Below are 115,343 nucleotides of genomic sequence, written 5' to 3' on the forward strand. Positions count from 1 at the left end.
GTGGGATTGAGGTGTACCGCAAACTCCGCCGGTAGGGGAACGGTTGGAGTCGGCGCGAGAGCGAGAATCACCGCAATGAGTAAAACCAAAAACAGTATGTTGAGTACTGTTACCCGTATCCAGGTAAACAGGCGACCTATGGCGCCGAAAATTCGGCGCAACAACCCAGGGGCGCTTGGAGCGTGTTCGTGAGCCACAGCAATGTCCTTTTAAAAGTCGGTATTTACGTAAGCTGGCGGCTTTGCCAGTACTGCCAATGTTGTAGCCAGCGGCTGGCCAACATCGCGGAGACAAACAGTACAACAGAGAGTATCACCACCAGCCAGTCACGCCAAAAACTCAGTGGTGACATCACATTGGTCACCGACCAAGTGAAATAGATCAAGATAACGAAACACAACCAACTGTAAGTGCGGTGGCGCTGCTGCATCAGGCCGCGCGCGAAGATGAGCAGGGGCACGCATTGCAGCAGCCAGAGGGTGAGCCCACCCTCTGGCCGAATAATGTTTGTGGAGGTAAACAGCAATAGCAGCGCCACATAGCTGGTTAGCGCAAGCGCGCGGGCGACAGATAATTTTCGATACAAAAGCGGTGCGTCATCCGCCGTGATGTTGGGCTCTTTGTTCATGGGGTGTTTCTCGAGTCAAGCTGTAAAGACAGTCGCGCCATTCGCTCGCCCAGGGCTCGGCAGAGTGTGACCTCGTCCTCGGTGAGCTTTTCCGGGTGCGGGCCGCTGGCCAAGTGCGAAGGGCCATAGGGGGTTCCGCCGCTTTGGGTATTACTCAGGGCGGGTTCATCGTAAGGCTGCCCCACAAGCACCATCCCCTGATGCAGCAGCGGTAGCATCATGGATAACAGCGTGCTCTCCTGGCCACCGTGCATGCTTGAGCTGGATGTGAATACGGCAGCGGGTTTGTCGATCAAATCGCCATTGACCCACAAGCTTCCGGTTGAATCCAAAAAGTGTTTCAGCGGCGCCGCCATGTTTCCGAAGCGGGTCGGGCTGCCCAATATCAAGCCGGAGCAGTGCTGTAGGTCGTCCAAGGTGCAATAAACCGCACCTTGCTCTGGAACGGCCGCTTCTGTCGCTTCCGTGGTGGGGGAGACAGCAGGCACAGTGCGCACACGCACGTCAATGCCACCGACATGGGCGCTGCCGCGGGCTATCTGCTGAGCCATTTCCCGGGTAGCCCCGTAGCGGCTATAGTAGAGGACGAGAAGATAGGGCTCTGGCATAAAGCTCTCTTGTTGATGAGGCGGTAAAACGTGGATTCTACAGTATTGTGCGGGGCACCTCTATTTACCCGCGCGAAGCTGAACTCTCAAGGAGTTCCAAGACTCGCTCGGGTGGGCGACCGATTACCGCGCGTTTTCCGCTCACTAGAATCGGGCGCTCTATCAGTTTGGGGTGGTCGACCATGGCGTTGATCAATGCCTGCTCACTTGTCTCGTCGGCGAGATTCAGGTCCTTATACTCGGGTTCGCCCGTGCGCAACAAATCCCGGGCGCCGATGCCCAGGCACTGCAGCAAGGTTTGTAGGGATGGCGCATCCATTGGTGTCTCCAGGTAGCGAACAACGGTTGGCTCTGCGCCGCGCTCTTGGAGCAGAGCAAGCGCCTGGCGGGACTTAGAGCAACGAGGGTTGTGATAGAGTGTCATGGTCATCTTCAGGTACTCTCTGTTTGTCAAACAGTCTGCTATATCGCAAATGCGATGTTAAATTTGAAAGTTCCGCCAGTGTACCTTGTTGACGCGCGCAGCGGCACTTCTACCCATCAAAGGATAAAGCAATGCCGGATTGGCCAGTACTTAAACAACACGGGCTACGCTTTGGTCAGCTGGTTCTGGACCAGCTGAAGCAGCACGATTGTTTGAAAAGTGCCTCATCTTTGACCTACGTCACCTTGTTTGCATTGGTGCCTTTAATGACGGTGACTTACTCTATGTTCACCGCCATACCTGCATTCCGGAATGTGGGCGAACAAATGCAGGAAATGGTGTTCGCCCACATGGTCCCCGAAACCGGCGAGGAAGTGCTCGGGTATGTGCGTGAGTTTACTGAGCAGGCCCGGCGCCTGACCGTAGTGGGCGTGGTATTCCTGGTGGGCTCTGCGTATTTGATGCTCTCCAATATCGAGAAAAACTTCAATTCCATCTGGGGCGGTCTGCGGGGCCGGTCCGGTATTTCCAAGTTTTTGCTCTACTGGGCGGTTTTAACCTTGGGTCCTTTGCTGCTGGGCGCGGGGCTTGCCATGAGCACGTATCTGATGTCCTTCCGGTTGTTTGTGGATGAATATGAAGCACTCGGTTGGCTTACCTGGTTGTTTGGCTTGACGCCCGTTGTGTTAACCACCTTGGGTTTTACGTTGTTGTTTACGGCGGTACCCAACTGCAAGGTGCCTTTCCGTCACGCGCTGATCGGTGGGGTGAGCACGGCCTTAACCTTTGAAGTTCTGAAGGTAGTGTTCGGTTTGATTGTGACTCATTCTGCCATTACCAACATCTACGGTGCTTTTGCGATCGTGCCGCTGTTTTTATTGTGGCTGAACATCAGTTGGCTGACGGTCTTGATCGGTGGGATCCTGGTACATACCATCGGAATGTACCAAGTCTCGATTCGGGCCCGGGGTTACCCCGATTTGGTGGCGGCGCTGTTGATTCTGTGGCACTTTCATGAGCGCGCCGCCAAGGGCGACGAGATGAGAGGGCAGGAAATACTAGAGCTGGGCCTTTCGACGGCGCAGTGGCAACGTCTGGTGGAAACGCTACAGCGTAAACACATCATTGCTGCCACCAGTCATGGCAACTTTGTACTGTGTCGGGATTTGCATAAGTTTACGTTAAACCAATTGGCAACAACCATTGGTATGCCGTTGCTGGGCTTGCGACTGCCGGAGGAATTGGCGCAAGTACCCTGGTACGAGAGTTTCGCCCAGCGGTTTGGCAGAATCGGCGATTTCACCCGTGAGCAGTTAGATATTACCCTCGCGGAGGCTTTCGATGTGCTATCGCGAGAAAACGATGCCCAGCAAGAGGCGCACGCTTGATGGTGAGGCTGTCGCGATTTGGTGAAAAAATCACCGCCGAGGCGGGCATTGTCACCCTAATGGAAGATCTAGGGGATGCCCTGCGGGTCAATCCGGATATGATCTTTATGGGCGGCGGCAACCCGGCCGCCATTCCCGCCGTGGAAATCGCATTGCACGCGGCACTGCAAGGCGCCCTTGAGGACCCGCTGTTGCGGCAGCAAATGTTGGGGGTCTACCAGCCGCCACAAGGTGAAGCCGGGCTGCTGGATGATCTGGCGAGCCTGCTGTCAAGAGAGTACGGCTGGCCTCTCACCCGAGATAACATTGCCCTGGCTAATGGCAGTCAGTCGGCGTTTTTTGTGTTGTTTAATCTGTTTGGTGGCGAAGCGGGCGATGCAGGCGGTACCCGTCACATTCAATTGCCGCTGGCACCGGAGTATCTCGGGTATGCGGACCTGGGCTTGGCCCCGAACCTGTTTCGAGCAGCGCGACCGAGTATTGAAATGTTACCCGATCGCCTGTTCAAGTACCGGGTAAATTTTGACCAGCTGCAGATTGATGAGAGCACGGGGGCTCTGTGTTTGTCGCGCCCAACCAATCCTACCGGCAACGTTCTCACCGACGACGAAATGGCGCGTCTGGATCAACTGGCCAGAGCTCAAGAGGTGCCGCTCATAGTGGATGGCGCCTATGGTTTACCCTTTCCAAATATTGTTTTTGAGGCGGTACGCCCGCACTGGAACGACAACACGATTTTGGTATTGAGTTTGTCCAAACTGGGATTGCCGGGTGCGCGCACCGGATTGGTTATTGCCAGACCGGAAATCATTCAGGCATTTACTCGCGCTAACACGGTCTTGAATCTGGCCAGCGGCAATTTTGGGCCGGCCATAGCCCGCCAGCTACTAGCCAACGGTCAGTTGCTGGGGCTCAGTCGGGAGGTGGTGCAGCCTTTCTATCGAATGCGTATGGAGCAGGCCTTGAATATTTTCCAGAGACACCTGGAAGGTTTGCCGTGTTTTATCCACAAGCCAGAAGGCGCGATTTTTCTCTGGCTTTGGTTCAAAGGCTTACCGATACCGTGCCAGCAACTCTATGAGACCTTAAAAGAGCGTGGCGTACTTGTAGTGCCGGGGCACCACTTTTTTTTGGGTTTGGAAGATGAGTGGGCGCATAGTCACGAGTGTATTCGGGTCACCTATTGCCAGGACCCGGCTCGGATAGAGCAGGGTGCAAAAATACTCGCGGAAGAAGTCCGCAAACTCTATGCGTAAGTAACGCTAGCGGAGCAGTTCCACCGCAGCCTCTACATCGGCGTTTAGGCCCGCCGCCTCGGTGATTTGCATATCCGGGTCCATCCCCAGTCGTTCAAAGGCCGTTACCTTGGAGCAATCTACTTGGCCTAAGGGCGAGGCGCTGCCCATGTGACTTTGCAATAGCGCCACGGTCACAATGTCTGCGTAGTCGACCTTATTGCTTTTGCGCTGGAAATCCAGATGCTGGGTGGGTATTTGGGTAATTTCGCTGGGAAATTTCCAGACCTGTAGAATCATATCTCCCAGCGGGGCATGGAGTTCATCGATCACTCGGTCGAGCGTCAGGCTGTCGATTAGGAGCGATGGATGTTCCTCGGCGTAGGCCAAGATGGGCAGAACCCCAATTTGATGCACTAGACCGGCCAGCATCGCCTGATCGGGACGCAGTTTGGTGTAGTGCTTACACAGTACGTGGCTAATGCCAGCCACTTCACTGGAGCGGCTCCAGGCGGCGCGCAGGCGGACATCTACCAGATCGGAGGTGGCCTGAAACATCTGTTGCATGGCTAGGCCAGTGGCGATGTTACAGGTGTATTCCAGGCCTAGACGCATCAAAGCGCTTTTTAGATCCTCAATGATTTGACTGGCTCTAAGCAGAGGGCTGTTGGCGACGCGCACTATACGAGCGCTCAGGGCCGGGTCATAGCCGATGACCCGAGCCAGGGTGGCAATGTCGGCGTCGGGATCTTCTGCCACTTCGCGCACGCGCAGGGCCACTTCCGGGAGGGTCGGAAGTACCATGTTGTCGGTTTCGATGGCTTGAATAATGTCTTCGCGAACTCTCTCGGCAACTCGGCTCATTACGTATCCTGGTTCTGTGGCAGCGGCGTACTATCAATCACCCTTAGGTATAGCATATGGAAGCGGCAATAGGCGTAATTTTTGCCGTTTAAATTCCAGATCTTCCCGTGTGGTTGTGCTGTCATTCATCACTACCAGAGCCTCCACCATGCCGTCTTCGCCCCGGGCGGCCAAAATGCACTGGCCCAACACCTCGCGCTCTCCATCCCCCGCCAGTGTGTCTCCCGGTTCGGGTAGCGGAGCTTGCTCCGGCCAAGAGAAGCCGACTCGGTACATGTGCCGCTTGAGCTTGCCTTTGTAATGCAACCGAGCCACCACTTCCTGGCCGGTATAGCAGCCCTTGCGAAAGCTGACGCCGCCGACCAGTGGATAATTCAGTGCTTGTGGGGTGAATATCTCTCGGGTGTTCGGCTGTACCTCCGCCCAACCGGCGCGAATGTCCTGCAAGGTCCAGAGATTCTGGTCCCCTGGCTGACAGTGTGATGCCAGCTGAGCGAGCACGGGAGAGGCGGATTGGGCTTCTAGCCAGCACTCGTAACGGTTTTCGCCCAGCCTAATGATCAGGTGACCGGAGTCTTCCAGCCAGTCTCCGTCCTGCTCCGGCACACCGCCTATGCAGGCGGATAGTAGGGCGCGCGCCTGTGGGCCCACAACTCCCACTTGAGTGTAATCATCGGTGAGATTTCGGAGGCTGGCTTTGGAAAATACAATGTACTTGTTCAGCGCCGCCAGTGTTGGTTCAAGCAGGCCGTCGGCCATCCTCAAAATGAACCGATCCTCGCGGTCTTGGAGCAGGCGGAAGGTGCTCATCATTCGGCCCTGCAGGTTGCACTGCGCCCCCAACTGGCTGTGATTGGGCACTAACTCACGCACATCGCAGGTGAGTTGTCCCTGCAGGAATTTGCCGGCGTCTGGTCCTTCAACGCTCAGTAGCCCTTGATGCTCCAGGCGGACCAAAAAGGTTGGTGCTGTACGTTGCGCTTGGTTTTGCTGCATGCTTCACCGCGTGTCATTGAGGGGTTCGGCCGCGCGCGAAGGCGTGGCTGGCGTAGATTCTACTCCGAAGAGAGATTTGTTGCCTATACTGTTGGTTGATGGAGAACCCTAAGCGGCGCAACGCGGCCTTTAGCTCTCGAAAAGTTTTATCATCTGATGATAATCAGAGTCGATCCAGCAGCGTTGGGAAATCATGCCTCGATCACTTGCTACGACAACCGTCCTCGCGCGCCTGTGCCGCAGTACCTATGGACGAGTGTTTGCGGCCTGTATGCTGACCTTGGTGGCTATGGTCTCCTATGACAGCTTGCCGCAGAAGGTAATGCCTCTGGAGCCTTTGGTCAACGCCGATCCCTATATATACGCCGATGACCGGAATGAAGTGGACTGGCTGGATTACGATGCCTTGCAATGGGAGTGTTTGGTTCAGGAGCAGCACAGCACCGCCTTTTGTGGCTTTCACTTTGAGCTACGCAATCATGGCCAGATTGGCATGGATCTGTCCCGCTACACCCATCTCCACGTGGATCTGGACTATCAAGGCCCTGCGCACAGACTCCGTTTTTACTTCCGTAATCATGAGCCCGGCTTTTCCACACCGGGCAATATTGAAACCGCTAAATTCCTGCAAGCGAATATTCCCGTCAGTTTCATGGAAGAAAAATTGATCTTAGCGGTGGAAGAATTCCATGTGGCGGAGTGGTGGATCGACGAGTATGACGTACCACGTGCCTTAAGCGGCGTTGACCTGCGCAATGTCGTGGCTGTGGGAATCGACCTCTCCTACCCGGGGGGCGAGGGTCGCCATGAGTTGCAGTTAAACAATATTGAACTGGTTGGGCCCTGGATAAGGCGCGACCGCTGGTACGCGGGCTTGATGCTGTTCTGGATGCTGGGGTTGGCGGTACTTGGCAGTGTCAAATTTTGGCAGCTACGCCGGAGTGTCGCTACGGAGCGGCAGCGCCTGGACCACCTCAAGCGCGAAGCTGAACAGCTGCAGAGCGAGAAGGCCAAATTTCGTGAACTGTCTCAGCACGATGAGCTTACCGGCCTGCTCAACCGGCAGGGACTCGGGGAGGCTGTCCAAGAAGCATTCGATCAAGAAAGTGGTCGGCCTTTGTCGTTGCTGATCGCTGATATTGATCACTTCAAGCCCGTTAACGACACCTTGGGCCACGATGTGGGGGACCAGGTCCTGAAGCAACTTGCTTCACTCTTGGCCCGCCATGTTAGACAAGCGGACTGCGTGGCGCGTTGGGGTGGGGAGGAGTTTGTGATTCTCTTGCCAGGGACGCAAATGATGGACGCTTATACCTTAGCCGAGAAACTTCGTACTCTGGTGTCGGAGCAATCCTTTGACGCTATGCCAGGGCAAAGAGTTACTCTCAGCATGGGTGTGGGCGAACGCGAGCAGGGTGAATCTTACATTGAGCTTTTTCGGCGCGTAGACAAGGCCCTCTACCGGGCTAAAGATCAGGGCCGAAACTGCACCGTGCTGGCCGATACTCCAGAATCCCGGTGAGCATTTTAAAGCTTTCTGGAGTACAATTGCGTTTTTGGTCGAGCACAGCCCACTGTTTTACAGGTATTGTCGTGGATACAAATCGTTTATTTTGGGGCAGCCGCCGAGGCATGCTGGAGCTGGATCTAATTCTCCTGCCCTTCATTGAACATCACTATCCGGGCCTGGAACAGGCGGATAAAGAGCGGTATTGGAGCCTTCTCCAATGCGAAGATCAGGACATGTTTGCCTGGCTGCTGCATCGCCAAGACCCTGAAGACCCCGATTTAAAACGGATTGTGAGCCTTGTCCGAACCAGCCTTGACGAAGACTATAGAGCCAGCCAAGCCGAGCACTGAAGCCACCCCTGCAGAGAACACAGATTACCTGATGCCGGTGCCCTTGCGCCCATCAAGGTATCTGTTTTGGGGGCAGGCTTTACTCATCGTGTGCTTAGCTTCGGCTTCGGCCTTTGCACTCTCGCCTCATTTGCAGGCGCAACCTCTGTGGGGCATGGTGCTGTTTCTGTTTTGGGCCTTGTTGGCTCTGGCAGCCTACGGCATCTGGCAAGCTCACAAGCATGGCCCCAGTAAGCTGAGCTATCGGCAGGGGGATTGGTATCTCACGCTGGATGGGGTGGAGTTTCGAGCAGCGCTGATTGGGGATCTGGTCATTCACTCCCGGATACTCGTGGCTCGCTTCCGCTTGCATGCGAGCGGCGCAAAGGTCAATCTTATTTGCTTGCCCGACAGTGTTTCACGGGACGATTTTCGTCGGTTACGGGTTTGGCTGCGCATTTACCTCTGGCACGTCAAACGCTGAAGTTCACCCGTCGCACCAAGCTATGGTCGTTCCCTGAGCGTCTTGCAATTGCCCTTCGTCACCTTTGTTCTTAACCTTCCGTACTGACAATAATATCCTGCGCTGCAAAGTTGGTGGGCACCAACACGGTATCCCGAGCGATTGGTGATCTATCCGGATAATCCAGGGAAAAATGCAAACCCCGGCTTTCCTTGCGCGTCGAGGCGGAGCGGATAATCAACTCGGCCACGGTGGCAAGGTTACGCAACTCAATCAAGTCACTACTGACTTTGTAATTGCTGTAGTACTCAGCGATTTCTTTTTGCAGCAATTTGATTCGGTGCGTGGCTCGTTGTAGCCGCTTGTGAGTACGCACTATGCCTACATAGTCCCACATGAAGCGGCGCAGTTCGTCCCAGTTGTGAGAAATGATCACGTCCTCGTCAGAATTGGTGACCCGCGATTCATCCCAGGGGGCAGAGCGATCCGGAGCTGCCAGGTCGGCCAGTTTGCTGAGGATGTGCTCAGCGGCCGATTGAGCGTAAACAATGCACTCCAGGAGCGAGTTGCTGGCCATGCGATTGGCGCCGTGCAGGCCGGTAAACGATGTCTCTCCTATGGCATACAGGTTCTGTAGGTCAGTCTGGCCATTGTTGTCCACCACAACCCCACCGCACGTGTAGTGTGCTGCCGGGACCACGGGTATGGGCTCCTGAGTAATATCAATACCGAACTCCAGGCAACGCGCTTTCACGGTGGGAAAGTGCTCGGCAATAAACGCTGGGGATTTATGGCTGATGTCCAGGTACAGGCAGTCGCAACCCAAGCGCTTCATCTCATGGTCAATCGCTCTGGCGACCACGTCGCGAGGGGCCAATTCACCCAAATCGTGGAACCGGTGCATAAATCGCTGACCGTCAGGTAAGCGCAGGTAGGCGCCTTCTCCACGCAAGGCCTCAGTAATCAAAAACGTTTTGGCCTTGGGGTGGAACAGACAAGTCGGATGGAACTGATTGAATTCCATATTGGCGACGCGGCAACCAGCCCGCCACGCCATGGCAATGCCGTCGCCGCTGGCGCTGTCCGGGTTGCTGGTATACAGATAAACCTTGCTGGCACCGCCCGTGGCCAAGACCACGGTGCGGGCCTGAAACACATGTACCTGATCGTCCTTTTTGCTCAACGCGTAGGCCCCGGTGCAGCGCAACTTGCGGGACCCTCGATCCGCCTGAGTAATTAGATTCAGGGCGACGTGATGTTCATAAATGGTTATGTTCGGTTGTTCCCGCACTTTGTCAATGAGCGTGCTGTGTACGGCCTGTCCGGTGGCATCGGCGCTGTGAATAATGCGTCGGTGGCTGTGCCCGCCCTCACGAGTCAGGTGAAAATCGCCGTTGCCGTTTTCACGGGTAAAGTTGACGCCCTGGTCGATGAGCCAACGGATGGCGTCTCGGCTTCGCTCCACGGTAAAGCGTACGGCGTCCTCATGGCACAAGCCCCCACCGGCAATCAGAGTGTCAGCGACATGCGCTTCCACCGAGTCCTGATCATCCAGTACGGCCGCTATGCCCCCTTGAGCAAACCAGGTGGACCCTTCGTTTACAGCGTTTTTACTGAGTACGGCAACGGTCGCATGTTGCGACAAATGATGGGCTAAAGTCAGTCCGGCGGCGCCTGATCCTATGACCAGAACGTCGCTGCTGTGATACTTGCGCATATATTAACCTGTGGTTGGCCTCTGGCCTCTGGTATATTGGGCCCAGTATATACAAGGATGTCGGGTTGCTACACTAGCGCGTACTTTTACGCCGCCCTGCGCAGGTGCGCGGGTAGGCTTTGAGTTATAAGTGGGTATAATGACCCAGTGAACTTTTTATATTACGCTCAGCGTGTCGGCTATCAATCGCGGAGTGTATTTCGCGCAGCCTGATATGGACATGGGGTATTTGGGGGCAGGCGAGAACGCTTGTCTACGGTAACAGTGACGCAAGTCTGTGGGCCTCGATATCCCTATCGGAGTGCTTGGGGGTTTTTGAATGACAGCGCAGCCTGCGCAAGACACAGATCAGCAATTGGTTGAACGCGTGCAGAAAGGTGACAAGCGTGCCTTCGATCTGCTCGTGCTTAAGTACCAGCACAAAATTTTTGCCATTATTGGCCGCTACGTGCGTGATCACGCCGAAGTCCAGGACGTTGCTCAGGAAGCGTTTATTAAGGCTTACCGAGCCCTGGCTAATTTTCGTGGCGACAGTGCGTTCTATACGTGGCTGTATCGAATCGCTATCAACACGGCCAAAAATCACCTGGTAGCGCGTAACCGGCGACCACCTTCCAGCGATGTCGAGGTGGAAGATGCGGAATTTTACGCGGGCAGTGATGCTCTAAAGGACGTTGATACTCCAGAACACAGCCTGCTTCGAGATGAGTTACAGGGGGTGGTGGATCAGGCCATCCGCGAGTTGCCTGAAGATCTCAGAACCGCTGTAACCTTGCGCGAAATGGAAGGCCTTAGCTACGAGGACATTGCCGCAATCATGGATTGTCCCGTGGGGACCGTCCGTTCGCGTATATTCCGCGCTCGGGAAGCGATTGATCGCTGCGTAAAGCCGTTGATGGAAGAAGTGTAAAAAATTGTTTAGTCTCCGGCTGAACCTTTTTTGGCGCGCCCGGTCAGTACTATTACTGACGCCCCAAGCTTTGGGGTAAGCCATTCTGGAGTGCACGCCAGTGCGCAAACTAAGCCTCCAGAGCCCAGCCCCTAAGGGGGTCTGAGGTTGGTGTAGCAAGAGCAACAAATTTTGGATTTTTTGTAAGTTGACAGATGATAGGTTGACAAGGAAGTGCGGCTATTCTTCATGGACTCGAGACGTTTTTACATTCCGCAAGCCGCACATTTAAGGTAGAACTCGCGATGACAAAGCAAAGCAATAATCATCCCCTGGCCGAGTCAGTCTCGGCGCTCGCGGACAATGAAGCCTCCCCTTTAGAGCTGCACCGTTTGCTCAAGGCCAGCGAGAGCGACCCCGAAATCAAATCCACCTGGGCACGCTATCAATTGATCAGTGCCGCCCTGCGTCATGACCTGCCGGAGATTCAGACCGGTGATTTTGCCGCACGGATGAGCGCAGCCCTGGAAGACGAGGTGAGCCATAAAGGTGCACCCGGCAAGGCTAGCCAGTGGTGGAAAAATCTGGGTCGAGTCGGTGTAGCCGCGTCCGTGGCGGTGGTAGCCATTATGGGGGTGCAACAGCTCCCGGGCCACTTGGCCGATCCAGAACTGGCCGCCGCCGGGCAAACCGCCCAAAGCAGCGAGGTTACGCGAAGCGAGGCTCCTAGCCGCTCGGCCGTGTCTCTGCCCGCTGGGTATTACTCTCCCTCTTTGCCCGTGGCGCGTACCGCCAGTGCGCAAAGTGGTTACGAGCCACGATCCCGTGACGCCAGGCAGGTTCTGTTTGAGCCGCGTCAACAGGAATCAGTACCCGTGAACATCGATGAAATTCGGGCGCACCTCCACCAACTGATTCAAGAGCATAGCGATCATGCGGCCTTGAACAGCAACCACGGAGCGCTGCCGTACGCCCGGGTTGTCGCTGACGACGAAGATTGATAGCTCCATGTCGATACCCTATATAGCTCGCCGCCTGGGCGGGCTTTTATTTTTGTTGCTTGTCGCCAGCGTTACCTGGGCTGACAATAGTGATGCCTACCATTTGCTCAAAAAAATGTCCGAAGTCGGGCATAGCCTTTCATATCAAGGCTCCTTCACCTATGAACACGGCAGCTCCATGGAGAGTTTTCGAGTGGTGCGGTGGACCGAAGAAGGCGCCGAATTCGAACGTCTCGAACACCTGAGCGGCCCGGCGCGGCAGATCGTTCGCCATGTCCCCACCAGTGCCTGTTCTCGCCTGGGCGGTACCTTATTTCAGAATCGATTGGCTCGTCTTACCAGTGGCGGTGCGGAAATTGATCAATACTATCGGTTGGTCCTTCAAGGGCGGGAGCGCGTCGCCGGGCGGGATGCTCAAGTGGTTCAGATCATCCCTCGGGATCAAATGCGCTACGGCTACGTCGTAAGCCTGGATCGGGAAACGGGCATGTTGCTGAAATCCCTGCTGTTGGATGAGCAGCAGCGAATGGTCGAGCGTTTTCAGTTCATAGACTTTACCTTGTCTCCGGATGTGGCGTCTTTGGAGCCCGAAATTCGGGAAGAGTTACAGTCCCAAGCCAGTGCCGATGATGGGGATTGCGCCGAGGGGATGACAGCTGGCCCCAGGGATTGGACATTCCAGTGGTTGCCGCCCGGATTTGAGTTTTCCGGCGAAAGGCAAGTTAACAACCGCACTCATATGCTCATGTATACTGATGGCCTGGCGACCTTCTCCATATTTATTCAGCCCCGGGGCGATCAATTTTTAATCGAAGGCCGCGCCCAGCGCGGTGCCACCACCGCTTACATGGGCGCCGTCTCCGATGGTCGGCAGGACTACCGCCTCACGGTGGTGGGTGAGGTACCTTCCGCCGTAGCAGAGCAGCTGGCCCAGAGCTTGAGGCCTCGCGCTGCCGATGCCCGCACCACCGGCCAAAGCGGGGCCGCACGCTAAACTCCCAGGATCCAGGCAAACAGGACCCTGGTAAACAGGACCCTGGTAAACAGGACCGAGGGAAACAGGACTGAGGCAAAAATGATTGCTGAGACCGGCCGAATAGTGGCTATAGAAGCAGAAGGCTTATGGGTGGAGACGATTCAGCGCTCCACCTGTGGCAGCTGCGCGGCCGAAAAAGGGTGTGGACAGAGCTTGATGGCAAAACTGTCCGGGCACACCAGTTACCTGTGGGTCTTGCTCGAGGGCCGCAATCCCGATGACTACCAGTTGGGGGAAGAGATCCAGCTGGGTGTGCCGGAAGAGGTGGTGGTCAAAGGCTCGCTCTTCGTTTATCTCTTACCCCTGTTGTCGATGATTCTGCTCAGTGGGCTTGCCCACAGTGTGTTTGCGCACGAGGGCTTAAGTGCGCTTGGCGGCCTGCTGGGCCTGCTCGCTGGCGGCCTGTTGGTCCGTTGGCGCGCCCACCAAACCCGCTATGACCCCCGTTTACAGCCTGTGCTTTTGGATGAGCGCGCGCCGGTACACTTAGTGACCCCCTGACCCCCATGTTACGTATTGATCCTTCCCTCGCCATTCCGTTAACGGAAATTGATCTTAATGCCATTCGGGCACAAGGCGCCGGTGGCCAGAATGTCAACAAGGTCTCCAGTGCTGTGCACCTGCGTTTTGATATTCACGCCTCGTCCCTCCCGGAGGATTGTAAATCCCGGCTTCTCGCCTTAAGTGACAGCCGTATCACCGACGATGGAGTCGTGGTGATCAAGGCGCAACGTCACCGTACACGTGAGAAAAACCGTTTGGACGCCCTGGAGCGACTGCGTGAATTGGTGCTGCAGTGCCGGGTTCAGCAAAAGCCCCGCAAAGCCACTCGGCCTAGCCTAAATGCCAAGCGACGTCGCATGGAGCAAAAAGCGCGGCGTGGTGCCATTAAGAAAAACCGTTCCCACATTGACTACTGATCAGCCCCCCAAAGGCGGACGAGCGCTCCAGCTTCGACATTCCCTCCCATAGTTTTCGACTCAGTGCCGGTAAATCCCGGTTGCCAGTGATCAACCAGGCGGCCAATTCCGTGGCGACGTCGGGGAAGAGAACCTGTTTAGGGCGGGGCAAAGGCAGCCAAGCGGCTATGGTTTTGTTGTCGAGGCGTGTCGCCACAGATCCGTATCCGAGTTGATGTAACGCGAGGGCGTTGGAGTATTGTTCCATCTGTCCAGCCAAGGGGCAGACCAATAGTTTTTTGCCCAGCTGAATAGCTTCGCTCAACAGCTCAAAACCGGCGCTGCAGATGACTCCTTCGCACTGATGCAAGTCCTTTTGAAAGCCATCGCGGGAAAAAGGCCGTAAATGGATATGGTCGTGGTCCTGAGGTGCTGAAATTTTCTGGTAAACGAAGAATTTATACTGTGGAAAACGTTTCAGCTGACGAACGATGTCTTCTGGTTCGGAAAATGGAAGATACACTAAATACTGATTGAAACGAGGCTGATTCGGAAAGGGGGATGGCTCCACCAGCGGCGGCAAAATGGGCTGATTAAAGTGATGCCAATGTAATCCAATGGGCAAGGTAACAGGGGCAAAGTAACGCATAAACCAAGCCGTGAGGAAATTGTCGCCCCGCTTCGGAATATCGTAGAGGAAGGCGTTCTGGTGTGAGATGCCAATCACTTCTTTTTTTGCCTTTCCTGCCGCCCAAGCAGAGACTGGTTCAAAATCGTTGATGATCAGATCGTAGCCTTCCACGTCCAGTGAATTTATCTCCCGACGCAAGCTCCGAAGGTCGCTCTGTAAAAGTGTTTTGACGTATTGAATGCGGCTGCGTTTAACCGAGAAGGTTAACCCTTTATACAAGCGAAAGTCCCCAAACGCCGCCATATCAAATAAGTCTTCCCGAGCCCGGCCGGAAAAAACCCAGTCAACCTCTGCACCTACTTGTGCCAGGGCACGAGCCATTACCCGAGCCCGCGTAATGTGGCCGTTGCCTGTACCCTGAACGCCATAAAGTATTTTCATAGGGCTTCCACCATTGGCCACCAGAGCGGGTAGGCGTACAGTGCGCCCACAGCGCATACCGTGCCGAGAATCGCGCCTGCTGCTATATCACTTGGGTAGTGCACACCCAGCAGCACGCGGCTGGCGCCTACCATGGTTGCCCAACCGTAAACGGGCAGGGCAAATACCGGATAGAACTGTGTGATTAAAAAGGCAAACAGAAACGCCGCTGCCGTATGACCCGAGGGAAAACTGAATTGATCCGATGGCTTGATCCAGGCCTCGTAAAACTCAAGTTTTACTGCTGGGCGCTGGCGCCTCACTCGATTTTTTACCACTAGGTAAGTGCTGACTTCAAAAATGTAAGCGGTCATTCCGATGGTGAATAGGGTCTGCCCATGCACGGGTTCAAACCAGAACAAACCCAGCGCTATGAGTGCATAGCAATAACCATCACCGCTGTGAGAAATCCAACGTATGGACTTGCGGTAGCCAATGTTACGGGTGACGTGCAGCCATAAAAAAGCCCAGGTGTCCCACTGGTGAACGCGCTGAAGGAGAGTGTTCATCTTGACGTGCCCTCTTGATTAAACGCGAGGTCAGTAAAGCACCAGTACATGAACTTTGTATGACAACGAAGGTTTTTTGCTTCGAGTCTGTTACTTTGGCGCCTGTAGGAGGGGATGCTCGGCGTTTTGAGACTCTCGGGGCATGGAGCCGACGAGGCGTACCGTGTCCTTCCTTCCGAAACTGGGGAAAGATCAACTGCATAAAACGGAAACTACTAGCCATAGGAGCTGCCTAGCCCCATGAACATGAACAAGCCAGGAAAAACAGGATGGGTTCGGATAGTGGATGCCTTTGGGTATTCCCTAAAGGGGTTCAATGCCGCTTGGCGCTTTGAAGCGGCATTTCGTCAGGAAGTCGCCTTGGCCGTGGTGTTGGTGCCTGGAGCTTTTTGGTTGGCACGTGACCACATTGAGTTAATTTTGCTGATCAGTTCAGTGGTTTGGGTTCTAATGGCTGAGTTGATGAATACCGCCATTGAGGCGACTGTAGACCGTACAGGGCCGGAGCGGCATGAGCTATCCGGGAGGGCCAAGGATATTGGCTCTGCTCTGGTGTTAGTCAGTCTGGTTTTGTTGGCATTGGTGTGGGGAATCGTAGCCGTAGATCGTTTTGGGTGAGTCCAGGCGACTTTCATCCCCCAGGCGGCGTGGTGGGCTAAGGCATTGCTCTGTGGCTCCGATGAGAGCTGATGTTGTGCGCGCCGCGGGCTCCCAGGGCATTTTCTGGCGCCACCCCGCGTATATAGGCTACACTTTCGGAGCCGTTTAACTGGATCCGCTGCCTTTTATGGAATTTATCCTCAACTTTTCTCCGCTCACGCTGGTATTGTTGGCGCTGATCGGAATGATGACCCTGTATTTTATTGGTCCAGGGTATTCCCACCAAAGTGCCGCACACTCGCCGACCATTCTCACCAGCACCGGTATTTTTGGCACCTTCTTGGGGGTGGCGCTGGGTCTGTTGGAGTTTGATACCGACAATATTCAGGCCAGTGTCCCGGCATTGATTGTTGGCCTGCAGACGGCATTCTGGACCTCCATAGCCGGGTTGCTGGGAGCCTTGGCGGTGAAGTTTCGCCACTTGCTGACTACCATGCGTCAGGTGCGGGTGGGCGCTCAGTATGAGTCGGCCACCATCGACGATTTGGCGAATTTGCTGGGCGATATCCGCGCATCACTCGGCGACCCAAGCGCTGGCGGTTTGCGCACCGCGCTGGATGATTTACAGACTCAGCAGCATCGCGAAGGCGAGCAGCTGCGTGCTTCCCTGGAGCGTTATCAGGCGGATATGACCGAGGCCAACACCCGTGCACTGATCAGTGCTCTGGAAACGGTCATGCGCGATTTCAATACCCAGATCAACACCCAATACGGCGAAAACTTCAAAGAGTTGAACGAAGCTGTGGGCAACATGCTCATTTGGCAGCAAAACTACAAAACCGAATTGCAGGAACTGCTGGTGACTCAGCAATCCAATGGCGAGCTGCTGGACCGCGCCGCCCAAGCCTACGAAAAAGTGGTCACCCACTCGGAGATATTCAACCGGGTGTCCGAATCCATGGGTTCCATGATGGAAGCCCTGCAAACTCAGTCCGAAGGGCTGGACCGTTACCTTTCTCAACTGGCCACCGTCGCCGACAAAGCGGCCGAGGGCTTACCCTCGTTGGAAGGGCGGGTGGATGCGCTGACGCACCAATTGGCGGAAAGCGTCACCCGCAATCAGGAGCAGTTGAGCCAAGTGCTAAACGAAGCCTCGGCGGCGTTGCGGGATACCTCAGCGCAGGTGAGCAAGAACCTGGCGGACAGTCTCGACAGCACGCAAAAGGGCCTGCAGGAGCAGGTATCGGCCATGGTCACCCGTACCGGCACACAGGTAGAAGAGCTGGACAAAGCGCTGGAAGCCGAGCTGACCAAAGCGCTCACCACCTTTGGCTATCAACTGACGTCGCTGTCCGAGAAATTCGTTAACGACTACGCACCTTTGACCGACAAATTACGCGATCTGGTTCAATTGGCCGCTGCCGCAGCGCCGGCCGCCACTGACGGTACTCATGAGCAAAAAGCCCGCGCTAAAAAATCCGTTCGCTCCTGAAATACGCAGCGAAGTAGAGCATGAGGAACACTGGGTTTCCGTCAGTGACTTGATGGGCGGCCTGATGATGGTGTTCCTGCTCATCGCCGTGGTTTACATGGTGCAGCTGGAGATCGAGAGCCGTAAGATGCGCGACGTGGCCGTGCTCTATGATCGCTTGCGCACTCAACTTTATGAGGATCTGCTCGAGGAGTTCGGCCCAGACTTGCCTGAATGGGGGGCGGAGTTAAACCCGGATCTCAGCTTGAGTTTTTACAATACCGACGTGCTCTTCGCCCAAGGTGATCACAATTTGCGCCCGGGCTTTACGGACATTCTCGACGATTTTTTCCCCCGCTACGTGAATATCATCACCTCGCCGACCTATCGGGACGATATTCTGGAAGTGCGCATCGAGGGCCACACCTCCAGCGACTGGGGTAACGAACCGCCGGAAGTGGCGTACATTCGCAATATGGACCTATCCCAGGCCCGAACTCGAACGACCGTAGAGCATCTATTGCGGTTGCCGGAGGTGCACGACGAGCGGGATTGGCTGAAAGCGCACCTGACGGCCAATGGCCTTTCGTCCTCACAGCCCGTTATCGTGGATGGGGCGGAGGATCCGGCGCGTTCGCGCCGGGTGGAGTTTCGGTTGCGCACAGACGCCGAATCCCGGATCGAAACATTGTTGCAGGGGCAGTAGGGCCTGTTCACACTAATTCAATCATCACTGCTGGAGGCCATTTTTTTAGCCCAGCAAGCGGAACGCCGTCCGGGCAAGAAGGAGTGTCGTGTAGTGAGTCTACATAAACGACTGATAACGCAGCTGGGTGGAAAAATGGCCCCAGCCCTTCGGGTTGTGCCTAAAAAGCCACCACTCGTCGTTGCTCGTCGCTCATTTGGGGCTACCAAACCGCGCTCCTTGCGTCGGAGTGCCGCATCACTAGATTGGTGGTATTTTAGTCACAACAGTGACGATTGCATTAGTGTGAACAGGCCCTAACGTGGAACTGCCGGACTTTCTAGGCTTCGAAGACTTTAATCGCGTGCGTAGCCGCATGGGGGCTGAACGCCTGGGCGCCTTCGAGTTCTTTGATCCGCGCCTGCACCTGACCGCTGATGAACGGGTGCGCCTGGCGGGTGGTATAGAGGCAGGGTGGAGCGTATTGCGCTGCTTGCATGACTACACGCTGGCCTACAAAAACAGCCGGGTTTTGCTCTGGGTGCAAGTTGCCGGTACGGACCCGGAGGCGCAGATCTATCATCTAGCCTACTGTCGCACCTTGCAGAAATTACGTCGGGAGCGGCCAGAGCAGCGCTTGGGACTGGGAACCCGCCTACCCGACACAGACACTTGGCCTAAACGGGTGTGTGCATCTTGTTTGCAACAGCTGCAATTCCAGGGCTACGACGCGGCCCGTACTCGCCATCGGAATTACAGTGAACGGGTATTGGAGGACTTTGACCTGGAAGCCTTCTTTCGCCAGTATCCTGTCTACCCGCTGGCCTCTAAAGTCTTGCTGGCCTTGGATTCAGTGGGATGAGGGCGTGTCCCCGTCATCGGCCACATAGGCAAAGTAATCCTGCTCCAGGGAGCGATTAGGCGCGCGCCGGTCAGTGGATTTGCGTCTTTTACGATGATAGAGATCCAGCGGCATGTTTTTGCAGGGGTCGCGATCCAGGCGCCGATCGCCGCTGCGGCGACGATCCATAAAGATTTTACGAGGCATGCTCTTGGTACCCAATGTCCAAAGTATCGTCCAGTGGTGAGATTCCTTGCGTTGAGCGCCAGATCACTACAGTTTAGCCGTTTATTGATAAAATGCCGCTTAATTTTCCTTCTGAAGCCTAAAATCGGTGCTTGGGAAGCTATTTCTACGATTTGAGAGAAGCCATGAACCCTGTGGAAAGCCAGATACAAGCCAAGTTGACCGCTGAATTCGAACCCTTGCATCTCGAGGTGGTGAACGAGAGCAGCCAACACAATGTGCCCCCGGGCTCGGAGAGCCATTTCAAGGTTGTGCTGGTGAGTGCGGCCTTCAGTGGCAAGCGCCAGGTTCAGCGGCATCAAGCCATTTATGCGCTTTTGGCCGAGGAGCTAAACGGCGGTGTCCACGCCCTAGCCCTGCACACTTACAGCCCGGACGAGTGGTCCGGCCCCATGTCAGTACCCGAGTCGCCCCAGTGCCTCGGCGGTGGTCGCCGTTCGTGACTGCGAGCTGGTCTGCACGGGCTCTGAAAACGTTTATAATGCCCGCTTTCGCGTCGTATCCAGGTTTATGATCCCATGAGTATTGTTGTTGCTGCCCTGTACAAATTTGCGTCCCTGCCAGACTACCAGCAGTTGAGCGACCCTTTGAAACAGCAGTGTGAGAGGCTCGGTCTCAAGGGCACCTTGTTGCTGGCCGAGGAGGGCATCAATGGCACCGTAGCAGGCAGCCGCGAAGGCATTGATGGCTTACTGGACTACTTGCGGTCCGACCCTCGCTTGGCGGATGTGGAGCACAAAGAAGCCCTACACGAAGATATGCCGTTCTATCGCATGAAGGTTAAGCTGAAACGCGAAATCGTTACCATGGGGGTGGAGGGCATAGACCCGCGCCATGTGGTGGGCACCTACGTAGCACCGCAAGATTGGAATCAATTGATCAGCGACCCGGATGTAGTGGTGGTGGACACGCGCAATCACTACGAATACGCCATCGGCTCCTTCGAGCGGGCACTCGATCCACAAACTGAAACTTTTCGGGAGTTTCCCGAGTACGTGGAACAGAACCTGGACCCAAGCAAACACAAGAAGGTCGCCATGTTCTGCACTGGCGGCATTCGCTGTGAGAAAGCTACGGCGTACTTGAAGCAACAAGGTTTTGATGAGGTGTATCACCTTCAGGGGGGAATCCTGAAGTATTTGGAGGAGGTGCCCAAAGAGCAGAGCCTGTGGCGCGGTGAGTGCTTTGTGTTCGACAACCGCGTAGCGGTGAATCACGATCTTGAGCAAGGCTCCTACGATCAGTGCCACGGCTGCCGGCATCCTATCACCGAGGCTGATAAGCAGTCCGAATTTTACATGAAAGGCGTCAGCTGCCCCCGCTGTTATGACACCTTGACGGAAGATCAAAAAACGCGTTTTCGCGAGCGCCAAAAACAGATGGAGTTGGCTCGGCAACGCAATCAAGTACATTTGGGTGCGCCGCCTCCGGCCAGACAGAAGATTGCCGGCCGAGGCTAAGGCCAACAATTAATCATCGCAGCGAGTATTACTATGCAACCAAGCAGTTTTGACGGGTGGGAAATCAATTTGGCCGAGGGCCGGGCTCTGCACCGTACCGGCTTCAGTCTTCAGGTGGAAGGAGACCCCAAAGATCCGTCCGCCGTGGCCCCCGGCAATCCACCCAATCATTTGAGCGTGGCTGAGCAGGCGAGCCTCCTGCGCGAGGGTATGGCCGCCCTGGCCGCTGCCTCCGGGCCCGCCGTCCGCTCAGGCCCGAGAGTCAAAAGCCGCGCTCAACAGGAGGCAGAGGCTCAAGCCAAGCTGTTTGCCGAGCGCAGTGACAAACCAACGCGACCGCGCCTGTCTTTGAAAAAATCCTCTTAATACCCGCAAACGGACGTGCTATTTATGGATGAAGTCAGACGCGCGCTGACTTCGTTTTGATTTGGCACAAGGTTTTGACCGCGCGATACTGTAGTCTGTTCATTCAAACCAGTGCGTTAGCGAGTGTGCCATGGTCGGGACAGAAACCGCGCAAGCCGTTTTTCACACCCGGGGCCTGACCCGGGTTTTTCGTATGGGAGAAGTCGAAATCCATGCCTTACGCGGCGTGGACATGGACCTGTACCCCGGCGAGTTCGTGGTGTTGTTGGGGGCCTCGGGTAGCGGTAAGTCGACCTTACTGAATATACTCGGTGGCCTGGATGCGGGCACCAGCGGGGAAGTCTGGTATCGCGGCAAAGACCTCAGCCACGCCAGCGAAAAAGTGCTCACGGATTTTCGTCGTTACCACGTCGGTTTTGTCTTTCAGTTCTACAATCTCATTCCCAGCCTGACCGCACGCGAAAATGTCGCCATAGTGACCGACATTGCACGCGACCCCATGACCCCTGAGGAAGCCCTGGAGCTGGTGAGCTTAACGGAGCGCATGGATCACTTCCCGGCACAAATGTCCGGCGGTGAGCAGCAGCGGGTCGCCATCGCCCGCGCCATCGCCAAAAAACCCGAAGTACTGCTCTGTGACGAACCCACCGGCGCTTTGGATTCCAAAACTGGAATCAAGGTGCTGGAAGTGCTGCTGGATATCAACCGCCGCTTGGGCACCACCACGGCAGTGATCACTCATAACGCGGTAATTTCTGATATCGCCAATCGCACCATCCGTTTAAGCGATGGACGCGTGAGTGAGGTGATCGATAACCCCAATCCCGTCACTACCGATCAGTTGCATTGGTAATGCGTACTCTGCACATCAAACTGTGGCGCAACCTCTGGACCTTGAAGGGCCAGGGCGGGGCGATTGCGTCAGTGATCGCCATCGGCGTAGCCATGTTTGTGATGTCGTTTACTTCGCTCGATGCGCTGCGGGCGAGCCAGGAAAGCGTCTACCAAAATCAGCGCTTTGCGCATGTGTTTGCCAATCTCAAGCGCGCTCCCGAGTCGCTCGCCGAAAGGCTGCGCGAGGTGCCGGGTGTCGCTACTTTGGAAACTCGCGTGCAAGCACCGGTGAATATCCAAATGGAGGATTTCGATCAGCCAATCACCGGGCTGGTGCTGTCCATTCCTGACGGACAACAACCGCAGTTGAACCGCCTATTCTTGCGCAGCGGGCAACTGCCCGATGCACACCGAACGGATCAGGTGTTGGTGAGTGAGGCTTTTGCCGAAGCTCATGAGTTACAACCGGGTGATCGACTGTCGGTGGTTATCAATGGTCGCTATCAACAATTGCTGGTTAGTGGCGTGGCGTTGTCTCCGGAGTTTATTTATCAAATTCGTCCCGGCGATATCATGCCGGACTTTTCCCGCTACGGGATCTTATGGATGAATCGCAGCGCCGTGGAAGCGGCGTTCAACATGGATGGCGCTTTTAATAATCTGAGTCTGACCTTGTCTCCCGGTTACAGCGCCGAAAGTGTCATTGCCGGTTTGGACAACATACTCGCCCCGTGGGGCGGGCTCGGAGCCTACGGCCGCGACGACCAGTTGTCCCACCGTTATTTGGAGGAGGAGCTGACGCAGTTGGAAACCATGGCGCTGTTTCTGCCGTTGATTTTTATCGGCGTGGCGGCATTTTTGCTCAATGTGGTGGCGGCGCGTTTGATCCGAACTCAGCGTGAACAAATTGCCGTATTAAAAGCCTTTGGTTACAACAGCTTCGCCATTGCCAGCCACTACTCAGCGTTGGTTCTGGTGGTGGTACTTATAGGCTCTGCGATTGGCGTGTTTCTTGGAGTCTGGATAGCCAGTGGGTTGGCGGGCATTTATCAAGAGTTTTTCCGCTTTCCCTGGCTAGAGTTCAGCGTGCGACCCGGTGTGGCGCTAGCGGCGATCGTTATTGCCGGTGGGGCCACTTTAGTGGGCACCCTGAGTGCGGTGTATCGAGCCTTCAGCCTGCCTCCAGCAGAAGCCATGCGCCCCGAGCCGCCAGCGAACTTCCGGCGCACTCTGGTTGAGCGCATGGGTATCACCTGGCTGAGTCAGCCGAGCCGGATTATTTTGCGCAACCTGGAACGGCAGCCAGTAAAGGCGGGGATGTCCATACTAGGTATCGGTTTGGCGGTAGCGTTGGTGATGCTCACCGGGTTTATGAGGGGCTCTGTGTCTTATATGCTCGATGTGCAGTTTCGCTTGGCGCAAAAGCAGGATATCACCGTTACCTTTAATGAACCCGCAGCAGGCCGGACCATTCACGAACTGCGTGCCTTGCCTGGAGTTCGTTACGCCGAAGGTTTCCGCACTGCCCCCGCCATACTTCGTTATGGACACAGAGAATACCGCGGAGCCGTCCAGGGCTATGTGCCGGAGAGCCAGCTGTTCACCGTGCTGGATGCCGAACTCCAACCCATCGAAATGCCGCGTGAGGGGGTGCTTCTCACCGACCATTTGGCACGTATGCTTGGCATAGAGCCCGGCGATATTTTACAAGTGAGTGTTCAAGAAGGTCGACGACCCGAACTGAATATCCCGGTTGCCGGTCTGGTGACCGAATTCATCGGTGTGGGCGCCTATATGCACCGGGATACCTTAACTCGCCTGCTACGAGAGGATGACACCATCAGCGGTGCCTTTCTCGCCATTGAGCCGGAACACCAGAGCGAGCTGAACCGGCGCCTGGAAAACATTCCGCGTATCGCCGGGGTTAATTTTCGCGAGAACGTGATCACCGCTTTTAACGAGGCGATGGATGAAACGGTATTGATGTTTACCTTGTTCAGCATGGTAATGGCCGGCTCCATCGCCTTTGCCGTGGTGTACAACAATGCTCGCATTGCCTTTGCGGAGCGGGGGCGGGAGCTGGCCAGTTTGCGGGTACTGGGTTTTACCCGCGCGGAAGTTTCTTTTATTTTGCTGGGAGAATTGCTGCTACTGACGTTTATTGCCATGCCGGTGGGCTTCGCGCTGGGCATTGGTTTAAGTTGGCTACTCACCTGGGGCATGCAGACCGATCTGTACCGCATTCCGCTGGTGATTACCCCGCAAACCTACGCAACGGGAGCGCTCGTGGTACTGACGGCTACGTTCTTGTCGGCCCTGATCATTGGCCGCTCCTTGGCAAAATTGGATATGGTTTCGGCCCTGAAAGCCGCGGAATAGGACACGATTATGCACATGCCCAAGAAACGCACCTTAATACTAACCGCAGTGGGAGCTGCCGTGGTGATTGTCATTGCCTACAGTTTTCGGGCACCCGCCGCGCTGGTGGATAGCGCCGTTGTTGAGCGAGGGCACTTCCAACAAGTCGTGGAAGAAGAGGGGCGCACGCGTTTGCCGAATCGTTACCAGGTATCAGCGCCAGTGGCCGGTTACTTGAGCCGTGTACAACTGGAACCGGGGGATGAGCTGGCACAAGGGGCGGAGCTGTTCAGAATCAACCCCGCTCCCGCCGTGCCCCTGGATGCGCGCAGCCGCAGCCAAGCAGAGGCGGCTCTGGCGCGCGCGGAATCGGCGTTGGATGCGGCGCGCACCCTGGTGGAGGCGGAGCAGGCACGCGCGGAATTGGCGGAGGCAGAGTTGGAGCGTATTGAGCGCTTGGTAACGGAGGGGCACATGCCCCGGGAGAGTCTTGATCGGGCGCAAGCGGAAGCACGGCGCGCGGCCGCGAGTTTACGTTCAGCTCGTTTTGGCGTCGATGTAGCCCGCTACGAACGCGATAGCGCTCGTGCCAGCGTCGCCATTGTCGGCGGCGAACAGGGCCAGAATCCCATTCCAGTGAATGCGCCGGTAGGCGGAGTGGTGCTAACCCGCGAGCGTCAAAGCGAGGGCATGGTGCAGGCGGGAGAACCGATTCTGACTCTCGGTGACTTGGCCAGTTTGGAAGTGGAAGTGGATGTCCTGTCGCCGGATGCGGTTCGATTGCGCCCGGGTATGCGCGTTGAGATTGAACGCTGGGGCGGTGAGGAAAACCTACCGGGTCGCGTTCGCCGGGTGGAGCCCTCGGGTTTTACTCGTTTTTCCGCCCTTGGGGTGGAGGAGCAACGAGTGTGGGTGATCGTCGACTTTGATACCCGACGTGAACACTGGCAACACCTGGGGGATGGCTACCGGGTAGAGGCGCGCTTTATTCTTTGGGAGGGCAGCGATGTGCTCCAGATTCCCGCCAGTGCGCTGTTTCGAGAGGGGGATGCCTGGGGCGTTTTTGTGATTGAAAATGGCCGAGCCCGCCACCGCTCTGTAACGCCAGGCCGACGCTCGGGGCTAATGGCAGAAGTGCGTTCAGGGTTGTCCGAAGGCGAGCGAGTGGTGCTGCACCCCGGACAAGATATAGGCGAGGGCAGCCGGGTGCAGACCCGTTAAGGGTACCCTTCACCTTTACCCGCTTACATTAGTGAGCGCTTTGTTTTTGCGCTATTTTGGCCACATGCTCGCCTTGGAAGCGGGCGATGGTGAGCTCGTTCTCGCTCGGTTGGCGCGAGCCGTCACCTGCAGCCATAGTCGCGGCCCCGTAGGGTGATCCGCCCATGATTTCAGTCATGTCAGTCAGTGCCTGACAGGAATAAGGCACACCCACAATGATCATGCCCTGATGCAGTAAGGTGGTGTGAAAAGACGTCACTGTGGTTTCCTGGCCGCCGTGCTGGGTCGCGGTAGAAGTAAATACGCTACCCACTTTACCGACCAACGTGCCGTTCATCCAATGCCCGCCGGTTTGGTCCAGGAAGTTGCGCATTTGCGCGCACATATTGCCGAAGCGGGTGGGGGTGCCAAAAATAATGGCATCGTAGTCAGACAATTCAGCGGTGGTGGCCTCAGGTGCTTCTTGGTCCAATTTTGCGCCCGCTTTTTTGGCCACGTCTTCAGGCATAATTTCTGGCACACGCTTCAACGTCACTTCCACTCCGTCGACTTGGCGCGCGCCTTCGGCTACGGCTTTGGCCATGGTTTCTACGTGGCCGTACATACTGTAATACAGAACTAGTACCTTGGTCATGATTCGCTCCTGTCGTTAAATGTTTCAAAAGCGCTTAAACAACCTCTCGGCTTAGAGGCGCAAGCGTTGTGTGCACAACAACACTGAGGAAGACTAGGCAAGGCTAACAGGAGTCGAAGCGAGCGGGCAAAGATTGACTTTACATTAATTAACGGTCGGCGGCCGATTCAAAATCGAGGCCGCTCAGAGCGCATTTTCTCATTTTTTTAATCGGTGGCGGCGAGTAAGTGCTTTTTCAAACTCCATCAACAGCAGAATCGGGCTGGTGACAATAATCATCAGGAGCCAATCGCTGGCGGGCAAAGCCGCTACTTCAAAAACCTGCTGACTGAGCGGCCAATAAGTAAAGCCCAGCTGCAGTACCAATACCAGCGCAATGGCGCACAAGCTGGGCATGACGCCCTGCCAATATCGCTTGTGCCAGAGCGCGTCGTTCAATGTGCGGGCGCTCAGCAGATAAAAAATTTCAAACAGTACCAACGCGTTCACTGCCAGTGCGCGGGCTTCCTCCAGGCTGGCTTGCTCCGCGCGCCAACCGAACAGGGCGAACACAGTTGCTGCACCCACACCGCCCACAAACAGTATTCGATACAGTAGGCTGACCGTGATCAGCCCCTGACCGTAAGGCCGGGGCGGGCGCCGCATAACATTCGCCTCACTGCGTTCAAAGGCGATGGCCAGCGCGAGGGTGACGGCGGTGACCATGTTGACCCAAAGTATTTGCGCCGGAGTGATAGGCAACAGCCAACCGAATAAAATCGCCAACACAATGACACTGGCTTGAGCCAGGTTGGTGGGCAAAATAAAGACGATGGCTTTAACAATGTTATCGTAAATGGTGCGGCCTTCTGACACGGCGCTGACAATGGTGGCAAAGTTGTCATCGGTCAGTACAAAGTCCGAGGCCTCTTTGGCGGCGTCAGTGCCCTTTTGGCCCATGGCAACGCCAATGTCGGCACTGCGCAACGCCGGTGCGTCGTTGACGCCATCTCCGGTCATGGCCACTGTGTGGCGGCGCGCTTGTAGGGCTTCCACCAACTGCAGTTTATTGAGTGGGCTGGTACGGGCAAAGATATCTACGCCTTCGGCGGCTTCTTGCCGCTCCTCGGGACTGAGCTGATCCAGCTCCGCGCCGGTCATGACGCGTTTTGAATTCAGCCCCAATTCCCGGCCAATAGCGGCGGCGGTGACCGGATTGTCTCCAGTGATCATCAGTACCCGAACCCCCGCGCTATGGCATTGGGCTATGGCTTCAATGGCCTCGGGTCGAGGTGGATCACTGATTCCCACTAGCGCGACCATGATCAAGCCTTCTTCCATATGGCTGTGGTCAACCTGGTGCTGGTCCTCATGGGCCGGCTTACTGGCCAGGGCCATGACGCGCATGCCGTGAAGGGCTAGCTCATCGTTCTGCGCCTGCCAATAATCTTTATCCAAGGGCTCGGGTCCGCTGGGGCCCAGTTGCTTATCACACAAGCTCAGCAAGCGGTCGGGCGCACCCTTGATGGCCACTTCCCGGCTGCCGGAGGGGTGCGCGTGTAGGCTGGCCATGTAGCGCTTTTCGGTTTCAAACGGCAGTGTGTCCAAACGTGGCCAATCGCGGCCGGTGCTGTGCTGACCTAAGCCGTGCTTGAGCGCCAGCACATGGAGTGCACCCTCGGTCGGGTCGCCGTGCAAGTGCCATTCACCGTCGTCCTGGGTGATGTTGGCATCGTTGCAGAGCAGGGCGATACGGCAAGCGGCGTTCAGCACCTCGTCAGCGTCTGGTGTTCCCGTATCGCTGCTTAAGGTGCCTTCGGGCGCGTAACCCTCCCCGCTCACGGAATAATGGTTATAGCGGGTTACGACGGCGCGCGCGGTCATGGCGTTTGCGGTCAGGGTGCCGGTTTTATCGGAACAGATTACATCCACCGAACCCAATACTTCCACCGCCGGCAGGCGTCGCACCAGAGCGCGTTTGCCGGCCATCCGCTCCACGCCCAGCGCCAGTGTAATCGTGACAATGGCTGGCAGGCCTTCGGGAATGGCGGCCACAGCAATACCGATGGCGCCCTGGAAAAGCGTTGCTAAATCGTCGCCATGCACCAAGTACCCTAAGGCCATGGTCACGGCAGTGAGTGCAAGGATCACCAAGGTCAACTGCCCAGCGAAGGTGCGCAGTTGGCGCTGCAGGGGTGTTTCGGTCAGGGTGACGCCCTGCACCAGCTGATTGATGGCACCAATTTCAGTATGGGTCCCGGTATGAATGACCAGACCGCGTCCACTTCCTGAGGCGATCAGGGTACCCATGTAGGCCATGCTGGAACGTTCGGCGAGCGGCGTGTCCTCGGAAACGGGCTCTGGGTCTTTGTCGCTGGCTTGGGATTCGCCAGTCAGCAAAGCCTCATCACAGCGCAAGTTTTTGCTATCGAATAACCTTAGGTCGGCCGGTACCCGGTCGCCCGGCTGCAGGAGCACTACGTCGCCAGGGACCAAGGCGCTGCTGTCGATGCTGCGGGTATGCCCGTCACGCACGACCAGGCATTGGCTGCGGCTCATGGACAAAATGGCCCGTAGAGCTCGCTCTGCCTTGCCCTCTTGCAGGAAGCCAATGGTGGCGTTGATCAGCACCACCGCCGCAATGACGCCAGCGTCCACCCAGTGGCTAAGGGCAGCGCTGATCACCGCACTGACCAGAAGTATGTAGATAAACAGGTTGTGAAATTGCCGTAACCAACGCTTCCAGGCAGGGACGGGTGCTGCGGTGGCAAGCTGGTTGGGGCCCCACTGGCTTAACCGATCAGCGGCCTCCTTCGCAGAGAGACCGCCTGGTTGGCTGTGCAGTTCGGTAAAGAGTTCCTCCGCTTCTGTACTGTGGGCCGAAGGCAAAACCGGGGCTGTTTCTTGTCTATTTGTTGGGGTAGTGCTTTTATTCAACGAGGCATACCTGGGCAAGATTGCCCTTTTCAAAGTGGCTGATATTGTCAGTGGTGACCTTGGCAATGGTGGTCAGGGCTTCGTGGGTAAAGAATGCCTGATGCCCGGTGATGACCACATTGGGAAAGGTTAGCAAGCGTGCAAAGACATCGTCCTGAAGTAGCTGGTTGGAGTAGTCTTCAAAAAACAAATCGGCTTCTTCTTCGTACACGTCCAGGCCTAAGTAACCGATTTTTTGTGATTTCAATCCTCCGACGACGGCCTTGGTGTTGATCAAGGCTCCGCGCCCGGTGTTGATGAGCATAACGCCGGGCTTCATGCGTTCCAGGGCGGCGTCGTCGATCATATGATAGTTGTCCGGCGTTAGGGGGCAGTGCAAAGATACAATATCCGCTTCGGGCCAGAGATCATCCAACGCTTTGTAGGTAACACCCTGTTGTGCCAATGCTTCATCGGGGTAGGGATCATAGGCGATCACCCGACAGCCCATGCCCAACATAATGCGGGCAAACACGGTGCCGATTTTTCCGGTGCCTACGATGGCTACTGTCTTGCCGGCCAGGTCGAAACCAAGCAGGCCATTGAGAGAATAATCGTTTTCTCGAATTCGGTAATGGGCTCGGTGCAAGTGGCGGTTGAGCATTAAAATTAAGCCTAGGGTGTGTTCGGCAATGGCGTGGGGGGAATACTCAGGCACGCGAGCGATGGTAATACCCAGCTCTCGCGCCGTGGCTAAATCCACTTGATTAAAACCGGTGCAGCGCAGGGCGATGATGCGCACGCCTTGATCAGCCAATAATTTCAAAACCTCGGCATTTAACTGGTCGTTAACAAAGCAACACACAGCTCCGCAGTCCTGCGCCAGAAGTGCGGTGTTGGCTTTCAACGGGGCTTCAAGAAACAACAGTTCGTGCTGATCTTTGTTTGCGCGGGTTAAATAATCCCGATCATAGGGTTTGGTGCTGTAAACGGCGATTTTCATGTTTCAACTCCTTTGCGCTTGGCAGCTAATACACTAATACAAATAGTGTTTATTGGCTATTGATGTGGAGGCTTCAGTTGGTGAATTTCGGTACAAACGTATGGAGATTTGATCAAGTGCTACGAGCGGGGTAATTACTCCCGGACACGCCGTGTACCCTTCCCTGGGGGCTTGACGCCGACCTCCTGTCGGCGACAGTCCGGGAGTAATTACCCCGCTCTCCGCGGTGCCACCCTGGAAAAATCGGGAAATAAGCGAGTTGGATTTGGTAGCTACACGGCACAAGGTTAGGTAAAACCCAGCATCGGATACCGCCAAACAACGCTATTGGCACCATGGGTGGTTGGGGAAGCTATTCCGGAACCCTCGCGTCATGGAAGACGCGGGGGAGCTACAGGGATGTGTTTACCGCGGCTCACTGGGCACATCCGTGTGCCCAACCCTACGGGCAGCCTGCGGCTGTGCTAATCGGCTTTCCTGCCGATTAGTCCGGAATAGCTTACCCAAGCGCCCCGTTCTCAATGTCCCTTAATCCCCGCTGGAGAGCCCAGACATATTTCACTTCGGGCGTCCTGCTTCGCCCTACCGACTACACCCTTGTAGTCCCGACGATTTGTTACAGCGAGTCTCAAAACGCCGGGCGTCCTTTCCGATCTACCATGGTAACCACTCACCGGCCTTTTTCCGCCGCCGCAATGTGCTGGCTACCGCGAATAATCGAATCCGGGTTGAGCGAAATGGAGTCGATACCACAATCCACTAAAAAGGCCGCGAAGTCTGGGTAGTCTGAAGGCGCTTGACCGCAAATGCCCACTTTGCAGCGCTTTTCATGCGCGACTTTGATGACCTGAGCCACCATGCGCTTGACCGCTTCATCGCGCGCGTCGAACAGGTAGCGCAATTCGGTGGAGTCCCGATCAATGCCTAGGATCAATTGCGTTAAATCGTTACTGCCGATGGAAAACCCGTCGAAACGTTCGGCGAATTGTTCCGCCAGTATCACGTTGGAGGGTATTTCACACATGACGTAAACCTGTAAGCCGTTTTCGCCCCGTTTTAATCCGGCGTTAGCCATGATTTCCATGACCTTGTCCGCCTCTTCGGGAGTGCGGCAAAAGGGAATCATGGCCACGATATTGTCAAAGCCCATTTCTTCCCGGGCACGCTTAAGCGCCTTACACTCCAGTTCAAACGCCTCTTGGTAGTTGGGATGATAGTAGCGGGAAGCGCCGCGCAGCCCGAGCATGGGGTTGGCCTCTTCGATTTCGAAGTACTTGCCGCCCACTAGACCGCGATATTCATTGGACTTGAGGTCGGAAAAACGCACCACGGCTGGATTCGGATAGCAGGAGGCGGCGATCTTGGCGATGCCGGTGGACAGCTTGTCCACAAAGTATTCGGCCATGGTGTCGTAGTGTTGGGTCATCTCGCGAATACGGTTCAGCACTTTGCGGTTCTGTACTCGCTTCGGATGCAGCAGCGCCATGGGGTGGATGCCGCTCTGGCCGGAAATGATAAATTCGATACGCGCCAAACCTATGCCCCGCGTCGGCAACTGCCACCAGTACATGGCGCCATCGGGCATGGCGACGTTGATCATCAATTGAGTGCGAGTGTCGGCCATTTGATCAACTCTCACTTCCCTTTTTTCAAAACGCATCATTCCCTGATAGACCTTGCCCACAGCGCCCTCGGAGCAATCCAAAGTAAGCTTCTGGCCGTCCTTTACTACCTGGGTCGCGGTTCCGGTGCCGACGATGGCGGGAATTTTCAGTTCGCGGCTGACAATGGCGGCGTGACTGGTGGTACCGCCGCTGTTGGTGATAATGCCCGAGGCTTTGCGCATGACATCGCCCCAGTCGGGGTCGGTGCGGTCCGTGACCAGGATGGCGCCGTCCGGAAAGCGGTCCGCCTGGTCGGGCGTGTCCAGGCGGCAGGCGGGTGCGCTGGCCACGGCGCTTCCGACACTGGCGCCCTCGAGAATCACCTGGCCTTTCTCTTTGAGTTTGTAGTTGTAAAAAATCGCTCGTTCTTTTTGCGATTCGATGGTCTCGGGTCGCGCTTGCACAATGTACATCTGTCCGGTCTTACCGTCTTTGGCCCACTCGATATCCATGGCTCTGCGGTAGTGGTTCTCGATGGCCTGGCCCCATTTGGCCAGGTTTAGAATTTCGTCGTCGTTGAGCACCAGGGCGCGGGCTTCGGCGTCTGTGGTGGCCACGGTCAGTGTGGATTTTTGAGGGGCGGAGGTGCCGCCACGGGGGTAGACCATTTTTTCCGCTTTGCTGCCACAGGTGCGCTCCAGAATGGGGCGGAAGGGTCCTTTCAGCAGGGGCTTGTAGACCATAAAACGGTCTGGGTTAACACTGCCCTTGACGACACTCTCGCCCAGACCCCAGGACCCGTTGATGAGCACCACGTCGGGGAAGCCGCTTTCCGTATCCAGCGTAAACATTACGCCGGCGCAGCCGAGATCCGAGCGGACCATCTGCTGCACTCCAACGGAAAGCGCGACTTGTTCATGGGCAAAGCCGCGGTGTTCCCGATAGGCGATGGCTCGGTCCGTATACAGCGAGGCCAGGCACAGCCGACTGGTTTCTAACAGGGCGTCAACGCCGCGCACGTTAAGAAAACTCTCCTGCTGGCCGGCAAAGCTCGCTTCCGGCAGGTCCTCGGCGGTGGCGGAGCTGCGCACTGCCACGTCGCAATCAGGCATTCCGACTCGCTTGCACAGTTCTTCGTAGGCGTTGGCGATGGCTCGCACCTGCTCGGGCGTGAAGTCGCCGCCCCGGATCAGGGCGCGTATGGCGGCGCCGGTTTCCGGCAGGCTTTGGCGGCGGTCTGCCAAGCGGGCCAGTTGATCGCGGATTTGGGATTCCAAGTGATTGCTGCGGATAAAGTCGCGATAGACCTGCGCGCTGATGGCAAAGCCGGGTGGCACTGGAATTTCTTCCTGGCGCAGGGTTTGAATCATTTCGCCCAAACTGGCGTTTTTTCCGCCGACCCTTTCTACATCGTTCATGTCCAGGTCTTCAAACCATAGGATATTGTCTACGTGGGACATGTGTCGCTCCTTCCTTCGTGTGCGTGCGTTGGATCCAGTCTAGCGCTAGCAGTGTAGGAATAATTTGCTCCAGATCAGATATTGACTAGATACCTCAGGCTAACTTTGTATTCTGCGGGCGGCCGCGAATGCAGGTGCATTCTAAGGTCAAGGTGGCCTCGGTAATCCGATGTGCCACAGCTGAAAACCTAACGGTATCTTGATGGAACAACGACACTGCAGGGCTGTGCTAGTGCCTGGCCGGTCGCCGATACCGGTCTGCGCAAGCTACTAATGGAGTTAGCGGTTCAGGATGCGGGTAAATCTGACGCGACGTTGCCTGTTTTAGCTCGCTTGTCAAACTGACAGCGGGCGCGTATGATTTATTGCTCGGTGTCAGGGCCGGTCCTAAACCCAGAAAGTACCATCCAATTTCAGCAGAGCAGATTCAGATGATCGCCATGCGTAAACATTACTTTATTTCCACTCGCCCGAGCGCCTGCGTTCTGGGAGTTGGTTTGTTTTCGCTGCTTTGATTGATTAGATTTTATTCAGGCCGCGAATTGACCGCGGTCTGAATCCTCAAGTCCCCTTCGTTTTTTCTTTCCGCGTTCAATTCTCCGTCTAAACATGGAGAGTTCACCGTGCGTTTTTTACAGTGGGTCCGCGCCTGGTTGGCGCGGAGAAAACCGCCTCCCGGACTTCGTGCTTCGGACCTTAGCCCGTGGATCGCCCGTGATGTTGGTGTGGAGGTCGATTCCGAAACACCAATGATCGTTAAGCAGGTCAAGAAGGATGAATAAAGCATGGTCGCGCTCCAGGTAATGCGGGAGCATCCGTGCTTCGTAGGCGCGTGCCTGATGATCCATCGGATGCTTGATGCGGATCAAATTACGGTGATGCGTGCGCGGATAAGCTACGCCTCGCGCGCGCGACTTCTGGCGCTACTGGTCATGGCTGTCTATGATCTTTAAGGTGTACATCTGTTAATACGTGAACTAGGAAGGCCGAGTGACTCAACAAGAAAAACTGTACGCGACCCAAATGGGCATAGACACTCACGAAGAACCCGTGGTGTATATGCGCAGTGACTGCGATGTCTGCCTGTCCGAAGGTTTTACGGCCAGCACCCGGTTGTCAGTGAATGCGGATGGTCGCTCCATTATTGCTACTCTGAACATTGTCACTGGCGATACGCTGGAACCGGGGCGCATCGGCTTTTCCCGCAGTGCTTGGCGCTACTTATCGTTGCGCGAAGGGGCGGCGGTTGATGTTGGCCATGCTCCGGTGGTGGCCTCCTTGAGCTTTATGCGCAAGAAGATCTACGGCCACGACTTAGCGCCCGCGGAGATTCTGGCCATCATTCGCGATATCAGCCAGCGGCTGTATTCGGATGTGGAGATTGCCGGTTTTCTGGCCGCTTGCGCCGGGGACCGGCTGAGTCTGGCGGAGGTCATTGAGCTGACTCGAGCAATGGTGACCGTGGGCAATCAGTTGCAGTGGCCGGGTGCGCCAAAAGTGTTTGACAAGCACTGCGTTGGCGGACTGCCGGGCAACCGGACCACGCCCATTGTGATTGCCATCGCCAGCGCGGCCGGGCTGACTATGCCTAAAACCTCTTCCCGAGCCATTACCTCACCCGCGGGCACGGCCGATACCATGGAAGTGCTCACCGAAGTGGACTTGGATACGCACAAATTGCAATCGGTGGTTCAAGAGGTAGGGGCCTGTTTGGCATGGGGGGGTAAGGTCAAGCTGAGCCCCACCGACGATTTGCTGATCCGCATTGAAAAAGCGCTGGACCTGGATGGGGAAGGGCAGTTGGTGGCTTCGGTTCTGTCCAAGAAAATCGCCGCTGGCTCCACTCATGTATTAATCGATATCCCCGTTGGGCCTACCGCCAAAGTACGGGATCAGGCATCGGCGCAGCGCTTGTCCGCCCTGATGTACGCTGTAGCTGAGGCTTTGCAATTGCAGGTTCACTGTGTCATCACCGACGGCTCTCAGACCGTGGGGGAGGGGATTGGCCCCGTAGAGGAAGCCAAAGATGTGGTTGCCGTACTGCAGAATGATTCGACTGCCCCTAAAGACTTGGCGGAGCGGTCCGTGCTTTTGGCCGGGCACCTGCTGACCATGGCTACGGGCGAGCCCCTTGAGCAGGGCCTGGCTCAGGCCCGGGAGATCTTGTCCTCTGGTAAAGCGTGGAAGCAGTTCGAGCGTATTTGCCAAGCTCAGGGCGGTCTTAAATCCATCCCCACCGCAGCGCATCAGACTGACCTCTACGCTGTTGAGTCGGGCACCCTCAGGTCCATGGATAATCGCCGTTTGGCGATGTTGGCTAAACTGGCGGGAGCGCCCGAGTCACCAGTGTCCGGCCTCAGGCTGCGTGCCAAAGCGGGTGATCGGGTTGCCGAAGGCCAACCCGTGGCGACCCTCTTTGCCGCGACCCCCGGCGAACTGGCCTACGCTCTGGCCTATTACCGGGAAAACCGGGACATGTTTCAAGTAGGAGAAACCTCATGACCCCACTGCTGTTTACTCTGGAGCCACATTTGCCCTTACTGATGCCTCTCGCCCGTGGCTTGCGAGCGGATATAGGCACATTGAATAGGCGCCGGTTTCCCGATGGCGAGAGTTACCTGAAGGTGGATACGCCCGTGAGTGGCCGGCATTGTGTGCTGCTTGCCAACCTTGTGGATCCGGATTCCAAGTTTCTACCCCTGGTGTTTGTGGCCGCCACGTTGAAGGAGATGGCGGCGGCATCAGTGGGTTTAGTCGCTCCATACCTGAGTTACATGCGTCAGGACACGCGCTTCAGTGACGGGGAAGTGGTCACCTCAAAGATATTTGCGCGTTTGGTGTCCGTGGAATTGGATTGGTTGGTCACGGTGGACCCGCATCTGCATCGATACCGCAGTCTCGAGGAGATCTATTCCGTACCCACCCACTCAGTGGCGGGCGCACCGATGTTGGCGCAATGGCTCGCTCAGCGAAACGAAGAGCTCCTGTTGGTGGGGCCGGATATAGAGAGCGAGCAGTGGGTTTCCGCTATTGCCGAGCAAATCCAGCAGCCTTTTATTATCGGCCGGAAAAAACGCCGGGGCGATCGTGATGTTACCGTCACTTTGCCAGACATGCGCGCCCACAAACACCGTACAGCGGTAATTATTGATGATGTCGTGAGCAGCGGGCACACGCTGCTCAAAACCCTGAAAGCATTAAAAAACGCCGATGTTGAGCGTATAGACTGTGCCACAGTACACGGCATCTTTGCCGATGGAGTGGATGAAACCTTGCGTCGCGAAGGCGTGCGGGAGTTAATTTCCAGTAACTCCATCCCCCATCCCTCCAATGCGGTAGATTTAAGTCCGGTTCTGGTGGGTCCGATAGAGCAACAACTGGCGGCTTGCCAGGCGCGAGCCAGTGGAGTCATTGCATGAATATCGTGTTTTTAGGTGGAACTGAAACCGTAACCGGGTCCAAATTTCTGGTAGAGAGCGGTGATACCCGTATCCTCATCGACTGTGGCTTATTTCAGGGCTACAAGTGGTTGCGGGAGCGCAATTGGCAAGATCCTCCTCTAGACATCAAAAACCTGGATGCGGTAGTGCTGACCCACGCGCACCTGGATCACTCCGGTTACGTGCCGCGCCTTTATCGTCTGGGTTACCGTGGGCCCGTGTACACGCATCCGGCGACCCGAGCACTGTGTGGGGTACTGTTGCCTGACAGCGGTCACTTGCAGGAAGAAGACGCCCGTTTTTACAGCCGACACAAATTGAGCAAACACGAAAAGCCCGAGCCTTTATACGACCGGCAAACAGCGGAAGAGAGTCTATCGCTGTTTGAGTCAGTGAAGTTTGGTGAAGTGTTCACGGTGGGCGACGTTCGAATTTATTTGCAGCCGGCGGGGCATATTCTCGGGGCTGGCAGTGTGATCGTGGAAGCTGAGGGGAAACGAGTTGGTTTTTCCGGGGATGTGGGCAGGCCCGACGATCTTATGATGTACCCACCCAAACCTTTGCCAGAGTTAGATCTGCTGCTGTTGGAGTCCACTTACGGGATTCGTCGTCACGCAGAGGTCGATACGAGGGACCAACTCACCGAAATCGTCAACGATACGGTGAAAAAGGGCGGGGTGCTGCTAATCCCCAGCTTTGCCGTTGGCCGGGCCCAAGTGCTGCAATATTTGTTGGCGGAGTTGATGGATGCAGGCCGCATTCCAAAGCTTCAGGTATTTCTCGACAGTCCTATGGCCATTGATGTTTCAGGTATTTACCACCAGTACGCCGACCAGCACCGCTTGAGCTATGCGGATTGCCGCCGTATGGCGGAACTGGTGACCTACACCCACAGTGTTGAAGAGTCCAAAGCATTAGCCGACATCAATTACCCGCATATCATTATCGCAGGCAGCGGTATGATCACAGGTGGGCGTATTCTCCACCACATGAAACGGCTGCTGAGCAACCACCGTACGACCTTGATGATGACCGGCTATCAGGCTGGAGGTACACGGGGGGCTCATCTTCTAGAAGGGGCCGAAACCGTCAAAATTCACGGTGAATATGTGCCGTGCAAGGCTCGAGTAACGGCTTTGGATGGTTTGTCCGGCCACGGAGACTGCGCGGATATTTCTGAGTGGTTAAAAGCGTCTGAGGTGAGTCCCAATACCCCAATCTACCTCGTTCACGGCGAACCGGATGCTGCGGACGGTATGCGAGTGTATCTACAGGAACAGGGTCATTCGGATGTGAAAGTGGCGGAATACAGAGCCATTGTCCGCTTGTAATTTAGAGGTGATGTCGGCCGCATCCGTGCGGCCGGTTAGCCGTCTGTTAAGCTAACCTATAAATCTGATTTTTGATGGCGTGAATGGTGCTAGGCAGTCTTCAGCCGATGTCGAAGCCCTTCAATGTCGATGAATTCCACGTTGCGTCCCGTTACCTTAAGAAGGTTCTTTTCGTGTAAACGAGTCAACATTCGGCTTACCGTTTCTACGGCTAACCCCAAAAAACTGGCGATATCGTTCCTGGACATTGGCAGTCTAAACTGGTGAGCGGTTAAATTTCGGTTGGTTTGACGGGTGGAAAAAGCCAACAGAAACGCAATGATACGCTCTTCGGCGGTGTGTTCACTGGTAAGCATAAGCAAGTCTTCGATATTAGCCAGCTCACGGCTCATGATCTTGACGAAGTGCTCTTGAATGTCTGGTGGCATACGAAGCTGGCTACCGTTTTCTTGAAACACCACCTCATAAACGAGTGATCGCTCCAACGCCACTGCTGACCCAATATAGTAACCTCGATGAATGCTGTCGAGGCCGATAAGATCCCCGGGCATGTGAAAGCTAATAATTTTTTCATCGCCCCGTTCGTTAAGAACTAAACTTTTAAACGCGCCGCTGCGAACAAGATAGCAAGCGTTAAACGGCGTGCCCTGAGCGAAAATCCGTTCTCCGGCTTCACAGACAATTTCGTTTCTAAATAATTGGGATAAGGTATCTGAATCGGGTCGTGGCTTGCTTCGGCCCAGGTCACTTGTTGCGTAGGGCGCGCAACCTGGATTTGTATCTGAGGGAAAGGAAGCTAAAAGCGAATCCATGTGTGTGTGCTCCGATTAAACCAAGTCTAAACATACGCCGCTTACCGAAAAAGAACAACGCACTGAATTTTTGAGAAACAGTATATTGCTGTCGCGTAAGATTGCCAACCTTGTTGGTGGCGAGCGTGTTGGATTCTGGGGCCGTTACTTGGGAAGGCCAGAATCTTCTTGTATACAAGAGACTGCGTCTTTGTTTTTAGGTCGCTGGGGCTCTTTCAGAGCTGGATTGACGTATCATGCGCAGCGTCGCTACTACTTCCCCCGCCGATAAACTTTTGGCGCTGCGTGAGATCGCCTTGGCTCTGGCGGTGGTACGCTCGACTACATCTTTAAGGCTGATGATTCCGACGATGTGGTTGTCGGCATCGACTACGGGCATTCTGTGAACTTGGCGCTGCCCCATCTCTTCCAAGATGTCGTGAATATTATCATTGGCTTGGCAGGTAAAACAACTTTTCCCTTCGAGAAGTTCGCTGCAACTGATTTCCCATAGGGGACGGTGCTTAAGAGTCGCCGCCATAGTAATGTCTCGATCAGTGATAACGCCTTGCAGTTGATCGTTGTCGTCGACAATGGGAACGATGCCGTAATCCTCGTTCCACATCAGGCTGCCGACAGTATTTAAGTTGTCGCTTGATCGGCAACATTTCACTTCACTGTGCATTACCTCTTTTACTAGCATTTTAAAACCCTCCATGTGTGCTTTACGGTTGTACTGCAAAAAAATTAGTGTGCCACAGTTTGATTTTAGCTAATTTGACTCAGGTCATATTAACCTAATTCTGGGTTGAGTAAGGGCACACACACCACAAAAAGAGCAAACAGACCAAAATTTGGCGTCTCAAATCGTATTTGTTGCATCACTGGTTGCGTTTTCTAAGTCGTTTTCGTCGAATGGCCTTTTCGGCTTCCACCAGAAGAAAAATCAGCGCTGAGACAATAATGATCACCAGCCAGTGTACAAGTTCTAGTTGGGCGCTACCAAAAAGCAATTGCATGGGAGGAAGGTAGGTCCACGCCAACTGGAAGACGATGACTGCCGCTATGGAAATAAGTACCGGCCGACTGCCCATAATAGCCGAGAGTGAGCACGAGGAGTGAGTAATGAATCGGCTGTTAAGAAGGTAAGCGACGCTGCCCATGACTAAGACATTAACCGCTCCTGAGCGAGCTGTCTCTACAGAGGTTTCCTGTAGCACCAGTAGCCACAGGAACATTCCGTACACCGCGAGCAATAGCAGCACAGATACAAAAATCACGCGCCAAAGGAGAAACATATCAAGTAGGGGAGCTTTGGAGTCACGGGGTGGTTTATGCATGAGTTCCGCTTCACCGGGCTCGAATCCCAGTGCTAGGCCTAAAGTCACCGCGACAATCATATTCACCCACAAAGCCTGTACGGGCGTAATGGGCAACATGATGCCCGCCAGCACCGCAAAAGCGATAGCCAGCCCCTGGCCACCGTTTGTTGGCAGCATGAAAATGATGGTTTTTTTAATGTTGTCATAGACTTTCCGGCCTTCTTCTACCGCGTTGACGATGCTGGCAAAGTTGTCGTCGGCGAGTACGATTTCTGCGGCTTCTTGCGCCGCCTCGGTGCCGCCGATACCCATGGCAACGCCAACATCCGCACGCTTGAGTGCCGGCGCATCATTTACTCCGTCGCCGGTCATTGCACAGACGTGCCCGGACGCCTGTGCGGCCTTCACTAGACGCAGTTTGTGTTCGGGCGCTGCGCGGGCGTAAATGTCGGCTTGCGCAAAGCAGTCACTGAGCTCCTGCTCCGACATACCTTGTAATTCCTTGCCAGTGATAGCCTTGTCAGTACGTTGCAAGCCCAGCTTTTCACCGATGGCGCGGGCGGTAAGGGCGTGATCCCCGGTCACCATTACCGGGCGTATCCCGGCTTTCAAGCACGTTTTAATGGCATCTACGACCGCTTCGCGAGGTGGGTCTAGAAGTCCAACTAGACCGAGCAGCACCAGATTGTCCTCGCAGTCCTCTTCCTTTAGCTGAGTTTCGTTGTCGGCAGCCTTTTCTGCAAGGGCTAAAACCCTAAGCCCTTGTGAGGATAGCTCTTCGATTTTTCGTTCCCATTCGTCTCGTTGCAAAGTCTTGTCGCCATCGATGGTTCGAACATGAGAGCACATTTCGATGATTCGATCCGGGGCGCCTTTTACGTGTATGGTAGCGTTGTCCTTATCAGGGTATTGATCCAGAGTCGCCATGTACTTGCGTTCTGATTCAAAGGGAACCACATCGCGCCGAGGAAATCGCTCCCGAAGCTCTTTAGCACCTAATCCGGCTTTCTCCGCAGCGACAACCAACGCTGCTTCGGTGGGATCCCCATTAATCGTCCACTGATCTTCCTCTCGACGTAGCCCGGCATCGTTGCACAGTAGGCCAATGGTCAAAAAACGTTTCAACAGTGGATGTTCCTCCACGTTTAAGCGTTCGCGCTTTTGACTGGGTGCTTCACCCCCTTCGCTCTGCATGGTGTCGGAGATGTAAAAATCTCCTTCAGGCGCATAGCCGATACCATCAATTTCCACCTCGCCTTCGGCCAATGCGATGCGCTGGGCAGTCATCTCATTGCGGGTTAATGTGCCGGTTTTGTCGGAAAAAATAATGCTGGTAGAGCCGAGTGTCTCCACGGCCGGCAGGCGCCTTACGATGGCGTTTCGCTTCGCCATGGCTTGAACGCCCAACGCTAGAGTAATGGTAACTATGGCGGGTAGGCCTTCGGGGATTGCTGCCACCGCCAGCGCGACGCTGGCCATAAAGGCGTCGGGCACCTCCATACCGTGAACAACGATACCGAAGATGCCAGTTATGGCGGCCGCGCTAAGTATAAAGTAGGCAAGTACCCGCCCGGCGCGGTCTAGTTGCCTAAGCAGTGGAGTTTGTACTCTATCGACTTCGCCCAACATGGTAGAGATACGGCCAATCTCCGTGCCTGCACCGGTTTCAACGACCACGCCCTGTGCGTTTCCCTGAGCGACCAATGTGCTTGCATAGGCCATGCACTGTCTATCGCCAAGTTCTGTATCTTCCGGAACCCTGGCCGTGTCTTTGTCCACGGGTTCCGATTCACCGGTGAGTGCGGCCTCTTCGGTTCGCAACCGTCGTACCTTGAGTAATCGGAGATCAGCCGGGACACGATCGCCACTTTCAATGTGCACTATATCGCCAGGCACTAGCTCCTCGGCTGGGATTTCCCGTCGTTCTCCTGAGCGCTGTACGGTCGCTTTTGGTGAGAGCATGTTCTTGATGCTGTTTAGAGCGCTCTCGGCCTTTCCCTCCTGGAAGAACCCGATGAGTGTGATAATAGCGACCACAGCAAAGATGGCCACGGCGTCTACCCATTGATCGAGTAAGCCGCTGACCACACCTGCGATGAGAAGAATGATGATGAGTATGTTGTTGAGTTGATCGAATAGGCGGCGCCACCAAGGCCGCTGCTTTTGTCGTTTTAGCTCATTGCGACCAAATTTTTCCAGTAAACGACGTGCCTGTTCGTCGCTAATCCCACTTGAGTCGCTACCCAGATCATCCAACACCTGTTCCGGTGGGCGGGAATGCCAGGCGGTTCGAGAGCGTTCATTTGGGTCGCCTTCGGATGTTTTCGAATGAGACATGAAGCAGGTGCCCCCCGTCTTGCTGAGAATTGGCGTTTACGACCTCGAAGCAGGTCGGAGCTTGCCAGTGACAGTCGAAGGCCCTATGTTCGCATATCTTCAGGCGGCTGCGCACGGGTTTGAGCGCTATAGGAAAACTCAAAAGGCAAGAAATCTTTGGCTTCATCAAATTTTTGGTTTATTTCGGACACGTTGTGACCGGCAATCACAAGCTCCGCCAGGACCCAGCTATAGGAATCCCGGTCGGCCACATCTTCTAATCGGTCGCCCTCATGCACGGCGATGGTAACGGATGTCTCTGGCTGTTGCTCGTGAAGCCGTGCTAAATCCCGTTCGTTTGGGGCCCTAACGCAGCGGGCATCTTCCACGTCAAAACGTCGATACATAAACTTTGCGGCAATGTTAAAGGGGCCCCCGCCATGCTCAAAGTGCGGTTCATCGCCGGCGCCCACGTGAATCGCGACTTCATAGTTAGACATGCCATCCACATGAGCCATAAGTTTGCTATGAGATTGAGATACGCGCGGGTTGACTTCTATAATTCGAATCTGATCATTGTCCTGATTCCAGAAAAACTCGACGTTAAAGCAACCGTTGTTGTATCCGATTCCGGTGAGAAGTTTCGCGGTTGCATTGTTGCAACGCTCTTGTATACGGCGAGCGCGCGTCGAAGGATAGCGATAGGCTTGAAAGCTCTTGTGGTTTGCAGCTCGAATCATATCCACGACACCGTGAATATGGACTTCACCGTTTTTGATGTAGCCCTCGGGGGCGATCTCTATGCCGGGCATAAACTCTTCGGCCACCATATAGGTACCATCAATGCCATTCAGCTCGCTAGCATCAATGCGGGAAAGAATTTTGTTAAAGGGGGCGCCAATTCTCCTTATGGACTTCCTGCTGATGTCCATGGCGCGATCGAATTCTCTACGATTGTTGATTTTGAAACCCAGCATGGAAGAGTATGAGCATACCGGCTTTATCCAAAACGGAAAGCGTAGGGTAATTTCGGAAAATGGATCATTTGAGAAGGGATTAACAGCGCAAAAGTTCGGAGTAAATTCTGGTACGATTTTTTTCTGTTCAACGCGGCTCCAGTATTTGTGAGCACACTTAAGAACCGCTTCCAAGCTGGGTGATGGGAGGCCAAACTTTTCGCACAGTATTGCCGCCATTGCGGTAACGGGAAAATCCCAATAGCCAATGATGGCGTCAATGGGCTCGTCAAAATCGCGCAACTGACGTTCGGCTTTATCGAGCGCCGCATCTACGTCGAAGTCTTCGCTGCGGGTTCGTTCACCTGCCGGTAGAAGTCCGTGGAAAACGACGTCCTCTCGGTTGGGTATAGCCTCCAAGTCCTGTAAGTGTTCATCGTCCAGATACAACACGAAGATGTTTTTTGAGCGTTGTTTACTTTCACTCATCATGGCAATCCCTTAGTGCCCAAAAGTCGTAGGCGCCACGATCGCAGTGGCGCGAGCAATACGAAGCATCGTCCAGCGTATGGACCGCGCAAGCTCGGTACTGGTTTCAAGGGAATGCGTTAGTTTTCGTTTTGGCTTAAAAGTGCGACGGGAAAGTCCCGTAGCAAGCTGCTCACCGAAATTCCAAGGGATTCTGAGGTGTTGTTTGGGCGAAGCTCTTTGCCCGTGATGATGTTGGTGTAGGTGTCCTTCGATCCTTCTTTTGCGGTTGTAGGTAAAATCACGTTTGTGTTACCCCAAAAATCTCCTTCACCTAATGAGCGAACGGAAAAATCGGTTAGCTCCGCAACCCCGGCGAGGAGTCGGGGTACGACTACAAGAATCGTGTGGTTACGGTGTCTGCGCGCAAAGGCGCACACGTTATCTGCTCGGTTTCCTGTGGTGTCCAGTGCCAGGTATTCTCCATGTCTGAACAAATCGCGATGCTTGTGTCGAAAGGAAAGCACCTTCCAGATTAAATAGCACTTTGATCTACCGTCGGCCATGTGCTCCGTAAGGCCTTGAATCCAACTGGGATCCGGGTGTGATTTTTGGGCGTGATCACAGATCTGATCGAGTACGTCGACATGAGCCTCGTAATTGACCGGCCGACGGTTGTCGGGGTCGACTAAGCTGAAGTTCCACATCTCATCGCCCTGATAGGTGTCTGGAACCCCAGGGGCGGTGAGTCTAATCAGCTCCTGGGCAAGGCTTACGATAAAACCAAACTCACTGACCGGGCTCTGAAATCGTGCAAAGTCGTCCAAAAAGTCCCGATTATCCCAGGTTAGAACCTTGTCGATGAACTGCTTCAGGTCATCTTCGTACTCAGAGTTGCTGTTGATCCAGGAGGTGTACTGCTTAGCTTCTTTGGCCGCCTTTAGCATGTAGGCCTGAATGCGCTCTCGGAAAGCCTCTAAATCGAGATTGTCCAAGTCTTGCTGCGGCCAAGCACCAATGAGTGTTTGGTAGAACAAATACTCAAGGTTGTTGTCCGGCCAGTGCCAGTCGTCTCGCTTGTTTTTGTGAACGCGATTGACGGCTTGCCAATGTAACACGTGTTTTTGCCACAGGTGCGGTATCTCGGACAGAATGCCGATCCTGGCTCGAACGTCAGCGGATCTTTTACTGTCGTGGGTGGAAAGGGCTGTCAAGCTGTGCGGCCAGTGCTCCAGGCGCGTGCGGTTGGCCTGGTGGAATTCGGCTACACCCACACCGAATTTTCCCGGGTCAGATCCCACTTCATTCAGTGCAACCAGTCGGTTGTAAACGTAAAAAGTGGTGTCTTCAACGCCTTTCGCCATTACTGGGGCACAATACTGCTGAAACTGCATTGCAAAGCGACGTATGCGGTCTTGAAATTCCTGGCTTTTGTCCGTACCGATTTTTTGTAGTAGTACATCTCGGATAAAGCCGAAGGCAGAGATGTCCGCTGCTTGGCTCCGTCGGGCGCCATTAGATATGGCCTGGTTAATATATCGCTCGTCCTCGGGAGAAATGCTGTCCTGAGTAATGTAGGTGCGATAAACCGGAAAGCAGGCTACGATTTCGATGAGTGCCTGGCGTAAGCCATTTAGCGTAAAGTCGCGTGTATGGGGGTCTGCTTCTGATATTCTGTTGAGTTGGTTGGCGAGTACGGCAACTTCACTCGCCAAGGATGTTTCCATAATCAATTTTTTGCATCGATAGATGATATCGTTCAAATCCATGCTTTTTCCGACGAAGGTCTCGTAGATAGTTTGCATGCTATCGGCATGGCGGGAGTCCACAAACAGCCCAGTGCATAAGCCCGCAAACTCATAGCCAGTGGTTCCGTGCAGGGACCAATCCTGGCGCAGTGGTTCGTCACGGCTCAGAATCTTTTCTGCCAATAAGTAAAGGGGTTTTCGAGACCAGGGCTGTTTGGTGCGAGCGCCAACGCGGTCTTGCAACCGTTGAAAGTACTCTGCTGGGTTGTACAGTCCATCGGGGTGGTCGATACGAAGGCCTTGAATTTTTTCCTGTGCAATCAGGTCAAGGGTAGTTCTGTGTGTTTCTTCAAATACGTCTGGGTCCTCCATGCGGAGGCAGGCTAGGTCGTTGATGTCAAAGAAGCGTCGGTAATTGATTTCGTCTGACGCTACCCGCCAATGGGCTAACCGGTATGCTTGGCGCTCAAGGAGTTGGTGTAGATTTTCGGCATTACCTGGTGCCTTGTCGGTGCCGTTGTGCGCGTCGACTCGGGTGAGAATGAATTCCTTTATCGGCGGGCTTTCTTCGCACAGGCTTGCCAAGCGCTGTTTTAAAAGTTCTTTATCCCGTTTTCGATCCTGAAGGTCCTGATCACTGGTGCTATCTCGAGAAGGAAGGTTTTCGAACGCCGTCAGAAGGCTTTGAAACTCCAAGGTTACTTCATCGCCTTGTTTCCAGGATCCGGCCAATGCGTTGTCCTGGTCCTTGAATATGTACGGATACTGTTGTGGATCAATGGGAAAGAGATGTTCATAGTATTCCACGGCAAAAGAGCCGCGCTGGGCGTCGAAACTTAAGCTTAGCTCACCGTTATCGAGTACGTTCCCGTAGTGGTCTCCGAGCACTGGCAGTAGGACTATATCCCGCATTCCTGGCCGCAGTGGTGTCCAGTCGATGTCAAAAAACTGCCCATAGCGGGATGCCGGCCCGTTTTCCAGTACATCCAGCCACCACGCGTTGTCCCGGCCCATGATACCCATATGGTTTGGGACCATATCGAGTATGTGGCCCATGTTGGCTTCTCGTAAGGAGGTGACGAAGCGGTCAAATTCCTCCTCTCCGCCAAGTTCCGGATTTAGCGTGGTGTGATCGGTAATATTGTAGCCATGGGTGCTGCCGGGGCGCGCCTTCAAATAAGGGGAGCAATAGCAGTGGCTGATGCCAAGTCTCTGCAAATAGGGGATGATCTTCCGCGCATCCCGAAAATTGAAATCACGGTGTAACTGTAATCGGTAAGTGGCATCGGGGATGCTCGCCGATTCTTCTAGGCTCGGATTTTTTTCGCTTAGGGATTGCGATGCTTTGGCAGAGGGACGCCTGGATCTGTCATGAGTTCCGGCCACTTTGGATTGTAACGCAGTGATTGTGGAGTGACGTGAATCCGAAGTTGCACTGCCCCCGTCGAGAAAAACCGCTGCAGACCATGGAGGTAACCCTGAATTGGGAAAGTCCTCTATCAACGTTTCAGGCACGCAATAGATCATTGTTGAAAATTCTGGGCAATCTTCAGTCACGGTCGGGCAGGGATCGGCGCCCAGGTTAAACAGCATGTCGAGCCGAGATCCATCCCGAAGACGCCAGTTTACATGGACGGCATTGGGGCCGACTTGTTCGTACGAGGAGCTGACAGAAGCCATACCGGCCAAACCGGGTACTATCGCCTCTTGGCGCAGTGTCAGCAGCTCTTTGCACAGCTGCAGTCTTTTGTTGTGATTTGAGTGATCAAGACTGTTCCAATCCAGTTTGCTGGCCTCGAAAGTGCTCGGGTCATTAGGGTCCGGTATTTGATCTTCATTGCTTGAGCTATTAAAGCTCTCAAAATGAGCAAACTCTTTACGTCGGCCTTCAGTAACCGCAGTGCCCAGTTCACCTTCGAAGTCACAGAAGAATTGAAAGGGGGTAGCGGCCGCAAACTCCTCGCCCATAAACAATAGAGGCGGGGAGGGGGCCAGCAAACGAACGGGAAGAGTGGCGATAATAGCCGCCGGGTCGCTGATGGCATCAATGCGCTCACCGAGTGCCCGATTGCCCACTTGGTCGTGGTTTTGTAAAAATGAGACGAACGCCGTGGGCGGCAGATGTCCGCTGACTTCACCCCGAGGGCGATGGTCCCGATAGGGGGATTCCTCACCCTGCCAGGCAAATCCTTCGCTCAGGCAGCGCCCGAGGTAGCCCGCTCTATTTGAGGCATAGTCGCCGTAATAGCCGTCGGCTTCACCCGTGACAAGAGCGTGCAGGCTGTGGTGAATGTCGTCGTTCCATTGTGCTGTGTAAGCCTGACGGCCCTCGTTTGAGGAAGTGTCCAGGTAGTGGGCGGCGTTATCGTCATTTTCCAGAATCAGATGAATCAACCGGTCGCGCCCCGGCCCTTCCTGTACGCTGCAGGCGAGTTCTTCAAGGATGTCCGGCCTTGAATCGTCTGCTATGGCGTGTACGGCATCCAACCGCAGCCCGTCAAAATGATACTCTTCCAGCCAGTACAAGGCGTTATGGATAAAGAACTGACGAACGATATCGCTGTGTTGGTCGTCGAAATTGATGCCGTCGCCCCAGGGGGTCTGATGCCGCGGCGTAAAAAAATCCGATGCATAAAGGTGCAAGTAGTTCCCGTCGGGCCCGAAGTGGTTGTAGACCACATCGAGCAGGACCATGAGTTCTCGCTCGTGAGCTGCTTGGATCAAACGCTTTAATTCGTCGGGTGTTCCGTAACATTGGCTGGGTGCAAAGGGCAGTACCCCGTCGTAGCCCCAGTTGCGCTTGCCAGGGAAGGCGGATAAAGGCATAAGCTCCACAGCGGTAACACCCAGGTCAGCCAGGTAATCGAGCCGCTTTTCTATGCCTTGGTAGTCTCCACTCGCGCTGAACGTGCCTGTGTGGAGTTCATAGATGACAGCCTCTTCCCAGGGCCGACCGTGCCAGTTACTGTCTCGCCAGTCAGCTTGAGTTGGATCCACAATTTGACTTGGGCCGTGTACGCCCTGAGGTTGAAATCGCGATGCTGGGTCCGGTACGCGCTGTTCGCCGTTAATGAGGTAACAATATAAGTCGCCCGCGCTTGCCTGATCTGTTACCAAAGAGCGCCAGCCGTATTGGTCAGACTCCGTCGGTAGGCACCGCTCCAGGCCGTTGGTGTTCAGGCACAGTTCTACACTTTTGGCATCTGGAGCCCACAAGCGGAACTCTGTCGTCCCGTCTGCTTTGACCTCAGAGCCGAACGGCATCCTATGTCGGCGTTTCACAATGACCTCGCGTGTTGTAGGAGGACCAGTGAGTGCCCTGGCAAGGAGTACTCATCGTCCACACAAAATCGTTTCAAGGAGCTGCTGGGTAGGTAAGTATCCAGGATGACGGTCCATGTCTGAATCCCCAGAAGCTCGGGAATTTTGAATACCACCTCGTCCCCGTGGGCATTGAGGAGTAGCAAAAAGTCGTCATCGGTGACGGGTTCGCCGCGACTGTCGACATCGCGAATGCCTTCACCGGGCATGCAGATGCCTAGCGAACGCGCATTGGCGTGGTTCCATTCTTCGCGGCTCATTTCTACACCGTTGGGATTGAGCCAAAATATGTCTTTCACTCCACTACCGTCGTCGACGGCGCCCTCAAAGAAGTGGCGCCGGCGGAAGCTGGGGTGGTTGCGGCGTATCGTGATCAGTCGCTTTACGAACTCAAAGAGCTCCTGGTCCTCGTCAGACATGTCCCATTTTAGCCAGCTGATTTCGTTGTCTTGGCAGTAGGCGTTGTTATTACCTCTTTGTGTTCGACCATGTTCGTCGCCTGCGACGAGCATAGGGACGCCTTGGGAGAGAAACAAAGTGGCAAGCATGTTGCGTTTTTGTCTGGCTCGCAGATCGTTTATGTCTGGGTCCTCTGTGGGGCCTTCGGCGCCACAGTTCCAGCTGCGATTGAAGCTCTCACCGTCTCGGTTTTCCTCTTTGTTGGCGATGTTGTGCTTTTCGTTGTAGCTAACCAAATCGTGCAAGGTAAACCCATCGTGCGCTGTTACCAAATTAATGCTGGCATAGGGGCGTCTGCCGTCAGAGAAATACAAGTCGCTGGAGCCCGTTAGCCGAGTCGCGAGCTCAGCGATAGAGCCGCCTTCTCCTTTCCAGTAGTCTCTTATCGCGTCCCGATACTTGCCGTTCCACTCGGTCCAGCCAGGAGGGAAGTTGCCCACTTGATAGCCGCCTTCGCCAAGATCCCATGGCTCTGCAATCAGTTTGACGCACGATAAAACGGGGTCTTGATGGATGATGTCAAAGAAGGCGCCGAGGCGGTCCACTTCATGCAGCTCTCTCGCCAGGGCAGAGCAGAGATCAAAGCGAAATCCGTCCACGTGCATTTCATTCACCCAGTAGCGCAAGCTGTCCATGATCATCTGCAGGACTCGGGGGTGCATCATGTTGAGCGTATTTCCGGTGCCGGTGTAATCCATATAGTAACGCTCGGATTCCGGCACCAGACGGTAATAGGCCATATTGTCGATGCCGCGAAAAGACAAGGTAGGCCCCATGTGATTGCCTTCGGCGGTGTGGTTGTATACCACGTCAATGATGACCTCAATGCCGGCGGCATGTAGCGCTTTAACGGCTTTCTTGAAATCCGTTACTGGCTTATTGGCCGCATACCGAGAGTCGGGGGCGAAGAAATTGATGCTGTTGTAACCCCAATAATTTCTCAAGCCGTTGTCGGTTAGTGTACGGTCATCGATAAAGGTATGAATGGGCATCAACTCTACGGCCGTAACACCTAGGCTTTTGAGATAGTCAATGACCGCTGGCTCTGCGAGGGCTAGGTAGGTTCCACGCAGGTGTTGGGGTAGGTAGGGGTGTAACTGGGTGAAACCTTTGACATGGAGTTCATAAATTACGGTGTCATGCCAGGGAGTGTTTAGTTGTGTGTCTTTGCCCCAGTCAAATGTGGGATCAATAACCCGGCACTTGGGCATATTTTCGGCGTTGTCCCGCTCGTCGAAGGAAAGATCCTCGCGTTTGTGCCCTATGCGGTAGGCGAAGTTTTTGTCGCTCCAGTGGAGGTCCCCCACAATGGATTTGGCGTAGGGATCCAGAAGCAATTTGTTGGCATTAAACCGATGGCCTTCCTCTGGTGCATAGGGACCGTGGACTCGATAGCCGTATAGAAGATCTGGACCGGCGTCAGGCAAATAGCAATGCCAAACCAGGTCCGTATTTTCGGTTAGGGTTATGGTTTCCACTTCCCGGTTGGTAGTCGAATCGAACAGGCACAGCTCTACTTTTTCGGCGTACTCTGAAAAAATGGCGAAGTTCACGCCATTACCGTCCCAGGTCGCACCCAGTGGAAAGTGTTTTCCTGGCCAAATTCTGGAAGGAGTTTGCCTCATGGGTACATCCGTTGTGCCTTGTTGAATTTGCCAACCTGAGTAGAGAAGACTACCGCCTTGTACTGACGCTTTGGACCCGCGCCGAATAAATCAGTTGCCGATTGCTCTTTATCCGCATCCGGAATTTCGCTGCCTATTTTCACTAATTCTTCCTTGTAAAATGAACATTGCTACAGCGGAAAGCCCGCCCCGTCTCCTATATCATTGGTTGTCGCCTTCAATCCAGTTTGCCATAGGTGCCTGCCCTCATGGTTGACACAGGTCAGATGGCGGGAGGCTTCTCCCGCCTTGCTCTCATGCCCAAACCATAAAGCCGAGTTCCAGCGGATGGCAGAGTGCTGAGTGATACGGATACATGCGAAAACGTAAGGTCTGCTCTCCCGGGAATGGCGGTTTTTGTGAGAGGGAAAACACCGGATGCGGACCGTTTGAATCCTCTATTTTCAGCTCGGCAATATACGGTTCGGATCGCTCTTCGCCGTCTTCCGCCATCTGCGTAATAAGGCACTCGACTTTGACATCCTCTGCACTTAAACCATTAAGATTGGCTTCCAGGCGCACATGCAGCTGATCATCGTGGTGACACTGATGGGGTACGTCACTGGCGAGTGTCAACGACACACCCTGCCATTCATTGCGAACTTGTTTTTTCCACTCTGCCAGCTGTCTGGCCAATTGCCCCTCGTTGGCCGTCAGGCGTTTGTGCTGCAATGTGGCCGGTCGGTAAAAGTTTCGAACATAATCCGTGACCATACGTTGGGCGTTAAAGCGCGGGAGGATCGTTTTCATCGAGGCTTTGGATCTCTGTATCCAGCCCTTGGAATAGTCTCGGCTTGAGCGGTTGTAGTACAGGGGAACCACCTGATGCTCAAGGATATCCAGCAAATCGTTGGCTTCCTCGCGATTACGGAAATCTTCGTCGTGACTGAGGTGGCGAGGCGCAATGGCCCAGCCGTTGGTACCGTCGTAGCCCTCTCCCCACCAGCCATCCAAAACACTGAGATTGAGCGCACCGTTGATGGCTGCTTTTTCCCCGGAGGTGCCGCTGGCTTCTTTAGGGTATTCAGGGGTGTTGAGCCACACATCGACCCCGGATACCAGCCGCCGCGCCATGGCTTGGTCGTAGTCTTCCAGTAGCAGCAGGCGACCCAAAAATGCCGGACGCATGGTCAAGTCATGAATCACTTTAATCAGTTGTTGGCCCGGCTTGTCTTTAGGGTGTGCCTTGCCTGCAAAAACCAGCATTACCGGTCGGTCCGAGTTGTTTAGCAACCGCTCCAGTCGCTCAAGATCGGAGAAAAGCAAGGTAGCCCGTTTGTAAGTCGCAAAGCGTCGTGCGAAACCGATAACCAGGCAGTCGCGGTCTGGGGCTGAAAGAGTTTCAAGCATACGCTCGGCCACTGAAGTGCTGGTGCCATTACGCTTGTGCTGTCGACTCAAACGAAGGTGCATAAAGTCAAACAGCTGCTGTTTGAGCGCTTGATGGATGCCCCAATAATGGTAGTCCGGGATGGCATCCACAAATTCCCAAAAGCTCGGACGGCGCAGCTCGCTGCGCCACGTGGGCGCTTGAATGTTAAACAAGCTGGCCCATTCGGGTGCCAAAAACGTCGGTACGTGAACGCCGTTGGTAATATAGGTCAGGGGGTTATCCTTGGGCGGAATCTGGGGCCAGATGCCTCCTTCCATTTCGGAGGCAACGCTGCCGTGAATGCGACTCACGCCATTGTGAAATCGGGAGCCCTTGAGGCCGAGAGTGGTCATGTTGAAGCTGTCGCCTACGGGAGTCGCGCCAAGGCTAAACAAGGTTTCTGTATCCGTTTCTAAGGACTTAGCGAAAACCGCCAAATAATCTTCAATAAGTGTTCGCGCAAAAATATCGTGGCCTGCCGGAACCGGCGTATGGGTGGTGAACAACGTCGTGCCAGCTACGGTTTCCAATGCGCTGGGAAAATTGAGGCCGGTTTCCATGGCGATGCGGCAGCGCTCCAGTATTTGAAAAGCAGCGTGTCCCTCGTTGATGTGCCAAGCGGTGGGTTTCAGGCCAAGTTTGCCCAGGGCTCGTGTTCCACCGACGCCTAAAACCAGCTCCTGTTGAATGCGAGTTTCTTCATTGCCGCCGTAAAGCTGTAGTGTAATGTTTTGGTCGGCGGGGGTGTTCTCACGCACTCGCGTGTCCAATAAATAAAGGCGGATATGGCCCGCCCGGGCTTCCCACAAACGGGCCAGAACGGTTCGGTTTGGAAAGGGAATTTCGACCATCATCGGCCGACCGTCCTGATCCTCCAAGGGAGTGATGGGGAGTTCGTCGCTGGAATGTGTGTGGTAGTCGGCCACCTGACGACCTTCAGCGTCGATGGTTTGGACGAAGTAGCCTTGCTGGTAGAGAAGGCCGACACCCACAAAGGGAAGCCCGAGATCGCTAGCCGCCTTGCAGTGATCGCCCGCGAGAATGCCAAGGCCACCCGAGTAAATGGGAAAACTTTCATGTAAGCCGAACTCAGCGCAGAAGTAGGCCACCAGCTCCGATTCGGCGGGCAAGAGTTCTAATATTTCCGGGTCGGGGTTAGCAGACAGGTAGGCGTCATAGCTGCTAATCACGCGATGGAAGTCTGCCATATAGGCCCGATCTTCGGCCGCCTGGTTCAGTCGCTTCTGGGAGATACGACGCAGGAATATTTTGGGATTGTGGCGGACCCGCTCCCACAGTTCCAGATCCAGTCGCGCGAAGATTCCGCGGACACCATGATCCCAGCTGTACAGCAAATCATTGGCTAGGTCTTGCAAGCGGTTGAGACTGTCTGGAATGTGGGGGCGAGCCTCAACGGTAAAACGACTGGGTTCCATATTCAATCTCCATGCGGATACATCTGCCCGAAGTTCGGGAGGTTAACGTTCACTGATTTGGTTGAGTGCAGCTTGATACAAATCCTTGTATGCGCGGGCGCTGTTTTTCCAAGAGTAATCGCCGGCCATACCGTTAGCCTGCAGACTCTGCCAGTGCTCAGGATTCTGGTAGCTGGTCAATGCGCGTCGGAGCGCCTGCTGAAAGCTTTCCAGCGTCGGTTCTTTAAAGCTAAATCCGTTGGCTTGATCCATTGTAAATTCGCTTGGATCAAACACTGTGTCTCGGAGCCCGCCTACCTTGTGTACCAAAGGCAGAGTCCCATAGTAGAGACTGTACATCTGGTTTAACCCGCAGGGCTCAAAACGAGACGGCATCAAAAACAAGTCGCTAGCAGCGGTAATTTGATGCGCCAGGGCTTCGTCATAACCCAAGTTGACAGAAAGCTGCCCGGAAAACTTTTTCTGCAGTGTTTGCAGGCGTTGTTCCAGGTCTGAATCACCGCTGCCTAAAACAACGACACGGCACCCTTGCTTGAGGAGCCAAGGCAAACTGTCGAGAATTAGGTCAATGCCTTTTTGTTCAACTAACCGGCCGACAAAGCCCAGCAGTGGTTGATCGGTGCTGCCCGCGTGCAAGTTAAGTCGTTGTAACAGATCTTGCTTGCACACGCTCTTGTTGTCGAGGTCGCCCGCATGGTAATTGGCGACAAGGTGTGGATCCGTTTGTGGGTTCCAGTCGGCGTAATTGACGCCATTAAGTATCCCGCTCAAATATGCTTCACGGGCGCGTAACAGCCCATCCAGTCCACAGCCGTACTCCGGGGTACGAATTTCCTCCGCATAGCCGGGGCTTACGGTAGTCAGTTGATCCGCGTAAGCAATTCCTCCTTTAATAAAGGAAACTTTCCCATAAAACTCCAGACTGTCCATATGCCAAAATGTTTCCGGAAGCTCGAGTGTGTGCCGAATTTCGGCGGGAAATAAGCCCTGGTAAGCGAGGTTGTGAATTGTGAACACAGTAGCAGGCCGTTCCGGATGGTCGTGCAATAACGCCGGGACCAGACCGGTCTGCCAATCGTTGCAATGCACCACATCGGGCGTCCAGTTGACGCCGCCCTGGCCGAGCGCCAAGAGTCGTGTGAGTTCGCAAAATAAATGGAAACGCTCGGCATTATCCGGCCAATCGTTTCCATCCGGATCTTGGTAGGGGTTGCCGGGCCGGTCGGAGAAGGGGGCACATTCCATCACCCAGAAGGTAACATCGGCACCTTTGATGGGGGTTTGCCAAAGGGTTACTGGCTCATCACGTATGGTAAGTTGTGCGATCTTTCTTCGTCTTGATTTTTTGATAGTGTCCAATGCCGCCGGATAGCCGGGAATTAGCACCCTAACAGTGCATCCGAGCTCTTTGAGAGCCGCCGGGAGGCTGGCGGACACGTCCGCCAGACCACCCGTTTTCATAAGAGGATAGGCTTCGCTGGAAGCAAACAATATATTGTGCATCAATGCCTCGTTTAGTGCTTGAGGTTAAACGTGTTTCTGAATCTTCAATACCAGCGCTCCGAGAGGAGGTAGTGTTAACGTAAGGGACTGCGGTTGCCCCATCCACTCAACGGGTTCAGTGTTCAAGGGTAGCGGGTTACCCACATCACTTCCGCCGTAATAGTGCGAGTCTGAGTTGAGGCACTCTTCGTAGCATCCTGCTTCAGGGACGCCTATGCGGTAGTTGTGTCGGGGCACCGGGGTAAAGTTGAGAATCACGATGACGAACCCCTCCTTGCTGTTGCGACGATAACTAATCACCGATTGTGAGGCATCGTGACAGTCTATCCAGCCAAACCCGTCACCGGAGTAACTTTTCGAGTACAAGGCCGGCTCGGCGCGGTACAAGTGGTTTAAATCTTTCACCAACTGCTGTATGCCGCGGTGCTCTGGGTGTTCCAATAGATGCCATTCCAACTGTTCCGCATCGTTCCATTCTCGGTGTTGCCCTAGCTCACCGCCCATAAACAACAGCTTAGAGCCTGGGTAGGTGTACTGTAGGGAAAACAGCAGCCGGAGATTGGCGTGTTTTTGCCAGGTGTCCCCCGGCATACGATCCATCAAGCTGCCTTTGCCGTGCACCACTTCATCGTGCGACAGGGGCAGCATAAAGTTCTCACTGAAGGCGTACAGTAGTCCAAAGGTGAGTTTATCGTGGTGATAATGACGGAAGATCGGATCTTGTTGAAGATAGGAGAGTGAATCGTGCATCCAACCCATATTCCACTTCATGGAAAAACCGAGCCCACCGAGCCAAGAAGGTCGACTCACTTGGGGCCAAGAGGTAGATTCTTCGGCGACTATCAGTGTTCCTGGGTAGCGCGTTTGACACGTGTCGTTGAGTGATCTGAGAAAATCAATGGCTTCCAAGTTTTCGGTACCGCCGTGCACGTTGGGCAGCCAGTCGCCATCTTCACGAGAGTAATTCAGATACAGCATGGAGGCCACAGCGTCTACGCGCAAGCCGTCAATGTGAAAGCTGTCGAGCCAATAAAGCGCGCTGCCAATAAGGAAGTTACTGACTTCCTTACGGCCGTAATTGTAGATAAGTGTGCCCCAGTCTCGGTGCTCACCACGTCTGGGGTCTTCGTGCTCATACAAAGAGGTTCCATCAAAGCGTGCCAACGCGTGGTCATCTTTAGGAAAGTGCCCCGGGACCCAATCCATGATGACGCCGATACCCTGTTGGTGGCAGTGGTCGACAAAGTAACGGAAGTCCTCCGGACTTCCGTGCCGGCTGGTAGGCGCAAAGTACCCGGTGGTTTGGTAGCCCCAGGATTCATCCAGCGGGTGCTCGGTAACAGGCAGTAGCTCGATATGAGTGAAGCCGAGATCGGAAACGTATTCCACAAGCTGATGCGCCAGGTCCCGATAGCTCAGCCATTGCCCATCCTCCTGTCGACGCCAGGATCCCAAGTGAACCTCGTAGACGGATACCGGCGCTTGATGCCAGTCCCAATGTTTACGCTTCTGCATCCACTCTTCGTCTCGCCATGGATAGGGTTCGTGATTGGGTACCATGGCGGCTGTCGCGGGACGCACCTCGAATCGTTGTCCATAAGGGTCAGTTTTCTGTTGGACCTGGCCGTTGTGGCGAGAACGTATTGAATACTTATATAAGCAGTCGGGAGCAAGACCGGGAATGAATAGCTCCCAGACGCCGGATGAGCCGCGATTGCGCATCGGGTGGCATTGATCATTCCAATGATTAAAGTTGCCCACAACACTCACACGCTCCGCACCTGGCGCCCAGGTGGCGAAACGCACGCCGGAGACGCCATCCACCTCGCAATAATGCGCGCCTAAAATCTTATAAATGTGCCAGTGCTGTCCTTCGCCAAAAAGGTAGAGGTCATAATCACTGATTAACGGGGAGAAACTGTACGGATCCACAAAACGGTATTTCTGATTGTCTTCGTACTCGCACAGGAGCTCGTAGTGTTCGGGCAGTGCATTTTTTTTACCCTCCCATTCAAATAATCCAGCGTAACCCGTCGAATTCATGGATGCCATTTTGTCGTGCAACTGAATGTTAATTCGGCGAGCGTTTGGCACAAAAGCGCGCACACGCACACGGTTCTGCCCAATGGGATGGCACCCTAGGACTTCAAAAGGATTATGGTGACGAGATTCGACTAATTGTAGTGCAGCCTCAGGGAGGTGTTGCGCAAGCTGTTGGTGCATCCGATGTGACTCCATGTTCCATGTCAGTATTATTGGCGATGAACGTTTTCGCGGCGATCTATTGAACGCTAAAAATACTAAGTCCCTCATGATCTGGATCAAGTTTATCGAGGATGCCCTATGATACCGTTTTGCAGCTTAACCAATGAACACCAGCTAGGTGTTCCAGAAACTAGAAATTTTTGAGGCGGAAAGGATGCAGACATCAAAACGATTTGTGAGCCGTCTAACACGGCAGACATTGGCATTAGTACTTGCGGGAGGACGAGGATCTCGACTTCATGATTTAACCACTTGGCGGGCCAAACCTGCCGTTCCTTTTGGCGGAAAATTTCGAATTGTGGATTTTCCGCTTTCCAATTGTGTCAATTCGGGCATTGGTAGAATTGGTGTTCTTACCCAGTATAAAGCGCACTCCCTGATTCGTCATATTCAACGGGGATGGGGTTTTATGAAGGGTGATATGGATGAATTTGTTGAGCTGCTTCCCGCGCAACAGAGAATCGAAACATCCTGGTACGCCGGAACCGCCGACGCTGTACTTCAAAACCTGGATATTATTCGTAACCACCAGCCAGAATATGTCTTAATACTGGCTGGTGATCACGTTTACAAAATGGATTATGGCACTATGCTGGCTGCTCATGTTGAGCAGGATGCTGATGTCACCGTGGGCTGCATTGAGGTTCCGGTCGCGGAAGCGACGGCGTGTGGTGTCATGGCCATGGACTCAGACAACCGTGTTACTGAGTTTGTTGAGAAGCCTGCCAACCCAAAACACATTCCCGGAAATCCAGAAAAAGCTTTGGCGTCCATGGGAATCTATGTGTTTAGCGCGAAAGTGCTTTTTGACGAGTTGGCAATGGACCATCAGTTAACCACAGAATCCAGTCACGATTTCGGAAAAGACATTATTCCCTCCATGATCTCCCGGGCGCGCGTTATGGCGTTTCCGTTTCAAGATCCCGTTAAGGGTGGCCCAGCCTATTGGCGAGACGTGGGTACCATCGACGGACTTTGGCTGGCAAATCTAGAGCTCATAGGCGTCAGCCCTGAATTGAACATGTACGATTCCGACTGGCCCATATGGACTCATCAAGAGCAGCTTCCTCCTGCAAAGTTTGTGTTTGACGACGACGATCGTCGGGGTATGGCTGTCGACTCTATGGTGGCCGGCGGATGTATCATTTCCGGCGCTGTGGTGCGTCATTCGGTACTCTTTTCTCAAGTGCGCGCGCATTCTTATGCTCAAATCACCGACTCTGTGGTGTTCCCGGATGTGGAAGTGGGCCGGAACTGTGAAATCCATCGAGCCATCATCGATCGGGGTTGTCGTATTCCCGAGGGTACCCGAATCGGTGTCGACCTTGAGGAGGACGCCAAACGATTCTATGTGTCGCCGGGAGGCGTGGTCCTGGTGACTCCAGAAATGCTCGGTCAGGATTACGCTCATGGTCTCTGAACACTCTGCCAGCGTCGTATTATGTTGGCACATGCACCAACCGATATATCAGGACAAGGAATCCGGGGAGTTTATGGCTCCCTGGGTCTATCTGCATACCATCAAGGATTACAGCGATATGGCTGCGCACTTGGAGGCGCACCCTAACGCAAAGGCAGTAGTGAATTTTGCGCCGGTATTGCTTGAGCAGATAGAGGAGTATCTTACTCAAATAGAGCATTGGCGCCATGGCGGTCGTGCTATCGCAGATCCCTTGCTCGCCGCCTTAGTTACCGATGAATTACCAGCGCCGGCGACGCCCGCGTTCCTGAAGCTGGTGCAGATGTGTCTACGCGCGAATCCGGATCGGATCATTCATCGATTTCCACACTTTAGCAAACTGGCCAACTTAGCTCATTACTACTGCGATAAGCCGGAAGTACAGATGTATATGGGCGAACAATTTCTGGCAGATTTGTTGGTCTGGTACCACTTGGGTTGGATGGGTGAAATAGTCCGACGCAATAACACCATCGTGCGCGGGCTAATGGAGAAGGGGCATCAGTTTTCCCGGCAAGACCGGTTGGCGTTGATGGACGTTATTGTGGAGATTATGGCTGACGTTTGTCCCCGCTACCGAAAGCTGGCGGCAAAGGGGCAAGTAGAGTTGGCTGTGAGCCCCTACGCTCACCCAATGCTACCGCTTCTGTTGAACCTTGAATCCGCTCGAGAGGCCCAGCCAGATATTACTTTGCCTCACGCGACCCATTACCCAGGTGGCAGAGAGCGGGCCGAGTGGCATCTTCAGCGTGCGCAACAAGTCTTTAAAAAGTTTTTTGGCGTTGAATCTAAAGGCTGTTGGTCTTCTGAGGGTGGCTTGAGTCAGCCCGTGCTCGAACTTCTCAGTGCCCAGGGGTTTCACTGGACCGCCAGTGGCGATTCGGTTTTGTACAACAGCCTGGGGAAAGCGCGCGCTCAAGATCCAGAAGCCCTCCAGAAGCAGGTGAACGGTGACGGCCGACCACATGCGGCGATACGCTTCGGCGATATCAGTTTGCCGACTTTTTTTCGTGATGATGGCTTGTCAGATTTAATCGGGTTTAACTATTCAGATTGGCATGCAGAAGATGCCGTGGGCGATTTGATTCATCATCTTGAGAACATCGCCAGGAGCGCCGACCGCAAACAGCCGTGCGTAATCTCAATCATCATGGATGGAGAAAATGCCTGGGAATACTATCCTGAGAACGGTGTCTATTTTTTAGATGAATTGTACCGGCGCCTTGATGCGCACCCATCGCTCAATCTAACCACGTTTAGCAACGCGCTGGGAGATGGTAATGGGGAAGCTGTACAGCTTCCCGAAGTCGTTGCTGGAAGTTGGATATACGGAACCTTTTCCACTTGGATTGGCGACGAGGACAAAAACCGAGCTTGGGATCTACTGTGTGAGGCCAAGCAGCACTTTGACGAAGTTTTGAAATCTGGGGTTTTATCTACGGAACAAGTGGAAGAAGCCACGGCCCAACTTGCTATATGTGAAGGTTCAGACTGGTTTTGGTGGTTTGGCGATTACAACCCACCGGACACTGTGAGTGAGTTCGAGCATTTGTATCGGCGGCACTTAGCCAATCTGTATGCGTTGATCCAGCGCCCGGCGCCGCCCCATTTGTATCAAAAAATCAGCAAAGGCGGTGGCGCGCCTGCACGAGGTGGGGCCATGCGCCATGGCCATTCAGAACAGGAACGCTAATGACACAGGAACGTTTAATCCCAGCGCTCGCATCTCGGCGGGCCGGTGTACTTCTGCACCCAACGTCGCTCCCAGGGAAGCTTGGTGCTCTGGGTGAAGAGGCTCGCCGCTTTATTGACCTACTGGCGCGCGCAGGGGTCACTGTTTGGCAGATGCTGCCAGTCGGCCCCACTCATCAAGATCGCTCACCTTACAACTCGTTATCTGCCAATGCGGGCAACCCGGAGTTAATCGACTTGCAAGAGTTGGTTATGGAAGGTTGGCTCGACAGAGAAGAGTTGCCCGTCGAGGCGTCTATCGATGATCGGCGCGAGCTATTGGGTACGGCGGCTAACCGTTACTTTAAAAGTCGGGCAGAAAAACCAGCTGAATACCGGGACTCCTACGATGACTTTGTCCAGGAAAACTCTGTGTGGTTGTACGACTACGTGTTGTTTCAGGTGTTAAGGGACAGTCATCAAGGCGCTTCCTGGAGAGACTGGTCGACCCGTCTTCGGGATAGAGACCCCGAGGCCCTGGAGCAGGTCAAGGTTGAATCGGAAGACGAAATCAAGCGGGTTAAGTTTGAGCAGTTTGTATTCAATCGACAGTGGTTGGCACTGCGACGCTATGGTCGCGAGCGTGGCATTTACTTGTTCGGGGACATCCCCATTTTTGTCGCACACGACAGCGCTGATGTATGGGCACACCGAAATCTATTCAAGCTCGATGAAGAGGGGGAGCCTCTTGTGGTCGCGGGGGTGCCGCCGGATTACTTTTCCGAAAGCGGGCAACACTGGGGGAACCCTCTGTATAACTGGGAGGCCATGGAAGCTGACGGTTTTCAATGGTGGTTGAGTCGATTGGGTGTCCAGCAAAAACTGTTTGATTTGATACGCATCGATCACTTCCGCGGATTGGTGGCCTGCTGGGAAATCCCCGCTGGCAATCCAGACGCCCGCTTGGGGCAGTGGGTTGATGTACCGGGGAATACTTTTTTACAGGCGTGCTTTAAGACGTTTCCCTCACTGCCGTTGGTGGCTGAAAATCTCGGCTTAATCGGTGAGGATGTGGAAAGCCTACGCGAAACGTTTGATTTGCCTGGGATGGCTGTGTTGCAGTTTGGATTCGACGGCAGTGCTGAAAACCCACACTTAAATCACAACCATAACCCACATGATGTGATTTACACCGGTACCCATGACAATGATACGAGTTTGGGGTGGTACCTCAGTCAGGGCGAGGGGACGCGTGCTCGAATGCACGACTATATCGGGAGTGATGCTGAATCTATGCCATGGTGCCTTATGCGTTTGGCGATGCAGTCGGTATCTTGGTTAGCCATTGTACCTTTGCAGGATGTTCTGGGATTGGATGCCAGTGGTCGGCTAAATACTCCCGGTACAGGCCAAGGTAATTGGCGTTGGCATTTTAAGTGGGAGGATATCAATATGGACCATATTCATCGGCTCCGTCACTTTTTGGAACTTTACGGGCGAATGCCTCCGACCGGCTAATGAGTTGACCTAAATCAAACCGTTCATAGGCTAGATGATCTATAAATCTCTTAACGGACATTTCCTGGAGGTCGAGCAAGTGGAGCACAGGCAAAGTCATCGAGTCCCCGCCTTTCTGGATGTTCTGATATACCAGAGGGGAGTCCCAACCGCAGCCGGTACCCTACGCAATGTAAGTCGGGACGGCTTGTTTATCCTCACCGATTTTGACGGTGCTCGGATTAATCAAAAAGTTGATCTTGAATTTAGTATGTCATCGGGTGGTGAGAAACAATCTCGGCGGATGAGCGCCATTGTGGTCCGAAAGTCCGTTGGCGGGATCGCGTGCGAGTGCGCGGATGGGGATGACGACTGCCATTTTCTTGCACTTTCCGATCTGGTCTATTGGCTAAAGTCGACCCGCTTACCTGAATAGAGATACCCCTTCTCGAATATTCTGGTCCCAAAGATTTTATCGTCTAAAGCTGCTTTCCTGTCTTTTTTCTCTCATCTCTGGTGCTTTGTGCCGGAGCGATGACTAGTACCTGAATCATAATTCGGTGGACACACTTTTTCTGATTGCTTCCTTAGTTCGAGGAGTGGTGCGCCATTTGTTCTGGGATTTGATGTGGATGCATGTGTTTATTCACTGTGTGAAACCTGTTGAAAAATTGTTGACTCATGTCAATGGGCCGATGAAATAAATGGGGTATAAAGTCGCTTCGCAAAGATCGATTAGGGGAAAAGGATAATGGAGCATAGAAAAACACAACGAGTACCTGCGCACATCAATGTATTGATTTACCAAAGAGGATTGCCCGTTTCTGTAGCGACCGTTCGCAACATCAGTAAAGGCGGTATGTTCGTTGCCACCGATTTCGAAGGTGTGGATATCAACCAAAAGCTTGATGTTGAGTTCCGCTTGGCAGGCCAAGATCAGGAGGTTGTTGACTCCCAATGGGTGAGCGCCATTGTTGTTCGAAAGTCCGAGATGGGATTGGCGTTGGAATGCGATGATGACTCAGAGGACTTTCGGTCTGAGGCCGTGGCGGAAGTGTTCTACTGGTTGCGTTCAGCCACCACAGCCGACGTGGGCAATGTTCGTCACGTCAGTATGGCATAGCAAACCTCATTAACGTAGCAGGCTGGTTTAAACAGAGCAGCTTGATACATTTAACTAACGACTAAGCAAAGTGTGAAATAGGAGCAGTAGTAATGGAAATGACGAATTTTGACGAATGGGAAACCGACCTCGAGCTGGGTCAGGCTATACATTACAGCGGCCCGTCCTTGCGTATCGAGGGAGATCCAAAGGATCCTTCAGCCGTGACGCCGATCAATTTTTCCAGCCTGCCAATTGCAGATCAAGCTCGATTGCTGCGGGAAGGGTTGGCAGCGTTGGCTGCAGCGGCTCGCCGTGCTCCTGATGTGAAAACCAGTCACCAGCGGGCGGCGGAAGAAAGCGCGCGACTGTTCGCTCAGCGCCAAAATCGGCCTGTACGACCCACCTTGACTCTGAATAGGTAAGAAAAGCTGTTTGGTTTGATTAGACATGGCCGCCAGTACTGGCGGCCCGTGTATTATCGGATTACCAGCTGTCCGCGTAATTGAAGTTCTGTGCGGTGATGGTCAATGGCCGTAAAAAGAAGGTCCAAACGCTGATCGGCACCGGCCACTTGGCTTTGCGGTACTCGCACGCCACTTCCTGATCCCATGAGTCGCTCCAGTTCATTTGAAACGGCGTCAATAGCCTCAAGAATTTGCTGAGTGGTGGCCTCATCTCTAAAAACACGGCCCTGACCAGTGAGTCTCAGGTATTCGTCGCATTCCGCCAACCATTGTTTGCGTTGCTGTAAAAAGTTGCGGATGTTGCGCATTCCACCCTTATGGCCCGTGGGTAAATTGTTGGCTTTATAGTTGGCAAGGCTGTCTCTGGCCCTGAGAAGGAAGTCAACACTGGTATCACGACAATAGGACGCAGTAAGGTAACTGGAGAAACGGACTCCGTGCTCTTGCATGGCTGCTTCGCGCTTACAGGTTTCGTCACAGGCGAACGCGGGGGCGCACAGAAAGGGTACTAATAGCCATAGTATCTTTTTCATAGAAATGTCAGCCGCTTTGTTTTTAGGTGGTTAACTAGCTACATCTGAATCTACATATAAATGATTTCTGTGACGTGGTCAACAAAACGGCCATGTAAGGGCTTTGATAGAAGGAAACAGTATAGAGCTGGACTTGTTATTCTATTTAGAAATTAAAGCCGACCGTTTTTCAGCAGTAGAGTCGGCTGTTGGGAGGGAGTGGAACGCGGACAACCCAGCAAATCAGGAGATCTGTTGGGTTGTCCGGTAGAACGTCACCCAAAGACTATTAGAAAGCCCCAGGCGCTTTTGCTGAAGGCTGCGCTGATAATGTAAATAATCACGATGATCGCCGCGATCCAGCTCGCCATACGTACCTTGGGGTTGGAATGACGGAAGGCTACCACGCCCAGGCCGATGTACAGCACTAGGGCGATGATCTTGGCCATCAGCCACGGATGATCCCCCGGGGTGATTCTTAGCATGCCCGCCAACATCAGGCCGGCCACCAGAAGCAGAGTGTCTATTATGTGGGGTGCGACTTTTACCCAGCCCTTTTGTAGCATGGGGGACTGGCGCATCATCCAGACGCCTCGCAGCGCAAAGCTGAATAGGGTTAGGAAGGCCAGCGTCATGTGCAAGTGCTTTAAGAATAGATACATGTATAACCTCAGGGTTTGCGAACCAGTTTTGGGTTCTTGCGCGCCGGGTAACAACCCCGGCAAATATCGCATCGGGTACCATTGCAGCCGCGGGCTGAGCAGTGCTCCCGACCGTAGTAAATGATTTGCAGGTGCAGACTGTTCCAATGCTCTTTGGGAAACAGCCGTTTTAAGTCTTTTTCAGTTTGTACCACGTTCTTGCCGCTGGTCAGACCCCAGCGCTGGGCCAGCCGGTGAATATGTGTATCCACCGGAAAGGCGGGTTCGCCAAACGCCTGGCTCATGACCACGCTGGCGGTTTTGTGTCCCACGCCGGGCAAGCGTTCCAGTGCTGCGAAATCCGCTGGTACTTGGCCCCGATGTTCTTCCACCAAAATCTTTGACAGCCCGGATATGGCTTTGGCCTTCTGCGGTGAGAGCCCACAAGGCCGAATCACAGCCTGAATCTCACTCACCGGTACGTTCATCATGTCCTGGGGGTTGTCGGCCAACTGCCACAGTTGCGGCGTGACTTGGTTGACCCGCTCATCGGTGCACTGGGCTGACAGTAGCACAGCCACGAGCAGCGTGTAAGAGTCCTTGTGGTGCAGTGGAATCGGAGGATCCGGATAGAGCTCCTGCAATCGGCGCAGTACAAACTGTACCCGCTCCGCTTTGTTCAGATTCTTGGGTGGTTGCGGCTCCAGAGTCGTCATAGGCTTTCCACAAAGCGACGAATCCGCTGCGCCGCGTCAATACACTCGGCCAGCGGTGCGACCAGGGCCATGCGCACCCGATCCACGCCAGGGTCCACCCCCTCCACAACACGCGTTAGATAACTACCCGGTAGTACGGTAACGTTTTGGCGGGCGTACAACGCCTGGGCAAAGGATTCCCCGTCAATGGGGGTCTGTGGCCATAAATAGAAACCCGCTTTGGGCTGCGTAACGGGCAGGACGTCCCGCAGAATTTCCAGCACGGCGGAGAATTTCTCTCGGTAGTGCTCCCGGTTGATGCGCACGTGGGTTTCGTCCTGCCAGGCCGCAATGCTGGCCAGCTGCGTGGGTACCGGCAGGGCGCAACCGTGGTAAGTGCGGTATTTCAGAAAATCACGGATCAGCTCCGCATCGCCCGCCACAAACCCCGAGCGTAAGCCGGGCAGATTGGAGCGCTTGGAAAGGCTGTGAAACACCAGGCAGCGGGAAAAGTCTGGTCGGCCCAATTGGTGGCAAGCCTGCAGCAGCCCCATGGGGGGCTCCTGCTCGTTTTGGTACAGCTCCGAATAGCACTCGTCGGAGGCAATCACAAAATTGTGTCTGTCGGCCAGCTCCAGCAGTTCACGCCAGTGCTCGAGCTTCAGGACCGCGCCCGTGGGATTTCCCGGAGAGCAGATATACAGCAGTTGGCAGTCGCGCCAAACGCTGGGGTCTTGAGCCGCGAAGTCAGGGATATAGTTTTGTTCTGCGGTGCAGTTTAAAAAAGTGGGTTGAGCCCCGGCCAAAAGAGCCGCGCCTTCGTAAATTTGATAGAAGGGATTGGGGCAGACCACCCGAGGGTTGGACTGATGACGGTCAACCACGGCCTGAGCGATGGCGAACAGTGCCTCGCGCGTGCCGTTGACAGGCAGCAGATGACACTCCGGGTCCAGGCTTCCGGCCGGCAATTGAAAACGCGCTTCGGCCCAAGTGGCGATAGCCTGGCGCAGCTCCACTAGGCCTTTAGTGGCCGGATAGCTGGCCAGGCGATCCAGGTTGTTCGCCAGGGCTTGGAGCACTAGAGCAGGCGGCGAATGCTTGGGTTCGCCGATGGACAGGGCAATGTGCTCCAGCTCAGCTGGAGGTACAAGGCCGGCCTTCAGTGCGGACAGTTTTTCAAAGGGGTAGGGCTGAAGCTTGTTCAGGTCGCTATTCATGACGTCGGGTGACTCGGGTGTGCTGATTATCGAAGGGTCGCTGATTTAAGTTCGGTGGCTCGTTTATCCAATTGCCGGCAAATTTCCGTTTGCAGAGATTGGCATACGGCCGGGTCGCTCAAGGGCTCCCCGTCGCTATCGGTGATAAAGAAGATGTCCTCTACTCGTTCACCCAAGGTGGCAATCTTGGCGTTCTGAAGCAAGATGTCGAACTGCAAAAAAATCCGGCCGATACACGCGAGCAGCCCCGGGCGATCCGGGCTGATGACTTCCAGAACTGTGTGCCCACTGATCATGTCATTGCTGATACTGGTACGTGTGGGCATCGTAAAGTGCTTCATACGCCGAGGGGTACGGCGGGTAATGACTTCGGAGTAGTCATCAACCAAGCGCAACTCCTCCTCCAGGGCACGCTGAATTTTTCGCAGTGCGGGAGGATCATCACCCAAAGGTTCGCCATCCTGATTCAGAACGAAGAACGTATCCAGTGTGTAGCCAGAGTTGGAGTTGTATATGCGTGCGTCCTGAATATTCAGGTTCAGTTGGTCCAGAGCAGTGGCCACTGCCGCGAAGACGTTTTTGCGGCCTTTGCTGCGCACGAATATTTGCGTAGCCCCCTCAAGTTCACGACTGGTGCTTTCTTTTATCAGGATTAGTGGCCCTTCGTCGCTGTGCTGAGCCATGGCTTCGGTGTGCCAGGCAATATCTTGGGCTGTCTCGCGCAGGAAGTACTCTTCTCCCATATCGCTCCAGAGCTTCCAGGAGATATCTGAAGCTACTTGTTTGCGTGCAAGCTTGCGCAGAGCGGATTGCTGGGTTTCCTCAATCAGATCCTGCTTGTCAATATTGTTCTCCAATCCGCGGCGCAGTGCGCGTTTGGTTTCCAGATACAGCTGCCGCATAAGGCTTGCGCGCCAGGTATTCCACAACTCTTTGTTGGTGCCATTAATGTCAGCGACGGTCAGGGCATAAAGGTAATCCAGGCGAGTTTGGTCACCTATTAACAGCGCAAAGTTGTGGATCACATCCGGGTCAGAAATATCCTGCTTTTGAGATACGGCTGACATCAATAAATGCTGCTCAACCAGCCAGCACACCAGCCGCGTTTCCCGGCGTGAAATCTGGTGGCGCTCGCAGAATTCCATGGCATCTACGGCACCCAGTGTGGAGTGGTCGCCGCCCCGACCTTTGGCAATGTCGTGATAGAGCCCGGCGATATACAGCAGCTCTTGCTTAGGCAGGCGCTTCATAATATGGGCGGCGATGGGAAAATCTTCTTTCGCCGAGGGCAACAGAAAATTGCACAGATTTTCCACCACCTTCAAAGTGTGTGCGTCCACGGTATAGATGTGAAACAAGTCGTGCTGCATTTGCCCGGTAACGCGACCGAACTCCGGAAGGTACAGGCCGAGGATCCCGTAGCGGGACATGCGCTTAAGCTGTTCCACCAGGCCGGCCGGATGCCCCAGCAACTCAATGAACAGGCGCGTGTTTTCAGGGTTATTGCGGTAGTCTTCGTCGATAAGGTGGCGGTTCTCCCGCATCAGGCGAATGGTGGACGCGCGCACCCCTTCAATATCGGGGTGCTGTGCCATCAGCACAAAAATTTCCAGCAAAGCTGAAGGGGTTTCCTCAAACACATAGATGTGTGCGGCTTCAATGTAGCGATCGCGCAGTTGAAAGCGCTCATTGATTGAGGTCACGCTTTTGTTGATGCCTTTCTGCAAAATGACTTCGTGTAAAAACTGCAGCAGCACGTCGTTCAGCTCGCGCAGTGCCATCACCAAACGGTAATAGCGGTGCATAAACTGCTCTACAGCCAGGCTCTCGCTGTTGTCGCGGTAGCCGAACAGCTTCGCCAGTTCGCGCTGATGGTCAAACAGTAGTCGCTCCTCCGCGCGCCCGGCGATCATGTGTAATCCGTAGCGAACACGCCACAGAAATTCCTCACCGCTTTGCAAAAGGGAGAACTCGGCGTCGGTGAAAAAGCCTTTACCGTCCAGTTCTCTGAGGGTTCGTACCTGGAAGTAGCGCTTGGCGACCCAACCAATCATTTGTATGTCCCGCAGGCCGCCCGGGGCGTTCTTGATGTTGGGCTCGAGGTTGTATTCGGTGTCGTTGTATTTCTGATGCCGCTGGATTTGTTCGTTCCACTTAGCCAGAAAGAACTGGTCGGCGGGCCACAGCTTATCGGCATTGGTCTCTTCGAGCAGGGCGTGTCGAAGTGACTCATCCCCAGCCAGCGTGCGTGACTCCATCAAGTTGGTGGCAACGGTGATGTCATCCTTGGCAATATCAACGCATTCACTCAAGGTGCGGACGCTGTGGCCAATCTCCAGGCCGATGTCCCACAACAAGGTCAACAGTTGTTCGATGTTGTCTTGAGTTTGTTTGAGTGTGTCGCGGCTGGTGGTGAGGAGCAGCAAATCGATATCTGAGTGCGGGTGCAGTTCGCATCGACCGTAGCCCCCAACAGCTTCCAAACTAATGCCTCTGGGCCAGCTGTATTGATGCCAAGCGTAGTGAAGAATGCAGTCGATAAAGAGTGCGCGCTCATGGATCAGGGTTCTAATGTCCTCGCCCTCGCGAAAGCGAGCGTCAAATTGGGCTCCCGCGGCAATGATGGCGTCCTTGAAAACCGTGACCAGAGGTTTCTCCTCCAGGGCACGGCGAAAGCGCGCTTGATCGAAAAAAAACAGCGGCCGTTCGAAATAAGGCAAGGACAAGTTGGGCATGGTCTAAAAGGGTTCCTCGGTACGGGCTGTCAATACTTCGACGCCATCAGCGGTGACGGCCAGCGTATGTTCCCACTGGGCAGACAGACGACCGTCTTTGGTTTCCACGGTCCAGTTGTCTTTCTTGGTTTTGGTATGGGGTTTGCCGGCATTAATCATAGGCTCGATAGTAAAGGTCATGCCCTCCTGAAGTTCCAGCCCAGTACCGGGGCGCCCATAATGCAGCACCTGCGGATCTTCATGAAAAACAGTGCCGATCCCGTGACCGCAGTATTCGCGCACCACCGAATAGTGATTGCTCTCCGCATGCTGCTGAATCACGTGTCCGATGTCGCCGAGGCGACAGCCGGGCTTGACCAGTTCGATGCCCTTGTAGAGACATTCCTGGGTGACTTTGACCAGCCGCTCAGCGTGGGGCAGGGGGGTGCCGACAAAATACATTTTGCTGGTGTCGCCGTGATAACCATCGACGATCACGGTGACATCAATATTGATGATGTCACCGTTCTTTAAGGTTTTCTTTTCCGAAGGGATGCCGTGGCACACCACCTGATTAATCGAGGTGCAGATGGACTTGGGAAAGCCACGGTAATTCAGGCAGGCCGGAATCGCCTTTTGTACGTCCACGATATAGTCGTGGCATATCCGGTCCAATTCGGCCGTAGTGACGCCCGGCTGCACGTGGGGCCCAATCATTTCCAGGACTTCGGCGGCGCGGCGCCCGGCGATGCGCATTTTCTCGATGGCTTCGGGTGACTTGATGGACACAGACATGCGGTAACTCGTTAGCTGGTGGTATGGAAGGTGCTTATTCTAAACGATACGACCACACATCTACAGCCCGCATCCTCCGGCACTTGTGGGCGCGGTTAGCTCGGCCGCAGGCAGGAGAGGGTATGGATGACGCCGCGCAGCTCCGCCAGCCCTTTCATGCGTCCAGCGTAGGAGTAGCCAGGGTTGATGCCGGAGCGGCCGACTTCATCGCCCATTAAATGACCGTGGTCCGGGCGCATGGCAATGGCGGGTAGCTTGCTACCTTCCCGCCGTCGGCGCGTCTCTTCATCCAGCAGGGCACTCACTAAGCCCACGATGTCATTGTCGCCATCCAGGTGCTCGGACTCGTAAAAGGAGCCGTCCGGTTCGCGCTTGATATTACGTAAATGGACGAAGTAGATGCGGGGGCCGAACTCTCGCGCCATTTGTACCAGATCGTTATCGCCCCTGGCTCCGTAGGAGCCGGCGCACAGTGTGAGGCCATTGGCGTCGCTGGGTACGGCTTCCAGCAGCGCTCGCGCATCGTTGGCGGTGGAAACGACCCTCGGCAGACCAAAAAGGGAGAAAGGCGGATCATCCGGATGGATGCACAGGCGTGCGCCGACTTCTTCGGCAACCGGAATGACCTCTTCCAAAAAAGCGAACAGGTTGGCGCGCATGCCCTCGTCGCCCAGAGCAATAAATTGGGCGATAGCGGCTCGAATGCCTTCGCGATCGTAGGAGCCTTCACCGCCAGGTAGGCCGGCGATGATATTCTTTTCCAATTGAACTTCGGCTTCCGGTGAGAGGGCTCGGTACCGTGCGGCGGCGTTGGCCTGCACCTCGGGGCTGTAATCTCCTGCAGCTCCGGGTCGGGCCAAAATATGGATGTCGTAGGCGGCGAAATCGGCCATCTCAAAGCGCAGGGCCCGGCTCTGGTTGGGCAGCACATAGTCCAGGTTGGTTCGGGTCCAGTCCACTACGGGCATAAAGTTGTAGCAGATATCAAAAACCCCCGCCTGCGCCAAATTGCGGATGGACGCCCGATAATTGTCCAAATGGCGTCGGTAATCGCCACTGCGGGTTTTGATGTCATTGTGCAGTGGAACACTCTCAACCACGGCCCATTCCAAGCCGGCCGCTTCAATCAGGGCCTTGCGTTGCAGGATGTCGTCCAGTGGCCAGGCCTCACCTGTGGGGATCTCATGCAGGGAGGTAACCACGCCCGTGGCTCCCGCCTGGGCGATTTGTTGTAGGGAGACGGTATCTCGGGGGCCGAACCAGCGCCAGGTTTCTTTCATAATGAGTGTCGAACCGATCAGGTGGGCTTGAGTCTATAGAGGAGGTATTAGATCACCACCAGGTGTGCTCTGGCAATCTGGCACTAGAAAGGGCCCCAAAGACCCAGTACCGGTGGGCGCTGGGGGGCGTCATGCCGCTTTATTGGTCTGAGCAAGAAGCCACGGATCGCTTTTCCTGGGTATTGATATATGGTATAAAGCGCGCCTCTGCGACTCGTCTCAGAGCATTTGGCAGGGGTGTTCCCGGTGTCAAAAGGGGCAAAATTGCTCCGCAAACTTAACTTAACGTCACACATATACCGACACGTCCACCTGGGTGCCTGCTTCAATTTAGTGGGTTGGTCGACGGGGTGTATGGAGGCCTAACCCGAAAGGAAAACAAAATGCCTACAGTAAGCATGCGCGAAATGCTGCAAGCTGGTGTCCACTTTGGTCACCAAACCCGCTATTGGAACCCGAAGATGGATCGTTTTATCTTCGGCGCCCGCAACAAAATTCATATCGTCAATCTGGAGCAGACCGTTCCTGCGTTTAACGACGCCCTGGAGCTGGTTAAGCAGATGGCGTCCCAGAAAAAGAAAATCCTGTTTGTCGGCACCAAGCGCGCCGCTCAAAAGACCATCAAAGAGCAGGCCGAGCGTGTAGGTATGCCCTTTGTCAGTCACCGCTGGTTGGGCGGCATGCTCACCAACTACAAAACTATCCGTGCCTCCATTCGTCGCTATCGCGAGCTGGAAGCCCAGAGTCAGGACGGTACTTTCGATAAGCTGACCAAGAAAGAAGCGCTGATGCGTACCCGCGACCTGGAAAAATTAGAGCGCTCCATTGGCGGTATCAAAGACATGAACGGCCTGCCTGACGCGCTGTTTGTGGTGGACGTGGATCATGAGCGTATCGCTGTTCAGGAAGCCAACAAACTGGGTATCCCCATTATTGGTATCGTGGACACCAACAGCAACCCCGACGGCATTGACTATGTGATTCCCGGCAACGATGACGCCATCCGCGCCGTTAAGCTGTACGTCACCGCTGTGGCTGATGCCTGCCTGGAAGGAGCTCAAGCGGCTCAGTCCGTCCCTAATAAGGATGAGTACGTGCCCGCTGAGAACGACGCTGAAGCAGCTTCACCCGCTCAGGAGTAATTCTGCGGCAGGGTGAGTGTTTTTGGTGCCCAGCACAGGCCCAGCAATAGAAAGGGGCAGGCCACGCGGCTTTGGCCCCTTTTTTTTCAAATTCAGACTGACAAAATTCGAGAGGATAGATTCATGGCAGCTATCTCTGCTTCAATGGTAAAAGAACTGCGCGAACGCACCAGCCTTGGCATGATGGAGTGTAAAAAAGCTCTGACCGAGGCGGACGGTGACGTTGAGTTGGCGATTGAAAACCTGCGTAAGGCCAGTGGCTTAAAGGCCGCTAAAAAAGCGGATCGTACCGCTGCTGACGGCGTGGTTGCGGTAAAAGTTGCTGACGACAACGGCTCAGCCGTCATCTTGGAAGTGAACAGTGAAACCGACTTTGTCGCCCGCGACGCCGGTTTTCTGGCCTTTGTGGACAGCGTTCTGACCAAGGCTTTCAATGAAAAGCAAGTCGACGTGGCCGCGCTGATGTCCGGCGAGCTGGAAAGCGCTCGTGAAGCACTGGTACAGAAAATCGGTGAAAACATCAGTGTTCGTCGCGTTGCCCTTATCGAAGGCGGCGTGATTGATGGTTACGTACACTCCAACAATCGCATTGCGGTTGTGACTCAGCTGGAAGGTGGCAACGCCGATCTGGCCCGTGATGTGTCCATGCATGTGGCAGCGGTTAATCCCCAAGTGGTCCGGCCTGAAGATATGCCTGCCGAGCTGGTGGAAAAAGAAAAAGACATCATCAAAGCTCAGCCGGACATGGAAGGCAAGCCCGCCGAGATCGTCGAAAAAATGACTCAAGGCCGCATCAAAAAATTCCTCAAAGAAGGCAGCCTGCTAGAGCAGCCGTTCGTGAAAAACCCCGAGCTGACTGTGGGTAAACTGGCTCAAGAAGCCGGTGCAACCGTGACCAGCTTTGTGCGCTTTGAAGTTGGCGAAGGCATCGAGAAAGAAACCGTGGATTTTGCCGAGGAAGTGGCCGCACAGGTTAAGGCTTCGTCCAAGGGATAAGCTCCCCGGCTATGACAGACCGGCAGAGGGGAGCTCCGGCCCTCTTCTGCCTCCGACTATAGAGTGAGCCCCTGTTTACGGAGACCCGTCATGCCCAGTGCGCGCGATAAAAAATACAAACGAATACTGCTCAAACTTAGTGGTGAGGAGCTTATGGGCTCCGAAGGCTTCGGCATCGACCCCAAAGTGCTCGATAAAATGGCTCTGGAAATTGGGCAACTGGTGGGTATCGGTGTTCAGGTTGGGCTGGTAGTCGGCGGTGGCAACTTGTTCCGTGGTGCTGCCCTAAGCGTGGCGGGTTTGAACCGGGTCACTGGCGACCACATGGGTATGCTGGCTACGGTAATGAACGCGCTGGCGATGCGGGATGCATTGGAGCGCTCCAATATCTCCTCCCGTGTCATGTCGGCCATTCCCATGAGTGGCATCGTTGAGCATTACGACAGCCGGCACGCCGTACGTTCACTGGCTTCCGGCGAAGTGGTGATCTTTGCCGCCGGAACCGGTAACCCTTTCTTTACCACCGATTCGGCCGCCTGCCTCCGGGCTATTGAAGTGGAAGCCGACATCGTTCTTAAAGCGACAAAGGTCGACGGAGTCTACTCCGCTGATCCAATGAAAGACGCTACCGCCACCAAATTCGACCGATTGACTTATGACCAAATTCTGGAGCGGAAGCTTGGCGTAATGGATTTGACTGCAATTTGCCTGTGTCGGGAGCACGATATGCCCGTGCGGGTGTTTCGTATGAACAAGACGGGGGCGTTGCTCAACATCGTTGTTGGAAGCGACGAAGGTACCCTGATAGAAGAGGGAAAAAACGATGCTTAGTGATTTGAAAAAAGATGCCGAGAGGCGTATGGCTAAAGGGTTGGAAGCACTCTCCAGCCAGTTTAATAAAATCCGTACTGGTCGCGCCCATCCGAGTATTCTCGATGGCGTTATGGTTTCCTACTACGGTGCGGACACGCCTTTGAGTCAGGTGGCCAATGTGAACGTGGAAGATGCTCGAACTTTGAGTATTTCGCCCTGGGAAAAGCACTTGGTTCCCGATATTGAAAAGGCCATCATGAAATCTGATTTGGGCCTGAATCCATCCACAAATGGCGGTGTGATTCGCTTGCCTATGCCGTCTCTTACCGAAGAAACCCGCAAAACCTATATTAAACAGGCTAAAGCCGAAGCGGAAAACGCCCGGGTCTCCATTCGCAGTGTCCGTCGTGACGTGCTCTCTGACGTGAAAGCTTTGCTCAAGGAAAAGGAAATCACCGAGGACGACGAGCATCGTTTTCATGACGAAATACAAAAAATCACCGATAAATATATCGCTGAGGTTGATCGCGCGTTGAGCGCAAAAGAAACCGATTTGATGGCCATTTAACGCTGGCACCCTGTGCCAGCCGCCGGTTTCTGCCGAACCGTGACCACCCTTCCAGGAGTTGTGACGTGACAAGTAATTCCCTGCGCCATATCGCCATCATTATGGATGGCAACAACCGCTGGGCGAAGCAGCGGAAGATGTCAGGTGTGGCCGGTCACAAGGTGGGCGTTGAACGTATCCGGGATGTGATGAGCGCTTGCCAGGAACTCAACGTGGAAGTGTTAACGCTGTTCGCGTTCAGTAGCGAGAATTGGAAGCGGCCGCCGCGGGAAGTGGAAGCGCTGATGTCCCTGTTTCTTGTCTACCTTAAGCAAGAGAGCAAGGAGCTGCGAAAAAAAGGTGTGCGGCTGCGTGTTATCGGCAACCGGGATCGATTCAGCCCGAATTTACAAAAGGCCATTGCCGCGGCTGAACACTTGACCCGCGAGGGCGATACTACCTTGGTCATCGCTGCCGATTACGGTGGCCGCTGGGATATTGCTCAGGCGGCCCGTCGCTTGGCCGAACAGGTTGAGGCGGGTGAGTTGTCGGCTGCCGACATTGATTCCACTCACCTGCATCGTCACACCGCTTTGTCTGATCTGCCCGAGCCTGACCTATTGATTCGCACCGGTGGTGAGCAGAGAATCAGCAACTTTCTCCTTTGGCAATGTACTTACTCCGAGCTCTATTTCACGAAAACCCTATGGCCTGATTTCCGCGCTGCGGATTTGCATGCGGCGGCGGCGGACTTTCATCGGCGCCAACGCCGTTTCGGATTGACCGGTGACCAGCTTTCTGCGGAGCCGCTGCACACAGGTCTTGATCGGCAGGGAGTGCGTCATGCTTAAGCAGCGTGTCATTACCGCTGTGGTGTTAATTGCGGTTTTTCTCGCCGTATTGGTTTATTTGCCCGTGCCATGGTTCGCCGCGTTTGTGGCAGGCGTGGTTCTTGTTGGCGCCTGGGAATGGGCTAACTTGGCTGGCTTGGAAAGTGCGTGGCAGCGCCGCCTCTATGCCGCCGCCGTTGGTGTTGTATTGATCGCCACAGCGTTTTATCTGGCGTTACCGACCCTTGAAGGTCCTCCCACCCTTGAACAGAACGCGGGTTTTCGTAACCTGTTAGTCGTCGGCTGCACCTGGTGGGCGGTGGCGTTGCTGTGGGTTCAAGGTTATCCGCAGAGTGCTTTACTTTGGCAAAGCCGTTGGGTGCGTGCCCTAATGGGGTTGCTGGTCTTGGTGCCCGCTTGGGCCGGGCTGGTTTATGTACGGGCTTTGGACCAGGGGGCTTGGCTGGTTTTGCTTATGGTGGTGTGCGTGGCCAGCGCCGATATCGGTGCGTATTTTGCCGGTCGCCGCTGGGGGCGTCATAAGCTTGCGCCCGCGGTCAGTCCGGGCAAAACCTGGGAAGGCTTTGCCGGCGGCTTGGCTCTCAACCTGGTGTTGGTCCTGTTAGTGGGATGGCTCTGGGGAGGGCTGAGTTATGGCCTGGCGCTCGCCATTATTGTTCCTACCGCTCTGGTTTCGGTGCTCGGCGACCTTCAGGAGAGCATGCTCAAGCGCCACCGGGGTGTAAAAGACAGCAGTGCACTGCTGCCTGGGCACGGTGGCGTCCTGGATAGAGTGGACAGCCTTACGGCAGCAGCCCCCGTCTTTGCTTTGGCCCTTTTGGCCATTGGTTGGGCGCCCGCATGATCCCTAGGCAAGCGGTTACGGTACTGGGTGCGACCGGCTCCATAGGTGTGAGCACCCTGGATGTACTGGCCCGCCACCGGGATCGGTACAGTGTTTTTGCGCTCACCGCTCACCGTCAGTGGCAGAGTCTGGCCGAGCAGTGCCTGGAGCACCGCCCCCGTTACGCCGTTATGGGCGATCCGGGCGAGGCACAAGCTCTGCGCGAAGTCTTGTCTCTCAAAGGGAGTTCCACTGAAGTTCTTCAGGGCGAGGAAGCTTTGCGTTATGTGGCCGGGCATGATGAGACCGACATCGTTATGGCGGCGATTGTTGGGGCTGCTGGGCTCTTGCCGGCACTGGCTGCAGTGGAAGGAGGCAAGAAAGTACTGCTGGCCAATAAAGAAGCATTGGTTATGGCCGGTGGTCTATTTACCCGTGCGGTGCGTGACCATGGGGCTACGCTCTTACCGATTGATAGCGAGCACAATGCGATTTTTCAATGCTTGCAAAATGAGCGAGCCGACTGCCAAGCGGGAGAGCTCGCACAGCGTGGTGTACGCCGGATTATGCTGACTGCCTCCGGCGGCCCCTTCCGAACCCGACCTTTGAGCGAACTGAGTCAAGTGACTCCGGAAGAGGCCTGCGCCCATCCCAATTGGTCGATGGGGCAAAAGATCTCTGTGGATTCCGCCACCATGATGAACAAAGGGCTGGAATTTATAGAAGCCTGCTGGCTGTTCAACGCTCGACCGGAACAGGTGGAGGTGGTGGTGCATCCACAGAGCGTCATTCATTCCCTGGTGGAGTACACGGATGGTTCGGTGTTGGCGCAAATGGGCAATCCGGACATGCGCACGCCCATCGCCCATGCCCTGGCTTGGCCGGAACGCATTGAGTCGGGCGTAGCCAGTCTGGACTTGATCGCAACCGCCAGACTGGACTTCTGTGAGCCTGACTACCAGCGGTTTCCCTGCTTAAGTCTGGCCAGACAGGCGGCCGAGACCGGCGGCACAGCGCCCGCACTGCTCAATGCCGCCAACGAGATTGCGGTAGCGGCGTTTCTGGCCCGGCGCATTCGTTTTGACCAAATAGCTCTAGTGATTGAGCGCGTACTGGAGCGCTTGCCGGTGAATGAACCAGACGCCTTGGACGTTGTCCAAAACGCGGATTTGGAAGCCCGGACCTTGGCCCAGACCCTGATCGACGCCCTCTAAGAGGTTTTACGGTGGCATTAATACAGACAATAATGTGGTTTCTGATTGCCCTGGTGGTCCTGGTGGCGGTGCACGAATTCGGGCACTTTTACGTCGCCAGGCGTTGCGGCGTTAAGGTTCTGCGTTTTTCCATCGGTTTTGGCAAGATTCTGTTGCGCTGGACCGACCGGCAAGGTACCGAATACGCCCTCGCCGCCATACCCTTGGGCGGCTACGTAAAGATGCTGGACGAGCGCGAAGGTGAAGTACCTGAGCACGAATTGCATCGAGCCTTCAATCGAAAAAACGTCTGGCAGCGCATCGCCGTGGTAGCCGCTGGGCCTTTTGCCAATTTTCTGCTCGCGGTAGTGCTGTTTACCGCTTTGGCGATTCCCGGAGTAAGGGACGCTATACCTATTGTGGGTCACGTGGAGCCCAACTCTGTGGCGGAGCAGGCCGGGTTGGAGCCGGGTCAAGAGATTCTCGAGGTAGATGGTACGCCCACTCCCACCTGGCAGCGGTTGCACCAGCAGCTGCTGCGCCGTCTGGGTGAAACCGGCACCATCAGCTTCACCGTTCGCTATCCAGATTCAGAGCTCCGCTATGTGTCGGAAGCTCGGCTGGATAGCTGGTTGCGCGGTGAAGATGAGCCAGACCCTTTGGCAGGCCTGGGCTTGCAACTCAAAATTCCGGAAAATGAAGCGATTTTAGGCCAGGTTATGCCTACCAGTGCCGCTGAACGCGCAGGTTTGCAGGCGGGCGACCATATCGTCGCCGCGGATGGCCAAGATATACCGACATGGCGAGAGTGGGTGCAGTACGTCCGCGAGCGCCCTGATCAAGAAATCGACCTCCTGGTGGAACGCGCAGGCGAACGGATACGTTTGAGCGTTACTCCTCAGGCGGTGGAGGAAAATGGAGAGCGCTTTGGGCAGGTGGGTGTAAGTATACAGCCCCAGCCATGGCCAGAGCACATGGTGAGGGACTACCAGTATGGCCCGATTGAGGCCTTTTTTGCCGGTGTTGACCGGACTTGGGAAACCTCTGGCTTTGTCCTGCTGTCAGTAAAGAAGTTATTGGTGGGAGAAATTTCGACGAAAAACTTGAGCGGCCCCATTACCATTGCTAAGGTGGCCGGCTCTACCGCGGATAGCGGTTGGAAGAGTTTTGTCGGTTTTGTAGCTCTACTAAGTGTATTCCTAGCAGTGTTTAACTTACTGCCCATTCCCGTTCTCGACGGTGGCCACCTGTTGTATTACTTCATCGAAGTAATAAAAGGCAGTCCGGTTTCCGAGCAGGTTCAGCAAGTGGGCTACAAAATAGGGCTGTTCCTTGTTCTCGGGCTGATGATACTAGCGCTCTATAACGACGTCATGCGGCTTTAGTACTCCGTCCAGGCTGCCGAACCCTGACTACAACGATTACAATAGAATTTTCTATGAAGCGAGCTTCAATGCGATTTATTAGTTTAGTTGTACTCCTGCTTATCTCTTTGGGAGTGCAGGCGCAAGAATTCGAAATCAGTGACATCCGTGTCGAGGGTTTGCAAAGGGTTTCCGCTGGTAGCGTTTTCAGTGCATTACCCGTGCGAGTCGGTGACACTCTCACCAGCGAAGACATCCAGCGCGCAACACGTGCTCTGTTTAGAGTTGGCCACTTCGCCGATGTAACTATGGTGCGTGATGGCGACGTGTTGGTGGTACAGGTAAAAGAGCGGCCAGCCATCAATGAAATCGTCATTGAAGGCAACAAGGTTATTAAAACCGATGCTCTGATGGAAAGCTTGCGAGATAACGGACTGTCTGAAGGACAAATCTTTCAGCGCGCCACCCTGGAGTTAATCAGCCAATCGCTGGAACGAGAGTACATAGGCCAGGGCCGTTACGGCGCTTCAGTATCCATCGAAATTGAAGACTTGCCTCGCAACCAGGTTAAGGTGTTGATTAATGTTAACGAAGGTAAGCCGGCGCGCATCCGGAGTATCAACATCGTTGGGAACGAAGTCTATCGAGACAAAGACCTGCTGGATTTGTTTGAGTTAAGTGCCCGGGGCCTGTTTTCGTGGATTACCGGCGACGACAAATACTCTCGTGAAAAATTGTCCGGTGATATCGAGCGTTTGGAGTCCTATTACCTGGATCGCGGTTATCTGGATTTCCGCGTCGACTCGACACAGGTCGCGTTGAGCCCTGACCGGTCGAAGATCTACATCACCATTAATGTCACCGAAGGCGAAGTTTATACGGTCAATGCTGTGGAACTGGCTGGCGATCCTGTGTTGCCCGAACGGGCTATACGACAGCTGATTATGGTTCGGGAGGGTGATACTTTTTCCCAAATTATGATGACCACTTCAGCGGATTACATTAAGCAACGCCTGGGCAACGAAGGTTACACCTTCGCCGAGGTAGAGGGGATTCCGGAGCGGAACCAGGAAGACAAGACCGTTGATGTTACCTTTTTTATCGATCCGGGCGAGCGTGCTTACGTGCGGCGGATTAATTTCAGAGGCAACACCAAAACCATTGATGAAGTGCTGCGCCGCGAGATGCGGCAAATGGAAGGCGGTGCTGCGTCTACCTCTCAAATTGAGCACTCAAGAGTGCGGCTCAATCGCTTGGGCTTCTTTAAGGACGTGGATGTTGAAACCGTAGAGGTGCCGGGTACGTCTGATCAGATCGACGTGGAATACACCGTCGAGGAAGCACCATCAGGTAGCATGGGGCTGCAGGTTGGCTATGCCCGCTACTCGGGACTCTTGCTGTCCGCCAATATCCATCAGAACAACTGGTTCGGTACTGGTAAGCGTGTGGGTATGTCCCTGAGTAACAGCCGCTTCCGTACGGCTTACAATTTTAGCTACGAAGATCCGTACTTTACCCGTGACGGTGTCAGTCGGGGCTTCAACTTGTATTACTCAAAAAGTAACTTCGCCAACATCGGTGTAGCGGGTTACGGTACCGACGTATACGGCGCTAGGATGTCCTTTGGTTATCCAATCTCCGAGATTGAGCGTATTGGCTTCAGTCTGGAGGCTCGGGACTTAACGGTTAAAGCCAGTGGTCGTTCGGCGCAGGAAATTATTCGCACGCCAGTACTACCGTCTAACGCCATGTACATCACCCAAAGTGATGCCTCTGCAGCGCGGGATGAAATTCTTCGTGGACGAGACTTCCCTGAAGGTATCGAGCGTCACCCCGTCACCGAAGACGTGTTGGGCCCGCCTGGGTATCTGGATGCTCACGGCAATCGTTTCCGCGATTTGCTGGTGACCCTGAATTGGGGCAAGTCAACCTTGAATCGGGGCATGTTGGCCACGCGCGGCACCTCTCAGCGGATCTCACTGGAAGCTGCGCTTCCCGGCGGTGACCTGGACTACTACAAGTTACAGTACAATGCTGAGACCTATAAGCCTTTGACCCGTCACCTCACGCTCAAGCTGCGCACCAATTTGGGCTACGCCAATTCTTACCGTAGCGACCGGGATCTACCGTTCTTTGAGCACTTCTACGCGGGTGGTTTTGGTTCGGTGCGCGGTTTCGAGCGCAACAGCCTGGGGCCTCGTACCTCGCCACCAGAGCAGGCGTTTCAGAGCGAGTTTGCATGGGATGACCGCGATGGCGACGGTTTGGCCCAGCAAAGCGAGCTCGCGCGCACTTATGTCCTATGTGAGGATCCTGAAGGGCTGAATCTTAACTCCTTCACTTGTCGACCTGGCGAGCTGATTACTCAGCGCACCGCAACGAGAGAACAGTTGGCCAGACGGGACTCGAGGTACTCAGCGTTTGGGGGCAATATCCTGGTGGAAGCGGGTGCGGAAATTCTCTTCCCGCTGCCCTTTATTGACGATCAGCGCTCCATGCAGAGCTCTTTCTTTATTGAAGGCGGTAACGTCTTTAGTGAACATTGTCGTCCTGAACAGTTGAACTGCTATGGCCCGAGCTTGGATAGAATCAGTATTTCAGCGGGTTTTGGCTTAACCTGGATTACCGGTTTTGGTCCCTTAACTTTCAGTGTCTCGCGGCCACTGAACGAAAACGATGGGGATGATCCCAAATTCTTCGACTTTACCATTGGTGGCGCTTTCTAATAATTGTCCAGGCCCGCCTTTTTGGGGGCCTGAGCGTGACCACTGATTCATTTAATCAAATGTGCAAGAGGAAAACACTGTGATTACGAGTACTGCTAAAAAACTGATCGTCGGTATGGCTTTGATGATGGCGTCCAGCTTGGCGCTGGCCGAAGGTAAAATTGTAATACTGGACTTGCAGGCTGCTGTGTTGAGCACAAACGTCGCTCAGGCCCGGCTTGGCCAGTTGGAGCAAAATCCCGAGTATGCGGCGCTTATGGCCCGTTACGAGAGTCTGACCGAAGATTTGCAACGCTTGCAGCGGGACGCGGAGCAAAATGCCATGACTTGGTCGGAAGAGGATCGCAAGAAGAAAGAAGAGGAAGCCCGCAAGCTCCGTCAAGAGTATGAGACTGCTGTACAGACCCTGCAAAATGGTCGTCAACAAGTCATGCAAAATGTTATGCAACAGATGGGCGCCAGCACCCGCGACGTACTGGAAAGCCTAATCGAGGCCGATAAAATCGGGTTGATTTTGAGCAGTCAGGCGGTCTACCACGCTACCGAGCATTACGACATTACCGACCGAGTGACCCAGTTGCTCAATCAAAGATCTCAGCAACAGTAACGACCCGGAGTCGGCCTCTGTGAAAAAGCAATATACACTTGCTGAGCTGGCTCAGTACTTGGATGCCCAGCTAATCGGAGCGCCGGATTGCTTGATTGACGGGTTGGAATCTCTGACCCAGGCGGGCAAGGGCCAGTTAAGCTTTGTGGCCAATGCAAGCTACGCTAAACATTTGGCCGACTGTTCGGCATCGGCGGTCATTTTGCATCCCGACCAACAGGAGCGGTTTTCCAGCAATAAATTACTGGTGAGTGAACCGTACCTAAGCTATGCGCGGGTCACAGAGTTGTTTGATCCGCGTCCTGCTCTCGAGGTAGGGTGTCATCCCAAAGCTGTGGTGGCGGACGATTGCCAGCTAGGCGAGCGTGTGCGTATCGGAGCGAATGCCGTTATTTCTGAAGGGGTCACCCTAGGAGATGGTGTCGAGATCGGGCCCGGCTGTTTTATTGGCGCCGGTACTTCCATAGGCGCTAATACTTATCTTGCGGCCAATGTTTCTGTCTACCACGGTGTGGTTATTGGCCCCAACTGCATTATCCACAGCAACGCTGTGATCGGCTCTGACGGCTTTGGCTTTGCCCCTGCCGAGGGTGGGTGGCAAAAAGTTCATCAGCTTGGCGGTGTGCGGATTGGAGCCCAGGTAGAGATAGGTGCCGGAACGGCCATTGATCGCGGGGCCTTGGATGATACGGTTATTGGCGACGGTGTAAAGCTCGATAATCTGGTGCATATCGCCCACAATGTCCAAATTGGCAAAAATACTGCGATTGCGGCCAACTCGGCTATTGCCGGGAGCACCACACTGGGGGAAAATTGCACCGTCGCTGGCTGTGTCGGTATAGCAGGCCATGTCACTATTGTGGATAAGGTACACCTGTCCGGAATGAGCATGGTGACAAACTCAGTAACTGAGCCCGGCTCATATTCTTCGGGCATTCCTTTGAGCCCTTCCGCTGAATGGCGGAAAAACGCTGTGCGGTTCAAGCAACTGAACGCGCTGATGGCTAGAGTCAAGCAGCTTGAGAAAGATAAAGACAGAGACTAAATTACTGGCAAGCTGCCCACAGAGTAGCTGCGGACGAATACCCCAAGGGTCGCCAAATTATGATGGATGTAAGAGAAATACGTGAATACCTGCCGCACAGGTACCCTTTCCTGTTGATTGATCGGGTAACGGAATTGGTGGAAGGCGAGTCAATTATTGCCTATAAGAACATCACCATTAACGAAGAAGTTTTCAACGGACATTTTCCTCAAAGCCCGGTTTTTCCCGGGGTAATGATTCTGGAGGCCATGGCACAGGCATCCGGGATACTTGGCTTCAAGACTATGAACAAGAAGCCGGAAGATGGTTCGATCTACTTGTTTGCAGGGGTGGATCAGGTGCGCTTTAAGCGCCAGGTCATCCCCGGAGACTGCCTCCAACTGGAGTCAAAAGTCGTTTCGGTTAAGAGCGGCATTTGGAAGTTTTCCTGTCGGGCCACAGTGGATGGTGCCCTGGCCGCAGCGGCCAATATTCTTTGTGCGGACCGGAAAGTGTAACAGCGGTCGCCAACTCTTGGACCCGCCGGTCCGGTCACCAAACTGTAGCAGCGAGACTAGCCTTGATAGATCCACACGCTATTGTTCATCCAGACGCTCGATTGGCTCCTGATGTGGTCGTGGGGCCCTGGACGCTGATAGGGCCAGACGTGGAGATTGGAGAGGGCACTACGATTGCCTCCCACGTAGTCATTAAGGGGCCGACCCGTATCGGCAAGCACAATCGTATCTTTCAGTTTTGCTCTTTGGGAGAGGACAGCCCAGATCTGAAGTATCAGGGCGAAAATACTCGCTTGGTAATTGGTGATCACAACACCATACGTGAAGGCGTCACCATTCACCGGGGCACTGTTCAGGATCGCAGTGAAACCACCGTGGGTAGCCACAACCTGCTGATGGCCTACGTGCACATAGGGCATGACTGCGTGGTGGGAGATCGCACCATTTTGGTCAATAACACCGCTTTGGCCGGTCATGTGCATGTGGGCGATTGGGCCATCCTCAGTGGCTTTACACTGGTACACCAGTACTGTTGGGTAGGGGCACACGCCTTTACCGGCATGGGCACCGCCATTGGCAAAAATCTCCCGGCATACGTATTGGCCACGGGTAATCCAGCTTCCGCCAAAAACATTAATGCTGAAGGTTTGCGTCGGCGCGGCTTTGATCAAGAGGTCATCGCTAAACTGCAAAAAGCCTTTAAGATCATCTATCGTCGCGGTCTGACGTTGGACGAGGCCATGGCAGAGTTGGATGTCATGCGGGCTGACTGTGAAGAACTCACCCCCTTGATGGATTCCCTGAAGATTACCGCACGCGGGATTGTGCGCTGACGGGGGTTGCATGACGGAGCGTGTGCGCATTGGCATGGTAGTGGGTGAGACATCGGGAGATATTCTCGGTGCTGGACTCATGAGTGCCTTGCGCAAGCACTACCCGGATGCGGAGTTCTGCGGTATTGGCGGTCCTCGCATGCTGGCTTTGGGCTTCCACTCCTTCTTCCCTATGGACCGACTGGCCGTAATGGGCCTGGTCGAGCCACTAAAACGCCTCCCCGAACTGCTCAAAATTCGCCGTTTTCTGCGCGAGCATTTCACCGAGCATCCGCCCACCGTGTTTATCGGCGTCGATGCGCCGGATTTCAATCTGACCCTTGAAGGTCACCTGAAAGAGGCGACCATCCCCTCGGTGCATTATGTCAGCCCAACGGTATGGGCTTGGCGGCAGGGCAGAGTGCATAAGATCGCACGCAGTGTGGATCTGATGTTAACGCTGTTCCCGTTCGAGGCCGAGTTCTACCAGCAACATCAGGTGCCCGTTGAGTTTGTAGGCCATCACCTAGCCGATGCGTTCCCCCTGGAAGTGGATCAGCTGGGCGCTCGGGAAGCATTGGGTGTGCCTGCAGATGCCCGTGTAATTACACTAATGCCGGGCAGTCGCAGTGGCGAAGTCAGCCGACTGGGGCCGGCGTTTTTACAGGCCGCGCGTCACTGCCTGGAGCAGGACCCAAGCCTGCAATTTCTGCTTCCCGCAGCCAGCCCGGATCGCTACCGGCAATTGCACCACCAGCTCGCTGAGTTTACCGATCTGCCGATTACCTTGATCCAGGGGCAATCTGAGCAGGCGATGACAGCCGCTGATGCCGTACTGATTTCCTCCGGTACGAGCGCTTTGGAGGCGCTGCTACTGAAGCGGCCCATGGTCGTGGCCTACAAGGTCGCACCCGTCTCTTACGCCATTCTGTCTATGATGGTGAAGACCGAACACATCTCCATGCCCAACCTGTTAGCGGGTCGCGAGCTGGTGCCTGAGTTTTTACAACAGCGGGCGCAACCGCAAGCGTTGGCCGATGCACTGATGCACTACTTCAAAAATCCGGAACAGACGCAGGCGTTAACCGAAACTTATGATCGCATTCACCGCACCTTGCGGCAGAATGCCAGCGAAAGCGCCGCCGCCGCCGTGGCCCGATTGGTGGAGAAGCGCTAATGGTGGCAATGAGCCCATTCAAACCCAGTTACGGGGGCGAGCTACTGGCCGGCGTTGATGAAGTGGGGCGTGGTCCACTGGCCGGTGATGTGGTGGCGGCAGCGGTTATTCTCGATCCGCGCAAGCGCATTCGAGGGCTGAGAGATTCCAAAATACTCACGGAAGCTCGTCGTGAACAGTTGTACGATGAGATCTGTACCAAAGCACTCAGTTGGTGTGTGGCAAGGGCCTCGGTGGCGGAAATTGACCGGATAAATATTCTACAAGCCAGCCTGCTGGCCATGACCCGCGCAGTGCAGGGGCTGGATGCAGAACCTGAGCACGTACTGGTGGACGGTAATCACTTGCCCGTATGGAGTTTCAGCGCCGAAGCCGTGATCAAGGGAGACAGCCGTCATCCGGCCATCAGTGCGGCCTCGATTCTCGCCAAGGTGACGCGCGATCGGGAGATGGCCCTATTGGATAAAGAATACCCCGGCTATGGCTTCGCGGAGAACAAAGGCTACCCCACCAAAAGCCATTTGGCCGCTCTGACGACGCTGGGAGTTACGCCGGTGCATAGAACGTCCTACGGGCCAGTGCGTGAGCGCTTGGCTCAGATTGAGTTATTCTAACCATCCGCAGCCGCCGGTAAGCGAATCGCTTAAACGCGGACACCCCCGAAAAAACCATAACACTGAAGAACATCATGGCTGCCGATTTTATCCATTTAAGAATACACACCGAGTTTTCCCTGGCGGATAGCTTGGTGCGCATCAAACCCCTGGTTAAGCAGGTCGCTGAGCTGGGCATGCCCGCTTGCGCCATCACCGATCAATGTAACTTCTACGGCTTGATCAAGTTTTACAAGGCCGCTCAGGGAGCGGGTTTGAAGCCCATCGCGGGCTGCGATTTTTTGCTCACCAACAGCGATCCCGAGGGCAAGCCTAGCCTGATCACCTTGCTAGCTATGAACAATACCGGCTACAAAAACATCATTGCGCTTATCTCGCGCGCCTGGCGTGAAGGCCAGAGGCAGGGTATTGCCTATCTTCAGCGGGAATGGATTAGCGCATGCAGCGAGGGTGTGATCGCGTTGTCCGGTGGTAAATTTGGGGACATAGGTCTAGCCCTAACCGCGGGCCGTCAGGGCCCGGCGCGACAGCTGTTGGACGACTGGATGGCGGACTTTCCTCAGCGCTTTTACCTGGAGTTGCAGCGCACCGGGCGCGAGAACGATGAGCACTATCTGCATGCCGCCGTGGAACTGGCCACTCAGGCTCAGTGCCCAGTCGTAGCGACCAATGACGTGCGTTTTCTGGAGCAGGACGAGTTCGAAGCCCATGAAGCTCGGGTGTGTATCAGCGAGGGCCGGGCACTGGACGATCCGCGTCGCGAACGTCGCTACAGTGATCAGCAATACCTGCGTTCGCCGGAGGAAATGCAAGAGCTGTTCAGGGATATCCCGGAAGCGTTGCAAAACTCCGTGGAAATTGCCAAGCGTTGTAACCTGGACATTCAACTGGGCACCTACTTCCTGCCCGAATACCCCATTCCCGATGGGCTGACCGAAAACCAGTTTTTTGAAAAAATTTCGTTTGAAGGTCTGAACGATCGCCTCAAGAACATTCTCGACTCCGCGGCTCCGGACTATCAGGAACGGCGCACAGTCTACGAGCAACGGTTGCGTTTCGAACTGGATATCATCATTCAGATGGGTTTTCCCGGTTACTTTCTGATCGTGATGGACTTCATCCAGTGGGCCAAAGACCATCAGATTCCGGTTGGCCCTGGCCGTGGTTCCGGTGCCGGTTCGCTGGTGGCCTACGCGCTGAAGATTACCGACCTGGATCCGCTGCAATACGATTTGCTGTTTGAACGCTTTCTCAACCCCGAGCGGGTATCCATGCCGGACTTCGACGTGGACTTCTGCATGGACAACCGGGACCGGGTGATTTCCTACGTAGCGGATCGCTACGGGCGCGATGCCGTGAGCCAGATTATTACCTTCGGCACCATGGCCGCCAAGGCGGTAGTGCGAGACGTGGCGCGAGTGCAGGGCAAATCCTACGGCCTGGCGGACAAGCTCTCGAAAATGATTCCTGCCACGCCCGGCATGACGCTGGCAGCGGCACTGGAGCAGGAAGAGATACTCCGGGAGTTTCTGGACAATGACGAAGAGGCCCAGGAAATCTGGGACATGGCCACGCAACTGGAGGGCCTGGCGCGCAACGTCGGCAAGCACGCCGGGGGTGTGGTTATCGCCCCCACCAAGCTGACTGATTTCGCGCCTTTGTACTGCGACGACGCCGGTGGCGGTTTGGTGACGCAGTACGACAAAAACGACGTGGAAGAAGCCGGCCTGGTCAAGTTTGACTTTCTCGGCCTGCGCACCCTGACCATCATTGATTGGGCCTGCGCCATGATCAATCAGCAGCGCGCCAAAAATGGCGAAGCGCCGCTGAATATCGAAACCATCCCGCTGGATGATCCAGAGACCTTCACCATGCTCAAACGCGCCGATACCACGGCGGTGTTTCAGCTGGAATCCCGCGGCATGAAGGATTTGATCAAGCGCATGGTCCCCGAGAGCCTGGAAGAGTTGATCGCGCTGGTGGCCCTGTTTCGGCCGGGGCCTCTGGACTCTGGCATGGTGGACGACTTTATCAATCGCAAGCACGGCCGCGCACAAGTGGCCTACCCGGACGCCAAGTACCAGCACCCGCGTCTGGAGCCGATCCTGAAACCCACCTACGGGGTGATCGTGTATCAGGAGCAGGTGATGCAGATTGCACAGGAATTGGCCGGTTACAGCCTCGGCGGTGCGGATATGCTGCGCCGGGCCATGGGTAAGAAAAAGCCCGAGGAAATGGCCAAGCAGCGCAAGGTGTTTGCTGAAGGCGCCAAAGAGCAGGGCATAGACCCCGAATTGGCCATGAAAATTTTTGACCTAGTGGAAAAATTCGCCGGGTACGGTTTTAACAAATCTCACTCCGCCGCCTACGCCCTGGTCTCTTACCAAACGGCCTGGCTGAAAGCCCATTATCCGGCCCACTTTATGGCGGCGACCATGTCCTCGGACATGGACAAGACCGACAAAGTAGTGACCTTCATTGAAGACTGTCGGCAGATGAAGCTGCAGTTATTGCCCCCGGACGTCAACAGCGGCGAATTTCAATTCAGTGCTGACGATGACGGCAATATTATCTACGGCCTCGGCGCCATCAAAGGCCTGGGCGAAGGCCCGGTGGAGAGCATTATTGCCGCGCGCCAGCAGGGGCCCTTTAAAAACTTGTTCGACTTCTGCGCCCGGGTTGATCCCCGTAAGGTCAATAAGCGCGCCCTGGAAGCCCTGATTCGCTCGGGTGCCGCTGACAAGCTTGGCCCCGGCGTAAACCTGGATTACGACCGGGCAGTCATGTTTGCCGCCATTAACGAAGCGGTAAAAACCGCGGAGCAGCAGGCCGCCAACCAAAGCGCCGGTATGGTGGATCTGTTCGGAGAGGTGATCCCCGGAGGTGGAGACAGCGAAGGTGACACCTACGGGGATTTTCAGCGGGTGCGCAGCTGGAGCGTAAAAGAACGTTTGCACGGGGAAAAAGAAACCCTGGGGCTTTACTTAACCGGCCACCCCATCGATGAATACGACAGCGAATTGGATCACTTGGTCTCGTCGCGCATTGCCAATTTGAAGCCGGAAAAGAGCTCGCAAACGGTCGCTGGCCTGGTGGTCGCCATGCGCATTATGAAAACCAAGCGCGGCGACAATATGGCCTTCGTCACTCTGGATGACCGCACCGGGCGCATCGAAGTGGCGATTTTCAGCGATGCTTACAGTGAAGCCCGGGACCTGCTTTTGAAGGACAGCTTACTGGTAATCACCGGCCAGGTGAGTCACGACGACTACAGCGGCGCGCTAAAAATGCGCGCCGACGGTATTCGCCTGCTGGCCGATATGCGCCAGGAAAGGGCGCGGGAACTGTGTTTGGCGGTGGAGGCGGGCGCCTTGCCGGCGAACTTTGCCCGACAGCTCAGTGAGCTACTGGACCCCTATCGGGATGGGCGGTGCCCTATAGTGATTGACTACCGGCGCACTGACGTACGCGCTCAGCTGCGCCTGGGCGCGACCTGGCAGGTGCATCCGGAGGACGATTTATTGCAGCGCCTGCGTGACACCTACGGGGCGGAGAGTGTGCAGCTTGTGTACTGACCAACTCAAGTTTCGAGTTCAACTTGAGGCGCTGGTATGGCGAACCCCACTGCGGGACACGCTGTGAATACGTCCATGTAAGCTCGACGTCGGCATCCCTGCCTCCGACGGTCCCGCAGCGGGGTTCGCCATCCCAGCTTAGTGCCACCCGACGAGTTTTTAGCCCCGAAACTTGAGTGACTAATAAGTTACAGGCAATAGTCGTTTTAGTTTGGCCGCCTGTGACGGACGCTAGTCGGGCAGGATCGCCTCCCACGGTCGACTATTTAGCCGTTTTCGCGTATCTTTAGACCCTTTCGTGCGGTGCGCGGGCCGCCCGTCAGCCGCTGTGAGCTGGCGTGAGACAGCACAATAAACTGGAATGCCTAGCCGATTATGAACCTGAATTATCTGGATTTTGAACAGCCTATCGCCGTCCTTGAAGGAAAAATCGAGGAGCTGCAACTGGTGGGCAACGACAACGACCTCAATATCACTGAGGAAATTGCCAAACTGCGGGAAAAAAGTACCAAGCTGACCGAAAGCATTTATGCCCAACTGACACCCTGGCAGGTGGTACAGGTGGCGCGTCACCCGCACCGGCCCTACAGCTCGGATTACATTAAGCGCCTGTTTACCGACTGGGACGAACTGCACGGCGATCGCCATTTTGGCGATGACCACGCCATTATTGGCGGTGTTGGCCGTTTGGACGGCAAACCGGTAATGGTTATCGGTGAGGAAAAAGGCCGCAGCGTCAACGACAAGGTGTATCGCAATTTCGGTATGCCCAAGCCGGAAGGCTACCGCAAGGCTCTGCGCCTGATGGAAATGGCCGAGCGATTCAAAATGCCGGTACTGACGTTGATCGACACTCCCGGCGCTTATCCCGGTATTGATTCCGAGGAGCGGGGTATCAGTGAGGCCATTGCCCAGAATCTCGCGGTTATGTCTCGCTTGCGCACGCCGATTATCTGCACCGTGATTGGCGAGGGCTCTTCCGGTGGCGCCCTGGCCATTGGTGTGGGCGATCAGCTGAACATGCTGCAATACTCCACCTACTTTGTGATCTCCCCCGAAGGTTGTGCCAACATTATTTGGAAAACCGTAGCCAAAGCGCCCCAGGCCGCCGAAGCCATGGGTGTGACCTCCAAGAGTTTGGAGGATTTGGGCATAGTGGACGAAACCATCCCCGAGCCGTTGGGCGGCGCACACCGGGATATTGAAACCATGGCCGCCAGTTTGCGAGGCCGTCTCGTGGACCAACTGGATCGGTTAAGCGGTGAGCCAATTGATCAGTTGCTGGAGCGGCGCTACAAGCGTTTGATGAGCTACGGAAACTGATTCTCCTTAAGATGTAAAAAAGCCCGCGACTGTCACCAGCGCGGGCTTTTTCTTTTCTGCAGGCTTAATTCCCCTGGTTCAAAGCGGCGCGAACGCCGGCCGCATAGTCAGGGTGAATCTGCTCAAAATGCCCCAGCTGGCGCTCGATAATAAACTCTGGAACGCCCGCCATGGCGGCCGCAATGTTGTTGAACAGCCGTTGTTTTTGGCCCTGATCAAACAGGTTAAAAAGGGCGCGTGGCTGGCTGTAGTCGTCGTTGCCTTCCCGGTGGTCATAGCGATCCACATCGCCGCTGATTTTCAACGGCGGCTCGCTCACGTCCGGCTTTTCCACGGGCCCGCTGAACGAGTTGGGCTCGTAGTAGGCGTCCGGATTGGGACTGTTGGGCGTGAAGCGCATTTGACCATCTCGGTGGTAGTGATGCACCGGGCATTTCGGGGCATTCACCGGCAGGGCTTCGTAATGGGTGCCCAAACGGTGCCGGTGTGCATCGGCGTAGGAGAAAATACGCGCTTGCAGCATTTTGTCCGGGGAAAAGCCAATTCCGGGCACGACATTGGACGGTGAAAACGCCGCTTGTTCAATCTCCGCAAAGTAATTATCGGCGTTGCGGTTCAACTCCAGAATGCCCACTTCAATGAGCGGGTACTCTTTGTGTGGCCAAACTTTGGTCAGATCGAACGGGTTGTAAGTTGTCTTCTCGGCGTCGGTTTCCGGCATAATCTGAACGCACATGCGCCACTTGGGGTAGTCGCCGTTTTCGAGGGCCGAGAACAAATCCTCCTGGGTGGATTCGCGGGTTTTGCCCACCACTTTTTCCGCTTCCTCATTGGTCCAGTGACGGTGGCCCTGTAGGGTTTTGAAATGGAACTTAACCCAGTAGCGCTCGTTGTCGTCATTGAGGAAACTGAACGTATGGCTACCATAGCCGTTGATGTGACGTACGTCTGTGGGCAGACCACGGTCGGACATCAACATGGTTACCTGGTGAAGCGATTCCGGAGACAGAGACCAAAAATCCCACATAGCGGTGGGAGAGCGCATGTTAGTGCGCGGGTGGCGTTTTTGGGTATGGATAAAATCCGGGAATTTGTAAGGGTCGCGCACAAAAAACACCGGCGTGTTATTGCCCACCAAATCCCAATTGCCTTCCTCGGTGTAAAACTTCAACGCGAAGCCGCGGACATCCCGCTCGGCGTCCGCCGCGCCAGCCTCACCTGCAACCGTAGAGAACCTGGCCAGAACTTGCGTGGTCTTGCCCACTTCCGCAAACAAACGCGCCTTGCTGTAGCGACTGATGTCGTTAGTGATGGTCAAGGTTCCGTAGGCGCCCCAGCCCTTGGCGTGCACAGCCCGCTCGGCAATGCGCTCGCGGTTTTGGTGTGCCAGTTTTTCAATCAGTTGGTAATCCTGCAGCAGCACTGGGCCCCGTGGCCCCGCTGTGAGTGAGTTCTGGTTGCTGGCGAGGGGAGCGCCGGCCGTGGTGGTTAAGGTTGGTTTGGGCTTATCGCTCATAGTAACTCCCTGGAAATTGGGCATGCAGCCCGAATGGCGGTGAAATCGTTGGGGCAGATGCCCCGTGATTCACAGCCTAGGCTATTAAGATCTGGGAGTACAATTGAGGTAGGCTATTGTTTAGATAGCCGACAGGGCAGGGTAGGGCGCCAACCCGGTCAAGCACTGGCTAGAAGCTGGTCGTATTTGCGGCTGAGCAGCTCGTAAAACTTCTCTCGCGCCTGCGAGACTTCCTGCTTAAGCGCCATGGCTTGTTCCAAACTGATGTCCTGCCGGCCCACGTAAACCTGTTTGCGATAGAGGGCGATCTTCCCTCCGTAAATGCGCAGGCAGCGTTCCAGGTTTTTCTCGCCCAGCATCAGGAGCTTGGCTTCAGCATCAGCGAGTTGCTTGAATTCCGCCACCAGCTCGGCACTGATGGCTTCCAGTTCCGCGCGTCTTTCCCGGGGCCACCGGTCTCCGAACTGCACGTATTCCGCCGCCAGTGACGAGTATTTGGCGAAGCTGTGCGTGACCTGGCCCACTTGCGAGGAGACTTGCTCCAACAGTGTCAGGCGACGGTTCTCGCGCGGGGATTTTGGCCCCACCAGGGCGTCGCGTCGCAACATTACCCAACCGGCAATGCCCGCGATGAGCGCGCCGAGGGCCACCTTGAGGGAAGTGTCGATTAACTGAAAAAAAATGGCACTGTCCATTGAGCACACCTTGGTGACATAGAATTGACGTTTAGAGCGCTTGTACGCTGTTAAGGACAGTTAGAGCAAAATCTGGGCCAAAGAAAGGGGACGATGAGTGAGCCGAGACGTAACAGTCGCGCGGTAAAAATGAGCGGGGCGCCGAGGGGCTTAGCCGCCCGCCAGCTTCACGGTATAACCTTTGGCTTCCAGGGCGGGCTTGAGTCGCTCCCGCTGATCGCCCTGAATTTCAATAACACCAGCTTTGACAGAACCGCCAGTGCCGCACAGCTGCTTGAGCTCTTTCGCCAGCGTTTTAAGCTTATCGGCGCTCTCCGGTACCCCGTCAACCAGGGTTACGCCTTTGCCTTTACGCCCTTTGGTTTCGCGGCGCAGGCGAACGATACCATCGCCCACAGGGGCTGCGTCGGCAGGTGTTGACTCGGACTTGATTCGGCCCTTGTCGGTGGAGTAAACCAAACGGCTATTGCGGCTCATGATTGGCGTCCTGGTGCAGAGTGAATGCGCGCAATCGTAGCATTTTCGAAGGCTTTATGCCTGCTTCTGCTCCCCTGGTTCCACTGATTGCGTGAGACACAGTTTAAGCCCGGAGAATCTGTGCTAAACCTAAGAGCAGTCTGGCCGATACAGCTTAACTATAACGAACTTCGCTCAACACTTTGGACCAGGGAAAAGGATATGACGGTATCGCAACCCATGGGGAAAGCCTTATTTTCCCTGGATGGACAGCGCCAACGGGCACACATGTTTATGCTCGCGGTGGTTTGGATTCTGTTTGCCTACGCTGTGGCACTGGCTTTTTGGTACGGTGTCTGGGGAACGGCGCTGGTGCTGGCTTTTCTCATGGCATTGGCGCCCAGCTTGCTGGTGTGGTGCATGCCCGGTCACGTCATTACCCGGCTCAGTTTCGCTGTCAGTTTTATGGCCATGACGGCCGTTCATATCCACAAGGCCCAAGGCATGATTGAGATGCACTTTGGCTTTTTTGTGCTCCTCGCTTTCCTCCTGTACTACCGAGATTGGCTGCCCATTGTGGTGGGCGCCGGTGTTGCCGCTGTGCATCATGTGGGCTTCCATATACTGCAGGCTGGCGGCTACCCGGTGTACGTATTTGAACATGGAGCGGGTTTTCAAATTGTGATTTTGCACGCTTGCTATGTTGTATTCCAGGCAGGCGTTCTCTGCGTGATGGCCCAGCAATTGCGCAAGGAGGCGCTGCAGTCGGAGGATGTGTACGCCTACACGGGTAACCTACTCAGCGGTGGCGAAACCATTGATCTCAAACCTCCTTCCCACACCCCTGTTACGCCGGTCGGCCAGGCGTTGAAACGAATTATTGAAAACACCCATCGGGTTTTGCTGGAGACCCGGGATGTGGCGGAACGGTTAACCTCCTCAGAGGCCGTGATAGGCGGACTGTCTGAGCAGTTGCTGGAGAAGTCCTCGTTGCAGGTTCAGGAGATATCCCAGGCCGCTACCGCGGTCACCAGCGCTTCAGAAGCGGCCGGTAGCGTGTCCCATAACGCTCAGGAAGCGGCTCAAACAACCCAAGCTGTGGATGGGGCGTCCACGGAGGGCCTAACGTCCTTGAGCCAGGGCCAGTGCGTTATCGAACAACTGGCAGCGGGCATTGACGAAACCAGTACGGTAATCAGAACAGTCGTTACTGAATCGAAGAAAATCGGCTCTGTGCTGGATGTCATTTCAGCGATCGCTGAACAAACCAATTTGCTGGCGCTCAATGCGGCCATCGAGGCGGCCCGGGCGGGGGACAGCGGTCGAGGCTTCGCCGTTGTTGCGGACGAGGTGAGAACTCTGGCCAGTCGAACCCAAGAGTCTTCCAAAGACGTGCAGGAAGCCATCGGCTGTCTTCAAAAAGCCAGCGAGATGGCCGACAACGCCATGGGCAGCAGCCGGCAACATATGGAGAACACTCGGGAGGCATTCGAGGCCATTGAGGGCAAGTTGTCCTGTATCGCCTCTGGTGTGCAAAAGCTCAATACCCTAAACGCCCAGACAGCGGCATTGGCCGCGTCACAAACTGAAGTCATGACGAAAGGCGAAACCAGTGTCAATTTTCTGAGAGGAGAGATCGATCAGAGCGATAAAAACGCTCACAAGCTCTCGGCCTCCGCAAATGACATAGCCTCCTTGGCCGCCGAATTGAAACGCAATATTCAGCAGTTCGCCCTGTAACACGCGAGGGAAGGTGCGGGAGGCTTGCGGCTGAGACTGCGCATCAGCGGGTCACTTACACCTAGGCTCTTATGCTGTCCTCCACCGAGGTGGTAGAATGCGACGTGAACGGAACGGAGCTTCGGCTCCGTTTGTATTTGAAGTCCCTACCCAAGGTTTACCTCCCGTGAAAATCGCCTTATTTCCCTCGATTATTGCTGTCCTCACCGGAATGTTGTTGCTGCTCAGCGGTTGCGGCCCGAGTCCGGCGCCCAGCCCCGGCACCGAGGTAGGCGGAGATAGCGAAGAAGCTTTGCTTCTGGTGGGGCGGCAGAGGTCTCGAACCTGCATGGGCTGCCACGGTCCCCAGGGCATTTCTCGGGTTCGCTCCTACCCCTCGCTGGCAGGTCAATCCAAAGAGTATTTACAAGAGCAAATGCTTGCTTATCGCAGCGGGGAGCGAGACGACCCGATGATGAGTTCTATCGCTCGCAATCTCAGCGACGAGGATATTGTTGCGCTCAGCCATTACTACGCCAGTTTGCCCGGTCCGGAAGAGCGGAACTGAGCTTGCTTGCCACAAGGTACCCGTATCGATGAATACGCTGGAAGATCAAATTATCGAATTACAGAGTCGCCTGGCCTTTCAGGAGGACACCCTCAACGAGCTCAATGGCGTGGTGGTCGAACAGGCCACCCAGATTGATCAGTTGCGTCAGCAATTGCGCTCCTTGGCGGAGCAATACCAGGATTTGCGGCACCACCAGGGCGCTGAGGGCGAGGATCAACCGCCACCCCATTATTAACGGGTTTGGAGTCACGAAAGAGGTAGGCTCCGGGAAGGAAAACTACCACAAACGGCGTTTATTTCGTCTACACTGAATTCATTGGATTTACCTCGACAGTGTGGATGCTTACTTCGCCATGGGGCAGGGAAACGTCATAAACAGCGCTAAATTGCCGACCGGACTCCACTTGGACGGCATTCTCAATGCTTCAGAAGTCGCGGTGTGGCACTACTATCCACACTCGGGCACTCTGATCTGCTCCGATACCCTCTACCAGCTTTTGCCCGACTTGGCTCCGCTCAAGCATCGGGATCAATTATTGGCCTTGCTGTCGGCGGCCGACCAATACATCTTTCAGAACACCTTCAAAACGCCGGAGAGCGTAGACCTAGCGGTTGGAGCCCGCCCTCTGGCCGCTTGTGAAGTGCGTCTTACCGCTCTCGCCAGTAAACCCAGTTTGCGCTTTATCGCGCGTGCGAACTCAATGGAAAAACTGAGCAAGCGCGCGGACGAGCTTTGCTACAGCGGTGTGGTGGTGAGTGGCGATCACTGGCTAGCGAATCCGGGCCCGGAATATATACAGAAATTACTCTCCCGCCTGTTTTCCGAAAGCCCCATCGCGAGCCTAGTCACTGATTGCAACGGTGTCGTATTGGAGTGCAATCAAGCTCTGGAGACTCTGCTCAGACTGACACCTCGACAGGCAACCTCGGGTTTTGGCCAGTACAACCTCCTGCGTGATCAAAACTTTAAGATGGGGGCAGATCTACGCGCCCGGCTGGAAGACGCCTACCGCCACGGGGACGTGGTGTCCTTCGAGCTGGAATACCGGCTGAAAGCACTGCACAAAAACAGACTCATGAGTGAGCAGAGCCTGCCGTTGAAAGCGAGCTTTCTGCCCCTCAAAGATCGCCGTGGCAATGTCGCCCGGGTTCTCGTGCAGTTGCAAGAGTACTCCAGAAGCATAGCCCCCAGGCTGGATGACAAGGATGAGGTGCTGTACAGCCTGATCAACAACTCCCACAGTATGATTTCCGTTAAGTCCCCCCAGGGCACCTACCTGCTCGCCAATCGGAGCTTTGCCGACTGGCTGGGCCGTGAAGAGGACGAGGTGTGCGGATCCACTGATGCCGATCTCTTTCCCGCTCCCGTAGCAGCGCGCTTGCAATGGGAAGATCGTGGCGTGTGCGACGGCCATATTACCTCCCAGTCAGAAGAAGTGTTTCCCGCCGCCGACGGCCAGGAGCAGAGCTTTCTCTGTGCCCGTTTCCCCGTTTTTACCCCCGGCGGAGCTTTGCAGGGTGTTGGGCAGGTAATGACCGACATCAGTGAACAAAAGGCTATTGAACAACGGCTGCAGGCACAGACTCAGGAGCTGCGACTGTTATTGGATTCCATGCGCTCGGCCGTGTGGTACCTGGATCGCTGGGGTTTGGTTAAGGACTATAACCGACTCGCCAAGGAGCTGTTTCCCGACTCGGTAATGGAAGGCAAAGGCTTTCTTGAGTTAGCCGGGTTGTGGGACGATGCCGCCGAGCGCCAACGCGAAATTATGCAGGTGATTCGTACTGGCGAAGCACAGCTTGAGTCCATAGAAACCGCGCACTTTAGAACGGGTCAGCGCTGGTTCTCGGTGGATAAAATTCCCACCAAAGATCGGCGTGGTCGGGTTACTGGTTTGTTGTTGGTGATGACAGATATTACTCAGCAACAGGCCAGGGAGCGGGAGCTGGCTCGCAGCGACGCCCGCTATAAGGCCTTTATTGCCAACAGCTCCGAGGCTATTTGGTGCTACGACATTGATCCCCCCATCCCCACCGACGCCCCAGTGGCTGAACAGAGCGAAGCCTTGGCCGCCAACGCACGTTTGTCCGAGGGAAATCAGGTGTTGGCTCGCATGTTGGGTGTGCCCAGTATCAGCGACGTTTTGGGTTCGGGGCTGAGGGACACAGGCTCAAAAAATTACCTGTTTGATGGGCAGCTGTTTATTGATCAAGGTTACCGTCTAGTGGACCACAGAGTGAGCCGCCGGGACCACATGGGCCGGGAAATCTGTGTGCAAATCTCCTGTCGGGGGGCGATCGAGGATGGGTGTTTGACTCGCGTCTGGGGCACTACCAAGGATGTGACCGCGCGCAAACGCTATGAAGATCGCCTGGAGTATCAGGCCAATCATGATGCTCTGACCCATTTACCCAACCGCAGTAAACTCTATCGTGAGGTGGAACGCTGGTTGGCCCAGCGCAGCGACAGGCAATTGGGCGCGCTTTTGATCATTGATCTGGATCGGTTCAAAGAGATCAATGATACCTTGGGGCACCAGGTGGGGGACTACCTGCTGCGCCTGATCGGCCCGCGGCTGGAGAGCGAAATGGCTGATATTCCCGGCGTTGTGGCCCGGTTGGGGGGAGATGAGTTTGCGGTTTTTATGCCTGAAGTGGCCAACAGTCGACAGGCGCTGGTGTTCGGCCATCGGGTGTTGGATGCCTTGCGGAACGAGTTCGACGTGGACGGTTACAGCATCGAGATCAGTGCCAGTATTGGCATCTCCGTTTGCCCGACCCAGGCCCGTGATGTGAGCACCATGATGCGCTATGCGGATGTGGCCATGTACCAGGCCAAAACTGAAATGTGTGGTGCCGCTCTCTACGACCCAGAAAAAGATCCTCATTCGCCCAAGCGGTTGTCCATGATGGTGGAGTTGCGCAAAGCCATCCGCGATGACCAGTTGAGCCTCTACTACCAGCCCAAAATCGATTTACAGGAACGGCGCTGCTACGGGTTTGAGGCGCTGCTGCGCTGGAACCATCCGGAGCTGGGCTTCGTCTCCCCGGGCGAGTTCATTCCCATTGTGGAAATGACCAATCTAATTCATCCCATGACCCACTGGGTTCTGGAACAGAGTATTCGTCAATGCCGACAGTGGCATGACCAGGGCCTTAGTGTGAGCGTGGCGGTGAACCTGTCCGCGCGCAACCTCATGGACGAAACCATGCCCAGGCAAGTAGAAAAGCTATTGGAACAGTACCAGCTTCCCGCGTCGGCGCTGGAGCTGGAAATCACCGAGAGTTCAATCATGAACGATCCGGCGCGGGCCATGAAGGTTTTGGAGTGGTTGCACGAACTGGGGGTGTCCCTCTCCATCGACGACTTCGGCACCGGCTATTCCTCCCTGGCGTATCTGAAGCGCCTACCGGTGCAAACTCTGAAAATCGACTATTCCTTTGTCCGGCATATGCTCGACGATGAACAGGATGAGATCATCGTCAATTCCACCATTCAATTGGCCCACAACTTAGGGCTCAGCGTGGTGGCGGAAGGTGTGGAGTGTGAGGAGCTACTAGAGCGCCTGAGTGCTATGGGCTGTGATCGCGCTCAGGGTTACCATATCGCCAGACCCCTGGCTCCGGATCAATTGCAGCAGTGGATCGACAGCGCACCCTGGATGCAATGCCGTTAGGCGCGTGATTTGGCTGCCGCGCGCCAGCTCGGTTATTCGCGCGCATCCTTGCGGCGACGACCACAAGGAACGTTACATCAACCGCTCTGCCTGGCGGCGCATCTCTTCGGTCTGCTTTATTCGCTCTTCAATCAGGGTAATGCGATAGCGGCTGTCCGTATGGCGCAGGCCATGGTGCAGGTGGCGAATGGCCTGATTGTAGCGGCCGTTGAGAATAAAAAACTCCGCTCTGGCTTCATGCACTTGCAGAATGTTTCCTGCCAGCCCGCTGACCTCAGCCAGCAAATACCAAACCTCTGGATCGTCACGGCGTTGGCGGGAATAGTTCTCCAGCAGCTCTGTGCTGCGGGCAAATTGCCCAGCCTTCATCAGCCCTTCGGCATAGTGCATCAGGGCAGCGTGGCTGTCTGGGTGCTGCTTATGAAGCCCCTCAAGACGTGCCAATGCGGCATCGTGTTTGCCCGCTTCAGTATCGATATCGGCTGCTAGCAATTGGTAAGTTAGTCGCTCCGGCTCTTCTTCCAACAGGGGTGCCAGGGCAGCACGCGCTGCTTCTGTCTGGCCCGCACGAGTGTGGGCCAAAGCCAGACCGTAGCGGTTTGCCGATGGGTGCCGGTTACGGCCATCCAGTTCACTTTGGAAGCGCTGTGCCGCCATTTGCGGCGTTTCGGCGTGGTTGGCTCTTACCCGTGCGCGCATCAAATGGAACTCTAGGTTATCTGGAAAGGATTCTTCCCGGCCCAAATCCAGGGTGCGGTTGCGCGCGTCGGCGATGCGCCGTTCCGTAATCGGGTGAGTGAGCAAAAATTCGGGCGGACGACGGTTGAAGCGCGCCGCCTGCTGCATAACTTCAAACATTTCAGCCGCACCACGAGGGTCCATGCCCGCTTGGGCCATGGTTTGCATCCCGATGCGATCCGCCTCCTGTTCATTCTGCCGGCTGAAGCGCAGTTGAGCATCCAGAGCGGCGGCCTGGGTTGTCATTATTCCCGCCATGCCCGCTTCGCTACCGGTCGTAGCGGCCAACACCAAGCTGCCTAACAGAGCGGCGTAAAAGGGCAGGGCCATGTTTTTTTGTTGCTCAAGGCGCCGGGCATAATGTCGCTGGCTCAGGTGAGCCATCTCGTGCGCAATCACCGAGGCCAGCTGGTGTTCTGTTTGCGCTGAGCGGATCAAGCCGGTGTGAATACCGATGACTCCGCCGGGAACGGCAAAGGCATTAATGGTGTCATTCTCTACGAGCACCAGCGAGAGGTTTGGGTCCTGAAGTTGGCTGTGGGGGGCCATTTTATTCATCAGGTCTTCAAGGTAATTGATAATCTGGTGATCTGAGGACGTGGGCACGTGGCTGCGGTACAATCGCAGCCACTCCTGGCCCAAAGCACGCTCTTGCCGGGGCGAGATCATGCCGGAACTGGTATCTCCCAGCATCGGTAGTTCGATCTGGGCGTTGGCAGAGCTGGTCACGCTGGCCACCAGCAGGACAAACATCAGCAATTTAGCAACGGCTTTCACGTTGGTACAATCTCCATCGAGTGATGATGGGTGCCAGTGTATCGCTACTGGCCATCCCGGGTATAGGACTGGCGCCTGGGGTTACAGTTCAACAGGGTAGTTTACATTTCAGCGGAGCTTTTTCATGACCGACCAGCCCTTCCCGGGAGCAGATGAATGTGATCAGAAGGTGGATGCCCGGGATTTACGCTGCCCGCTGCCTTTATTGCGGGCGAAACAGGCCCTGCGTAATATGGAGTCCGGGCAGCGGCTCAAGGTCGTAGCTACCGATAGTGGTTCGGTTCGGGATTTTCAATCCTTTAGCCGAATCAGTGGTAATCGCCTCGACCACTGGCAGGAGCAAGCCGGGGTCTACACCTATGTTTTGGTAAAATCCTGAGGTTCCAGGATCATCCTATTTGAGTAAAGATTCCATGCTAAGAATTTTACGCAGCTGGGTAGAGCGCTACTTCTCGGACGAAGAAGCCGTTCTCCTGCTGGTGTTGTTGGCGGCCGGCTTGCTGATCGTCCTGACCATGGGCGCTGTGCTTGCTCCCATGATCGCGAGCATTATCATTGCTTTTCTGATGCAGGGCTTGGTCACGCGGCTGCGACAGTGGGGGATACCTCACTTTTTGGCGGTGATTATTTCTTTCTGCGCCTTGATCGCGGGCATTACGGCCATAGTGCTGGGGCTGATGCCGATTATCTGGCGCCAATCCACGCGCTTTTTTGCCGAATTACCGCGCATGCTGCGGGAATGGCAGGACCTCTTGCTGTTGCTACCAGAGCGTTACCCCAATTTGATCAGCGAACAGCAGGTGGAGCAGATGATGTCAGTCACTTCCGCTGAGCTGGGTTATATGGGGCAATACATCGTCAGCTTTTCCGTCACTAACTTGCCAGTGCTCGTGACGGTACTGATCTACTTTGTTTTGGTACCCATCCTGGTGTATTTCTTTTTGATGGACAGCCGGTTAATACTTGACTGGTTTGCCAGCTTCCTGCCTCGCAAGCGGCCGTTGATGAGCAAGATCTGGCATGAAATGAACCAGCAAATTGCCAACTATGTGCGCGGCAAGGTGATAGAAATTTTTATTGTGGGCGCTGTGACCTACATTATTTTCTCCCTTATGGGGCTCAATTACGCGGCTTTGTTGGCCATTGCCGTGGGTTTGTCGGTGGTGATCCCCTACATTGGCGCCGCTGTTGTGACCCTCCCGGTTGCGATGGTGGGCTTCTTCCAGTGGGGGTGGAGCAGTGAGTTCGTTTACTTGTTACTGGCTTATGGGGTGATTCAGGCCTTGGACGGCAATGTTCTGGTACCCCTGTTATTTTCCGAAGCGGTGAACCTACACCCGGTGGCAATCATTTTGGCGGTTCTGGTGTTCGGCGGGTTTTGGGGCTTCTGGGGCGTATTTTTTGCCATTCCGTTGGCGACCCTGGTCAAGGCGATACTCTACGCCTGGCCCATTGGTGTACAGCAGGCGCAGTACAGTGAACCTGAGCCTGCGGAGCACGTAGAGCAGGGTACTGAGTAATGACGGTGGGTGCTCCTCTGCTCCTAAGATGCTGTTGGCTGCTGTTGCTCGTGTTCGGCAGTGTCGCTCACGCCAAGGTGGTAGCCCCCCTTAAAGGCGAAACCGACCCGCGCGACTATCGTCACTTCCAGCTTGAGAATGGTTTGCAGGTACTGGTCATCTCCGATCCAGAGGCCAAGCACGCGGCTGCCGCCGTTAGTGTGCGCGCGGGTGCCTATCAGGATCCCGCCGGTGCGCCAGGTCTGGCGCACTTGGTGCAACAGAGCCTGCTCACGGCTGTAGAACCCGAAGCCGAGACTTTGTCTGATTTTGTTCATCGGCACGGCGGCACTGTGGGTGCCCAAGTTACCGGTGAGTACGCCAATTACCAGTTCGCTATTGAGCCCGATCATCTGGAGCCGGCCGTTGATTATTTGGCCCGGTTGCTGTCATCACCTCATTTCAGTGCGGAAGCGATTGAGCGCGGCCGCGAGCGCGTTCATGCCGTGTACCTGGACGCATCCGAGGAGCCGCGGCGACGCGCGGATGATGTCTATCGGGAGTTGTTTGCGCCAGAACACCCAGCAGCCAACGCAATCCTCGGTAACCAGGACACATTGCCGAGCTCCGAGACGCACCCGTTGGATGAGGCTGTCGGAGATTTTCACAGTCGTTGGTACGTGCCCGGACGAGCCACCTTGGTAGTTTCCGGCGCGGCTTCACTGGATGAGTTACAAAGTTTGGCGGAGGGGGCTTTTGGTGGCTGGAGCAGGGGTGATGCGCCGGACGCTGAGCTGGCATCCGGCTGGTTCCCCGATGATTTCTTGCCCGCCCAAGTGAACATTCGCGCGCTTGGTAACCAGCGGCAAGTATCGCTGCTGTTTCCCTTGCCCAGTGATCGCGAGCACTACAAGCGCAAGCCCCTGAGCTATATCGCACACAGCTTGACCCGGGAGGATGAGGGCAGCCTAGTGGCTCTGTTGAGAGAGCTGGGCTGGGCGGAGGCGCTGACGGCGGGCGCTCGGATGGAAACGGACCAGGAAACCCTGTTTGAATTTACCGTTCACTTAACTGAGCTGGGAGTTCGGGCCAGCAACCAGGTGGTGGCGCTGATGTTCTACCAGATTGGTCAGCTCGAACGGACCATCCTCGCTGAATGGCGCTACCTGGAGTTGCAACAGATGGCGGCCCTGGCGTTTCGTTTTAAGTCTCGAGATTCGGCTCTGGAGACTGTCGGCACGCTGGCCGAGCGCCTGCATCTCTACGAGGCTGAGGATGTATTAAGTGGTGATTATTTGTACGATCGGTATGACGCCCGCCTGATCCGGCAATTCTTGCGTCGGATGCGGCCGGACAATGTGCTGGTTAGTTTTGTGGCTCCCGAGCTGGAAGCGGAGGCCTACTCGAAGCAGTACCAAGTGCCCTACGCATTGACGTCGTTGGAACCCCGTCAACCCGAAATCAAGAATCGAATCAAGAAAAGGCTCTATGCTCCTCAGCCCAATCCGTTTATTCCCCAGCGCGTACTATTGAAAGATGCGCCGCTGCTGCCTTCGCCGGGCGTCTCATCCCAGGGTGATGCGTCTCGGCCGCAGCTGATTCTCAATCAGCCACGCAGCCGAGTATGGTTTCAGCAGGACAGTCAGTTCCAAACGCCTAAAGCTAGCCTAAATCTGCGTCTGACTCTGCCGCTGGTGGCTGCCGACCAAACCGGTGCGGCCCGCGCTGAATTGTTCGCCGCACTGGCGCGGGACCGCTTGAGCTCTCTGAACTACCCGGCGGCTTTCGCGGGGCTGGACTTTACCGTGGAGGCCCACGCCCGGGGGCTGGATATCCAGGTATATGGGTACAGCGCCCGGCAAAGCTTATTACTGAGCAATATTGTTGAGGTCATTCAGTCGGGACGCTTTGAACAGGAGCAGTTCGATCGAGTGAAAGCCGAGCTGTTGCGACAGTGGGGCGCCGAGACGGCGCAAGACCCGCACCGGGAACTGGCCAGGCAGGTGCCGCGAATGCATTTGTCCCCCTATTGGACGGGCGAAGATTTGCAAGAGGCTTTAGCGGGCGAGTCCCTGGAGAATTTGCATCGCTTCGCCGATGCCATGCTGCAAAACGCCCAAATCACGGGACTGTTCTATGGCAACCTGTATCGGCAAGAGGCTGTGCGGTTGGCGGCTATGGTTGAGCATCAATTGCGCGCCGATCCGAGTCGACGCGAGCTTATGCCGACCCGCACCTACAAAATTCCCGACCAGGACGGGCCCCACTTGTATCGCTACCCGACACAGCATGAGGAGCACTCGGTATTGCTTTATGTGCAGGGCCTGGAATCCAGTATCGAAGATGCTGCGCACATGCAATTACTGCGGCGTGTGGTGCGACCAGCACTTGCATCATCATCGCCCGATCAAGAGATGAGCGATCAACTGGACTTGTTGCCCATGCCCTTGCGGAACCTGGAAGGGATTCTGTTTGCGGTGCGATCCCCGACCGCAGAGGGTTCAGAGCTGATCGGGCGCATCCAATCGTTTTTGTCGGCTTATGATGAACAGCTTGAGGACGACCTCGGCGCGCATCGAGCTGCCTTGGCGGAGGAGCTGCGCGAGCCGGCCCAAAACCTTCGGCAACAGGCTGAGCGATATTGGCAGAGTTTGCTGTTGGGTGATTTGGAATTCAATCGTCGCGCCAACCTGGCATCCGCCGTAGAGCAGGTAACGGCGGAATCCTTGTTGCACTATTTTGAGGCAACGGTACGTGACCCGAAACGCCAGTTGTGGATTGCTAGCAGTGATGTCGAACTGCCGGAGGAATTTCGTGAAATTCGCAGCATAGGCGACTACCGTGAAACCCTGCAGAGTTTGACCTTCCCTTAAGGCGGGGAGGGAATCTGTTTTGTGCGCCTGGGAGTGAATGAATGCACCCGAGGCACCCCTTGCGAAAACCAAGCTTCCGCCCCAACTCTCCGGCTGTAGCGCCTCTATCTGGGCTGGCGCCCAGGGGGCGCTGTATGTAGCGGTAGTGGCGGGGCTGGTAAAAAATCCCCGGATATGTAAAAATTCGCGCATTTTTCGGCCCTTAAAGAAAGGCAACACAAGGGCAACTAAAGGGTAAAAAGGGCAAAACGGCCTGGCCATAACCCCATTCAAGACGGTTTGCCAAGGACTTTTGTGGTAGCGCAACGCCCCCGATTTCTATTTCCTGATGATTAGGTTGTATCGATTATATGTGCCAACGTGTGCACGGCTGAGGAGAATTTAATGCAAGAAGATATCGACGCCCTCGAAACCCGAGAATGGCTGGATGCCCTGGACTCCGTTGTTCGCCATGTTGGCAAAGAGCGCGCAACGTTTCTGCTAAAGCAATTGTCGGAATCGGCGGCCGATCTCGGTATTGATCAGCCCTCCGCAATTACCACTCCGTATCGCAATACCATTCCGGTATCGAAAGAAGTTCAAAGCCCAGGCGATGATTATATTGAGAGAAAGATTCGCTCAATCATTCGCTGGAATGCCATCGCCATGGTTGTGCGCGCCAACAAGAGCGCTGACGAACTCGGTGGCCATATCGCGTCTTTTTCTTCGGCAGCGACACTTTACGAAGTGGGCTTTAACCACTTTTTCCGCGGTAACGATGGCGATACACCGGGCGATTTGGTGTACTTCCAAGGTCATAGTTCGCCCGGTATGTACGCGCGTTCATTTGTTGAAGGTCGTTTGACCGAAGACCAGTTGGACAACTTCCGCCGCGAAGTGGATGGCAAAGGCCTGTCTTCCTACCCCCACCCCTGGTTGATGCCGGACTATTGGCAATTCCCCACAGTTTCCATGGGTCTGGGCCCCATTACCGCCATTTATCAAGCTCATGTGATGCGCTATATGCATCAGCGTGAATTGACGAACATTGGTGACCGTAAAATTTGGGCTTTCCTTGGCGACGGTGAGTGTGATGAGCCGGAAAGCCTGGGTGCTATTGCCCTCGCTGGCCGTGAAAAACTGGACAACCTGATTTTCGTCATCAACTGTAACCTTCAGCGCCTGGACGGTCCGGTGCGCGGCAACGCTAAAATCGTGCAGGAATTGGAAGGTGTATTCCGCGGTGCCGGCTGGAACGTAGTCAAAGTTCTCTGGGGCGGTGGCTGGGATAAATTGCTCGAAAAAGACACCACCGGTTTGCTGCAAAAGCGCATGGACGAAGTCCTCGATGGCGAGATGCAAAACTACAAAGCCAACGGCGGTGCCTACACCCGCGAGCACTTCTTCGGTAAGTACCCGGAGCTGCTGGAGCTGGTCAAAGACATGAGCGATGACGAGATCCTGCGCTTGGCGCGCGGTGGTCACGATTCGCACAAGGTTTACAACGCCTACCACAATGCCGTTAACACCAAAGGCCAGCCCACAGTTATTCTGGCGCAGACGGTCAAAGGTTACGGTATGGGCCCCACTGGTGAGGCGGTCAACAACGCGCACCAAGTGAAAAAGCTTGACGTGGACGCTCTGAAAACTTTCCGCGATCGCTTCAACATCCCCATTGAAGATAAAGATCTCGAAAAGATACCTTACTACCGCCCAGCCGAAGACAGCGCCGAAATGCAGTATCTGCAGGAGCGTCGTAAGCAGCTGAACGGTTATCTGCCCGCGCGTAAGGCCGACTTCGACGCCCTGGAAATTCCATCACTAGAAGCTTTTTCCAAGCAGCTGGAAGGTACCGGTGATCGGACCATCTCCACTACTATGGCTTTTGTCCGGGTGCTGAACACGCTGATCAAGGACAAGAAGATCGGGAACAGAGTTGTTCCGATTGTGCCCGATGAGGCGCGCACCTTTGGTATGGAAGGCATGTTCCGTCAAATCGGTATTTACTCTGCCGAAGGCCAGAAGTACACCCCGCAGGATGCTGGCCAGGTCATGTACTACAAAGAGGACAAAAAAGGTCAAATTCTGGAGGAGGGCATCAACGAAGCTGGCTCCATGTCTGCGTGGGTAGCCGCTGCAACCTCTTACAGCAATCACCATACGCCGTTGCTGCCGTTCTACATTTACTACTCCATGTTCGGCTTCCAGCGCATTGGCGATTTGGCTTGGTTGGCGGGCGATGCTCAGGCGCGTGGCTTCCTGCTGGGTGGTACCGCCGGGCGCACCACACTGAACGGTGAAGGCCTGCAGCACCAGGACGGTCACAGCCATATTTTGGCGAACACCATCCCCAACTGCCGCAGCTATGACCCCACCTACTCTTACGAAGTGGCGGTGATTGTTCAGGATGGCCTGAAGCGTATGTATCAGGACAAAGAAAACTGCTACTACTACATCACTTTGATGAACGAAAACTACGTTCACCCCGACATGCCCAAAGGTGCGGAAGAGGGCATTATCAAAGGTATGTATCAGCTGGAAAAAGGCACGGGCAAAAAGAAAAACCGCGTTCAGCTGATGGGCTCAGGCACCATTTTGCAGGAAGTGCGTGCCGCCGCCGAAATACTGCGCAAAGACTTCAGCGTTGAAGCCGATGTGTGGAGCATGACCAGCATCAACGAACTGACTCGCGACGGTCAGCGCGCCACCCGCTGGAATCTGCTGCATCCCACGGAAACACCGCGCAAGCCTTACATTACAGAACAGCTGGAAGGTAAGGACGGCCCGGTCGTTATCGCTACCGATTACATGAAAAACTACGCGGAACAGCTGCGCGCCTACATCCCCAGCGACTATTACGTGTTGGGAACTGATGGCTTTGGTCGTAGCGATAGCCGTGAGAAGTTGCGCCACTTCTTTGAAGTTGATCGCCATTTTGTGGTGGTCGCTTCACTCAAGGCGCTTGCCGATCAGGGTAAAGTAAAACCCGACGTGGTGAGCAAAGCCATCAAGCAGTTTGGTATTGATCCGGACAAGGCCGACCCCTTGACTGTATAAATTGAAACGCCCCCGGGCTTCGGGCCCGGGTTCAGGGTCGAACACCAAGAATACGAGTGAGGATTTACTGTGGCCATTGAAACCATCAAAGTCCCAGACATTGGCGGCTCCGACGATGTCGAAGTGATAGAAATTAGTGTGTCCGTGGGCGATACCATTGACGTGGAAGATACCCTGATTGTTCTGGAAACCGATAAGGCTTCCATGGACATCCCTAGCACCTTGGCGGGTAAAGTGACCGCTGTGAAAGTGAAAGAGGGTGATAAGGTTTCCGAAGGTTCCGCGATTGTGGAAGTTGAAACCGCCGGTGAAGCTTCTGCCAGCGATGAGAAAGCCGAACCAGAAAGCGAGCAAAAAACCGAGCAAAAAGCCGAAGAAAAACCCGCCGCTGCAGAACAAAAATCCTCGGCCAGCTCTGGCAGCCAGGAAATTGACGTTCCGGTTCCGGACATCGGTGGTTCCGAAGGCGTTGAAGTGATCGAAGTGGCTGTCTCCGTGGGCGATGAAGTGTCCGAGGGAGATTCCCTCATCGTGCTGGAAACCGATAAAGCCTCCATGGAAATTCCAGCACCGGCCAGTGGCACTATCACCAGCATCGCGCTTAAAGAAGGCGATAAGGTGTCGCAAGGCGACCTGATCGGTAAAATGAAAACCGCTGGTGGAAGTAGTGAGCAGCCCAGCCAAGCTGCCCCCGCTCCCGCTAAGAGCGAGTCCGCTAGCTCTGAAGCCAAATCGGAAGCAGCGCCCGAGAAACCGGCGAGCGACAGTGGATCTCCCGCTACAGCCGCTGGTGCCAGCTCTGAAGTGATTAACTCCGGCGATGTTTACGCCGGACCAGCGGTACGCCGTCTGGGTCGTCAGCTGGGTGTGGATCTTGCCAAGGTTAAAGGGTCCGGCCCGCGTGGACGCGTCAGTAAAGACGATGTACGTGATTACGTGAAAAATATTGTTACGGCTTCTCAGTCCGGAGCGGCTCCCGCCGGTGGTGGCGCAATTCCTCGTCCGCCCGCCGTGGATTTCGCCAAGTTCGGTGAAATCGAAACGGTGAAGATGAGCAAAATCAAAAAGCTCACCGCCGATAACATGACTCGCAGCTGGCTGAATGTTCCGCACGTCACTCAGTGGGACGATGTGGACATTACTGAGATGGAAGCTTTCCGCAAAGGCCTGAAAGCGGAAGCGGAAAAGCGGGGTAGTAAGCTAACGCCTCTGCCGTTCCTGCTTAAAGCTTGTGCCGCTGCCTTGGCCGCAGAGCCCAGTTTCAATGTGTCTCTGCACCACGATGGCGAGCAGTTGGTACACAAGAAATACATTCACATTGGTATTGCTGTAGATACGCCCAACGGCTTGATGGTGCCGGTGATTCGCGATGTGGACAAAAAAGGCTTGTGGGAGTTAACTGACGAGATTAACGCCATGGCCAAGAAAGCTCGCGATGGCAAGCTGACGGCTCTGGATATGCAGGGCGGGTGCTTTACCATTTCCAGCTTGGGTGCAATGGGCGGCAGTGGCTTCACGCCTATCGTGAATACGCCGGAAGTGGGTATTCTCGGGGTGTCCCGTGCACAGATGAAACCGGTGTGGAATGGCAGTGAGTTTGTGCCGCGCAATATGCTGCCGATCTCTTTGTCCTACGATCATCGCGCCATCAATGGTGCTGATGCCGGCCGATTCTTTACCTATTTGTCTTCAGTGATCAGCGACGTGCGTCGTTTGTTGCTCTGATCAGTAATCGCTCATAAAAAAGGCCAGCATATGCTGGCCTTTTTTATTGGTGCTTTAGTCGAGTGATGCACGGAGGCAAATGACCAAACCCAGCCTCCACCATTCGTTGAGAGCTCTGAAGCCCGAAGAGCATACCCAACCGCATTTTGCAGCCATTCTCAGTTCCCTGGAAATGTCTGACTTTCAAGTGTAGCCCTGGGTCTTTGGTCGAGTGCTCCGAGTGGGGCAGGCACACCCGGACACGCCGTGAATACTTCCGTGTAGGCTTGGATGCGGCATCCCTGCCGCATACAGTCCGGGAATGCCTGCCCCACTCTCCGCGGTGCCATCCTGAAAGTTTCTGGAAATAAGGGAGTTGGGTGTGGTTCTGCGCACCGAAATGGATTCCTGTCCCATACGAAGTCGAGAGTGACGTGCTTTTGCGCAGGGGTACGCGGATCTCTATACCGTCATCTCCACGAAAGTGGAGATCCAATCACGGAACAGCTTCGGACGCCTCTGAACAACACAGCTGACACTAAGGCAGATTGGGTAAGGCTTAGTGGCACCCAACCTCATCAATACAAAGCTCTATAGAGAGCCAGCAAGATGGCTCACTTTGTATTTTTTGGCGCTTTGGTCGAGTGCTACGAGTGGGGTAGGGACTCCCGGACACGCCGTGGACCCATCCATAGGGGCTTGGCACCGACTTCCTGTCGGTGACAGTCCGGAAGTCCCTACCCCACTCTCCGCGGTGCCATTCAGAAAGTTTCGGGAAATAAGGGAGTTGGGTACACTTAGTGGCACCCAAACGTCCCGTAAGGGTTTGGGGAGCTACCTTCGGGACTGTATGCGGCAGGGATGCCGCATCCAAGCCTACAGGGATGATTCACTAGGCACATCCATGTGCCTAGCCCTACGGGCAGCCTGCGGCTGTGCTAATCGTCTTTCCTGACGATTAGTCACGGCGTGTCCCGGAGGTAGATCGCCAAACCCAACCTCCACTGCTAAGAAAGAGTGCCTTAATAGAATAGCTTAAGTGTTTTTTATTCTTTCCAGGAGAGCCGCTCGTTCAAACTAGGGGCTTTGCAACAGCATCCGACTCCAACGCGGAGCGAGTTTACGCGCACATTCAAACAACGCCAGTCCACTGGCGGCGCCCGCCATGTTCGCCAAAATATCCAGCCAGCTAAACGTACGCGGCGGCATAAAATGCTGAGCGACTTCAATACCGGTGGAGTAGGCCACCAGTATCAACCAGCGTTGCCAGACGGGCATGTTTGGGAATGCGAAGGTTATGGAAAGCCCTGCTACCAAATAGCCCGTGAAATGCATAAGTTTGTCGTTGTACACGGGCACATAGTCGCCCGGAGTGCTGGTCAAACTTAGATAAGTATAAATTACCAGCATCACGGCAAACTGAAGCAAGCACAAGGGTCGCCACACCCGGGCAATAGTATTCATCATTCCTTTTACTCCTCCGATACCCTTTGCGTTACCTTAACACCATAAGCGAAATACGAGTTCGGCTGATCATAGCCGTGGTGGTACTGCCCACGATGAGGTGCCGTATCCGTGAATGACCGTAGGCACCCATGATCAAAAGATCAATCTGATTATTTTCCTGATACTCCACCAGAACGGTTTCCGGATCGCCGGCAATAATACTGGCGGGCGCGTCAAAACCGGCGTCGGTCAGCTTCTTTTGCGCCCAATTCAATTGCTCCCGTGAGGTGGCCAAATCCGCACCCACCATCACCAGGTGACAGGGAATACCGCGAAAGAGCGGGCTGGCTGCGACCATTTCCACGCCTTTGCGGGTGGTGGCGCTGCCGTCAAAAGCCATCATGATCGCCTTGGGCGGTTCGAAGCTTTGTTGGGCAATAAGTATAGGGCGGTGCAGGGTGCGAATAATTTGTTCCAGGTGAGTGCCGATGTGGCCATGGGCGGATGCGGTGTCTGCTCCACGCTTGCCCACTACTAACATGCGAGTTTCGGTTTCCAGGTCAGCCAGTGTGCTCACCAGCTCGCCGTGTCGCTGACGCGTCTCGACCTCGGCAATGCCTTTTTCTTGAACCCGTTCTTTCGCCGCGCTTAACATTAGACGGCCCTGTTCTTTTGCCAGCTTGGCGCGTTGCTCGTCAAGGCTCGCCAGCTCTTCCAGGAGGGCTTCTTGCGAGCCCAGACCGATGGTGCCGCTTAGGTTTTGTTTCTTGTCCGCTTTGGTGTCGCCGAGCACATGAATCAGGCTCAGGGGGGCGTCCATGCGCTGGGCCGACCAGGCGGCGTAGTCGCACACGGATTCGGAGTACTGGGAATCGTCGATGCAGGCTATGACTTTGTTATGCATAATCGCTCTCTCTTATTAGTGGCCCATCAGCCGTTCAACGGCATCGGGTTTATCGTGCACCGCAAAGCGGTCCACCAGAGTGGCGCTGGCTTCGTTCAGGCCGACCAATTCCACATCAGTACCTTCCCGGCGGAACTTCAGTACCACTTTATCCAGGGAGCTGACAGCCGTAATGTCCCAAAAGTGAGCGCGGCTTAAGTCGATGGTAACGTTATCGATGGCCTCTTTGAAGTCAAAGGCGTCGATGAACTGGTCCGCGGATGTAAAGAAAACCTGGCCCACTACGGTGTAGCGACGCTGCTCACCGTCTTCAGAGAGTTCAGAGCCCACGTAGAGAATATCGCCCACTTTGCGCGCAAAGAATAGTGCGCTTAACAGTACGCCCACCAACACGCCATAGGCCAAGTTGTGCGTGGCCACCACCACCGCGACCGTTGAGACCATGACGATACTGGAGCTTTTGGGGTTGTGGCGCAGATTCGTCACTGATGACCAACTGAAGGTCCCGATGGATACCATGATCATTACAGCCACCAAAGCCGCCATGGGTATGGCCGCTACCCATTGATCCAAAAAGACCACCATTACCAGCAATACAACCCCGGCGACCAAGGTGGACAGTCGAGTCCGTCCGCCGGATTTAATATTGATGACCGATTGGCCAATCATGGCACAACCGGCCATGCCGCCGAGCAGGCCCGAACCAACGTTGGCAACACCCTGGCCGACGCATTCGCGGTTCTTGTTACTGGGTGTATCGGTCAGGTCATCCACAATGGTGGCGGTCATCATGGATTCCAGCAGACCTACTACCGCCAGAGTTAGAGAGTAAGGGAAAATAATTCGCAGGGTCTCAAAATTCAAAGGCACATCGGGCCACAGGAACACAGGCAGGCTGTCGGGCAGCTCGCCCATATCGCCCACGGTGCGGATGTCCATACCCAGGTACATGGCGATGCCGGTCAGCACCACAATACACACCAGGGGCGAAGGCACGGCTTTGGTTATGTAGGGGAAAAGGTAAATAATGGCCAGGCCGCCAGCGAGCATGATGAAGACCAGTGAAGTGGCGTTTTCTCCGGTGATCTCCGGCAGTTGGGCAAGAAAGATCAGTATCGCCAGCGCGTTCACAAAGCCGGTTACCACCGAGCGTGATACAAAGCGCATCAAGACCCCTAGCTTGAAGACACCTGCCAGCATTTGCAGAACCCCCGTCAACAGGGTGGCCGCTAACAGATATTCCAAACCGTGGTCGCGCACCAATGTGACCATCAACAGGGCCATGGCGCCAGTAGCGGCGGAGATCATCCCTGGTCGTCCGCCTACGAAGGCGGTAATGGTGGCGATACAAAACGAAGCGTAGAGCCCTACTTTAGGGTCTACGCCGGCGATAATGGAAAACGCGATGGCCTCGGGAATTAGGGCCAGCGCTACCACGATGCCGGCGAGCACGTCGCCTTTCTTATTGGAAAACCAGTTTTGTTGGATCGATGAAAGCATAATTCTCTTTCCATTGGGTAAAAGCAGTCCGTCGCCGGGGGCACCGTTGCGTGCAACGGTGCCCCCGGCGGGGCGCTTAATGTTTACTCGGTAAATTCCCGTTAGCGAACGCCGAAGGGCGTTTTACCAACGTAGGACGGGCACTGGGCCAAGTCGCGATAACCGGCGAATTTTTGATGTGTTGTTATAGCGCGCTCAAGAGGTGAGCTGAAGCATTAGCCAGTCCCGGCGCGAAGGCGGCATATTCTAGTGGAAATGGCGTGTAATTGCATGTGCTTTTTGGCCATGGATTAATTGCTTTCTTCCAGAAAAGGCAGCAGCGTTTCCGCCTGGTACAGGTCCTGGGGATGATTAATATTGAAAAAAGCATCGTAGCGGACGGAGGGAAAATCCACTTCCA

General features: G+C 55.0%; 94 protein-coding genes (2 of these 94 cut by a window edge). 55 read left to right on the forward strand and 39 right to left on the reverse strand.

Annotated elements, in window-relative coordinates; all coding sequences use genetic code 11:
• From sppA to arsC, 4 genes are all read right to left on the reverse strand, one after another.
• A protein-coding gene (sppA, locus tag RBH33_RS01070; RefSeq protein WP_306730267.1) for a signal peptide peptidase SppA crosses the window boundary here: on the reverse strand, positions 1-197 show its start. It extends 1,666 nt beyond the left edge of the window; the window shows 197 of its 1,863 coding nt (coding positions 1-197); it begins with the start codon at positions 195-197; its stop codon lies beyond the left edge, outside the window.
• A 26-nt stretch (positions 198-223) separates the two neighbouring features.
• Positions 224-628 (reverse strand): DUF2069 domain-containing protein, encoded by a 405-nt coding sequence (locus tag RBH33_RS01075; protein WP_306730268.1) that lies wholly within the window; start codon positions 626-628, stop codon positions 224-226.
• Complete coding sequence (gene wrbA / locus RBH33_RS01080; RefSeq protein WP_306730269.1) at positions 625-1,236, reverse strand: NAD(P)H:quinone oxidoreductase; 612 nt, start codon at positions 1,234-1,236, stop codon at positions 625-627. Before wrbA (RBH33_RS01080) ends, RBH33_RS01075 begins: the two co-directional genes overlap by 4 nt.
• A 64-nt stretch (positions 1,237-1,300) precedes the next feature.
• Positions 1,301-1,660, reverse strand: coding sequence for an arsenate reductase (glutaredoxin) (gene arsC / locus RBH33_RS01085; RefSeq protein WP_306730708.1), 360 nt, complete (start codon positions 1,658-1,660; stop codon positions 1,301-1,303).
• A 131-nt stretch (positions 1,661-1,791) separates the two neighbouring features.
• On the opposite strand from arsC, the gene RBH33_RS01090 reads away from it, so the two are divergent.
• Both RBH33_RS01090 and RBH33_RS01095 read left to right on the forward strand, forming a co-directional pair.
• On the forward strand, positions 1,792-3,048 hold the full coding sequence (locus RBH33_RS01090; RefSeq protein WP_306730270.1) for a YihY family inner membrane protein: 1,257 nt from the start codon (positions 1,792-1,794) through the stop codon (positions 3,046-3,048).
• The gene (locus tag RBH33_RS01095; RefSeq protein ID WP_306730271.1) at positions 3,048-4,304 is read left to right on the forward strand and encodes a valine--pyruvate transaminase; all 1,257 of its coding nucleotides are present in this window, start codon (positions 3,048-3,050) and stop codon (positions 4,302-4,304) included. The genes RBH33_RS01090 and RBH33_RS01095 overlap by 1 nt, the downstream gene beginning before the upstream one ends.
• A 6-nt stretch (positions 4,305-4,310) precedes the next feature.
• Here the strand turns inward: RBH33_RS01095 and RBH33_RS01100 are convergent, their stop codons facing one another.
• Positions 4,311-5,147, reverse strand: a complete 837-nt coding sequence (locus RBH33_RS01100) for an HDOD domain-containing protein (protein ID WP_306730272.1) — start codon at positions 5,145-5,147, stop codon at positions 4,311-4,313.
• Positions 5,148-5,180: 33 nt separating this feature from the next.
• Positions 5,181-6,143 (reverse strand): CAF17-like 4Fe-4S cluster assembly/insertion protein YgfZ, encoded by a 963-nt coding sequence (gene ygfZ / locus RBH33_RS01105; RefSeq protein ID WP_306730273.1) that lies wholly within the window; start codon positions 6,141-6,143, stop codon positions 5,181-5,183.
• Positions 6,144-6,336: 193 nt separating this feature from the next.
• Here ygfZ and RBH33_RS01110 point away from each other — a divergent pair, with 193 nt between their 5' ends.
• From RBH33_RS01110 to RBH33_RS01120, 3 genes are all read left to right on the forward strand, one after another.
• Complete coding sequence (locus RBH33_RS01110; RefSeq protein WP_306730274.1) at positions 6,337-7,665, forward strand: GGDEF domain-containing protein; 1,329 nt, start codon at positions 6,337-6,339, stop codon at positions 7,663-7,665.
• Positions 7,666-7,736: 71 nt separating this feature from the next.
• Positions 7,737-8,003 (forward strand): FAD assembly factor SdhE, encoded by a 267-nt coding sequence (locus tag RBH33_RS01115; RefSeq protein WP_306730275.1) that lies wholly within the window; start codon positions 7,737-7,739, stop codon positions 8,001-8,003.
• Entirely contained in the window at positions 7,966-8,466 is a 501-nt protein-coding gene (locus RBH33_RS01120; protein WP_306730276.1) for a protein YgfX, read from the forward strand. Before RBH33_RS01115 ends, RBH33_RS01120 begins: the two co-directional genes overlap by 38 nt.
• 70 nt (positions 8,467-8,536) lie before the next feature.
• On the opposite strand, the gene nadB is transcribed toward RBH33_RS01120, so the two are convergent.
• Positions 8,537-10,162, reverse strand: a complete 1,626-nt coding sequence (gene nadB, locus RBH33_RS01125; protein ID WP_306730277.1) for an L-aspartate oxidase — start codon at positions 10,160-10,162, stop codon at positions 8,537-8,539.
• A gap of 319 nt (positions 10,163-10,481) precedes the next feature.
• Here nadB and rpoE point away from each other — a divergent pair, with 319 nt between their 5' ends.
• The 5 genes from rpoE to arfB all read left to right on the forward strand — a co-directional run bounded on the left by rpoE (position 10,482) and on the right by arfB (position 14,008).
• Positions 10,482-11,072, forward strand: a complete 591-nt coding sequence (gene rpoE / locus RBH33_RS01130) for an RNA polymerase sigma factor RpoE (RefSeq protein WP_306730278.1) — start codon at positions 10,482-10,484, stop codon at positions 11,070-11,072.
• Positions 11,073-11,356: 284 nt separating this feature from the next.
• Positions 11,357-12,052: a sigma-E factor negative regulatory protein gene (locus tag RBH33_RS01135; RefSeq protein ID WP_306730279.1), complete on the forward strand. Its 696-nt coding sequence runs from the start codon at positions 11,357-11,359 to the stop codon at positions 12,050-12,052.
• Positions 12,053-12,059: 7 nt separating this feature from the next.
• The gene (locus RBH33_RS01140) at positions 12,060-13,046 is read left to right on the forward strand and encodes a MucB/RseB C-terminal domain-containing protein (RefSeq protein ID WP_306730280.1); all 987 of its coding nucleotides are present in this window, start codon (positions 12,060-12,062) and stop codon (positions 13,044-13,046) included.
• 81 nt (positions 13,047-13,127) lie between these two features.
• Positions 13,128-13,589 carry a SoxR reducing system RseC family protein gene (locus RBH33_RS01145; RefSeq protein ID WP_306730281.1) on the forward strand — a complete coding sequence of 154 codons (462 nt, stop codon included), beginning with the start codon at positions 13,128-13,130 and terminating at the stop codon, positions 13,587-13,589.
• A 5-nt stretch (positions 13,590-13,594) separates the two neighbouring features.
• Positions 13,595-14,008, forward strand: coding sequence for an alternative ribosome rescue aminoacyl-tRNA hydrolase ArfB (gene arfB, locus RBH33_RS01150; protein ID WP_306730282.1), 414 nt, complete (start codon positions 13,595-13,597; stop codon positions 14,006-14,008).
• On the opposite strand, the gene RBH33_RS01155 is transcribed toward arfB, so the two are convergent.
• On the reverse strand, positions 13,977-15,059 hold the full coding sequence (locus RBH33_RS01155; protein WP_306730283.1) for an MJ1255/VC2487 family glycosyltransferase: 1,083 nt from the start codon (positions 15,057-15,059) through the stop codon (positions 13,977-13,979). The genes arfB and RBH33_RS01155 overlap by 32 nt on opposite strands.
• Entirely contained in the window at positions 15,056-15,607 is a 552-nt protein-coding gene (locus tag RBH33_RS01160) for a phosphatase PAP2 family protein (protein ID WP_306730284.1), read from the reverse strand. The genes RBH33_RS01155 and RBH33_RS01160 overlap by 4 nt, the downstream gene beginning before the upstream one ends.
• A 240-nt stretch (positions 15,608-15,847) precedes the next feature.
• Here RBH33_RS01160 and RBH33_RS01165 point away from each other — a divergent pair, with 240 nt between their 5' ends.
• The 4 genes from RBH33_RS01165 to RBH33_RS01180 all read left to right on the forward strand — a co-directional run bounded on the left by RBH33_RS01165 (position 15,848) and on the right by RBH33_RS01180 (position 19,225).
• Positions 15,848-16,225: a diacylglycerol kinase gene (locus RBH33_RS01165; protein ID WP_373568207.1), complete on the forward strand. Its 378-nt coding sequence runs from the start codon at positions 15,848-15,850 to the stop codon at positions 16,223-16,225.
• A gap of 169 nt (positions 16,226-16,394) precedes the next feature.
• Positions 16,395-17,699 carry a hypothetical protein gene (locus RBH33_RS01170; protein WP_306730285.1) on the forward strand — a complete coding sequence of 435 codons (1,305 nt, stop codon included), beginning with the start codon at positions 16,395-16,397 and terminating at the stop codon, positions 17,697-17,699.
• Positions 17,659-18,384: an OmpA family protein gene (locus RBH33_RS01175; RefSeq protein ID WP_306730286.1), complete on the forward strand. Its 726-nt coding sequence runs from the start codon at positions 17,659-17,661 to the stop codon at positions 18,382-18,384. The genes RBH33_RS01170 and RBH33_RS01175 overlap by 41 nt, the downstream gene beginning before the upstream one ends.
• Positions 18,385-18,685: 301 nt before the next feature.
• Complete coding sequence (locus RBH33_RS01180) at positions 18,686-19,225, forward strand: hypothetical protein (RefSeq protein WP_306730287.1); 540 nt, start codon at positions 18,686-18,688, stop codon at positions 19,223-19,225.
• Here the strand turns inward: RBH33_RS01180 and RBH33_RS01185 are convergent.
• Entirely contained in the window at positions 19,214-19,411 is a 198-nt protein-coding gene (locus tag RBH33_RS01185; protein ID WP_306730288.1) for a hypothetical protein, read from the reverse strand. The two genes, RBH33_RS01180 and RBH33_RS01185, sit on opposite strands and share 12 nt — an antisense overlap.
• 164 nt (positions 19,412-19,575) lie before the next feature.
• Between RBH33_RS01185 and RBH33_RS01190 the strand changes: the two genes are divergently transcribed.
• The 6 genes from RBH33_RS01190 (at position 19,576) to RBH33_RS01215 (ending at position 25,689) form a co-directional block, all read left to right on the forward strand.
• Positions 19,576-19,893 carry a BolA/IbaG family iron-sulfur metabolism protein gene (locus tag RBH33_RS01190; protein ID WP_306730289.1) on the forward strand — a complete coding sequence of 106 codons (318 nt, stop codon included), beginning with the start codon at positions 19,576-19,578 and terminating at the stop codon, positions 19,891-19,893.
• Positions 19,894-19,968: 75 nt separating this feature from the next.
• Positions 19,969-20,910 (forward strand): oxygen-dependent tRNA uridine(34) hydroxylase TrhO, encoded by a 942-nt coding sequence (trhO, locus tag RBH33_RS01195; protein ID WP_306730290.1) that lies wholly within the window; start codon positions 19,969-19,971, stop codon positions 20,908-20,910.
• A gap of 33 nt (positions 20,911-20,943) precedes the next feature.
• The gene (locus RBH33_RS01200; RefSeq protein ID WP_306730291.1) at positions 20,944-21,276 is read left to right on the forward strand and encodes a hypothetical protein; all 333 of its coding nucleotides are present in this window, start codon (positions 20,944-20,946) and stop codon (positions 21,274-21,276) included.
• Positions 21,277-21,406: 130 nt separating this feature from the next.
• Complete coding sequence (locus RBH33_RS01205; protein ID WP_306730292.1) at positions 21,407-22,129, forward strand: ABC transporter ATP-binding protein; 723 nt, start codon at positions 21,407-21,409, stop codon at positions 22,127-22,129.
• The gene (locus tag RBH33_RS01210) at positions 22,129-24,489 is read left to right on the forward strand and encodes an ABC transporter permease (RefSeq protein ID WP_306730293.1); all 2,361 of its coding nucleotides are present in this window, start codon (positions 22,129-22,131) and stop codon (positions 24,487-24,489) included. Before RBH33_RS01205 ends, RBH33_RS01210 begins: the two co-directional genes overlap by 1 nt.
• A gap of 9 nt (positions 24,490-24,498) precedes the next feature.
• Positions 24,499-25,689, forward strand: coding sequence for an efflux RND transporter periplasmic adaptor subunit (locus tag RBH33_RS01215; RefSeq protein ID WP_306730294.1), 1,191 nt, complete (start codon positions 24,499-24,501; stop codon positions 25,687-25,689).
• 28 nt (positions 25,690-25,717) lie between these two features.
• Here RBH33_RS01215 and wrbA (RBH33_RS01220) read toward each other — a convergent pair whose 3' ends face one another.
• The 4 genes from wrbA (RBH33_RS01220) to ppsA all read right to left on the reverse strand — a co-directional run bounded on the left by wrbA (RBH33_RS01220) (position 25,718) and on the right by ppsA (position 33,285).
• A complete protein-coding gene (wrbA, locus tag RBH33_RS01220; RefSeq protein WP_306730295.1) occupies positions 25,718-26,323 on the reverse strand; it encodes an NAD(P)H:quinone oxidoreductase in 606 nt (201 codons plus the stop codon).
• A gap of 198 nt (positions 26,324-26,521) precedes the next feature.
• Positions 26,522-29,239 carry a cation-translocating P-type ATPase gene (locus tag RBH33_RS01225; protein WP_306730296.1) on the reverse strand — a complete coding sequence of 906 codons (2,718 nt, stop codon included), beginning with the start codon at positions 29,237-29,239 and terminating at the stop codon, positions 26,522-26,524.
• A complete protein-coding gene (locus RBH33_RS01230; RefSeq protein ID WP_306730297.1) occupies positions 29,232-30,221 on the reverse strand; it encodes a 2-hydroxyacid dehydrogenase in 990 nt (329 codons plus the stop codon). The genes RBH33_RS01225 and RBH33_RS01230 overlap by 8 nt, the downstream gene beginning before the upstream one ends.
• 670 nt (positions 30,222-30,891) lie before the next feature.
• Positions 30,892-33,285 (reverse strand): phosphoenolpyruvate synthase, encoded by a 2,394-nt coding sequence (ppsA, locus tag RBH33_RS01235; protein ID WP_306730298.1) that lies wholly within the window; start codon positions 33,283-33,285, stop codon positions 30,892-30,894.
• Positions 33,286-34,275: 990 nt separating this feature from the next.
• Between ppsA and RBH33_RS01240 the strand changes: the two genes are divergently transcribed.
• From RBH33_RS01240 to RBH33_RS01250, 3 genes are read left to right on the forward strand one after another with little or no spacing between them, the layout of a single operon-like run.
• Positions 34,276-35,787, forward strand: a complete 1,512-nt coding sequence (locus RBH33_RS01240) for a thymidine phosphorylase family protein (protein ID WP_306730299.1) — start codon at positions 34,276-34,278, stop codon at positions 35,785-35,787.
• On the forward strand, positions 35,784-36,704 hold the full coding sequence (locus tag RBH33_RS01245) for a ribose-phosphate diphosphokinase (protein WP_306730300.1): 921 nt from the start codon (positions 35,784-35,786) through the stop codon (positions 36,702-36,704). The genes RBH33_RS01240 and RBH33_RS01245 overlap by 4 nt, the downstream gene beginning before the upstream one ends.
• Positions 36,701-38,056 carry an MBL fold metallo-hydrolase gene (locus RBH33_RS01250; RefSeq protein ID WP_306730301.1) on the forward strand — a complete coding sequence of 452 codons (1,356 nt, stop codon included), beginning with the start codon at positions 36,701-36,703 and terminating at the stop codon, positions 38,054-38,056. The genes RBH33_RS01245 and RBH33_RS01250 overlap by 4 nt, the downstream gene beginning before the upstream one ends.
• An 89-nt stretch (positions 38,057-38,145) precedes the next feature.
• Here RBH33_RS01250 and RBH33_RS01255 read toward each other — a convergent pair whose 3' ends face one another.
• The 10 genes from RBH33_RS01255 to glgB all read right to left on the reverse strand — a co-directional run bounded on the left by RBH33_RS01255 (position 38,146) and on the right by glgB (position 57,635).
• Entirely contained in the window at positions 38,146-38,868 is a 723-nt protein-coding gene (locus RBH33_RS01255; protein ID WP_306730302.1) for a helix-turn-helix domain-containing protein, read from the reverse strand.
• A 196-nt stretch (positions 38,869-39,064) separates the two neighbouring features.
• Positions 39,065-39,550 carry a CBS domain-containing protein gene (locus RBH33_RS01260; protein ID WP_306730303.1) on the reverse strand — a complete coding sequence of 162 codons (486 nt, stop codon included), beginning with the start codon at positions 39,548-39,550 and terminating at the stop codon, positions 39,065-39,067.
• Between the two features lie 178 nt (positions 39,551-39,728).
• A complete protein-coding gene (locus tag RBH33_RS01265; protein WP_306730304.1) occupies positions 39,729-42,506 on the reverse strand; it encodes a cation-translocating P-type ATPase in 2,778 nt (925 codons plus the stop codon).
• Between the two features lie 83 nt (positions 42,507-42,589).
• Positions 42,590-43,933 carry an ATP-grasp domain-containing protein gene (locus RBH33_RS01270; RefSeq protein WP_306730305.1) on the reverse strand — a complete coding sequence of 448 codons (1,344 nt, stop codon included), beginning with the start codon at positions 43,931-43,933 and terminating at the stop codon, positions 42,590-42,592.
• A 116-nt stretch (positions 43,934-44,049) separates the two neighbouring features.
• Complete coding sequence (treY, locus tag RBH33_RS01275) at positions 44,050-48,939, reverse strand: malto-oligosyltrehalose synthase (RefSeq protein WP_306730306.1); 4,890 nt, start codon at positions 48,937-48,939, stop codon at positions 44,050-44,052.
• Positions 48,936-51,062 (reverse strand): glycogen debranching protein GlgX, encoded by a 2,127-nt coding sequence (glgX, locus tag RBH33_RS01280; protein ID WP_306730307.1) that lies wholly within the window; start codon positions 51,060-51,062, stop codon positions 48,936-48,938. Before glgX ends, treY begins: the two co-directional genes overlap by 4 nt.
• Positions 51,059-51,205, reverse strand: coding sequence for a hypothetical protein (locus RBH33_RS01285; RefSeq protein ID WP_306730308.1), 147 nt, complete (start codon positions 51,203-51,205; stop codon positions 51,059-51,061). The genes glgX and RBH33_RS01285 overlap by 4 nt, the downstream gene beginning before the upstream one ends.
• Positions 51,206-51,356: 151 nt before the next feature.
• Positions 51,357-53,909, reverse strand: coding sequence for an alpha-glucan family phosphorylase (gene glgP / locus RBH33_RS01290; protein ID WP_306730309.1), 2,553 nt, complete (start codon positions 53,907-53,909; stop codon positions 51,357-51,359).
• Between the two features lie 42 nt (positions 53,910-53,951).
• Complete coding sequence (gene glgA, locus RBH33_RS01295) at positions 53,952-55,412, reverse strand: glycogen synthase GlgA (protein WP_306730310.1); 1,461 nt, start codon at positions 55,410-55,412, stop codon at positions 53,952-53,954.
• 24 nt (positions 55,413-55,436) lie between these two features.
• Positions 55,437-57,635 (reverse strand): 1,4-alpha-glucan branching protein GlgB, encoded by a 2,199-nt coding sequence (gene glgB / locus RBH33_RS01300; protein ID WP_306730311.1) that lies wholly within the window; start codon positions 57,633-57,635, stop codon positions 55,437-55,439.
• A gap of 196 nt (positions 57,636-57,831) precedes the next feature.
• Here glgB and glgC point away from each other — a divergent pair, with 196 nt between their 5' ends.
• The 6 genes from glgC (at position 57,832) to RBH33_RS01325 (ending at position 63,831) form a co-directional block, all read left to right on the forward strand.
• Positions 57,832-59,097, forward strand: coding sequence for a glucose-1-phosphate adenylyltransferase (gene glgC / locus RBH33_RS01305; protein WP_306730312.1), 1,266 nt, complete (start codon positions 57,832-57,834; stop codon positions 59,095-59,097).
• Positions 59,098-59,128: 31 nt separating this feature from the next.
• Positions 59,129-60,829 (forward strand): glycoside hydrolase family 57 protein, encoded by a 1,701-nt coding sequence (locus tag RBH33_RS01310; RefSeq protein ID WP_306730313.1) that lies wholly within the window; start codon positions 59,129-59,131, stop codon positions 60,827-60,829.
• The gene (gene malQ, locus RBH33_RS01315) at positions 60,829-62,325 is read left to right on the forward strand and encodes a 4-alpha-glucanotransferase (protein ID WP_306730314.1); all 1,497 of its coding nucleotides are present in this window, start codon (positions 60,829-60,831) and stop codon (positions 62,323-62,325) included. The genes RBH33_RS01310 and malQ overlap by 1 nt, the downstream gene beginning before the upstream one ends.
• Positions 62,326-62,359: 34 nt before the next feature.
• Positions 62,360-62,740 (forward strand): PilZ domain-containing protein, encoded by a 381-nt coding sequence (locus RBH33_RS17710; RefSeq protein WP_373568208.1) that lies wholly within the window; start codon positions 62,360-62,362, stop codon positions 62,738-62,740.
• 315 nt (positions 62,741-63,055) lie between these two features.
• Positions 63,056-63,427, forward strand: a complete 372-nt coding sequence (locus RBH33_RS01320) for a PilZ domain-containing protein (protein ID WP_306730315.1) — start codon at positions 63,056-63,058, stop codon at positions 63,425-63,427.
• Positions 63,428-63,519: 92 nt separating this feature from the next.
• Entirely contained in the window at positions 63,520-63,831 is a 312-nt protein-coding gene (locus tag RBH33_RS01325) for a hypothetical protein (RefSeq protein WP_306730316.1), read from the forward strand.
• 53 nt (positions 63,832-63,884) lie between these two features.
• Here RBH33_RS01325 and RBH33_RS01330 read toward each other — a convergent pair whose 3' ends face one another.
• The 7 genes from RBH33_RS01330 to uxuA all read right to left on the reverse strand — a co-directional run bounded on the left by RBH33_RS01330 (position 63,885) and on the right by uxuA (position 71,727).
• On the reverse strand, positions 63,885-64,406 hold the full coding sequence (locus RBH33_RS01330; RefSeq protein WP_306730317.1) for a hypothetical protein: 522 nt from the start codon (positions 64,404-64,406) through the stop codon (positions 63,885-63,887).
• A gap of 254 nt (positions 64,407-64,660) precedes the next feature.
• Positions 64,661-65,047, reverse strand: coding sequence for a SirB2 family protein (locus tag RBH33_RS01335; protein WP_306730318.1), 387 nt, complete (start codon positions 65,045-65,047; stop codon positions 64,661-64,663).
• A gap of 8 nt (positions 65,048-65,055) precedes the next feature.
• A complete protein-coding gene (nth, locus tag RBH33_RS01340; protein ID WP_306730319.1) occupies positions 65,056-65,742 on the reverse strand; it encodes an endonuclease III in 687 nt (228 codons plus the stop codon).
• Positions 65,739-66,938, reverse strand: coding sequence for a succinyldiaminopimelate transaminase (dapC, locus tag RBH33_RS01345; RefSeq protein ID WP_306730320.1), 1,200 nt, complete (start codon positions 66,936-66,938; stop codon positions 65,739-65,741). Before dapC ends, nth begins: the two co-directional genes overlap by 4 nt.
• 26 nt (positions 66,939-66,964) lie before the next feature.
• Positions 66,965-69,673, reverse strand: coding sequence for a [protein-PII] uridylyltransferase (locus RBH33_RS01350; RefSeq protein ID WP_306730321.1), 2,709 nt, complete (start codon positions 69,671-69,673; stop codon positions 66,965-66,967).
• Positions 69,674-69,676: 3 nt separating this feature from the next.
• Positions 69,677-70,447, reverse strand: a complete 771-nt coding sequence (map, locus tag RBH33_RS01355) for a type I methionyl aminopeptidase (RefSeq protein ID WP_306730322.1) — start codon at positions 70,445-70,447, stop codon at positions 69,677-69,679.
• 95 nt (positions 70,448-70,542) lie between these two features.
• The gene (uxuA, locus tag RBH33_RS01360; RefSeq protein ID WP_306730323.1) at positions 70,543-71,727 is read right to left on the reverse strand and encodes a mannonate dehydratase; all 1,185 of its coding nucleotides are present in this window, start codon (positions 71,725-71,727) and stop codon (positions 70,543-70,545) included.
• 383 nt (positions 71,728-72,110) lie between these two features.
• On the opposite strand from uxuA, the gene rpsB reads away from it, so the two are divergent.
• From rpsB to RBH33_RS01445, 17 genes are all read left to right on the forward strand, one after another.
• Positions 72,111-72,869: a 30S ribosomal protein S2 gene (gene rpsB / locus RBH33_RS01365; protein ID WP_306730324.1), complete on the forward strand. Its 759-nt coding sequence runs from the start codon at positions 72,111-72,113 to the stop codon at positions 72,867-72,869.
• A 123-nt stretch (positions 72,870-72,992) separates the two neighbouring features.
• A complete protein-coding gene (gene tsf / locus RBH33_RS01370) occupies positions 72,993-73,865 on the forward strand; it encodes a translation elongation factor Ts (RefSeq protein WP_306730325.1) in 873 nt (290 codons plus the stop codon).
• A 90-nt stretch (positions 73,866-73,955) separates the two neighbouring features.
• On the forward strand, positions 73,956-74,696 hold the full coding sequence (pyrH, locus tag RBH33_RS01375; RefSeq protein WP_306730326.1) for a UMP kinase: 741 nt from the start codon (positions 73,956-73,958) through the stop codon (positions 74,694-74,696).
• Positions 74,689-75,246, forward strand: coding sequence for a ribosome recycling factor (frr, locus tag RBH33_RS01380; RefSeq protein ID WP_306730327.1), 558 nt, complete (start codon positions 74,689-74,691; stop codon positions 75,244-75,246). The genes pyrH and frr overlap by 8 nt, the downstream gene beginning before the upstream one ends.
• 65 nt (positions 75,247-75,311) lie before the next feature.
• Positions 75,312-76,076: a polyprenyl diphosphate synthase gene (gene uppS / locus RBH33_RS01385; RefSeq protein WP_306730328.1), complete on the forward strand. Its 765-nt coding sequence runs from the start codon at positions 75,312-75,314 to the stop codon at positions 76,074-76,076.
• Positions 76,069-76,920 (forward strand): phosphatidate cytidylyltransferase, encoded by an 852-nt coding sequence (locus RBH33_RS01390; protein ID WP_306730329.1) that lies wholly within the window; start codon positions 76,069-76,071, stop codon positions 76,918-76,920. The genes uppS and RBH33_RS01390 overlap by 8 nt, the downstream gene beginning before the upstream one ends.
• Positions 76,917-78,113: a 1-deoxy-D-xylulose-5-phosphate reductoisomerase gene (gene ispC, locus RBH33_RS01395; RefSeq protein WP_306730330.1), complete on the forward strand. Its 1,197-nt coding sequence runs from the start codon at positions 76,917-76,919 to the stop codon at positions 78,111-78,113. Before RBH33_RS01390 ends, ispC begins: the two co-directional genes overlap by 4 nt.
• A gap of 11 nt (positions 78,114-78,124) precedes the next feature.
• Positions 78,125-79,477, forward strand: a complete 1,353-nt coding sequence (gene rseP, locus RBH33_RS01400; RefSeq protein WP_306730331.1) for an RIP metalloprotease RseP — start codon at positions 78,125-78,127, stop codon at positions 79,475-79,477.
• A gap of 68 nt (positions 79,478-79,545) precedes the next feature.
• Positions 79,546-82,182 carry an outer membrane protein assembly factor BamA gene (bamA, locus tag RBH33_RS01405; protein WP_306730332.1) on the forward strand — a complete coding sequence of 879 codons (2,637 nt, stop codon included), beginning with the start codon at positions 79,546-79,548 and terminating at the stop codon, positions 82,180-82,182.
• Between the two features lie 79 nt (positions 82,183-82,261).
• Positions 82,262-82,789 (forward strand): OmpH/Skp family outer membrane protein, encoded by a 528-nt coding sequence (locus RBH33_RS01410; RefSeq protein ID WP_306730333.1) that lies wholly within the window; start codon positions 82,262-82,264, stop codon positions 82,787-82,789.
• Positions 82,790-82,808: 19 nt separating this feature from the next.
• The gene (gene lpxD / locus RBH33_RS01415; protein WP_306730334.1) at positions 82,809-83,834 is read left to right on the forward strand and encodes a UDP-3-O-(3-hydroxymyristoyl)glucosamine N-acyltransferase; all 1,026 of its coding nucleotides are present in this window, start codon (positions 82,809-82,811) and stop codon (positions 83,832-83,834) included.
• Between the two features lie 59 nt (positions 83,835-83,893).
• A complete protein-coding gene (fabZ, locus tag RBH33_RS01420) occupies positions 83,894-84,331 on the forward strand; it encodes a 3-hydroxyacyl-ACP dehydratase FabZ (protein WP_306730335.1) in 438 nt (145 codons plus the stop codon).
• Between the two features lie 62 nt (positions 84,332-84,393).
• Positions 84,394-85,164 (forward strand): acyl-ACP--UDP-N-acetylglucosamine O-acyltransferase, encoded by a 771-nt coding sequence (gene lpxA, locus RBH33_RS01425; protein WP_306730336.1) that lies wholly within the window; start codon positions 84,394-84,396, stop codon positions 85,162-85,164.
• Between the two features lie 10 nt (positions 85,165-85,174).
• Positions 85,175-86,320 carry a lipid-A-disaccharide synthase gene (gene lpxB / locus RBH33_RS01430; protein WP_306730337.1) on the forward strand — a complete coding sequence of 382 codons (1,146 nt, stop codon included), beginning with the start codon at positions 85,175-85,177 and terminating at the stop codon, positions 86,318-86,320.
• An 8-nt stretch (positions 86,321-86,328) separates the two neighbouring features.
• Positions 86,329-86,934, forward strand: coding sequence for a ribonuclease HII (gene rnhB, locus RBH33_RS01435; RefSeq protein ID WP_306730710.1), 606 nt, complete (start codon positions 86,329-86,331; stop codon positions 86,932-86,934).
• A gap of 74 nt (positions 86,935-87,008) precedes the next feature.
• A complete protein-coding gene (gene dnaE / locus RBH33_RS01440) occupies positions 87,009-90,509 on the forward strand; it encodes a DNA polymerase III subunit alpha (RefSeq protein WP_306730338.1) in 3,501 nt (1,166 codons plus the stop codon).
• Between the two features lie 375 nt (positions 90,510-90,884).
• On the forward strand, positions 90,885-91,832 hold the full coding sequence (locus RBH33_RS01445) for an acetyl-CoA carboxylase carboxyltransferase subunit alpha (RefSeq protein WP_306730339.1): 948 nt from the start codon (positions 90,885-90,887) through the stop codon (positions 91,830-91,832).
• Positions 91,833-91,896: 64 nt separating this feature from the next.
• On the opposite strand, the gene RBH33_RS01450 is transcribed toward RBH33_RS01445, so the two are convergent.
• The 3 genes from RBH33_RS01450 to yciH form a co-directional block, all read right to left on the reverse strand.
• Positions 91,897-93,348, reverse strand: a complete 1,452-nt coding sequence (locus tag RBH33_RS01450; protein WP_306730340.1) for a catalase — start codon at positions 93,346-93,348, stop codon at positions 91,897-91,899.
• A 158-nt stretch (positions 93,349-93,506) separates the two neighbouring features.
• The gene (locus RBH33_RS01455) at positions 93,507-94,043 is read right to left on the reverse strand and encodes an energy transducer TonB (protein WP_306730342.1); all 537 of its coding nucleotides are present in this window, start codon (positions 94,041-94,043) and stop codon (positions 93,507-93,509) included.
• A gap of 150 nt (positions 94,044-94,193) precedes the next feature.
• Positions 94,194-94,520 (reverse strand): stress response translation initiation inhibitor YciH, encoded by a 327-nt coding sequence (gene yciH / locus RBH33_RS01460; RefSeq protein ID WP_306730343.1) that lies wholly within the window; start codon positions 94,518-94,520, stop codon positions 94,194-94,196.
• A gap of 201 nt (positions 94,521-94,721) precedes the next feature.
• Here yciH and RBH33_RS01465 point away from each other — a divergent pair, with 201 nt between their 5' ends.
• The 4 genes from RBH33_RS01465 to RBH33_RS01480 all read left to right on the forward strand — a co-directional run bounded on the left by RBH33_RS01465 (position 94,722) and on the right by RBH33_RS01480 (position 100,466).
• Positions 94,722-96,239, forward strand: coding sequence for a methyl-accepting chemotaxis protein (locus tag RBH33_RS01465; protein WP_306730344.1), 1,518 nt, complete (start codon positions 94,722-94,724; stop codon positions 96,237-96,239).
• A gap of 97 nt (positions 96,240-96,336) precedes the next feature.
• Positions 96,337-96,786, forward strand: coding sequence for a c-type cytochrome (locus tag RBH33_RS01470; RefSeq protein WP_306730345.1), 450 nt, complete (start codon positions 96,337-96,339; stop codon positions 96,784-96,786).
• 28 nt (positions 96,787-96,814) lie between these two features.
• The gene (locus RBH33_RS01475; protein WP_306730346.1) at positions 96,815-97,024 is read left to right on the forward strand and encodes a SlyX family protein; all 210 of its coding nucleotides are present in this window, start codon (positions 96,815-96,817) and stop codon (positions 97,022-97,024) included.
• Positions 97,025-97,124: 100 nt separating this feature from the next.
• The gene (locus tag RBH33_RS01480; RefSeq protein ID WP_306730347.1) at positions 97,125-100,466 is read left to right on the forward strand and encodes a bifunctional diguanylate cyclase/phosphodiesterase; all 3,342 of its coding nucleotides are present in this window, start codon (positions 97,125-97,127) and stop codon (positions 100,464-100,466) included.
• 72 nt (positions 100,467-100,538) lie between these two features.
• On the opposite strand, the gene RBH33_RS01485 is transcribed toward RBH33_RS01480, so the two are convergent.
• The gene (locus RBH33_RS01485; protein WP_306730348.1) at positions 100,539-101,981 is read right to left on the reverse strand and encodes a M48 family metalloprotease; all 1,443 of its coding nucleotides are present in this window, start codon (positions 101,979-101,981) and stop codon (positions 100,539-100,541) included.
• A 124-nt stretch (positions 101,982-102,105) separates the two neighbouring features.
• On the opposite strand from RBH33_RS01485, the gene RBH33_RS01490 reads away from it, so the two are divergent.
• The 5 genes from RBH33_RS01490 (at position 102,106) to aceF (ending at position 111,114) form a co-directional block, all read left to right on the forward strand.
• Positions 102,106-102,360 (forward strand): sulfurtransferase TusA family protein, encoded by a 255-nt coding sequence (locus RBH33_RS01490; RefSeq protein ID WP_306730349.1) that lies wholly within the window; start codon positions 102,106-102,108, stop codon positions 102,358-102,360.
• Positions 102,361-102,394: 34 nt separating this feature from the next.
• Positions 102,395-103,501 (forward strand): AI-2E family transporter, encoded by a 1,107-nt coding sequence (locus tag RBH33_RS01495; protein WP_306730350.1) that lies wholly within the window; start codon positions 102,395-102,397, stop codon positions 103,499-103,501.
• Positions 103,501-106,353: an insulinase family protein gene (locus RBH33_RS01500; protein ID WP_306730351.1), complete on the forward strand. Its 2,853-nt coding sequence runs from the start codon at positions 103,501-103,503 to the stop codon at positions 106,351-106,353. The genes RBH33_RS01495 and RBH33_RS01500 overlap by 1 nt, the downstream gene beginning before the upstream one ends.
• Positions 106,354-106,737: 384 nt before the next feature.
• Positions 106,738-109,389, forward strand: coding sequence for a pyruvate dehydrogenase (acetyl-transferring), homodimeric type (gene aceE, locus RBH33_RS01505; RefSeq protein WP_306730352.1), 2,652 nt, complete (start codon positions 106,738-106,740; stop codon positions 109,387-109,389).
• A 69-nt stretch (positions 109,390-109,458) separates the two neighbouring features.
• Positions 109,459-111,114: a dihydrolipoyllysine-residue acetyltransferase gene (gene aceF, locus RBH33_RS01510; protein WP_306730353.1), complete on the forward strand. Its 1,656-nt coding sequence runs from the start codon at positions 109,459-109,461 to the stop codon at positions 111,112-111,114.
• A gap of 1,056 nt (positions 111,115-112,170) precedes the next feature.
• Here aceF and RBH33_RS01515 read toward each other — a convergent pair.
• From RBH33_RS01515 to mobA, 4 genes are all read right to left on the reverse strand, one after another.
• Positions 112,171-112,560, reverse strand: coding sequence for a VanZ family protein (locus RBH33_RS01515; protein WP_306730354.1), 390 nt, complete (start codon positions 112,558-112,560; stop codon positions 112,171-112,173).
• A gap of 28 nt (positions 112,561-112,588) precedes the next feature.
• Complete coding sequence (locus RBH33_RS01520) at positions 112,589-113,443, reverse strand: universal stress protein (RefSeq protein WP_306730355.1); 855 nt, start codon at positions 113,441-113,443, stop codon at positions 112,589-112,591.
• A gap of 15 nt (positions 113,444-113,458) precedes the next feature.
• Positions 113,459-114,943, reverse strand: coding sequence for a SulP family inorganic anion transporter (locus RBH33_RS01525; protein ID WP_306730356.1), 1,485 nt, complete (start codon positions 114,941-114,943; stop codon positions 113,459-113,461).
• A 290-nt stretch (positions 114,944-115,233) separates the two neighbouring features.
• A protein-coding gene (mobA, locus tag RBH33_RS01530) for a molybdenum cofactor guanylyltransferase MobA (RefSeq protein WP_306730357.1) crosses the window boundary here: on the reverse strand, positions 115,234-115,343 show its 3' portion. The gene runs 523 nt beyond the window's last position; the window shows 110 of its 633 coding nt (coding positions 524-633); the start codon falls outside the window, past its right edge — the gene reads right to left on this strand; its stop codon occupies positions 115,234-115,236.

It is taken from the genome of Marinimicrobium hydrolyticum (assembly GCF_030848505.1).
Classification (GTDB): domain Bacteria; phylum Pseudomonadota; class Gammaproteobacteria; order Pseudomonadales; family Cellvibrionaceae; genus JAVDDU01.

Coding starts and splice junctions, on each gene's coding strand:
- RBH33_RS01075 (WP_306730268.1), bottom strand. CDS start 628: ATGAACAAAGAGCCCAACATCACGGCGGATGACGCACCGCTTTTGTAT.
- wrbA (WP_306730269.1), bottom strand. CDS start 1,236: ATGCCAGAGCCCTATCTTCTCGTCCTCTACTATAGCCGCTACGGGGCT.
- arsC (WP_306730708.1), bottom strand. CDS start 1,660: ATGACACTCTATCACAACCCTCGTTGCTCTAAGTCCCGCCAGGCGCTT.
- RBH33_RS01090 (WP_306730270.1), top strand. CDS start 1,792: ATGCCGGATTGGCCAGTACTTAAACAACACGGGCTACGCTTTGGTCAG.
- RBH33_RS01095 (WP_306730271.1), top strand. CDS start 3,048: ATGGTGAGGCTGTCGCGATTTGGTGAAAAAATCACCGCCGAGGCGGGC.
- RBH33_RS01100 (WP_306730272.1), bottom strand. CDS start 5,147: ATGAGCCGAGTTGCCGAGAGAGTTCGCGAAGACATTATTCAAGCCATC.
- ygfZ (WP_306730273.1), bottom strand. CDS start 6,143: ATGCAGCAAAACCAAGCGCAACGTACAGCACCAACCTTTTTGGTCCGC.
- RBH33_RS01110 (WP_306730274.1), top strand. CDS start 6,337: ATGCCTCGATCACTTGCTACGACAACCGTCCTCGCGCGCCTGTGCCGC.
- nadB (WP_306730277.1), bottom strand. CDS start 10,162: ATGCGCAAGTATCACAGCAGCGACGTTCTGGTCATAGGATCAGGCGCC.
- rpoE (WP_306730278.1), top strand. CDS start 10,482: ATGACAGCGCAGCCTGCGCAAGACACAGATCAGCAATTGGTTGAACGC.
- RBH33_RS01135 (WP_306730279.1), top strand. CDS start 11,357: ATGACAAAGCAAAGCAATAATCATCCCCTGGCCGAGTCAGTCTCGGCG.
- RBH33_RS01140 (WP_306730280.1), top strand. CDS start 12,060: ATGTCGATACCCTATATAGCTCGCCGCCTGGGCGGGCTTTTATTTTTG.
- RBH33_RS01145 (WP_306730281.1), top strand. CDS start 13,128: ATGATTGCTGAGACCGGCCGAATAGTGGCTATAGAAGCAGAAGGCTTA.
- arfB (WP_306730282.1), top strand. CDS start 13,595: ATGTTACGTATTGATCCTTCCCTCGCCATTCCGTTAACGGAAATTGAT.
- RBH33_RS01155 (WP_306730283.1), bottom strand. CDS start 15,059: ATGAAAATACTTTATGGCGTTCAGGGTACAGGCAACGGCCACATTACG.
- RBH33_RS01160 (WP_306730284.1), bottom strand. CDS start 15,607: ATGAACACTCTCCTTCAGCGCGTTCACCAGTGGGACACCTGGGCTTTT.
- RBH33_RS01165 (WP_373568207.1), top strand. CDS start 15,848: ATGAACATGAACAAGCCAGGAAAAACAGGATGGGTTCGGATAGTGGAT.
- RBH33_RS01170 (WP_306730285.1), top strand. CDS start 16,395: ATGGAATTTATCCTCAACTTTTCTCCGCTCACGCTGGTATTGTTGGCG.
- RBH33_RS01175 (WP_306730286.1), top strand. CDS start 17,659: ATGAGCAAAAAGCCCGCGCTAAAAAATCCGTTCGCTCCTGAAATACGC.
- RBH33_RS01185 (WP_306730288.1), bottom strand. CDS start 19,411: ATGCCTCGTAAAATCTTTATGGATCGTCGCCGCAGCGGCGATCGGCGC.
- RBH33_RS01190 (WP_306730289.1), top strand. CDS start 19,576: ATGAACCCTGTGGAAAGCCAGATACAAGCCAAGTTGACCGCTGAATTC.
- trhO (WP_306730290.1), top strand. CDS start 19,969: ATGAGTATTGTTGTTGCTGCCCTGTACAAATTTGCGTCCCTGCCAGAC.
- RBH33_RS01200 (WP_306730291.1), top strand. CDS start 20,944: ATGCAACCAAGCAGTTTTGACGGGTGGGAAATCAATTTGGCCGAGGGC.
- RBH33_RS01205 (WP_306730292.1), top strand. CDS start 21,407: ATGGTCGGGACAGAAACCGCGCAAGCCGTTTTTCACACCCGGGGCCTG.
- RBH33_RS01210 (WP_306730293.1), top strand. CDS start 22,129: ATGCGTACTCTGCACATCAAACTGTGGCGCAACCTCTGGACCTTGAAG.
- RBH33_RS01215 (WP_306730294.1), top strand. CDS start 24,499: ATGCACATGCCCAAGAAACGCACCTTAATACTAACCGCAGTGGGAGCT.
- wrbA (WP_306730295.1), bottom strand. CDS start 26,323: ATGACCAAGGTACTAGTTCTGTATTACAGTATGTACGGCCACGTAGAA.
- RBH33_RS01230 (WP_306730297.1), bottom strand. CDS start 30,221: ATGAAAATCGCCGTTTACAGCACCAAACCCTATGATCGGGATTATTTA.
- ppsA (WP_306730298.1), bottom strand. CDS start 33,285: ATGTCCCACGTAGACAATATCCTATGGTTTGAAGACCTGGACATGAAC.
- RBH33_RS01245 (WP_306730300.1), top strand. CDS start 35,784: ATGACCCCACTGCTGTTTACTCTGGAGCCACATTTGCCCTTACTGATG.
- RBH33_RS01250 (WP_306730301.1), top strand. CDS start 36,701: ATGAATATCGTGTTTTTAGGTGGAACTGAAACCGTAACCGGGTCCAAA.
- RBH33_RS01255 (WP_306730302.1), bottom strand. CDS start 38,868: ATGGATTCGCTTTTAGCTTCCTTTCCCTCAGATACAAATCCAGGTTGC.
- RBH33_RS01260 (WP_306730303.1), bottom strand. CDS start 39,550: ATGCTAGTAAAAGAGGTAATGCACAGTGAAGTGAAATGTTGCCGATCA.
- RBH33_RS01265 (WP_306730304.1), bottom strand. CDS start 42,506: ATGTCTCATTCGAAAACATCCGAAGGCGACCCAAATGAACGCTCTCGA.
- RBH33_RS01270 (WP_306730305.1), bottom strand. CDS start 43,933: ATGATGAGTGAAAGTAAACAACGCTCAAAAAACATCTTCGTGTTGTAT.
- glgX (WP_306730307.1), bottom strand. CDS start 51,062: ATGAGGCAAACTCCTTCCAGAATTTGGCCAGGAAAACACTTTCCACTG.
- glgP (WP_306730309.1), bottom strand. CDS start 53,909: ATGGAACCCAGTCGTTTTACCGTTGAGGCTCGCCCCCACATTCCAGAC.
- glgA (WP_306730310.1), bottom strand. CDS start 55,412: ATGCACAATATATTGTTTGCTTCCAGCGAAGCCTATCCTCTTATGAAA.
- glgB (WP_306730311.1), bottom strand. CDS start 57,635: ATGCACCAACAGCTTGCGCAACACCTCCCTGAGGCTGCACTACAATTA.
- glgC (WP_306730312.1), top strand. CDS start 57,832: ATGCAGACATCAAAACGATTTGTGAGCCGTCTAACACGGCAGACATTG.
- RBH33_RS01310 (WP_306730313.1), top strand. CDS start 59,129: ATGCACCAACCGATATATCAGGACAAGGAATCCGGGGAGTTTATGGCT.
- malQ (WP_306730314.1), top strand. CDS start 60,829: ATGACACAGGAACGTTTAATCCCAGCGCTCGCATCTCGGCGGGCCGGT.
- RBH33_RS17710 (WP_373568208.1), top strand. CDS start 62,360: ATGATCTATAAATCTCTTAACGGACATTTCCTGGAGGTCGAGCAAGTG.
- RBH33_RS01320 (WP_306730315.1), top strand. CDS start 63,056: ATGGAGCATAGAAAAACACAACGAGTACCTGCGCACATCAATGTATTG.
- RBH33_RS01325 (WP_306730316.1), top strand. CDS start 63,520: ATGGAAATGACGAATTTTGACGAATGGGAAACCGACCTCGAGCTGGGT.
- RBH33_RS01330 (WP_306730317.1), bottom strand. CDS start 64,406: ATGAAAAAGATACTATGGCTATTAGTACCCTTTCTGTGCGCCCCCGCG.
- RBH33_RS01335 (WP_306730318.1), bottom strand. CDS start 65,047: ATGTATCTATTCTTAAAGCACTTGCACATGACGCTGGCCTTCCTAACC.
- nth (WP_306730319.1), bottom strand. CDS start 65,742: ATGACGACTCTGGAGCCGCAACCACCCAAGAATCTGAACAAAGCGGAG.
- dapC (WP_306730320.1), bottom strand. CDS start 66,938: ATGAATAGCGACCTGAACAAGCTTCAGCCCTACCCCTTTGAAAAACTG.
- RBH33_RS01350 (WP_306730321.1), bottom strand. CDS start 69,673: ATGCCCAACTTGTCCTTGCCTTATTTCGAACGGCCGCTGTTTTTTTTC.
- map (WP_306730322.1), bottom strand. CDS start 70,447: ATGTCTGTGTCCATCAAGTCACCCGAAGCCATCGAGAAAATGCGCATC.
- uxuA (WP_306730323.1), bottom strand. CDS start 71,727: ATGAAAGAAACCTGGCGCTGGTTCGGCCCCCGAGATACCGTCTCCCTA.
- rpsB (WP_306730324.1), top strand. CDS start 72,111: ATGCCTACAGTAAGCATGCGCGAAATGCTGCAAGCTGGTGTCCACTTT.
- tsf (WP_306730325.1), top strand. CDS start 72,993: ATGGCAGCTATCTCTGCTTCAATGGTAAAAGAACTGCGCGAACGCACC.
- pyrH (WP_306730326.1), top strand. CDS start 73,956: ATGCCCAGTGCGCGCGATAAAAAATACAAACGAATACTGCTCAAACTT.
- frr (WP_306730327.1), top strand. CDS start 74,689: ATGCTTAGTGATTTGAAAAAAGATGCCGAGAGGCGTATGGCTAAAGGG.
- RBH33_RS01390 (WP_306730329.1), top strand. CDS start 76,069: ATGCTTAAGCAGCGTGTCATTACCGCTGTGGTGTTAATTGCGGTTTTT.
- ispC (WP_306730330.1), top strand. CDS start 76,917: ATGATCCCTAGGCAAGCGGTTACGGTACTGGGTGCGACCGGCTCCATA.
- bamA (WP_306730332.1), top strand. CDS start 79,546: ATGCGATTTATTAGTTTAGTTGTACTCCTGCTTATCTCTTTGGGAGTG.
- fabZ (WP_306730335.1), top strand. CDS start 83,894: ATGATGGATGTAAGAGAAATACGTGAATACCTGCCGCACAGGTACCCT.
- lpxB (WP_306730337.1), top strand. CDS start 85,175: ATGACGGAGCGTGTGCGCATTGGCATGGTAGTGGGTGAGACATCGGGA.
- rnhB (WP_306730710.1), top strand. CDS start 86,329: ATGAGCCCATTCAAACCCAGTTACGGGGGCGAGCTACTGGCCGGCGTT.
- dnaE (WP_306730338.1), top strand. CDS start 87,009: ATGGCTGCCGATTTTATCCATTTAAGAATACACACCGAGTTTTCCCTG.
- RBH33_RS01445 (WP_306730339.1), top strand. CDS start 90,885: ATGAACCTGAATTATCTGGATTTTGAACAGCCTATCGCCGTCCTTGAA.
- RBH33_RS01450 (WP_306730340.1), bottom strand. CDS start 93,348: ATGAGCGATAAGCCCAAACCAACCTTAACCACCACGGCCGGCGCTCCC.
- RBH33_RS01455 (WP_306730342.1), bottom strand. CDS start 94,043: ATGGACAGTGCCATTTTTTTTCAGTTAATCGACACTTCCCTCAAGGTG.
- yciH (WP_306730343.1), bottom strand. CDS start 94,520: ATGAGCCGCAATAGCCGTTTGGTTTACTCCACCGACAAGGGCCGAATC.
- RBH33_RS01465 (WP_306730344.1), top strand. CDS start 94,722: ATGACGGTATCGCAACCCATGGGGAAAGCCTTATTTTCCCTGGATGGA.
- RBH33_RS01470 (WP_306730345.1), top strand. CDS start 96,337: ATGCGACGTGAACGGAACGGAGCTTCGGCTCCGTTTGTATTTGAAGTC.
- RBH33_RS01475 (WP_306730346.1), top strand. CDS start 96,815: ATGAATACGCTGGAAGATCAAATTATCGAATTACAGAGTCGCCTGGCC.
- RBH33_RS01490 (WP_306730349.1), top strand. CDS start 102,106: ATGACCGACCAGCCCTTCCCGGGAGCAGATGAATGTGATCAGAAGGTG.
- RBH33_RS01495 (WP_306730350.1), top strand. CDS start 102,395: ATGCTAAGAATTTTACGCAGCTGGGTAGAGCGCTACTTCTCGGACGAA.
- RBH33_RS01500 (WP_306730351.1), top strand. CDS start 103,501: ATGACGGTGGGTGCTCCTCTGCTCCTAAGATGCTGTTGGCTGCTGTTG.
- aceE (WP_306730352.1), top strand. CDS start 106,738: ATGCAAGAAGATATCGACGCCCTCGAAACCCGAGAATGGCTGGATGCC.
- RBH33_RS01515 (WP_306730354.1), bottom strand. CDS start 112,560: ATGATGAATACTATTGCCCGGGTGTGGCGACCCTTGTGCTTGCTTCAG.
- RBH33_RS01520 (WP_306730355.1), bottom strand. CDS start 113,443: ATGCATAACAAAGTCATAGCCTGCATCGACGATTCCCAGTACTCCGAA.
- RBH33_RS01525 (WP_306730356.1), bottom strand. CDS start 114,943: ATGCTTTCATCGATCCAACAAAACTGGTTTTCCAATAAGAAAGGCGAC.